The 114,297-nt window shown below is 56.6% G+C and carries 110 protein-coding genes and 2 tRNA genes (1 of these 112 only partly in view); 75 read left to right on the top strand and 37 right to left on the bottom strand.

The features are described 5' to 3' along the window. Positions 1–89 precede the first annotated feature (89 nt). Positions 90–1,070 (top strand): ribonucleotide-diphosphate reductase subunit beta, encoded by a 981-nt coding sequence (locus tag M2119_RS03600; protein ID WP_280803588.1) that lies wholly within the window; start codon positions 90–92, stop codon positions 1,068–1,070. A 109-nt stretch (positions 1,071–1,179) separates the two neighbouring features. Next, positions 1,180–1,989: an InlB B-repeat-containing protein gene (locus tag M2119_RS03605; protein WP_280803589.1), complete on the top strand. Its 810-nt coding sequence runs from the start codon at positions 1,180–1,182 to the stop codon at positions 1,987–1,989. 47 nt (positions 1,990–2,036) lie between these two features. Here M2119_RS03605 and hrpA read toward each other — a convergent pair whose 3' ends face one another. Further along, positions 2,037–5,903 carry an ATP-dependent RNA helicase HrpA gene (hrpA, locus tag M2119_RS03610; protein WP_280803590.1) on the bottom strand — a complete coding sequence of 1,289 codons (3,867 nt, stop codon included), beginning with the start codon at positions 5,901–5,903 and terminating at the stop codon, positions 2,037–2,039. An 84-nt stretch (positions 5,904–5,987) separates the two neighbouring features. Between hrpA and M2119_RS03615 the strand changes: the two genes are divergently transcribed. After that, positions 5,988–7,559 (top strand): MFS transporter, encoded by a 1,572-nt coding sequence (locus M2119_RS03615; RefSeq protein ID WP_280803591.1) that lies wholly within the window; start codon positions 5,988–5,990, stop codon positions 7,557–7,559. Between the two features lie 31 nt (positions 7,560–7,590). Beyond that, positions 7,591–8,490 (top strand): homocysteine S-methyltransferase, encoded by a 900-nt coding sequence (gene mmuM / locus M2119_RS03620; RefSeq protein WP_280803592.1) that lies wholly within the window; start codon positions 7,591–7,593, stop codon positions 8,488–8,490. On the opposite strand, the gene M2119_RS03625 is transcribed toward mmuM, so the two are convergent. Both M2119_RS03625 and M2119_RS03630 read right to left on the bottom strand, forming a co-directional pair. Further along, the gene (locus M2119_RS03625) at positions 8,491–9,858 is read right to left on the bottom strand and encodes an L-serine ammonia-lyase (RefSeq protein WP_280803593.1); all 1,368 of its coding nucleotides are present in this window, start codon (positions 9,856–9,858) and stop codon (positions 8,491–8,493) included. Positions 9,859–9,919: 61 nt separating this feature from the next. After that, positions 9,920–11,443, bottom strand: a complete 1,524-nt coding sequence (locus tag M2119_RS03630; protein ID WP_280803594.1) for a dolichyl-phosphate-mannose--protein mannosyltransferase — start codon at positions 11,441–11,443, stop codon at positions 9,920–9,922. 41 nt (positions 11,444–11,484) lie between these two features. Between M2119_RS03630 and rsmI the strand changes: the two genes are divergently transcribed. After that, positions 11,485–12,306, top strand: a complete 822-nt coding sequence (gene rsmI / locus M2119_RS03635) for a 16S rRNA (cytidine(1402)-2'-O)-methyltransferase (RefSeq protein ID WP_280803595.1) — start codon at positions 11,485–11,487, stop codon at positions 12,304–12,306. A 41-nt stretch (positions 12,307–12,347) separates the two neighbouring features. Here the strand turns inward: rsmI and M2119_RS03640 are convergent, their stop codons facing one another. Genes M2119_RS03640 through hemE form a run of 4 tightly spaced genes read right to left on the bottom strand, consistent with a single transcriptional unit; the run spans position 12,348 to position 16,541 of the window. Further along, positions 12,348–13,454: a ferrochelatase gene (locus M2119_RS03640; RefSeq protein ID WP_280803596.1), complete on the bottom strand. Its 1,107-nt coding sequence runs from the start codon at positions 13,452–13,454 to the stop codon at positions 12,348–12,350. Next, on the bottom strand, positions 13,451–14,137 hold the full coding sequence (hemQ, locus tag M2119_RS03645) for a hydrogen peroxide-dependent heme synthase (protein WP_280803597.1): 687 nt from the start codon (positions 14,135–14,137) through the stop codon (positions 13,451–13,453). The genes M2119_RS03640 and hemQ overlap by 4 nt, the downstream gene beginning before the upstream one ends. After that, the gene (locus tag M2119_RS03650; RefSeq protein WP_280803598.1) at positions 14,134–15,468 is read right to left on the bottom strand and encodes a protoporphyrinogen/coproporphyrinogen oxidase; all 1,335 of its coding nucleotides are present in this window, start codon (positions 15,466–15,468) and stop codon (positions 14,134–14,136) included. Before M2119_RS03650 ends, hemQ begins: the two co-directional genes overlap by 4 nt. Then, on the bottom strand, positions 15,465–16,541 hold the full coding sequence (gene hemE / locus M2119_RS03655; protein WP_348520949.1) for a uroporphyrinogen decarboxylase: 1,077 nt from the start codon (positions 16,539–16,541) through the stop codon (positions 15,465–15,467). The genes M2119_RS03650 and hemE overlap by 4 nt, the downstream gene beginning before the upstream one ends. A gap of 75 nt (positions 16,542–16,616) precedes the next feature. On the opposite strand from hemE, the gene M2119_RS03660 reads away from it, so the two are divergent. From M2119_RS03660 to M2119_RS03710, 11 genes are read left to right on the top strand one after another with little or no spacing between them, the layout of a single operon-like run. Further along, positions 16,617–17,870 carry a glutamyl-tRNA reductase gene (locus M2119_RS03660; protein ID WP_280803600.1) on the top strand — a complete coding sequence of 418 codons (1,254 nt, stop codon included), beginning with the start codon at positions 16,617–16,619 and terminating at the stop codon, positions 17,868–17,870. Next, a complete protein-coding gene (gene hemC, locus M2119_RS03665; RefSeq protein ID WP_280803601.1) occupies positions 17,863–18,786 on the top strand; it encodes a hydroxymethylbilane synthase in 924 nt (307 codons plus the stop codon). The genes M2119_RS03660 and hemC overlap by 8 nt, the downstream gene beginning before the upstream one ends. Next, positions 18,783–19,526, top strand: coding sequence for a uroporphyrinogen-III synthase (locus M2119_RS03670; RefSeq protein ID WP_280803602.1), 744 nt, complete (start codon positions 18,783–18,785; stop codon positions 19,524–19,526). Before hemC ends, M2119_RS03670 begins: the two co-directional genes overlap by 4 nt. Continuing rightward, positions 19,523–20,494, top strand: coding sequence for a porphobilinogen synthase (gene hemB, locus M2119_RS03675; protein ID WP_280803603.1), 972 nt, complete (start codon positions 19,523–19,525; stop codon positions 20,492–20,494). Before M2119_RS03670 ends, hemB begins: the two co-directional genes overlap by 4 nt. 1 nt (position 20,495) lies before the next feature. After that, positions 20,496–21,875, top strand: a complete 1,380-nt coding sequence (gene hemL / locus M2119_RS03680) for a glutamate-1-semialdehyde 2,1-aminomutase (protein WP_280803604.1) — start codon at positions 20,496–20,498, stop codon at positions 21,873–21,875. Then, entirely contained in the window at positions 21,856–22,416 is a 561-nt protein-coding gene (locus M2119_RS03685; RefSeq protein ID WP_280803605.1) for a TetR/AcrR family transcriptional regulator, read from the top strand. The genes hemL and M2119_RS03685 overlap by 20 nt, the downstream gene beginning before the upstream one ends. Positions 22,417–22,458: 42 nt before the next feature. After that, entirely contained in the window at positions 22,459–24,039 is a 1,581-nt protein-coding gene (gene metG / locus M2119_RS03690) for a methionine--tRNA ligase (RefSeq protein WP_280803606.1), read from the top strand. Positions 24,040–24,048: 9 nt separating this feature from the next. After that, positions 24,049–24,954, top strand: a complete 906-nt coding sequence (locus M2119_RS03695) for a TatD family hydrolase (RefSeq protein ID WP_280803607.1) — start codon at positions 24,049–24,051, stop codon at positions 24,952–24,954. After that, entirely contained in the window at positions 24,951–25,787 is an 837-nt protein-coding gene (rsmA, locus tag M2119_RS03700) for a 16S rRNA (adenine(1518)-N(6)/adenine(1519)-N(6))-dimethyltransferase RsmA (protein ID WP_280803608.1), read from the top strand. Before M2119_RS03695 ends, rsmA begins: the two co-directional genes overlap by 4 nt. A gap of 9 nt (positions 25,788–25,796) precedes the next feature. Next, a complete protein-coding gene (locus tag M2119_RS03705) occupies positions 25,797–26,735 on the top strand; it encodes a 4-(cytidine 5'-diphospho)-2-C-methyl-D-erythritol kinase (protein WP_280803609.1) in 939 nt (312 codons plus the stop codon). Next, on the top strand, positions 26,735–28,531 hold the full coding sequence (locus tag M2119_RS03710) for an ABC-F family ATP-binding cassette domain-containing protein (RefSeq protein ID WP_280803610.1): 1,797 nt from the start codon (positions 26,735–26,737) through the stop codon (positions 28,529–28,531). The genes M2119_RS03705 and M2119_RS03710 overlap by 1 nt, the downstream gene beginning before the upstream one ends. Here the strand turns inward: M2119_RS03710 and M2119_RS03715 are convergent. Further along, complete coding sequence (locus tag M2119_RS03715; protein WP_280803611.1) at positions 28,528–28,869, bottom strand: DUF898 family protein; 342 nt, start codon at positions 28,867–28,869, stop codon at positions 28,528–28,530. The genes M2119_RS03710 and M2119_RS03715 overlap by 4 nt on opposite strands. 14 nt (positions 28,870–28,883) lie before the next feature. Further along, the gene (locus M2119_RS03720; protein ID WP_280803612.1) at positions 28,884–29,396 is read right to left on the bottom strand and encodes a MarR family winged helix-turn-helix transcriptional regulator; all 513 of its coding nucleotides are present in this window, start codon (positions 29,394–29,396) and stop codon (positions 28,884–28,886) included. A 156-nt stretch (positions 29,397–29,552) separates the two neighbouring features. Here M2119_RS03720 and M2119_RS08155 point away from each other — a divergent pair, with 156 nt between their 5' ends. The 7 genes from M2119_RS08155 (at position 29,553) to M2119_RS03750 (ending at position 33,636) form a co-directional block, all read left to right on the top strand. After that, the gene (locus M2119_RS08155; RefSeq protein ID WP_432418511.1) at positions 29,553–29,870 is read left to right on the top strand and encodes a type II toxin-antitoxin system RelE/ParE family toxin; all 318 of its coding nucleotides are present in this window, start codon (positions 29,553–29,555) and stop codon (positions 29,868–29,870) included. Between the two features lie 43 nt (positions 29,871–29,913). After that, positions 29,914–30,243 (top strand): helix-turn-helix domain-containing protein, encoded by a 330-nt coding sequence (locus tag M2119_RS03725; protein ID WP_280803613.1) that lies wholly within the window; start codon positions 29,914–29,916, stop codon positions 30,241–30,243. A gap of 67 nt (positions 30,244–30,310) precedes the next feature. Next, a tRNA-Gln gene (locus tag M2119_RS03730) sits at positions 30,311–30,381 on the top strand. A 26-nt stretch (positions 30,382–30,407) separates the two neighbouring features. Beyond that, a complete protein-coding gene (gene glmU / locus M2119_RS03735) occupies positions 30,408–31,829 on the top strand; it encodes a bifunctional UDP-N-acetylglucosamine diphosphorylase/glucosamine-1-phosphate N-acetyltransferase GlmU (RefSeq protein ID WP_280803614.1) in 1,422 nt (473 codons plus the stop codon). A 50-nt stretch (positions 31,830–31,879) separates the two neighbouring features. After that, complete coding sequence (locus M2119_RS03740) at positions 31,880–32,848, top strand: ribose-phosphate diphosphokinase (protein WP_432418512.1); 969 nt, start codon at positions 31,880–31,882, stop codon at positions 32,846–32,848. Positions 32,849–32,992: 144 nt separating this feature from the next. Next, on the top strand, positions 32,993–33,235 hold the full coding sequence (gene vapB / locus M2119_RS03745) for a type II toxin-antitoxin system VapB family antitoxin (protein WP_280803616.1): 243 nt from the start codon (positions 32,993–32,995) through the stop codon (positions 33,233–33,235). Next, the gene (locus M2119_RS03750) at positions 33,235–33,636 is read left to right on the top strand and encodes a type II toxin-antitoxin system VapC family toxin (protein WP_280803617.1); all 402 of its coding nucleotides are present in this window, start codon (positions 33,235–33,237) and stop codon (positions 33,634–33,636) included. The genes vapB and M2119_RS03750 overlap by 1 nt, the downstream gene beginning before the upstream one ends. A 7-nt stretch (positions 33,637–33,643) precedes the next feature. Here M2119_RS03750 and M2119_RS03755 read toward each other — a convergent pair whose 3' ends face one another. Genes M2119_RS03755 through gndA form a run of 3 tightly spaced genes read right to left on the bottom strand, consistent with a single transcriptional unit; the run spans position 33,644 to position 36,943 of the window. Next, on the bottom strand, positions 33,644–34,489 hold the full coding sequence (locus tag M2119_RS03755; RefSeq protein WP_280803618.1) for a hypothetical protein: 846 nt from the start codon (positions 34,487–34,489) through the stop codon (positions 33,644–33,646). Then, positions 34,489–35,439 (bottom strand): carbohydrate kinase family protein, encoded by a 951-nt coding sequence (locus M2119_RS03760; protein ID WP_280803619.1) that lies wholly within the window; start codon positions 35,437–35,439, stop codon positions 34,489–34,491. Before M2119_RS03760 ends, M2119_RS03755 begins: the two co-directional genes overlap by 1 nt. 55 nt (positions 35,440–35,494) lie before the next feature. Further along, positions 35,495–36,943, bottom strand: coding sequence for an NADP-dependent phosphogluconate dehydrogenase (gene gndA / locus M2119_RS03765; protein ID WP_280803620.1), 1,449 nt, complete (start codon positions 36,941–36,943; stop codon positions 35,495–35,497). Positions 36,944–37,241: 298 nt separating this feature from the next. On the opposite strand from gndA, the gene M2119_RS03770 reads away from it, so the two are divergent. From M2119_RS03770 to mfd, 4 genes are read left to right on the top strand one after another with little or no spacing between them, the layout of a single operon-like run. Beyond that, the gene (locus M2119_RS03770; RefSeq protein WP_280803621.1) at positions 37,242–37,955 is read left to right on the top strand and encodes a 50S ribosomal protein L25/general stress protein Ctc; all 714 of its coding nucleotides are present in this window, start codon (positions 37,242–37,244) and stop codon (positions 37,953–37,955) included. A gap of 8 nt (positions 37,956–37,963) precedes the next feature. Next, complete coding sequence (gene pth, locus M2119_RS03775; protein WP_280803622.1) at positions 37,964–38,545, top strand: aminoacyl-tRNA hydrolase; 582 nt, start codon at positions 37,964–37,966, stop codon at positions 38,543–38,545. Between the two features lie 42 nt (positions 38,546–38,587). Next, positions 38,588–39,706 carry a hypothetical protein gene (locus M2119_RS03780; protein ID WP_280803623.1) on the top strand — a complete coding sequence of 373 codons (1,119 nt, stop codon included), beginning with the start codon at positions 38,588–38,590 and terminating at the stop codon, positions 39,704–39,706. A gap of 19 nt (positions 39,707–39,725) precedes the next feature. Beyond that, a complete protein-coding gene (gene mfd, locus M2119_RS03785) occupies positions 39,726–43,322 on the top strand; it encodes a transcription-repair coupling factor (protein WP_280803624.1) in 3,597 nt (1,198 codons plus the stop codon). On the opposite strand, the gene M2119_RS03790 is transcribed toward mfd, so the two are convergent. Together M2119_RS03790 and M2119_RS03795 are read right to left on the bottom strand one after the other, a co-directional pair. After that, positions 43,288–44,451, bottom strand: a complete 1,164-nt coding sequence (locus tag M2119_RS03790) for a Na+/H+ antiporter NhaA (protein ID WP_280803625.1) — start codon at positions 44,449–44,451, stop codon at positions 43,288–43,290. The genes mfd and M2119_RS03790 overlap by 35 nt on opposite strands. Before the next feature lie 34 nt (positions 44,452–44,485). After that, on the bottom strand, positions 44,486–45,925 hold the full coding sequence (locus M2119_RS03795; protein WP_280803626.1) for a helix-turn-helix domain-containing protein: 1,440 nt from the start codon (positions 45,923–45,925) through the stop codon (positions 44,486–44,488). A 135-nt stretch (positions 45,926–46,060) separates the two neighbouring features. Between M2119_RS03795 and M2119_RS03800 the strand changes: the two genes are divergently transcribed. The 10 genes from M2119_RS03800 to M2119_RS03845 all read left to right on the top strand — a co-directional run bounded on the left by M2119_RS03800 (position 46,061) and on the right by M2119_RS03845 (position 55,641). Beyond that, positions 46,061–47,935 carry a phosphoenolpyruvate carboxykinase (GTP) gene (locus tag M2119_RS03800; RefSeq protein ID WP_280803627.1) on the top strand — a complete coding sequence of 625 codons (1,875 nt, stop codon included), beginning with the start codon at positions 46,061–46,063 and terminating at the stop codon, positions 47,933–47,935. A gap of 103 nt (positions 47,936–48,038) precedes the next feature. Beyond that, entirely contained in the window at positions 48,039–48,467 is a 429-nt protein-coding gene (locus M2119_RS03805; protein ID WP_280803628.1) for a DUF7670 domain-containing protein, read from the top strand. Then, positions 48,464–49,120, top strand: coding sequence for a MazG family protein (locus M2119_RS03810; RefSeq protein ID WP_280803629.1), 657 nt, complete (start codon positions 48,464–48,466; stop codon positions 49,118–49,120). Before M2119_RS03805 ends, M2119_RS03810 begins: the two co-directional genes overlap by 4 nt. Before the next feature lie 4 nt (positions 49,121–49,124). Next, positions 49,125–50,432 carry a histidine--tRNA ligase gene (hisS, locus tag M2119_RS03815; RefSeq protein ID WP_280803630.1) on the top strand — a complete coding sequence of 436 codons (1,308 nt, stop codon included), beginning with the start codon at positions 49,125–49,127 and terminating at the stop codon, positions 50,430–50,432. A gap of 57 nt (positions 50,433–50,489) precedes the next feature. Continuing rightward, the gene (gene eno / locus M2119_RS03820) at positions 50,490–51,770 is read left to right on the top strand and encodes a phosphopyruvate hydratase (protein ID WP_280803631.1); all 1,281 of its coding nucleotides are present in this window, start codon (positions 50,490–50,492) and stop codon (positions 51,768–51,770) included. 17 nt (positions 51,771–51,787) lie between these two features. After that, on the top strand, positions 51,788–52,291 hold the full coding sequence (locus M2119_RS03825; protein WP_280803632.1) for an FtsB family cell division protein: 504 nt from the start codon (positions 51,788–51,790) through the stop codon (positions 52,289–52,291). Positions 52,292–52,293: 2 nt separating this feature from the next. Next, positions 52,294–52,806: a DUF501 domain-containing protein gene (locus M2119_RS03830; RefSeq protein WP_280803633.1), complete on the top strand. Its 513-nt coding sequence runs from the start codon at positions 52,294–52,296 to the stop codon at positions 52,804–52,806. Next, positions 52,782–54,062: a S8 family serine peptidase gene (locus M2119_RS03835; RefSeq protein ID WP_280803634.1), complete on the top strand. Its 1,281-nt coding sequence runs from the start codon at positions 52,782–52,784 to the stop codon at positions 54,060–54,062. Before M2119_RS03830 ends, M2119_RS03835 begins: the two co-directional genes overlap by 25 nt. 16 nt (positions 54,063–54,078) lie before the next feature. Further along, positions 54,079–55,497, top strand: a complete 1,419-nt coding sequence (locus M2119_RS03840) for an NAD(P)/FAD-dependent oxidoreductase (protein ID WP_280803635.1) — start codon at positions 54,079–54,081, stop codon at positions 55,495–55,497. 67 nt (positions 55,498–55,564) lie between these two features. Then, a tRNA-Leu gene (locus tag M2119_RS03845) sits at positions 55,565–55,641 on the top strand. 7 nt (positions 55,642–55,648) lie between these two features. On the opposite strand, the gene M2119_RS03850 is transcribed toward M2119_RS03845, so the two are convergent. The 3 genes from M2119_RS03850 to M2119_RS03860 form a co-directional block, all read right to left on the bottom strand. Continuing rightward, positions 55,649–55,936, bottom strand: coding sequence for a type II toxin-antitoxin system RelE family toxin (locus M2119_RS03850; RefSeq protein ID WP_280803636.1), 288 nt, complete (start codon positions 55,934–55,936; stop codon positions 55,649–55,651). Continuing rightward, complete coding sequence (locus tag M2119_RS03855; protein WP_280803637.1) at positions 55,933–56,217, bottom strand: type II toxin-antitoxin system Phd/YefM family antitoxin; 285 nt, start codon at positions 56,215–56,217, stop codon at positions 55,933–55,935. The genes M2119_RS03850 and M2119_RS03855 overlap by 4 nt, the downstream gene beginning before the upstream one ends. Before the next feature lie 85 nt (positions 56,218–56,302). Next, positions 56,303–57,592: an MFS transporter gene (locus M2119_RS03860; protein WP_280803638.1), complete on the bottom strand. Its 1,290-nt coding sequence runs from the start codon at positions 57,590–57,592 to the stop codon at positions 56,303–56,305. Between the two features lie 96 nt (positions 57,593–57,688). Here M2119_RS03860 and M2119_RS03865 point away from each other — a divergent pair, with 96 nt between their 5' ends. From M2119_RS03865 to ilvA, 3 genes are read left to right on the top strand one after another with little or no spacing between them, the layout of a single operon-like run. After that, positions 57,689–58,258, top strand: coding sequence for a LemA family protein (locus M2119_RS03865; RefSeq protein WP_280803639.1), 570 nt, complete (start codon positions 57,689–57,691; stop codon positions 58,256–58,258). Between the two features lie 24 nt (positions 58,259–58,282). Continuing rightward, positions 58,283–59,164, top strand: a complete 882-nt coding sequence (locus tag M2119_RS03870) for a M48 family metalloprotease (RefSeq protein ID WP_280803640.1) — start codon at positions 58,283–58,285, stop codon at positions 59,162–59,164. Positions 59,165–59,189: 25 nt separating this feature from the next. Beyond that, a complete protein-coding gene (gene ilvA / locus M2119_RS03875; RefSeq protein ID WP_280803641.1) occupies positions 59,190–60,434 on the top strand; it encodes a threonine ammonia-lyase in 1,245 nt (414 codons plus the stop codon). 53 nt (positions 60,435–60,487) lie between these two features. Here ilvA and greA read toward each other — a convergent pair whose 3' ends face one another. Both greA and M2119_RS03885 read right to left on the bottom strand, forming a co-directional pair. Beyond that, the gene (gene greA / locus M2119_RS03880; RefSeq protein ID WP_280803642.1) at positions 60,488–60,979 is read right to left on the bottom strand and encodes a transcription elongation factor GreA; all 492 of its coding nucleotides are present in this window, start codon (positions 60,977–60,979) and stop codon (positions 60,488–60,490) included. Between the two features lie 10 nt (positions 60,980–60,989). After that, positions 60,990–61,397 (bottom strand): DUF4307 domain-containing protein, encoded by a 408-nt coding sequence (locus tag M2119_RS03885; protein ID WP_280803643.1) that lies wholly within the window; start codon positions 61,395–61,397, stop codon positions 60,990–60,992. Between the two features lie 57 nt (positions 61,398–61,454). Here M2119_RS03885 and M2119_RS03890 point away from each other — a divergent pair, with 57 nt between their 5' ends. Continuing rightward, the gene (locus M2119_RS03890) at positions 61,455–61,691 is read left to right on the top strand and encodes a hypothetical protein (RefSeq protein ID WP_280803644.1); all 237 of its coding nucleotides are present in this window, start codon (positions 61,455–61,457) and stop codon (positions 61,689–61,691) included. Between the two features lie 4 nt (positions 61,692–61,695). Here M2119_RS03890 and trhA read toward each other — a convergent pair whose 3' ends face one another. Next, positions 61,696–62,382, bottom strand: a complete 687-nt coding sequence (gene trhA, locus M2119_RS03895) for a PAQR family membrane homeostasis protein TrhA (RefSeq protein ID WP_280803645.1) — start codon at positions 62,380–62,382, stop codon at positions 61,696–61,698. A 107-nt stretch (positions 62,383–62,489) separates the two neighbouring features. Between trhA and M2119_RS03900 the strand changes: the two genes are divergently transcribed. From M2119_RS03900 to M2119_RS03925, 6 genes are all read left to right on the top strand, one after another. After that, complete coding sequence (locus M2119_RS03900) at positions 62,490–63,266, top strand: isoprenyl transferase (protein ID WP_280804447.1); 777 nt, start codon at positions 62,490–62,492, stop codon at positions 63,264–63,266. 91 nt (positions 63,267–63,357) lie between these two features. Next, positions 63,358–64,719, top strand: a complete 1,362-nt coding sequence (locus tag M2119_RS03905; protein WP_280803646.1) for a PhoH family protein — start codon at positions 63,358–63,360, stop codon at positions 64,717–64,719. Between the two features lie 103 nt (positions 64,720–64,822). After that, positions 64,823–65,320 (top strand): A24 family peptidase, encoded by a 498-nt coding sequence (locus M2119_RS03910; protein ID WP_280803647.1) that lies wholly within the window; start codon positions 64,823–64,825, stop codon positions 65,318–65,320. 4 nt (positions 65,321–65,324) lie between these two features. Further along, entirely contained in the window at positions 65,325–65,732 is a 408-nt protein-coding gene (locus tag M2119_RS03915; RefSeq protein WP_280803648.1) for an acyl-CoA thioesterase, read from the top strand. Between the two features lie 19 nt (positions 65,733–65,751). Further along, positions 65,752–66,534 carry an alpha/beta fold hydrolase gene (locus M2119_RS03920; RefSeq protein WP_280803649.1) on the top strand — a complete coding sequence of 261 codons (783 nt, stop codon included), beginning with the start codon at positions 65,752–65,754 and terminating at the stop codon, positions 66,532–66,534. A 65-nt stretch (positions 66,535–66,599) separates the two neighbouring features. Then, on the top strand, positions 66,600–67,418 hold the full coding sequence (locus tag M2119_RS03925) for an HpcH/HpaI aldolase/citrate lyase family protein (RefSeq protein WP_280803650.1): 819 nt from the start codon (positions 66,600–66,602) through the stop codon (positions 67,416–67,418). A gap of 11 nt (positions 67,419–67,429) precedes the next feature. On the opposite strand, the gene M2119_RS03930 is transcribed toward M2119_RS03925, so the two are convergent. Next, positions 67,430–68,500: an SDR family oxidoreductase gene (locus M2119_RS03930; RefSeq protein WP_280803651.1), complete on the bottom strand. Its 1,071-nt coding sequence runs from the start codon at positions 68,498–68,500 to the stop codon at positions 67,430–67,432. A gap of 117 nt (positions 68,501–68,617) precedes the next feature. Between M2119_RS03930 and M2119_RS03935 the strand changes: the two genes are divergently transcribed. After that, positions 68,618–69,595, top strand: a complete 978-nt coding sequence (locus M2119_RS03935) for a zinc-dependent alcohol dehydrogenase (protein ID WP_280803652.1) — start codon at positions 68,618–68,620, stop codon at positions 69,593–69,595. Between the two features lie 85 nt (positions 69,596–69,680). Beyond that, a complete protein-coding gene (locus tag M2119_RS03940; RefSeq protein WP_280803653.1) occupies positions 69,681–70,220 on the top strand; it encodes a hypothetical protein in 540 nt (179 codons plus the stop codon). A 77-nt stretch (positions 70,221–70,297) separates the two neighbouring features. On the opposite strand, the gene catA is transcribed toward M2119_RS03940, so the two are convergent. From catA to xseA, 12 genes are all read right to left on the bottom strand, one after another. Then, complete coding sequence (catA, locus tag M2119_RS03945; RefSeq protein WP_280803654.1) at positions 70,298–71,161, bottom strand: catechol 1,2-dioxygenase; 864 nt, start codon at positions 71,159–71,161, stop codon at positions 70,298–70,300. A gap of 40 nt (positions 71,162–71,201) precedes the next feature. Continuing rightward, positions 71,202–71,489 carry a muconolactone Delta-isomerase gene (catC, locus tag M2119_RS03950; RefSeq protein ID WP_280803655.1) on the bottom strand — a complete coding sequence of 96 codons (288 nt, stop codon included), beginning with the start codon at positions 71,487–71,489 and terminating at the stop codon, positions 71,202–71,204. A 6-nt stretch (positions 71,490–71,495) separates the two neighbouring features. Further along, the gene (locus tag M2119_RS03955; protein WP_280803656.1) at positions 71,496–72,602 is read right to left on the bottom strand and encodes a mandelate racemase/muconate lactonizing enzyme family protein; all 1,107 of its coding nucleotides are present in this window, start codon (positions 72,600–72,602) and stop codon (positions 71,496–71,498) included. Further along, positions 72,599–73,504: a LysR family transcriptional regulator gene (locus M2119_RS03960; RefSeq protein WP_280803657.1), complete on the bottom strand. Its 906-nt coding sequence runs from the start codon at positions 73,502–73,504 to the stop codon at positions 72,599–72,601. The genes M2119_RS03955 and M2119_RS03960 overlap by 4 nt, the downstream gene beginning before the upstream one ends. A gap of 168 nt (positions 73,505–73,672) precedes the next feature. Continuing rightward, complete coding sequence (locus M2119_RS03965; RefSeq protein ID WP_280803658.1) at positions 73,673–74,323, bottom strand: 3-oxoacid CoA-transferase subunit B; 651 nt, start codon at positions 74,321–74,323, stop codon at positions 73,673–73,675. Then, positions 74,320–74,985: a 3-oxoacid CoA-transferase subunit A gene (locus M2119_RS03970; protein WP_280803659.1), complete on the bottom strand. Its 666-nt coding sequence runs from the start codon at positions 74,983–74,985 to the stop codon at positions 74,320–74,322. Before M2119_RS03970 ends, M2119_RS03965 begins: the two co-directional genes overlap by 4 nt. A gap of 128 nt (positions 74,986–75,113) precedes the next feature. After that, complete coding sequence (locus tag M2119_RS03975) at positions 75,114–76,097, bottom strand: aldo/keto reductase (protein ID WP_280803660.1); 984 nt, start codon at positions 76,095–76,097, stop codon at positions 75,114–75,116. Positions 76,098–76,125: 28 nt separating this feature from the next. Continuing rightward, positions 76,126–77,520 carry a class II fumarate hydratase gene (locus M2119_RS03980; protein WP_280803661.1) on the bottom strand — a complete coding sequence of 465 codons (1,395 nt, stop codon included), beginning with the start codon at positions 77,518–77,520 and terminating at the stop codon, positions 76,126–76,128. Between the two features lie 48 nt (positions 77,521–77,568). Next, positions 77,569–78,225: a carbonic anhydrase gene (locus tag M2119_RS03985; RefSeq protein WP_280803662.1), complete on the bottom strand. Its 657-nt coding sequence runs from the start codon at positions 78,223–78,225 to the stop codon at positions 77,569–77,571. After that, a complete protein-coding gene (locus tag M2119_RS03990) occupies positions 78,222–78,866 on the bottom strand; it encodes a DUF4245 domain-containing protein (protein WP_280803663.1) in 645 nt (214 codons plus the stop codon). Before M2119_RS03990 ends, M2119_RS03985 begins: the two co-directional genes overlap by 4 nt. Beyond that, a complete protein-coding gene (locus tag M2119_RS03995; RefSeq protein ID WP_280803664.1) occupies positions 78,863–79,081 on the bottom strand; it encodes an exodeoxyribonuclease VII small subunit in 219 nt (72 codons plus the stop codon). The genes M2119_RS03990 and M2119_RS03995 overlap by 4 nt, the downstream gene beginning before the upstream one ends. A 2-nt stretch (positions 79,082–79,083) precedes the next feature. After that, positions 79,084–80,307, bottom strand: coding sequence for an exodeoxyribonuclease VII large subunit (gene xseA, locus M2119_RS04000; protein WP_280803665.1), 1,224 nt, complete (start codon positions 80,305–80,307; stop codon positions 79,084–79,086). A gap of 113 nt (positions 80,308–80,420) precedes the next feature. Between xseA and M2119_RS04005 the strand changes: the two genes are divergently transcribed. The 3 genes from M2119_RS04005 (at position 80,421) to M2119_RS04015 (ending at position 84,535) form a co-directional block, all read left to right on the top strand. Beyond that, a complete protein-coding gene (locus M2119_RS04005) occupies positions 80,421–81,392 on the top strand; it encodes a 4-hydroxy-3-methylbut-2-enyl diphosphate reductase (protein ID WP_432418513.1) in 972 nt (323 codons plus the stop codon). Between the two features lie 52 nt (positions 81,393–81,444). Continuing rightward, entirely contained in the window at positions 81,445–82,032 is a 588-nt protein-coding gene (locus tag M2119_RS04010; protein WP_280803666.1) for a TetR/AcrR family transcriptional regulator, read from the top strand. Between the two features lie 76 nt (positions 82,033–82,108). Beyond that, complete coding sequence (locus M2119_RS04015; RefSeq protein WP_280804449.1) at positions 82,109–84,535, top strand: beta-glucosidase family protein; 2,427 nt, start codon at positions 82,109–82,111, stop codon at positions 84,533–84,535. 59 nt (positions 84,536–84,594) lie between these two features. Here M2119_RS04015 and M2119_RS04020 read toward each other — a convergent pair whose 3' ends face one another. After that, positions 84,595–85,527, bottom strand: coding sequence for an alpha/beta hydrolase (locus M2119_RS04020; RefSeq protein ID WP_280803667.1), 933 nt, complete (start codon positions 85,525–85,527; stop codon positions 84,595–84,597). 244 nt (positions 85,528–85,771) lie between these two features. Between M2119_RS04020 and M2119_RS04025 the strand changes: the two genes are divergently transcribed. The 6 genes from M2119_RS04025 (at position 85,772) to M2119_RS04050 (ending at position 92,568) form a co-directional block, all read left to right on the top strand. After that, complete coding sequence (locus M2119_RS04025) at positions 85,772–87,292, top strand: ABC transporter substrate-binding protein (protein ID WP_280803668.1); 1,521 nt, start codon at positions 85,772–85,774, stop codon at positions 87,290–87,292. A gap of 72 nt (positions 87,293–87,364) precedes the next feature. Then, complete coding sequence (locus M2119_RS04030) at positions 87,365–88,303, top strand: ABC transporter permease (RefSeq protein WP_280803669.1); 939 nt, start codon at positions 87,365–87,367, stop codon at positions 88,301–88,303. Continuing rightward, positions 88,303–90,060, top strand: a complete 1,758-nt coding sequence (locus M2119_RS04035; protein WP_280803670.1) for a dipeptide/oligopeptide/nickel ABC transporter permease/ATP-binding protein — start codon at positions 88,303–88,305, stop codon at positions 90,058–90,060. Before M2119_RS04030 ends, M2119_RS04035 begins: the two co-directional genes overlap by 1 nt. Beyond that, complete coding sequence (locus tag M2119_RS04040) at positions 90,060–90,926, top strand: ABC transporter ATP-binding protein (protein ID WP_432418498.1); 867 nt, start codon at positions 90,060–90,062, stop codon at positions 90,924–90,926. Before M2119_RS04035 ends, M2119_RS04040 begins: the two co-directional genes overlap by 1 nt. Then, entirely contained in the window at positions 90,923–91,864 is a 942-nt protein-coding gene (locus tag M2119_RS04045) for an alpha/beta hydrolase (protein ID WP_280803671.1), read from the top strand. Before M2119_RS04040 ends, M2119_RS04045 begins: the two co-directional genes overlap by 4 nt. 32 nt (positions 91,865–91,896) lie before the next feature. Continuing rightward, positions 91,897–92,568 (top strand): alpha/beta fold hydrolase, encoded by a 672-nt coding sequence (locus tag M2119_RS04050; RefSeq protein WP_280803672.1) that lies wholly within the window; start codon positions 91,897–91,899, stop codon positions 92,566–92,568. Between the two features lie 3 nt (positions 92,569–92,571). Here the strand turns inward: M2119_RS04050 and M2119_RS04055 are convergent, their stop codons facing one another. Then, the gene (locus tag M2119_RS04055; protein ID WP_280803673.1) at positions 92,572–93,342 is read right to left on the bottom strand and encodes a CoA-transferase subunit beta; all 771 of its coding nucleotides are present in this window, start codon (positions 93,340–93,342) and stop codon (positions 92,572–92,574) included. Beyond that, positions 93,339–94,292: a CoA transferase subunit A gene (locus tag M2119_RS04060; RefSeq protein WP_280803674.1), complete on the bottom strand. Its 954-nt coding sequence runs from the start codon at positions 94,290–94,292 to the stop codon at positions 93,339–93,341. The genes M2119_RS04055 and M2119_RS04060 overlap by 4 nt, the downstream gene beginning before the upstream one ends. 112 nt (positions 94,293–94,404) lie before the next feature. Between M2119_RS04060 and M2119_RS04065 the strand changes: the two genes are divergently transcribed. From M2119_RS04065 to M2119_RS04145, 17 genes are all read left to right on the top strand, one after another. Then, entirely contained in the window at positions 94,405–95,343 is a 939-nt protein-coding gene (locus M2119_RS04065) for a LysR family transcriptional regulator (protein WP_280803675.1), read from the top strand. Between the two features lie 83 nt (positions 95,344–95,426). Then, entirely contained in the window at positions 95,427–95,873 is a 447-nt protein-coding gene (locus tag M2119_RS04070; RefSeq protein WP_280803676.1) for a VOC family protein, read from the top strand. Positions 95,874–95,895: 22 nt separating this feature from the next. Then, positions 95,896–96,885 carry a cyclase family protein gene (locus tag M2119_RS04075; protein ID WP_280803677.1) on the top strand — a complete coding sequence of 330 codons (990 nt, stop codon included), beginning with the start codon at positions 95,896–95,898 and terminating at the stop codon, positions 96,883–96,885. A gap of 4 nt (positions 96,886–96,889) precedes the next feature. Continuing rightward, the gene (locus M2119_RS04080) at positions 96,890–97,636 is read left to right on the top strand and encodes an SDR family NAD(P)-dependent oxidoreductase (protein WP_280803678.1); all 747 of its coding nucleotides are present in this window, start codon (positions 96,890–96,892) and stop codon (positions 97,634–97,636) included. After that, positions 97,629–98,384, top strand: coding sequence for a 3-oxoacyl-ACP reductase FabG (fabG, locus tag M2119_RS04085; protein WP_280803680.1), 756 nt, complete (start codon positions 97,629–97,631; stop codon positions 98,382–98,384). Before M2119_RS04080 ends, fabG begins: the two co-directional genes overlap by 8 nt. A gap of 185 nt (positions 98,385–98,569) precedes the next feature. Further along, entirely contained in the window at positions 98,570–99,730 is a 1,161-nt protein-coding gene (locus tag M2119_RS04090; protein ID WP_280803681.1) for an NAD(P)-dependent malic enzyme, read from the top strand. An 89-nt stretch (positions 99,731–99,819) separates the two neighbouring features. After that, complete coding sequence (locus M2119_RS04095) at positions 99,820–100,854, top strand: helix-turn-helix domain-containing protein (protein WP_280803682.1); 1,035 nt, start codon at positions 99,820–99,822, stop codon at positions 100,852–100,854. Positions 100,855–100,977: 123 nt separating this feature from the next. Then, a complete protein-coding gene (locus M2119_RS04100; protein WP_280803683.1) occupies positions 100,978–102,774 on the top strand; it encodes an FAD-dependent oxidoreductase in 1,797 nt (598 codons plus the stop codon). 5 nt (positions 102,775–102,779) lie between these two features. After that, positions 102,780–103,847 (top strand): maleylacetate reductase, encoded by a 1,068-nt coding sequence (locus M2119_RS04105; RefSeq protein WP_280803684.1) that lies wholly within the window; start codon positions 102,780–102,782, stop codon positions 103,845–103,847. Positions 103,848–103,855: 8 nt separating this feature from the next. Further along, positions 103,856–104,749, top strand: coding sequence for a dioxygenase (locus M2119_RS04110; protein ID WP_280803685.1), 894 nt, complete (start codon positions 103,856–103,858; stop codon positions 104,747–104,749). Positions 104,750–104,886: 137 nt separating this feature from the next. Next, positions 104,887–107,541 carry an aldehyde dehydrogenase family protein gene (locus tag M2119_RS04115; protein WP_280803686.1) on the top strand — a complete coding sequence of 885 codons (2,655 nt, stop codon included), beginning with the start codon at positions 104,887–104,889 and terminating at the stop codon, positions 107,539–107,541. A gap of 60 nt (positions 107,542–107,601) precedes the next feature. Next, complete coding sequence (locus M2119_RS04120; RefSeq protein WP_280803687.1) at positions 107,602–108,903, top strand: ABC transporter substrate-binding protein; 1,302 nt, start codon at positions 107,602–107,604, stop codon at positions 108,901–108,903. Between the two features lie 684 nt (positions 108,904–109,587). After that, a complete protein-coding gene (locus M2119_RS04125) occupies positions 109,588–110,883 on the top strand; it encodes an ABC transporter substrate-binding protein (protein ID WP_280803688.1) in 1,296 nt (431 codons plus the stop codon). Further along, a complete protein-coding gene (locus tag M2119_RS04130; RefSeq protein WP_280803689.1) occupies positions 110,883–111,647 on the top strand; it encodes an ABC transporter ATP-binding protein in 765 nt (254 codons plus the stop codon). Before M2119_RS04125 ends, M2119_RS04130 begins: the two co-directional genes overlap by 1 nt. Continuing rightward, entirely contained in the window at positions 111,644–112,339 is a 696-nt protein-coding gene (locus tag M2119_RS04135) for an ABC transporter ATP-binding protein (RefSeq protein ID WP_280803690.1), read from the top strand. The genes M2119_RS04130 and M2119_RS04135 overlap by 4 nt, the downstream gene beginning before the upstream one ends. Beyond that, positions 112,339–113,202 carry a branched-chain amino acid ABC transporter permease gene (locus M2119_RS04140; protein WP_280803691.1) on the top strand — a complete coding sequence of 288 codons (864 nt, stop codon included), beginning with the start codon at positions 112,339–112,341 and terminating at the stop codon, positions 113,200–113,202. Before M2119_RS04135 ends, M2119_RS04140 begins: the two co-directional genes overlap by 1 nt. After that, positions 113,202–114,221: a branched-chain amino acid ABC transporter permease gene (locus M2119_RS04145; RefSeq protein ID WP_280803692.1), complete on the top strand. Its 1,020-nt coding sequence runs from the start codon at positions 113,202–113,204 to the stop codon at positions 114,219–114,221. The genes M2119_RS04140 and M2119_RS04145 overlap by 1 nt, the downstream gene beginning before the upstream one ends. A 69-nt stretch (positions 114,222–114,290) precedes the next feature. Here M2119_RS04145 and M2119_RS04150 read toward each other — a convergent pair whose 3' ends face one another. Then, a protein-coding gene (locus tag M2119_RS04150; RefSeq protein ID WP_280803693.1) for a MarR family winged helix-turn-helix transcriptional regulator crosses the window boundary here: on the bottom strand, positions 114,291–114,297 show its end. 407 nt of this gene lie beyond the right edge of the window; the window shows 7 of its 414 coding nt (coding positions 408–414); its start codon lies beyond the right edge, outside the window; the stop codon is at positions 114,291–114,293.

Here is a 114,297-nt window from a genome sequence, read left to right on the forward strand (position 1 = left end):
CCGCCGCACCCCACACCAGAGACGGACCACCCGGAACGGCTCTCGCGGGAAAACAGAACACTTTTAACGACGATCTAAGGAGAAACACCATGGGTATTCTCGGTACCGGAGTCCAGGAAGGACTCCTGCTCAAGCCCGTCACCTACAAGTGGGCGATGGACCTCTACGACCAGGCTGTTGCCAACACTTGGTTCCCTAACGAAATCCAGCTCGGCGAAGACATCGCTGACTTCAAGAAGATGACCGATGAAGAACGTCACGCGATCACCTTCTTGATGAGCTACTTCAACCCCAACGAGCTGCTCGTGAACAAGGCACTCGCCTTCGGCGTGTACCCCTACGTCAACGCTCCCGAGGCGCACCTCTACCTCGCGAAGCAGATGTGGGAAGAAGCGAACCACTGCATGAGCTTCGAGTATGTTCTCGAAACTTTCCCCATTGACCGTGAAGCTGCCTACAGCTCTCACGTCAAGGTGCCCTCCATGGCGCGCAAGGAAGAGTTCGAAGTGAACTTCATCAAGCGCATGACCGAGCAGACCCTCGACATCACCACCACCGAGGGCAAGATGGACTTCGTTCGCAACCTCGTTGCGTACAACGTCATCCTCGAGGGCATCTGGTTCTACTCAGGCTTCATGGTTGCGCTCAGCTTCCGCCAGCGCAACCTGCTGCGCAACTTCGGTTCGCTGATGGACTGGGTTGTTCGCGATGAGTCGCTTCACCTCAAGTTCGGTATCAACTTGATCCTCACCGTTCTTGAAGAGAACCCTGACCTGCAGACTGAAGAGTTCGCAGCAGAAATCAAGGGCATGATCACCAACGCTGTCGAAATGGAAGAGGAATACAACCGTGACCTCCTCCCCAACGGCATCTTGGGCCTCAACTCGAACTACATCAACCAGTACGTGAAGTACTTGGCTGACCGTCGTCTTGAGGAGCTCGGCTTCGAAGCAGAGTACAAGGTCTCGAACCCTGCAAAGTGGATGGCAACCGCCAACGACACTCTGCAGTTGGTCAACTTCTTCGAGTCGACCAACACCAGCTACGAGTCGAACGGCGCGACTGCCTAGTCACACGTTCCACTCGAACAGAGTTAAGGGCTCTCCTGATTACAGGAGGGCCCTTTTCTTGTACCCCTAAAAGGTACAAATGGGTAAAACATTCGTCTAAACTATTCGTATGAAAAAGTTTTCCCTCAAGGTGCTGGGCGCCACGATTTTTGCTCTTGGGATAGTTTTTGCAGGAGCTGCTGCACCCGCACAAGCTGCAACTCTGACAGCGACTTCTGCAACCGCTAATGGTTCTGTCACTACAGGTGCTGTAACTGTGCCCGTAACAATTGATGCAACTACCGCAACTGCTGGTGCAACCCGGCTAGTGATTACTCTTCCTACAGGTTGGTCAACGTCTATTGTTGGCGGCCCGAACTGCACAGGCCTAACTGTTACTGGCATGACAATCACTGGTAATGGTTGTGCTGTGTCGGGTGGAGTGCTCACGCTTTATTCGTCAGCAGGTGCGATTGGCGCTAACACTGCTTTATCTGTAGTTTTTAGCGCAAACACACTTACTGCTGCATCGGGAAGAGATTTCAGCCTGACAACTTCAAACGTCAATGGAGCCGTTGATACGGGTACAGCAACACTCTCCAGTGGATCTTCATCCTTCACAGCAGCTTTCAATGCGAACAATGGCTCTGGTTCCATGGCAGACCAATCTGCTAGCTCAGCAACTGCCCTTAGTGCAAATGGTTTCACCCGATCCGGTTATACCTTTTCTGGATGGAACACCGCTGCTGACGGTTCTGGAACAGCTTATGCAGACGGAGCCAGTTATCCCTTCACAGCTAACGCCACTATGTATGCGCAGTGGACGGCCGTTCTTGCAAACACCGGTATCGATGCGAAGCCCTACATATATGGTGGTCTTTCGCTTGCCATCGTGGGTAGCGCATTCCTTCTGATTGCTCGTCGCAAGCAGAACGTCTAATACGAAGCGAGTAATCAACCCCCGAAGAAATTCGGGGGTTGATTCGTTTAAGCCAGCGCTTTCTTTATGCGTTGCAGTGAGATGGGCTCTGCTGTACCGAGGGACTGAGCAAACAGGCTTACACGGAACTCTTCGAGCATCCAGCGCACCTTCACTAGGTGTGCTGGGGAGTGTGGTGCGAGAGGAATCTTGCCCCCTGCAGCTTCATAGAGGCTTAAAGCTTGGTCTAGTTCAACCGATGCCGTTCTGTCTCGCCCGGCGTCTTCCAGCATGCGCTGAATGCGCATTGTGATTGCTCTCACATAAATCAGGATGCGGGGAAGCCTGGCTAATCCAGCATTGCTAATGAAGTTGGGTTGTAAGAGTTGTTCGAGGTGTGCCTTCTCCTGGCTGAGCACTGCAAGGTAAGTCATGGCATTTGCTTGGGACATGGCTTTCGTGGCATCTCTGGCTGCGGACAGGATTCTTGCTGTGTGTGACACTGCGTCAAAGATGTTGTCCATGATGGCGCCCTGGACGCGGTCCCTCAAAGTTTCAAACTCAGCCTTCTGGAAGATGAGCCCGTCTTCGCGCATAGAGTGCAGCACACTGTCCACGCTGGCTGCGATGGCATCCGTGATGAGCGCACTGAGGTTGGCATAGGGGCTTTGGGTGAGGATCAGTTTCTCGGCAGCGGTCAGGTGCTCCTGGACATACTTCGCTGGCGAGGGCACGGCAGCGATCACGAGTGCTCTGGTTCCCAGGGGGTGTTCTCTTCGCTGGTCTGCTTCGGTGGCCAGGAGTCTGATGTTGACCTCCTGGCGTGCTGTTCCAGGGCTGGTGACAACCAGTGCCGGATATGCCCGCACGGTGTTGCTTCCGTGCTTGGCATCGACGGTGCGGGGGAGTTCGTCAAAGTCCCAGCTGGTGAGTCCATCACGTTCCAGGGGTGAGCTCACGCGTTCTGCCACTTCAGCAACCGCGTCCCTGCTCTTCTCTGCCAGACCGCGCTGAAGTTTCTCGAGGTTCTTATCTGTTCCCAGGTTCTTGCCCGTGCTGCCTATAACTCTGTAGGTCATGCGCAGGTGATCGGGAAGTCTCAGCACATCAAAGTCGTTCGCGGTGACAATGGCTCCGCTCAGGCTTTGCAACGCTTTTGCCACTATTGAGAGCAGGTTGCCCTGAGGTGTCTCAGGCAGGGTGGCAGCAGCCTTGGCTGCCCAGTCCGCTGCCGGGACTACCTGGCGCCTAATGTTCTTCGGCAGCGTCTTGATAAGTCCCGTGATGAGTTCTAAGCGCAGTCCTGGAACCAGCCATTCAAAGGGTTCAGGGTCGAGTCTGGCCAAGAGAGGCAGTGGAACTTCAACGGTGACCCCGTCATCTTCCCGGCCTGGTTCAAAACGATATTTCAGCTTGAGCCGCTGGTCGCCATAGACCCATTCGGAGGGGAATTCGTTCTCATCGTGTTCTGCTTCGGCTTCTTCCAGCAGGTCTGCGCGTTGCATGGTGAGGAAGTCAGGGTTGGTGGTGCGCTCCTTCTTCCACCAGCCTTCGAAGCTTCTGGTGGAGAGAACATCGGCCGGAATGCGCTGGTCATAGAAAGCAAAGACGACCTCGTCATCGGCCAGGATGTCTCTTCTCCTGGAGCGCTCTTCCAGTTCTTCGAGCTGCCTGCGGAGGGCACGGTTACTGCGGTCGAATGCTTGTTTGGAATCCCATTCGCCTTCCACCAGTGCATGGCGAATAAAGAGTTCACGGCACAGCTCTGCATCCACGCGGGCGTATTGCATGCGGCGGTGGGCGACGAGCGTGACGCCAAAGAGCGTCACGCGTTCGTAAGCAACCACCGCCCCCTGGTTCTTCTCCCAGTGGGGTTCGCTATAGCTGCGCTTACACAGGTCACCGGCAAGCTTTTCTGCCCAGCCGGGATCAATGGCTGCGTTTGTTCGTGCAAAAAGCCGGCTGGTTTCCACGAGCTCGGCGCTCATCACAGCTGCGGGTGGTTTCTTGGCCAGAGCTGAACCTGGGAAGATGACGAACTTCTGGTTCCGTGCACCCATGAACTCATGCTGTTGTTTGCGCGGGCTGTTACCGCCCTTGTCGCTGTATTTGTTTGCCCCCAGTTTGTTGTCGCTGACTTGCTTGAGGCCGATGTGGGAAAGAAGTCCTGCCAGGAGGGACTTGTGAATGCCGTCAGGGTCAATCTTGGCTTCGCCCAGGCTGAGGCCCAGTGGTTTCGTGAGTGTCTTGAGCTGACGGAACACGTCATTCCATTCCCGCACACGCAAGTAGTTGAGGTATTCCGCTTTGCACATCCGGCGGAAGGCACTGGAAGAGAGTTCCTTCTGTTTCTCTTCAAGATAGTTCCAGAGATTCAGTAGGGAGAGGAAGTCGCTGGTGGGATCGGTGAAGCGGGCATGAGAGAGGTCAGCCTGGGGGCGCTTCTCCAGTGGTCGTTCCCTCGGGTCCTGCACGGTGAGCCCGGCCACAATAGCCATCACTTCGCGGGTGACGCCGTGGTTTCTGGATTCTAAAACCATGCGCGCAAAGCGCGGCTCAATCGGGAGGCGGGACAGGTCGTGACCAATCTTGGTCAGCTTGGTGGCCCCGGGCCCATTCTGAATGGCACCCAGTTCTTTGAGTAGATCAACGCCGTCTTTCACGCCGCGTGAATCTGGTGTTTGCAAGAAAGGGAACTGGGCAATATCGCCCAGGCCGAGGGACGCCGCTTGCAGAATCACCGAGGCAAGGTTGGTGCGCAGAATTTCGGGGTCGGTGAATTCTGGGCGGCGTTCAAAGTCTTCCTCTGAATACAACCGGATGGCAATGCCATCGCTGGTGCGCCCACAGCGACCGGAGCGTTGGTTGGCGCTGGCTTGGGAGATGGCTTCAATGGGCAGGCGCTGGACCTTGGCCCGGGGGCTATACCTGGAGATACGAGCCGTTCCGGCATCGACGACGTATTTGATGCCGGGGACCGTGAGGCTGGTTTCAGCCACGTTGGTGGCCAAGATAATTCGTCTTGTGAGCCCTGCAACTTTGCTGGGTTCAAAGACTTTGTGTTGGTCGGCTGCAGACAGCCGACCATACAGGGGAAGCACTTCGGTGCCGGCGCGCATGCGGCCAGCAGCGATGTTGCCTTCGAGTGCTTCTTGCGCGTCGCGAATCTCGGTTTCACCCGAGAGGAAGACCAACACGTCCCCGGGTGCTTCTTTATCGAGCTCGTTCAGTGCAGAGACGATGCCATCGAGATAATCCCGGGCAGAGTGTTCGGGAGCTTTCGCTGCTTTATTGGGTTCATCTGCTAACTCGTCGTCATCGACGTCGTCGCTGGACATTTTGTCTTCGGTGAGGGGGCGATACCGAACCTCGATGGGGAAGGTGCGGCCTGAGACCTCGATCATCGGGGCGCCACCGAAGTGCTGGGAGAAGCTCTCAGGATCGATGGTGGCCGAGGTGATGATGAGCTTGAGGTCCGGACGCTGGGGGAGGAGCTGCTTGAGATAGCCCAACAGGAAGTCAATGTTGAGACTGCGCTCATGCGCCTCGTCAATGATGATGGTGTCGAAGTTCTTCAGCATCCGGTCACGCTGCAGAGCGTTGAGCAGAATGCCGTCGGTCATCACTTTGACTTCGGTAGCGGCGCTGGCCTGATCGGTGAAGCGGACTTGGTAGCCGACGAGACCGCCGAGTTCGACGTTGAGTTCCTCTGCGATGCGCTCTGCTACTGCTCGAGCTGCGATTCGTCGTGGCTGAGTGTGGGCAATGCTGGTGCGGCCAAGCTCGAGGCACATCTTGGGAATCTGGGTCGTTTTACCCGACCCCGTGGCACCGGCAATGATGACAACTTGGTTAACTCTGATCGCCTCAAGTATCTCTTCACGACGTTCACTAACCGGCAAATCCGGCGGGTACGTGATGAGTGTGGCGTCCATGGGCTGTGTCCAGCCTAGCGAGGGGTGTTTATACCTGCGGTCTAGTGTGTCACACTTGCCTAGTCACCAACTCAAGGAGAATCAGTGTCGACTTCTGCCCCTTCCGGAACTGCACCTGCAACCGGGTTCACACGTTCCGCCGTTATCCTTCTGGGCCTCCTGGGCGCTATCCAGGTAGCTGACCCCCTCATCTCTTCCCTGGCATTGGTCAAGGCCTCTGATGAACTGAACTTCTCGGCATCGACGCAGTCGCTTGCTGTAGGTATTTCGACCTTGGCTCTCGCCGCAACCGCCATCCCCGGCGGCATGTTGGCTGACCGCTTCGGTCGCCGCCTTCTCCTCGCGCTGTCTGTCCTCGTGGCGGCCGCCGGTCAGCTGATGACCGCGAGCGCTGGTTTGATCGACTCCAAGGCCGGCACGGCTGTTCTGTTCTACCTTCTCGGTCGTATCATCACCGGTGTTGCTTTGGGTGTCACCTTCGGTGCCTCCTACGGCATGCTGCGGAATGTCTCCAGTGCGAAGTCTTTAGGCCCTGCCATGGCCACCTTCAACATTGTGAACGGAATCATTCCCGTGATCGCCATGGTTCTCGGTGGTGTCCTCATTGCCACCAGCTGGCGCTTGGCGTATTTGATTCTTCCGGTTGTTGCCGTGATTGGTTTCTTCCTGGTACGTCCGATCCTGCCCAAGATTGACAAGTTGCCCCCGTCAAAGGTCGACTACTGGGGCATGTTGTTTGTCGCGATTGGTATCGCGGGGTTGCTCTATGGCATCAGCGGCGCAACCAATGGTTTCGGTCACCCCTCGTTCTATGTCCCCATCATCGTGGCATTGATCTCACTGGCAGCCTTCGGCATCCGTGAGAACAAGACGAAGTCTCCTGTCTTCCCCATCAAGTTGCTCAGCCACCCTGCCTTCTTGGGTGCCGTTGTCATGGGTATCTTCTGGAACATGGCGAGCGCCTCGATGAGCCAGATGCTTCCTAACATGTGGCAGTACGTCACTCACATTCCTGCAGGTCTTCTCGGTGCAGCAAGCCTGCCCATGTCCGCCGCGGGCATCATTGGTTCGGTCATTGCCGGAACTGCGTTGGGTAAGGGCTCGAAGCCTCGCACCACGGCCTCGATTGGCTACGTCCTCATGGTGGTTGGTTTCTTCACCTACCTGTTCCTCACCCCCACCGCCAGCTACCTCATGTTCCTTCCCGGAATGATCATTGCTGCTATCGGTTGGATGATGAACGCCACCAGCCAGGGCAACCTGTTCATTACTTTGGCTCCTGCCAAGTTCTACGGTCCCGTGACCTCCAGCAAGCTTGCCGTCGGTCAGTTTGGCTACGCACTGGGTCTCACCGGGAGCACCGTTCTGGTCTCGCTGTTCACTCTCTCGGGTGTGAAGAGTGCAACTAAGGGTGCTGTGGCAGGCGACTCGAACTGGGATGCCATCACGAGCTACTTGGCATCCGGTAAAACAACCGATACAGCCCTGGCTGCAGTCAGCACATCCGACCTCGCTGGCATCTACACCAGCGCCTTCATCTCGACAATCACCATCGTCGCGGTGGTCACCGCTGTCGCGGGTGTCCTGATGTACATCCTGCTCAAGAACAAGAAGGCATCCATTCCGGTGGACACCTTCCTGGGTCTCGACAGCTAAAACTCATCCTCACTCCCTCTAGGCTGGCATCATGCTGACTAGAGAAGAGTTTGGTGCGCGCGTGAGCGCGGGCCCTCTCGCCATTGATGGTGGCATGAGCACTGAGCTGGAACAGCAAGGCTGCCGGTTAGAAGGTTCCCTGTGGACCGCGCAAGCCTTGCTGGATACTCCTGAGCTCATTGCCTCCGCCCACCGCGCCTATGTAGAGGCCGGGGCGGCAGTGGTCATCACGGCCAGTTATCAAATCTCCCGTGCAGGTTTTATCGAGGCAGGCCTGACAGCCTCTGATGCTGACCGCGCTCTGCGCGCCAGCATCGACGTTGCCCGCACAGCGGTCGCAGGCACCACCACTCTCGTGGCTGCGAGCGTGGGGCCTTATGGCGCCATCCTGCACGACGGCAGTGAATACCGAGGCAACTACGGGAAGACACAAGAAGAGCTTCACGCTTTCCACGCAGAGCGCCTCGAGGTGTTGCTGTCTGCGAACCCTGACCTCCTCGCCATCGAAACCATTCCTGATGCGCTCGAAGCACAGGCGCTGGTGGACGCGCTCGCCGACTATCCCGACGCTGTGGCGTGGATGAGTTTCTCGATTGGCCCGGATGGGCGCCTGTGGGCAGGGCAGACTCTGGGGGAGGCGACGCAGATAGCCGTGAGCTCTCCCGCTATTGCGGCCATCGGTGTCAACTGCGTTGACCCTGTGCTGGTTAGCGCTGCGATCGCAGAGATGCGCACCGTGACCGATCTGCCCATCGTGATCTATGCCAACGGGGGTGGAACGTGGAACCCCGAGACGGGGATCTGGGAAAACGCTGCTGTAGATGCCCTCGTTGCCTCCTCAGCCCAGTGGGTTAAACAAGGTGCGGGGCTAATCGGCGGGTGTTGTGGAACGCACGCTGGGGATATTCGCCAGCTTGCTGCGGCGCTGTAGCTAGCACTCAATCACGTTGACGGCGAGGCCGCCTTCGCTGGTCTCTTTGTACTTGGTGGACATGTCGAGGCCTGTTTGACGCATCGTCTCAATGACAGTGTCCAGGGAGACCACGTGGGAGCCGTCACCGTGTAGGGCAAGCCGAGCTGCGCTGACCGCCGTCGACGCAGCAATGGCATTGCGTTCAATGCAGGGGATTTGGACAAGTCCGCCCACCGGGTCACAGGTGAGGCCGAGGTGGTGTTCCATCGCAATCTCTGCCGCATTCTCCACTTGGCGGGGTGTTCCGCCTAGCACGGCACATAATCCGCCTGCCGCCATGGCGCAGGCGGGGCCAATCTCTCCTTGGCATCCTGCCTCGGCACCCGAGATAGAGGCATTGGCCTTGAAGAGGGAACCAATGGCGGTGGCGGTGAGGAGATAGCGGTGAATCCCGTCCGCGTCAGCCCCGTTAACAAACCGGAGGTAGTAGCTGGCCACGGCAGGAACGATGCCGGCAGCACCATTGGTGGGGGCGGTCACGACTCGGCCGCCAGCTGCATTCTCTTCGTTGACGGCCAGGGCAAAGGCATGCAGCCATTCGGTGGTGGTGTCCCGGTCGTGGGCAGTATCGGCGGCGACGAGATGTTCGCGAAGCTCGGCAGCACGTCGTTTGACCTGCAAGCCTCCGGGAAGAATTCCCGTGGAGTTCAACCCTGCCTCCACACACCGGTGCATGGCGTCCCAGATTGCATCGAGGCGGTGAGTCACCTCGTCCATGCTGTGTTGGGACAGCTCATTAGCCAGGGCAATCTGGTCGATGTGGAGGTTGTTCTCCTCACACAACGCGATCAAGGCGGCTGAGGTGGCAAAGGGCATGGGCCACAGGTGCTCCGAACCGGGGGATACTTCGTCGCCTTCCCGGCGGATGAAGCCGCCTCCGACGGAATAGTAGGTTTCTTCGCTGAGGAGATCCCCGTTCTCGCTCAGGGCACGCAGCCTCAAGGCATTTGGGTGACCAGGGAGTCTGGTTCGAGGTTCAAACTGGATGTCCTCGGTGGTGAAAACGATGGAATGGGTGCCTCCCAGCAGAATGCGCGGACCCGTCTCGAGGGCAGCCCACGCATTTCTTACTTTGATCGGAAGACACGTCTCTGGGGACAAGCCGCTCAGACCAGCAATCACGGCACCGGGGGTGCCGTGACCTATTCCAGTGGAACCCAGTGAGCCATACAGCACACACGTGACGCGGGCGACTTGGTTCAGAACCCCGTCGTGGGTCAGGCGCTGGGCAAAATCCCGCGCAGCGCGCATCGGTCCCACGGTGTGAGAGCTCGAGGGGCCAATACCAATCGAGAACAGGTCAAAGGCGGAGACATACGCGGTCACGTCTTGAGCCTATGACGATGTGACAAGAAAGTCTGTAGTGGAACGTGTGAGGCAAGGGGTGTTAGATCCAGCTCGGCAGCCACATGTGGATGTGCCAGTACCAATATGGAATCTGCATTCCTGTCCACAGCGGGTAGAAAAAGATACTCAGTAGAACCGTCAGAATGCCAAAACACGTCACGATCGCGATGCCTGTAGTTTTGCGCTCAGGAGTGTCTGTTTCTTTGCCCAGAATAATGCCGAGCGCAAAAGTCAGTGCCAGGATCATGTAGGGCTCGTAAATGATGCCGTAGAACTGGAACACGGTCCGGTTCAGATACATCAGCCACGGCACATAGCCAGCAACCATGCCCATCAGGATGAAGCCGACTTTCCATTCGCGGTAACGCACCAGGCGATAGACCAGGTAGATCACGGCCGCTGTCCCACCCCACCAGATCAGGGGGTTTGCCAGTGCAGTGATCGCAGACGAACAGCTATCGAATGTGCACCCCGCATCGCCGTTGGTTGCGCCTTGGTAGAACATGCTCGTGGGGCGCCACATGATCAGCCAGCTCAGTGGGTTGGCTTGGTACGAGTGCGGAGTGGTCAAGCCCACATGGAAGCCATACGCCGACACGTGATACGCCCACAGACTCTGGAACCAGTCGGGAACCCACGAGAACAACCCCGTCCAGCGGGTGCCGGACTCTGCCGTGACAATATCCCGGTAGTACCCGCCCCGGGTGCTGATCCAGCCGAACCAGCTAGACACATAGGTCACCGCAGCGATGGGGAACATCAACACAAAGGTGGCGGGAGCTTGTTTGAGCACGGCGGCAGAGAACCAGAACGGCAATCCCACACGGCGCCGATCCAGCGCATCCATCACCACGACGTAGAGGGCGAAGGCGGCCAGGAAATACAGCCCCGACCATTTCACACTGCAAGCCAGGCCAAAGGCCAGCCCCGCAAGAATCAGATAAGGACGTCCCCACATCGTGGGGCCCCAGGTGGGACCGTCGTCTTCTTCGCTGAGGCCTGCACGTTTTCGGGCCATCCAGGCCTGGAGTCTCGGCAGATTACGCTGGCGATCCAGAAGGATCAGCCCAAAGCCGGCCAGAGTGAAGAGGGTCACGAAGTTATCCAGCAGGCTCACCCGCGAGAGAACGATGGCATGGCCATCGATGGCCATGAGTATTCCCGCAATGACGGCTAGCAGGGTTGAGCCGAAGAGACGCTTGGCAATGAGCATGACCAGGAGCACGATGAGAATGCCCGCGATGGCGACGCCAATTCGCCAGCCGAAGGAATCCTGCGCACCAACAGCCGCCATGCCGAGGGCGATGAGCCATTTACCGAGCTGGGGGTGAACGACATAGGAAGGATCCGTGGTGAAGCCGTCGGTGACGCCCGCATTAAACTTCTCGTCAGCCCCGTCACCCCAGGTAGTTTCGTAGCCGTTATTCCACAGCGTCCAGGCATCCTTCACATAGAAAGTCTCATCAAAGACCAGCGAGTGGGGGTTGCCGAGGTTCCACAGGCGCAGCACAGCAGCAAGCAGCAGCACTGCTGCGGGAGCTCCCCATGTCCACGCACGATTCACCCGTTCAGCCTATCGAGTGAGAACCTGACAAACTGGGGAGTGTGATCATCCTTGCAGCCACCCCGATTGGTAACCTCGGCGATGCCTCGACGCGGTTGGTGGAAGCACTGAGTGACGCGACGGTCATCGCCAGTGAAGACACGCGCACCACCTCCAAGCTTCTGAACGCCCTGGGGATTGAGAATCGTCCCCGCTTGATTGCCCTGCACGATCACAACGAGACCACCAAAAGCCCCGAAATCATTGAGCTCGCCAAAGTTCAGGACGTGCTCGTGCTCTCCGATGCGGGAATGCCTACGGTGAGTGATCCGGGCTTCCACCTTGTTGAAGCAGCCGCTGCCGCGGGTGTGCAGATCACCGTTATCCCTGGACCCAGTGCGGTGATTACCGCGCTCGCGGTGGCAGGTTTGCCCACCGACCGCTTCACCTTTGAAGGTTTCTTGCCCCGCAAGAGCGGGGAACGCACAAGCGTGTTCCGTGAATTAGCCCGTGAATCTCGCACCATGGTGTTCTTTGAATCCCCTAATCGCATTGCGGAGTCACTGGCAGATGCCCGTGACGAGCTGGGCGCGGAGCGCCTGGCAGCCGTATGCCGCGAGCTCACCAAGATGTATGAAGAGGTCAAGCGCGGCAGTCTTGCCGAGCTCGCCGACTGGGCCGCCGACGGCGTCCGCGGCGAGATTGTGCTCGTCATCGGCGGTGCAACGGCCGCAACACTGACTCTCGAAGATGGTCTGGTCGAAGTGCAACGCCTCGTGGCCGATGGCATGCGTCTGAAGGAAGCCTCTACCCAGGTGGCAGAAGAGACTGGTCTGTCCAAGCGGGAGCTGTATCAGGCAGCATTAAGTTCACGCTTGACCTAACCAGTTTGGGCGGGGAGATGAAACTCAGATCAGAGTGCTTCTCAATAGCTTGTGGTTTCTTCTGCAACAACAGGAAGTTCACGCCGCAGATTGGGGCAACACCCAACAGCGCAACGGTCAGCCCACGGACCGAGCGAGCTGAGTGCCTGTGGTTTGGCGTTGGCAATGCGTTCGTTGATCAATTCCGCAATCCCTTCAACAAAAATGTCATGATCTCCAGGAGTCGCTACTCGCTTAAAACGTAGGCCCAGATCGGAGGCAGTCTCGGCTGCCTCATTGTCTAAGTCCCAGATGACTTCTACGTGATCGCTGACAAAACCCAGTGGTACCACGACAACGGCTCGTGATCCTAAGTTGGCGACTTCAGCAATTGCATCATTAATATCGGGTTCTAGCCACGGCATGGCGGGAGATCCGCTTCGTGATTGATAAACCAACTGCCAGTTCAGTCCTTCGGTTTCAACTGATTTCTGGACGTCTTCCATGATGAGTTTCGCCGCAGCCAAATGTTGCGCCGCGTAAGCGCCACCTGGTTGGGCAAATTCTTGCCTCCGTGCAGGAGGCCCCGATGTTTCACCCATCCCATCCGGGATGGAGTGTGTTGTGAATAAAACGGCAATGTCAGTGACAGGAATTCCCTCAGACGTTATCTCGGCGACAGCGTCAGCTGTGGCTGTCATAAAAGGAGTGAGGAAACCGGGGTGATCGAAATAGTGGCGAACTTTATCGATTCGCATTTTCCCAACCAGCTCGTTATCTGCGAGTGCCTGATAGAGGTTTTCTCGATATTGTCTGCAACCCGAGTACGAGGAGTAGGCGCTCGTGACCCACGCTAAAACCGTGCGGTGGCCATCTTCATACATTTGACTTATGACATCTGCGAAGAACGGCTCACTGTTTCTATTAGCCCAGTAAATGGGAATATCTATTCCCTTGCGGGGGAAGATATCCCTCATTTTGTTTAAAAGCGCGCGATTTTGGTCGTTGATAGGGCTGATGCCACCTAAAGCCATGTAATGGTGGGAAACCTCCTCGAGTCTCTCTCGAGGGATACCTCGGCCTGCGGTAACTCGTTCCAAGAATGGCATGACCTCGTCGGGACCTTCTGGGCCTCCGAAAGAAGTCAAAAGTATGGCGTCGTAGCTCATGAGAACAGCTTTCCAATCTGCTGAAGGTCGATACGTTGACCGGTAAAAAAGGGAACTTCCTCGCGAACATGCAGGCGAGCTTTGGTGTAGCGGAGATCCCGCATCATGTCGACTATCTCGTGCAGATCCTCTGATTCAAGGGCCAGTAACCATTCATAGTCCCCCAGGGCAAAGGAGGCCACGGTGCTCGAGGTAATGCCGGAATAGTTGTGCCCCGCAACTCCATGTTCGATAAGCATGTCTCGCCGTTCTGATTCATCCAGGAGGTACCAATCGTAGGAACGCACGAACGGATACATACATAACCACTTCTTTGCTTCGACCCCCAGCATGAAGCCAGGAACATGGCTCCGATTGAATTCAGCTGGACGGTGCAGTCCCATACCTGTCCAGGTGGGAACTGCGAGCTGTCCTAGTTGGGTATGAAGGAATGTAGAAAGAGCTCCTTGAATATCTTCAGCACGAGGTGCGTGGAGCCACAACAACAACTCGGTGTCCCCCCGAAATCCGCGGATGTCGTAGGCACCGCGGAGGGTGATGTCCTGTTCGGCGAGATCCAGCACCCACTGGTTGAATTCTTCCGAGGTGATGTCAGGTTCCACAAGTTTTCCACGCAATTGGTAAGCCGACCAATTCGTATATCGAATGGTGTTGTTGATGTGTTCTAGCTTGTCCGTGGTCATGCTGCCATCCTTTGGTAGTGATCTCGAGTGATGCCTAAAAGCCCGTTGCCGCTGAGGTAAGGGCCACATAATTCGATGTCGCGCTGTGCCGCAAACTCCTCCAAAGCTGCAACACGGGTCGCAGTCTTTCGGGGTGATTGATGTAGTTTGTTGATCCACTGCACCGTGCGCATTTCAGTGATTTCTGGCGCGAAAAGGGCATAAATCTGTGTGAGATCAAGCCGTGCGATGTCTCTAAGTGGCTTGTCAGGTGGCAGGCTGTCGGGGTTGTAGCTCAATCGGATGATATGCTGGTCAGTTTTTAACTGGCCAGCCACTGAAGCCCATTTCGCGTTGACGTGCGTGGTCGCTTTTGCAATGATGCGGCCGCCAGGTTCGATAAGTGCCCCGCTGCCCAGAGGGAAATCGTTGAGGCTCTGTGATGAGAGTAGAACGGTAACGAGCGTGGTTGACGTTGAGAGCGATTTTTCAGAAGCAGACACCGCGTTGGTAAGACGAATGGCTTCTTCCAGCTCTGTGCAGATACTGAGGGAGTGAGCTGTAAACGTCTCTGTCGAGGAACTGATTTCCCAGTTGTCATTGCTGAGGGACAATCCAGTGACCGGTGTTCCCAGCCGGAATTTCACGCCACGTGCACGAAGAACAGCCTCCACAATCTGTGCGAGGGAAAACATGCCTCCGCGCAGACGTGCAACGAGGGAACCAGGTCTCGCGCCGTGCGCACGAACCTGATGAGCTGCCTGAACGAGAGAGCCACATTTCTCGAAAGCCGCGAGGAGGTCGGGGAGTGTTGTAGTCGCAAGCATGTGATCAGCTGTGGTGCCATGAACACCAGCAAGAACGGGATTGACAAGTTTGGTGACAAAAGCTGCTCCCAAACGTTCAGTGACTAACTCTGCCACCGTTGTATTTTTTACTGGCGCACACGGCATGCTGTCCAAGTAGAGTGCACGATCAATTTCTTGTGGTGTGAACAACTCTTTAATCTCGGGGGCAGAGAGGTCTGAGGGGATTCCCAATACTCCGTGCGGAATGAGAAAAGCATCACCATGTGCGGGGATTATCCGTGCGTCGGAGCGGTGGGGGTACTCAATCTCGTCTTGGAGTCCAAGTTCTCCTAAAAGATTTGTTACCTGATGACCGGCAGTAGAAAAAGAATCAGCGCCAGCATCGATAATCTGGCCTCCGAGTTCCAGAGGTGAAAGGACACCACCGCACTCTGCGCTGGCTTCTATGAGCAGAACTCGTTCTCCTCGCCCCTGTGCCCGGAGTGCTGCCAAGAGGCCGGAGTAGCCTCCGCCAATGACAATGCGATCCCAGTGGGTGGTCATGCGCTGGCGAGGTGGACATACTCAACAATGCGAGTGAGAACGTCTGGGTCGGTTTCTGGCGGAACACCGTGTCCAAGGTTCACAATGTGCCCTGGGGACGAAGCGCCTTGGTCGAGAACGTCATCCAGGTGAGCCCGGATCTCTGACCATGGGGCAGTTAAGAGTGCGGGATTAATATTTCCCTGGAGGGGGACGCTGCTTCCCAGGAGGTCTTGAGCCGCAGTGAGTGGCGTGTGAAAATCCACACCCATGACGGTGGCGCCGGCGCTATGCATCTGAGTCAAGATCTTTTGTGTGCCCAGCCCGAAATGGACACGCGGGACGGGCTCACCTTGCCCGTCCACGAGGGGTGTCAGTTGATCAAAGAGTCGACGGGAATGAGGCAGGGCAAACTTCAGATATTCCTTTGGGTCAAGTTTCCCTGCCCAACTATCGAAAACTTGGAGTGCACTAGCACCTGCGAGAACCTGCGCCTGAATAAATGTTGCTGTGACATCTGCGCACCAACTCAGAATCGTGGACCATAAAGTTGGATCGTGTGTCATCATGTGGCGCGAATGGGGCAGGTCGCGGGATGGCCCACCCTCGATGAGATACGAGGCAAGGGTGAAGGGCGCTCCGCCAAAGCCGATTAGGGGGGTGTTTCCCAGCTCGGCACACAGTATGCGCACTGCTTCGGTAATGGGCGAAAGGTCTATATCGCCAAGTTCTCTCAGGCGTTGGATATCGGATTGTGTTCGTACCGGTTCTGAAATGACAGGTCCCACGCCTGGTTTGATATCTACATCGATTCCAGAGAGTTTGAGGGGAATCACAATGTCGGAAAAAAATATTGCGGCGTCGACGTGATGGCGCCTCACCGGCTGCAGGGTTATTTCTGCTGCCACATCCGGAGTGAGGCAACTGTCCAACATGGGGATGTTTTCCCTCATCTTCCGATATTCCGGAAGGGACCTTCCTGCTTGACGCATGAACCACACAGGGAGTGGTCGAGTACGGACTCCCCTCATGTTGAGTATCAGCGGAGAAGAACTCGTGCGTCCTGTGTTGAGGGGATGATCATTGGGCAACATCACGTGCTCATTGTCACGCTGTGGGAGTGGTCAGAGCTGACACGGTGTCAGAAACCGATTTGTTAGCGTGAGTGCGTGGCATTGGTTTTCCTAGGAACTGACTTTCACGATTCTGCACTTTCCACATTGGAATTTTTAGAGCAGGCATCGTCGAAAATTTTGCGTTCCCTCCACCAGGAGAGCGCACCGTTAGAAGGAGCTATCGTTCTTTCTACGTGTAATCGCTTCGAAATTTACTGTGAGTCAGACCTTTTTCATCCGGCACTTGAGTTCATCACGCACGCTATTTCGCAGCACGTGCCTTTGTCTCCCCAAGATATCAATGAGATGTTGCGAGTGTTATACGCCGATGCAGTTCCTGAGCATTTGTTTTCTGTCGCGGCTGGTCTGGAATCGATGGTTGTCGGTGAAGAAGAAATTGCCGGCCAAGTAAAAAGGGCACTCGCAAGCACGCAAAAAATCAACTTCTCCACGAAATCACTGAATCAGTTGTTTCAAACGGCCTCTAAAGTTGCCAAATCAGTCACCACGCAAACAGGTCTTGGGGCGTCGGGACGTTCCATCGTGACGACCGCACTTGATATTGCACAAGAACATATCGATTCGTGGGAGCACTCCTCGGCGCTCGTCATCGGTACGGGAGCATATTCCCGCGTAGTGACGGCAGCTTTGCAGAAACGTGGCGTCATAGACATTTCTGTCTACTCCCGGTCTGGTCGGGCAGATAAATTTGCAGAGCTGCATGGCATCCGCTCCATAACACGGCAGGAATTAGCTTCAGAAATTGCCCGGACTCACATCACAATCAGCGCTAGCGGTTCGCAAGGTTACGCCCTAGATCAGGACATCGCGCAGCAAGTGCTTGAGTTTAGGAAGAACACTGCACCAGTGGTTGTGGTGGATGTTGCGCTTTCTCGAGATGTCGCCCCGGAATTGAGCCAGCGGCCTGAGTTTTTTATCATTGATCTCGAACATATTCGAGACAATTCAGCACCTGAACATGTCGAATCACTTACCAAGGCAAGGCAGTTAGTCCACTCATCTGTAGTGGAATTCACGGGCGCTCTAGCCGCACATTCTGTGGACCACGTCGTTTCGGCACTTCGCGCGCATGTGGGCCTGTGGGTCGATGAAGAGATTGAAAATGTAAGAAAAAAATCAGGGGACGAAACCGCTCGTGAAGTTCAGAAATCTCTGAGAAAAGTTACCAACGCGATTTTGCATGCCCCCTCGGTGAAAGCTCGGGAACTTGCCGTTGATGGCAACCAGGAAGATTACATTCACGCTGTCCGGCTGCTTTTTGACCTGGAAGGGGCTCCACATGACTAAGTTACGCGTGGGTACTCGTTCAAGTTTGTTGGCTTTGACTCAGACAAGAAAATTCGTTGCGGACCTCTGTGAAGTTCACCCCTACATTTCTATTGAAGAAGTGCACATCCAGACCCAGGGTGACACCAGTACAGAACCCCTGAGTCAGTCCACGACTCCTGGGCTGTTTGTCTCCGAGCTCCGGTCAGCGTTGCTTGAAGGAAAAGTGGACTTCCTTGTTCATTCAATGAAGGATCTTCCGGCAGCCGCATTTCCGGGAATAGTTACCGCCTGTGTTCCATTGCGGGAAGATGCCCGTGATGCCCTCGTGAGTAACGGGCATCTGACACTTCGCGAACTGCCAGCCGATGCATTAGTGGGGACGTCGTCTCCGCGGCGGGCGGCAGCTGTTCGTCGAGTTCGTCCTGACCTTCGTGTGCACTCAATTCGTGGCAATGTGGATACACGAATCCACAAGGTGCGTACCGGAGAATTTGACGCCACTATTTTGGCTGTCGCGGGACTGAATAGAATTCATCGGCAAGATGAAATTAGTGAATATTTCACCACCGAGTTCGTTGCCGCAGCAGGTCAAGGAGCACTCAGTATTGAGTGTCGTTCAGATGACGCAAAGACGTTCGCGTTGCTTCGAGAGTGTAACGATCGGGAGTCAGAACTCATCACGACGGCAGAGCGTGCTGTCCTTCTGGGGCTCAATGCCGGCTGTTCAACTGCTATCGGTGCATCGGGTCATTTTGTAAACTCGCTTTTGTCGCTCACAGCTGAACTCGCGGTGGAGTCCACTGGCGAGGTAGCTTCCGTGTCACAGCGCCTCACGCTGAGGAATCCGTCACTGCGCAGTGCAACTGAGCTGGGTTTAGAACTTGCTGCACAGCTCGCTGCGCATCCCCTCGCATCTCGGGCTGCGTGGTCATGAACATCCTTCTGATTCGTCCGCACCGGAACGACGTGGATGCAACTGCGCTTTTGGCCCAGGGAATCTCAAGTGTCAGCGATCCCTTTCTCGTGGTGACCCCCACTAGAAACGCGGCGGGAGCGCAACGAATGCTCAATGTGCTGATATCGGGCGAACCGTGTTGGTTCGTGTTGACAAGCACAAATGCGCTGTCTTTTTTTGAACAGGCTCTGCCCAGCATCAACCTGCATGAGGTCTTTCGCGCTAACCCCCACGTGAGATATGCAGCAATAGGAAAACAGACGGCTCACCAGTTAACCGCGTGCGGTGTGGAGGACGTAGTCGTTGCACAAACCAGTTATGCACGCTCGCTTCTCGAAGAACTGATGAACTACCCGCCTACTCCAGTTGTTATCCCACGCGGTTCACTGGCCATGCAAACTCTGGATTTTGCTTTACGCCAAGCCGGCTATGACGTCATTTCCGAAGTTTTGTATGACACCACTTACCGGCATCAAACCCCTCCGAGCTTGGAAGCCATTCGGCGTGACGAGTTTGACGCGGTTCTCTTACGCTCTCCCAGCGCGGCGCGAGCTTTTGATCATTTCACCTCACACAGCAGCCTTCCTGTTGTGTGTGCAGGAACTACCACCGCAGAACATGCGCGTTCATTGGAACTCAATGTTGTGTTGGTGTGTGAAGACCCAGACCCAGAAGCGGTTGCACTCGATATCGCAGATTACGCGAAAGGAAACGCATGACTACTCGCCGCCCACGACGTTTGAGGAGAACTGAATCGCTTCGACAGCTCGTCGCAAATGTGCACATTCATCCCAGTGACCTGATGTTGCCAATATTTGTCAAGGAAGGACTTACCGAACCACAGGAAATAACAGGGCTTCCGGGGGTTCTTCAACACACCGAGGAATCTTTCCTTTCCGTTTTAGATGCCGCCCGCGATGCAGGAATTGTGTCGGTCATGTTTTTTGCTGTCCCCCTCGATCGGGATGAAACAGGCAGTCAAGCTTGCCGCTCTGATGGCATCTTGTCTCGGGTCATTCGCCGAGCACGAGGTCATGTGGGAGATCAGATGGTTGTGGTCGCCGATTTGTGTCTCGATGAATTCACCAGCCATGGCCACTGCGGCGTACTCGATGACCGTGGCGAGGTGGATAACGACGCGACATTGACGCACTACGTTTCGATGGCCACAGTTCTGGCTCAAGCCGGAGCAGATCTATTGGGAACGAGCGGAATGATGGACGGTCAAGTGGGGGCTGTTCGGACAGGGCTTGATCAGGCGGGTTTTAGCAGCGTAGGGATTTTGGCGTATGGCGCGAAATACGCCTCCAATTTTTATGGGCCTTTTAGAAATGCAGTTGACTCACAACTGGTTGGCGACCGGAAAACGTATCAACAAGACTTTCGTCGAAGCGGAGAGGGGATTGACGAAGTTCTTTTGGATTGCGAGCAGGGCGCAGACATCGTGATGGTTAAGCCAGCCCTGCTTTATTTGGATGTCCTCTCGCAGGTATCACAGCGGACAACTATTCCTGTGGCTGCTTACATCATCTCCGGCGAATACTCGATGGTTGAGGTTGCGGCAGCGGCTGGTGTTGTAGATCGGGAAAGCACAATTCTGGAGATACTTACCGCAGTCAAGCGCGCGGGTGCAGACATTATCTGTACTTACTGGGCCCTCGAGTTCGCAGAAAAGTTAGGAAAGTAACGTGGCCACTACCTCTCGTTCTCAGATCTGGCACGAACGTGCCCAACACTCCATTCCAGGCGGTGTGAGCTCGCCCGTAAGAGCTTTCAATTCAGTAGGGGGGACTCCCCGTTACTTTGTGAAAGGAGAAGGTTCCCGCATCTGGGATGTGGACGGTAACTCTTACGTTGACTTGGTGGGTTCATGGGGCCCCATGATCGCCGGACATGCACATCCGGAAGTGGTCGGGCGGGTTCGGTCAACCTTGGAGAACTCTTTCTCTTTCGGGGCTGCCTCTCCCGGTGAAGTTGAACTGGCAGAAGAGATCATTCGTCGCGTACCTGCCTGTGAGCGCGTCAGGTTTGTATCTTCTGGCACGGAAGCTGTAATGACAGCAGTCCGACTCGCCCGGGCTGCTACGGGACGCTCACTGATTGTGAAGTTTGCAGGCTGTTATCACGGACATTCAGATGCTTTACTCGTCCAGGCGGGTTCAGGGATAGCAACATTAGGTTTGCCCAACTCGCCGGGAGTGACCGTGGGGCAAACGCAGGACACTATTGTGCTGCCATACAACGACGTTGTTGCTCTTGATGAACTCTTTTCTCTACGTGGTGACGAGATTGCAGCTGTCATTACTGAACCGACCCCTGCAAATATGGGTGTTGTTCCTCCTGTGCCAGGCTTCAATGCGTTGATTGCAGAGCTGACCTCAACCCATGGTGCTCTCTTTATCCTTGATGAAGTGATGACTGGATTTCGCATCTCGCGGGGTGGATGGTGGGGGAAATACGGTCAAGCAGAGGGATGGACTCCAGACCTGTTCACTTTTGGAAAAGTCATAGGCGGTGGAATGCCTCTTGCGGCTGTGGGCGGTAAAGCAACCGTCATGAACATCCTGGCGCCATTAGGTAACGTGTATCAAGCGGGTACCCTCAGTGGAAACCCGGTTGCTACGGCAGCTGGCTTGTCCACCTTAGAGTTGTGTGACGAGGAGCTGTATCGCAGGATTGATTTCCTCGCAGAGGAAATCGGTCAGGGCATTAGCTCTGCCCTTACAGAGCAAAGTGTTGCGCACTCATATCAGCACGCAGGCAATCTTTTCTCTTTCTTTTTTACTCCACAAGGCGTGGAAAACTTTGCCCAAGCTCAACAGCAAGATACCCAGGCATTTTCAGTATTTTTCCACGCTTTGCTCGAACATGGAGTCTCAATACCGCCCTCAGCATTTGAAGCGTGGTTTGTCTCTAACGCTCTTTCAGATGCAGATGTTGCCCAGGTTTTAGATGCAGCGCGCCATGCGTCACGAGCCGTCAAAGACTTTCAAAACAAACATAGAGTCCACTTTTCACAGTCGCCAGCCCACCTAAAATATGAAAGACATGTCACCCAACAAAGCTGAGTTTCGTCGAGAGTCAATCCTCGAATGTGCGATTGATTTATTAGTGGATGGCGGAGTTGAAGCGGTGACCATGCCTCGTCTCTCTCAGTGCACAGGTCTTTCACGCCCAGGTATTTACCAGTACTTTTCCTCACGCGAAGATATCTTGGGCGAAATTCTCATCAACGATATGGCTGATTTGAGCAATGAGATAGATCGAATCCTCGCCCCAATTGCAGACCCAGATGAACAAATACGGGTCTGGATTCACTACGCACTTGCCCACGTTGCAAGTCCGCAACACCGCATGATTCGGGAAATCTCGATGCAGCTACTGCCCGAAGAAAAACGGGCAGAACTTCGTGCAATGCATGGGTATTTTCTCTCAACACTCATTTCGCCGTTGACCAAATTAGGTGTTACAAATCCCACCGCGGTCTGCAACATGATCTTCGGGGTGATTAGTGCCGCGGCAAAACGCATTAGCCAAGGTGCCACCTTTACGGAAGAGGCATCAACACTTGAAAGATTTGTTATCGCCGGAATCGAAGCTGCCCAATAGCGCCGTATTTAGTGGTCCTACTGAAGAAATAGAATAGAAGTTATGTCTGCCGGCAAAAGCTTTTATGTAACCACGCCTATCTTCTACGTGAACGATGTGCCCCACATCGGGCATGCCTACACCGAGGTGGCTGCTGATGTGCTGGCGCGCTGGCATCGTCAGGCCGGAGACCGCACCTGGATGCTCACCGGTACTGATGAGCACGGCGAAAAGATCCTCCGCACCGCCACCGCCAACGGTGCCACTCCTCAGGAGTGGGTAGACCGTCTGGTGGAGGCGTCTTGGAAGCCCATGCTGGGTACCCTCAACATCGCCAACGATGACTTCATCCGCACCACCGAGCCACGCCACGAAGAGGCCGTGAAGAAGTTCCTTCAGCACCTCTATGACAACGACTACATCTACACCGGTGAATACGAAGGTTCCTACTGCGTGGGCTGCGAGGAATACAAGCAGGACTCGGACCTCGTCGATGGCACCGGAGAGTTCGCCGGTATTCGCGTCTGTGCCATCCACTCCAAGCCCGTCGAGACGCTGCACGAGAAGAACTACTTCTTCCGCATGAGTGGCTTTACTCAGCCCCTGCTGGATCTCTACGAAGCCAACCCGAACTTCATTCAGCCCGAATCTGCGCGCAACGAGGTTGTGCAGTTTGTGAAGCAGGGGCTCAACGACCTCTCTATTTCACGTTCGAGCTTCGACTGGGGCATCAAGCTCCCGTGGGATGAATCCCACGTGGTCTATGTGTGGTTTGATGCTCTGCTCAACTACATCACCGCAGCTGGGTATGGCAGCGACCCTGAGAAGCTTGCGTCGCTCTGGCCTGCCACTCACATCGTGGGTAAGGACATCCTGCGGTTCCACGCGGTGATTTGGCCTGCCATGCTTATGGCGGCCGGTATCGAGGTTCCCCACCAGGTGTATGGCCACGGATGGCTCCTCGTTGGCGGCGAGAAGATGTCGAAGTCCAAGCTCACTGGTATTGCACCCAATGACATCACGGACACATTCGGAACAGACGCGTTCCGGTACTACTTCATGAGTGCCATTAGCTTCGGGCAGGACGGATCCTTTAGCTGGGAAGACCTTGCAGCCCGCTACCAAGCAGAACTGGCAAACGGTTTTGGTAACCTCGCCTCGCGCACCATTGCGATGGTGTCCCGCTACTTCGAGGGCGCTGTTCCCGCTGCAGGAGAGCTGACGCCATCCGACAAGGCCATCGTGGACGTAGTGGCCGCCGCAGCCGTGGAAGCTGATGCAGCCATTGAGCGTCTGGCTATTCACGACGCTGTCACCTCGATCTGGACCATCGTGGATGCTCTCAACGGTTACATCACGGAGCAGGAGCCCTGGGCTTTGGCCAAGGATCCTGCGAACGCAGCTCGTTTGGGCACTGTGTTGAACACCGCCACCGAGGGTCTGCGTGCTCTCGCCGTGCTGCTCTCTCCATTCATGCCCGAGGCAACCCAGAAGCTCTGGAGTGCACTCGGCGTTGAGGCTGGTTTGGGCGCTCTTGCAGCCCAGCCCATTCGCAACGCGGGCCAGTGGGGCCAGATTCCTGCGGGAACCACCGTCGGTGATCTTGATGCTCTCTTCCCCCGCATTGAATCAGTCGTTGAATAGTTTTTTCGTATGACCGAATCGGCATATATCCGTCAGCGTGACACGAAAGCTGAACACGGTCAGAAGCGTGACCTCAGCTATCCACCGCTGCCTGAGCCGCTTCCGGTTGCTGTTTACGACAACCACACTCACCTCGAAATCTCTGACGGCGACGAGCCCATTGACTATCACGAGCACCTCGAGCGTGCGGCAGAAGTTGGAATTGTGGGCGTGATCCAGGTCGGCGGCGACGTGGAGACATCCAAGTGGTCAGCCGCGGTCGCCGCGGCAGAGCCACGCATGCTCGCAGCCGTTGCCATTCATCCCAACGAAGCCCCCAACTACGACGAGGCGGGCACCCTCGATGACGCCCTCGCGGTGATCGATGAGCTGGCTGCCTGGCCCCGAACCCGTGCGGTGGGGGAGACCGGACTGGACTTCTTCCGCACCGGTCCCGAAGGCCTGGCTGCCCAGCGCCGCTCCTTCGAAGCTCACATCGACATTGCCAAGAAGCACGACATTGCCATGCAGATCCATGACCGTGATGCCCATGACGACGTGATTGAAACACTCTTGCGCGTAGGAGCGCCTGCAAAGACGGTGTTCCACTGTTTCTCAGGGGATGCTGCGATGGCCAAGATTGCGGCAGACAACGGCTGGTATCTCTCCTTCTCTGGAACCGTGACGTTCAAGAAGAACGAAAATCTCCGCGAGGCCCTGCGCGTGATTCCCCGTGAGCTCATCATGGTGGAGACCGACGCCCCTTTCTTGACCCCCATGCCCTACCGTGGTCGTCCGAACGCCCCCTATCTGACTCCTTTGACGGTTCGTGCGATTGCCGACGTGCTGGACACCGACCTCGGGGATCTCTGTGCCCAGATCGCGTTCAACACCGAGACGGTGTATGGCTCGTGGCAGGACGGACTGGTCGAATGAGTGTGACCCTGCTCGGACCAGCTGAGATTCGTGACCTCGCCGAACTCTTGGACGTCACCCCCACCAAAAAACTGGGGCAGAACTTTGTCATCGATGCCAACACGGTTCGCAAGATTGTGAAAGTGGCCAAGGTGGAAGCCGGCGACTCCGTAGTGGAGATTGGGCCGGGGCTAGGTTCGCTGAGCCTGGGCATCGTCGAAGCCGGTGCGTCACTTGTTGCCGTTGAGATTGATGGTCGTCTCGCCGCACAACTGCCGACGACCTTCGCTCAGATGGCACCGGATGCGAAACTCACTGTCATCCACGAAGACGCCATGAAGATCATGGAACTTCCCGATGAACCCACCCGGTTGGTCGCGAATCTTCCCTACAACGTCTCTGTGCCTGTTCTTCTGCACTTCCTTGAGCACTTCCCCAGCATCCGCTCGGGAGTGGTGATGGTGCAGGCCGAAGTCGGTCACCGCCTTGCCGCGGACCCAGGATCCAAGGTCTATGGCGGACCCAGCGCTAAGGCTGCCTGGTATGGAAAATGGCGCATTGCGGGAAACGTGAGCCGTCAGGTGTTCTGGCCGGTGCCGAATGTTGATTCAGTACTGGTCGGTTTTGAACGCGATGCGGTCCAGCCCGGTGACGAAGCGTTGCGTCGTCGCACCTTCGACATCATCGACGGTGCTTTCGGCCAGCGTCGCAAGATGCTGCGCCAGGCACTGTCTGATCTGTGCGGTTCCAGCGCTGAAGCAACAGCCCTGTTGGAGAAGGCAGGCATCAACCCCACGCTTCGCGGGGAACAGCTGGGCATCGACGAATTCGTGTCGATCGCCCTTGCCAGTTAGGTTGGAGTTATGACCGAGACGGGTGTTCGCGAAGTGGCTCATGTTCGAGCCCCGGGAAAGATTAATGTCTCGCTTGCTGTCGGTGCGGTCATGGACGACGGCTACCACGACGTGGCCACGACCTACCAAGCCGTCAGCCTGTATGAAGATATCAAGGCCTATCACGCGGATGATTTCTCGGTGAGCTTTACGGGTCCTTTCGATCTCAGTGGAGTACCCCTCGACGCCTCTAACCTGGCCATCAAAGCAGCACAGCTGCTGGCGCGCACGGCAAAATACCGCGGGGGTGTTCGTCTCGAAATTGAGAAAAACGTTCCCATCGCTGGCGGGATGGGTGGCGGCTCGGCTGATGCAGCCGGAACCCTCGTCGCCTGCGATGCACTCTGGGGAACCAACCTGGGCAAAGACGCTCTTCTCGCGTTGGCGGCCGAGCTCGGTGCTGACGTTCCTTTTGCCCTCACCGGTGGCACAGCCATTGGCACGGGCCGCGGTGACCGACTCAGCCCGGTACTGACCAGCCACGAACATTTTGAGTGGGTGTTAGTGCCCGCAGACTTCGGTCTCAGCACTCCCGCCGTCTATGGCGAGCTGGATGCTCACCGAGAACGCCACATCGCAGACATTAAGCCCGCACCCATCTCGCCCTTGGTGGACACCGCGGTGCTGCAGGCCCTGCGTGCAGGAGACCCCCACATGTTGGCCGAGTCTCTAAGCAACGATCTGCAGGCACCTGCACTTCACCTCCAGCCTTCGCTGGTGAAGGTGCTGGAGCTGGGCGAAAAGAGCGGCGCCCTCGCCGGGATTGTCTCTGGCTCGGGTCCCACACTGGCTTTCCTGGCTGAAGATAGTGAATCTGCCATCGATTTGCAGGTCACTCTGAGCGCTGCCGGTCACCGCGTGCTGCGGGTGTCAGGTCCCGTTCACGGCGCACGCCTGGTCAACGACTAATGGCGCACTTGTTAGGTGGAGAGAACCTCCACCTTGAATTCCCCACGCGCGTCATTTTTGACGGCATCACCATCGGCATCAATGATGGTGACCGTATTGGTGTCGTCGGTCGTAACGGTGACGGCAAGTCAACGCTGATGAAGATTTTGGCCGGCCGCCTCGAACCCGATGAGGGCCGCGTCACCCGCCGAGGCGGGATCACCCTCGGCATGTTGGACCAGTCTGATGAAGTTGATGGCACCCTCACGGTGGGCGAAGCCATCGTCGGCGGTATTGAAGAGCATGTCTGGGCCGGAGATCCCAAGGTGCGCGATGTCTTGACCGGTCTCGTCACGGATATCCCCTGGGATGCCAAGGTGGGTGACCTCTCTGGTGGTCAACGTCGCCGCGTGGCCCTGGCGGCCCTCCTCACTGGCGACTGGGATGTCATCTTCCTCGACGAGCCCACCAACCACTTGGATGTGGAAGGTATTTCCTGGCTTGCCGGGCACCTCAAGAAGCGTTGGCCCAACGGACAGGGCGGACTGTTGGTCGTCACCCACGACCGGTGGTTCCTCGACGAGGTCTCTACGGCAACATGGGAAGTCCACGACCGCATCCTGGAGCCCTTTGAGGGCGGCTATGCCGCCTATGTGCTCCAGCGCGTGGAACGCGATCGCATGGCGGCCGTGAGCGAAGCGAAGCGTCAAAACCTGATGAAGAAGGAACTAGCCTGGCTGCGCCGAGGTGCTCCTGCCCGCACGGCGAAGCCCAAGTTCCGCATTGAGGCAGCGAATGCTTTGATCGAAGACGAACCTCCGGTTCGCGACTCGATCACGCTGTCTTCGATGGCGATGCAGCGACTAGGTAAGGACGTCGTTGACCTCGAAGATGTCTCCGTCAGCTATGGCGAGAAGCAGGTGTTACGTGATGTCACCTGGCGAATTGCGCCAGGTGAACGAACCGGCATTTTGGGTGTCAACGGTGCCGGTAAATCGACCTTGCTCGGCCTGGTCTCCGACCACGTCCAGCCCACCTCAGGCCGCGTGAAGCGCGGGAAGACGGTGAAGATTGCCACCTTGACCCAGCAACTCGATGAACTCACTGCGGTCCAGGACATGCGGGTGAGTGCCGTGGTCGCTGAAAAGCGCACCACCTACACCGTCGGTGGCAAGGAAATGACGCCGGGCCAGCTCTTAGAGCGTCTCGGCTTCACGTCAGCCCAGCTCTCCACCCCGGTCAAGGACCTGTCGGGTGGTCAGAAGCGCCGGTTGCAGCTTCTGTTGATTCTGCTGGATGAGCCCAACGTGCTGATCTTGGATGAGCCCACCAACGACCTCGACACAGACATGTTGGTCGCCATGGAGGATCTCCTCGACACCTGGCCGGGCACGCTGCTCGTCATCTCTCACGACCGCTACTTGCTCGAGCGCATCACGGACAATCAATACGCCGTGCTCGAAGGTCACTTCACCCACCTGCCTAATGGCGTGGATCAGTATTTGGCCCTGCGGGCCAAGCAGATGGCTGCTCCCAGCATCTCTGTCACAGCACAGGCCACCGCCACCATGAATAAGCCACAGCCCAAGCTTGCTGGTGCAGAACTGCGCAATGCGGAAAAGGAATTTGGCTCCATTGAGCGCAAGATTGCCAAACAGCAAGCAGATGTTGCAGAGATCCACGTCAAAATGGCCGCACACGACCAGAATGACTACGTGGGTCTAGGTCAGTATTCCGAGCAGATCAGTAAGTGCGAGGGCACCATTGCAGATCTCGAGATGCGCTGGTTAGAACTCAGCGATCTCCTCGGGCACTAGTTGTGGGCTGAAACATCTCCGTAGGCGGTGTTTTCCCAGATCCACTTCTGTAGGCGTGGGGCGACCCAGAAACCATAGATGCCGATGGTGATGATGATCAGCAGGAACCACTTGATCCAGTGACCAAAGAGGCCTAATGCTTTACCTTCGAAAACCATGGGGCGGCCATCGATGAACGAGTGCTTGCAGCGCCAGCGCTCCACCAGCACCAGAGCATACGGATACATAATCCCGAGCGTGAACACCGTGATGAGGAAAGCCAGGATCTGGGTTCCCCAATAGGTTCCCGCGCCACCGTCAAAGGTGAAGGTTGGGCGTGCAGGTGCAGTGGTAGACATGATTCCCCTTGGTATTAGTCGTGGGCGTCTTGGGTGTCGACGTCGATACTGAGTCGGCGGAGTGATTCTGCCAGACGCTTTTGTTCAGGCTTAGAAAGAGATGCCAGAAGTAACGCTTCTGCATCTACGAGACGAGTAATGGCCGCATCCACCCGCGTCAGGCCAGCTGTGGTCATTTCGACCAGGACACCACGGCCATCGTGAGGGTCCTCCCGGCGCACCACCAAACCGCTGTCCACCAGACGGTCGATGCGGTTTGTCATGGTGCCGCTGGAAACCAGCGTCTGCTGCAGGAGAGCCTTGGGGCTCAGCTGGTAGGGAGAGCCTTCCCGGCGGAGAGCGGCAAGGACGTCGAATTCCCAGGATTCCAGCTTGGATTTGTGGAACGCGTCCTTGCGGGCACGGTCCAGCATTTTGGCTAAACGGCCAACGCGGGAGAGAACTTGGAGGGGAGAGAAGTCTAAGTCGGGGCGTTCACGCTTCCAGGACTGCACAATGCGGTCAACTTCGTCGTTCTCGGGGGCCATGCATTCATTATCTCGCGTTGTCGTGGACTAGTCCCGCACAGTCTGAATTGGCGTCATGTGTCCACGGATCTCTGAGTTTGTGGATGTGTAGCCTTCTCACTTACCTAAGTTCCGGGTGTGCAGAAGATAATTCCGTGGGTGTTTTACGTCTCACCGATGGGGAGGGAGGTGGTGGTGCAGGAATTGCGGAAGATCAGACTGAGCGAAGCGGAGCAGCATTCTGTAGAACGCACATTGATGAGAATTTCGCGGTCCGAGTCCCTCGTAGGTGATGTGGACTATTTGGGCCGGGATATTTGGGAGGTTCGGGTCAGGCTGGAGCGGCGGATTCTTCGACTTCTGTATTTCATGGTGACTGAGCCACCCCTCCACATTGTTGTCCTCGCGGCAATTAAGAAAACGCCCAAGACACCTCCTGCATGGATAGATCTCGCAATTTCACGAAAACACAAGTGGCTTTCCATTGACGGCTGACCAAATATCAATAGAATTATCACTAAATACCGATAGGAAGACCATGGATCAAGACATCACTGGTTTGAGGGCAATTTTTCCTGAAACCGATTGGGATTCACCAGAAGTACTGGCCGGAAACGATGACTTTAATGCATATTGGGACATGCTCGATCTACTCGTCCTCCGGCGGAAAGAGGCTGGTCTCACCCAGACAGATATTGCGAACAGAATGAAATCGAAACAGTCCGCAGTGAGCGAGATTGAAAGTTTAGGTTCGCGCCCTCGTATCGACACCGTTCAGAGGTATGCCCGCGCAGCGGGGTACAAGATCGTTTTTGAATTAGTCAAAGTCGAGGATGACGCTGCCGTAGAAACAGGGGACGCTCGCTAGAGCGAAACTTACTTCCGCTCACATCTGGCAGACTGTACATGTGGGTTTCCTCAAAGAGAACCCACAGTCCGCCATAGTGTAAAGGCAGCACAACAGTCTTTGGATCTGTTGGTCTAGGTTCGAATCCTGGTGGCGGAGCTCCCCGAGTATTTATTGGAGAAACCTTGGCCGACGCACAGCTCGCAATTGTTGTCCTTGCCGCGGGTCAAGGAACTCGGATGAAGAGCTCCACGCCCAAGTTGCTTCACAAACTTGGTGGTGTTTCGGTTGTCTCCCATGTGCTCGCCACTGCCCGCCAGCTTGATGCAGCTCATGTGGTCTCCGTCGTGCGACACGAACGTGACCGTCTTGTTGAAGTTATTGAGATCGACCTGCCTCAGAGCATCATCGTGGATCAGGATGAGATCCCTGGCACCGGCCGTGCTGTGGAGCTTGCACTAGCTGCTCTCCCTGCTGGTTTTGCGGGTGACGTGCTCGTGGTCAACGGAGATGTCCCATTACTGGATGCAGAAACCCTGCTGGGGCTCGTGCAACACCACCGTGCGACGCAGGCCGCCGGAACTGTCCTCTCCACTGTCTTGGATGACGCCACGGGATATGGCCGTGTCATTCGCTCTGCTGATGGCCACCTGGAAAAGCTGGTCGAGCACAAGGACGCTTCTGCGGCCGAGCTCGCTGTCAAAGAAATCAACGCTGGTATTTACGTCTTTTCAGCACCGCAGTTGCGTGAACAGCTGTCGAAACTGACACTGGATAACGCACAAGGTGAGAAATACATCACCGATGTCATCGGTTTGCTCCGCGAGGCAGGAGCCACTGTGGCGGCTGTGGAGATTCTGGACTCGTGGAAGGTTGAAGGAATCAACGACCGTGCCCAGCTTTCCCGTGCCGCCGGCCTTCTCAACGGATTGATCGTGCGCGGCTGGCAGCTCGCCGGAGTCACCATCACCGATCCCGCCACGACGTGGATTGATATTCAGGTGCAGTTGGCTCCCGATGTGGAAATCAAGCCCGGGACCCAGCTCCTGGGTGCAACTGTGGTCGAAACCGGTGCCGTCATTGGCCCCGACACCACCTTGCTTGATACGGAGGTTGGGGCAGGAGCGGTAATCAAGCGCACCGACGCGACGCTGTCGGTCATCGGCGCGAATGCCTCCGTCGGGCCCTTCTCGTACCTGCGCCCTGGAACCTATCTGGATGCAGACGGCAAGATTGGCACTTTTGTGGAGACAAAGAATGCCCACATCGGTGTCGGCAGCAAAGTTCCACACCTGTCCTATGTCGGCGATGCCACTATCGGTGACGGCAGTAACATCGGCGCGGGAACAATCTTTGCGAACTACGACGGTGTGACCAAGAGCCACACCACCGTGGGGTCTCATGTTCGAACAGGATCTCACAACACCTTCGTTGCGCCAATTAGTATTGGCGATGGAGCGTATAGCGGTGCAGGTGCGGTTATCCGGAAGGATGTCCCCGCCGGTGCCCTCGCCATCAACGTGGCACCACAACGCAACATGGACGGCTGGGTTCAGGCCAACCGTCCCGGCACCGCGGCAGCCCAGGCTGCTGACGAGGCTAAGTAACACCCTCCATAACGAGTCTCACCCCCTTCGAAAGGCCTTCAGTGTCAGAAATATCAGTGTCTACGAAGAAGAAGCTCGTCATTGTGAGTGGACGTGCACACCCTCAGTTGGCTGCAGAGGTTGCCAGCGAACTCGGAACCCATGTCTCCGGAACTGACCTGCGCACCTTTGCTAACGGTGAAATCTATGCCCGGTATGACGACAGCGTCCGTGGTGCCGATGTTTTCGTGGTGCAGTCCCACACGGCCCCCATCAACGAATGGGTCATGGAGACCCTCATCATGATTGATGCACTCAAGCGTGCATCCGCCAAGCGCATCACCGTGGTGGCCCCTTTCTACCCCTACTCCCGCCAGGACAAGAAGGGTCGTGGCCGTGAGCCCATCTCTGCGCGTCTGATGGCCGACCTGTTCAAGACCGCTGGTGCTGACCGCATCATGAGCGTGGACCTCCACGCAGCGCAGATCCAGGGCTTCTTTGATGGTCCCGTGGACCACCTGTTCGCGATGCCTGTTCTGCTCGAGCACTTCCGTGCGCAGTTGGACCCCAGCACGCTAACTGTTGTCTCTCCCGACATGGGCCGTGTACGTGTGGCAGATATCTGGAGTGAGAAGTTAGGCGCACCACTGGCCATCATTCACAAGCGTCGCGACCCCAAGGTTCACAACCAGGTCACCGTGCACGAAATCGTGGGTGAAGTATCAGGCCGCGTCTGCCTGTTGGTGGATGACATGATCGACACGGGGCGCACCATCGTCAAGGCAGCTGAAGCACTCGTCGCTGCCGGTGCAACAGGTGTTGTTGTGGCTGCCACTCACGCGGTCTTCTCTGACCCCGCTACCGAAATTCTGCAGTCTGAATTCATTAGCGAAGTTGTCGTCACCGACACTCTTCCCGTGTCAGAAGAGAAGCGTTTTGAGAAGCTCACCATTCTTCCCATCGCACCTCTGCTGGCAAGCGCCATCCACGAAGTTTTCGAAGAAGGTTCCGTTACGTCAATGTTTGATGGGGCTGCGTAAGTTCGCTTCACATGCGGGTTACCGCATATTTTCTCCACAGGTTTCTAAGTTTCTGCCTGTAAGCCTTGCGTGGCATGCATAAATTGCTTCATGAAACTCAGGAAAGACCTTGTATATACTTTTAACATATACAAGGAGAAGCTCATGGCGACCAGCAAAATCTTCTATAACAACACCACCCAAGCGGTGCGTTTGCCGAAGGATGTAGCCTTCCCTGCTGACATCACCGAAGTGGACATCATCGTTCAAGGTGAATCGCGAGTCATCGTGCCCAAGGGGAAAAGCGTGGTGGCATGGGCGCTGACCGGGCCAGGTTTCTCCGAAGACTTTATGGTTGACCGAGAACAGCCTGCGATGCCTGATGACAAGCCAGGAATGTTCGACTGATGGGGTATCTCTTTGATACGAACATCTTCATCCACCTTCAGCGAAACCGCGATGAACACCTGGCGGAAAGAATTCAGAACGTGGTCGTTGGTTCAGGAATTTCCTCTATTTCTGTGATGGAAATGTATTACGGGGTCGCGAGATCTCGTCAACCTGAGAACAATCTCATCATGACAAGGTCACTGCTGAGTATCATCTCCACCCTTGAATATTCAGAGGCAGACGCTTACGAAACCGGAATGTTAAGGGCGGAACTTGCTCGCGAAGGAACACCCATAGGTCCGTTTGATGTGTGCATTGCTGGACAAGCACGTGCCCGAAAGCTCACACTCGTCACGGCCAACATTCGTGAATTCGAACGAGTGCCAGGTCTTCGCGTGGAGAACTGGCTCAGAAGCTAAGTCGACGTTATGAACCGGGAGGGCTCGGTGGGCATTCAGCCCACAATGCTTCATCGGGGAAAGATTCCTTGAGTACATCAAGAGTTTCAATGATGGGTGCAGGTTCGAGGGAGGGTGTTCCCATCACGGGGGCTAGCGGCGCATCAAGAACCGTCAGTGCAAACAATATGACGGCCAGGATGCCCCACGCCATTCCTGCTGAGATCCTGGCCATGACCTTCCGGTCGGCTAAGTGCATGGCTAACAGGGCGCTCATGATGAAGCTGGAAAAGTAAATCACTAGCCACACCACAAAAGGGATCAACGCCGAGTTGCCCATGACCAGCTCCTCACGGGCTGTGGTCAGGTCAATGGTCCCTTGCAGTAGCCCAGGAAAGTTTTGTTGTTGCTGGACGGTATCGAGAGAGGCCGTGCTGACATCGGTGTTGAGTGCGAGGAGCCACTGCGTCGTGATGGGAGAGCCACCGCGTTCGTTATTGCCAATGGCATCCCAGTCATCTGCCACAGCAGAACGCAGGATGCAGATGACATCGCGTCTGATTTCTTGACGTTGGTCTGCCTCTAACGATTCGGCGGCAGAGAAAATGGTGAGACTACTGCGTCCCATTGTCTGGATGCTGGTCTTCGTGTCATCGAAGTCAGCAACCGCAAAGCTGAGCAGCAGTCCGAGCAAAATACCGACTGCACCTCCCACGAAGGCCAGGGTGTCAGTTAAGCGTCCGAGTTCACGCCCGGCAAGATCTTCCTCACCAAAGCGTTTGTCTGCAATTTTGTGAATGAAACGACCGGCATACCATCCCAGGAGTACACAGGCAAGAAGAATTCCTTGGGTAATAAGTATTTGAGCCAGCATCAGGCTTCTAAGCCTAGTTCCGCGAGCGTGGGCGGATTACATCCAGCTCGGGAACACGTGATGGCACCGACCTCTGCTGCGAGAGTGAGCAGGTTGATCCAGTCGTCGAGGGTCACGGTGGCCAGGAGTTCTTCTGCGTTGCCGCCCAAGGCACCTCGCTGCTGGAGGCCATAGAGGGTTGCGCCGAGGAACGAGTCCCCGGCACCAACGGTGTCAACAAGATCGATCACTGGAGCTTTCACACTCACGGTGTCTCCGGTGGGAGAAAAGAGCGTTGCGCCGTCAGCGCCACGAGTCATGATGACGTGGTGACCCTGACTTGCCCAGAGGCGTGCGGTGTCGACGGGGGTGCGGTCAGGATAGAGCCACGCCAAATCGTCATCGGAAGCTTTCACAATGTGTGCAAGCTTGATTTGGCGCTCCACGCGAATCGTTTCACTTTCACGTTCGAAACCCAAGCCCGGACGAATGTTGAGGTCGATAACCACGGTCGAACTCTGCGTGGAATGAAGGTGCCCTGCCAAGTTCTCGATCACGGACGCCCCCGGTTCGATGGCCGTAGCCACCGACCCAATCACGAGAGCCGCGGGTGGGTCGACTTCGAGGTGCAGGAAGGCACCGAGCGTCCAGCCCCAGTCTGCTGTGCCCTTGAGGTAGAAGCTGTAACTAGCTTTACCCTGGGCATCCAGTGATGCCACAGCCAGCGACGTGGGGTCGCTGGTGCGCTCCACGAGGGAGAGGTCAATGTTTTCGGGGCTGAGCCAGTCATGCAGTTTTTGGCCGAACTTGTCGTTACTCATCCGGCCAGCGAAGCTGACGTTGGCGCCCAGGCGCGCTAACCCAATCGACACATTCGCAGGGGCGCCACCGGGCTTCGCCTGGTAGCTGCCGTCAGCCTGCTGAATGAGGTCGATGAGAGCCTCACCAATGACCACAATGCGATCACTCATCGTTATCCTCCGTGACGTCTCTGTCGAAGGGGGAGAGGGAACTCCCGGGTATGGATTAGTGGGTGCTGGGTTCAGCTTCTACTTCGGAGCGGTCGCCTGACCACAGCGTGTGGAAGGTGCCGGGCAGGTCTACGCGCTTATAGGTGTGGGCGCCGAAGAAGTCACGCTGACCCTGCACGACAGCGGCGGGCAGGCGCTCCGCACGTAGTCCGTCGTAGTAGGAGAGGGAGGACGCGAAGGCAGGGATAGGAATTCCGCCGAGGGAAGATCCCGCCACAATGCGACGCCACGAACCGAGAGATTCAGAAACGGCGTTGGTGAAGTAAGGGTCCAGCAGCAAGGACAGCAGTTCGGCATCCTTGTCATAGGCTTCAGCGATGCGGTTCAAGAACTGGGCGCGGATGATGCAACCACCACGCCAGATCTTGGACACCGCACCCAAGTTGATGTTCCAGTTGTATTCGGCTGCACCGGCGCGAATTGCGTCGAAGCCCTGCGCGTAGGCAATGATCTTCGATGCGTAAAGTGCACGGCGCACGTCTTCGACGAAAGCAGCCTTGTCAGGAACTTCGAATGCGAAGTTCCGTGCAGGGAGGCTGTTCGCTGCATCGCGCTGTGCACGCTGTGATGACAGAGAGCGGGCAAATACGGCTTCGGCAATACCCGAGACGGGAACACCCAGGTTCAGCGCTGTCTGAACCGTCCAGACGCCGGTGCCCTTCGAGCCAGCCTCGTCGAGGATGACGTCCACGAGGGGCTGACCGGTCTTGGCATCCACCTGCTTGAGTACTTCAGCGGTGATTTCGATGAGGTAGCTCTCGAGTTCGCCGGTGTTCCATTCGGTGAAGATGTCTGCGATCTCGGCAGGAGTGTATCCACCGATCTTGCGCAGCAGGTCATAGGCCTCAGCGATGAGTTGCATATCTGCATACTCAATACCGTTGTGGATCATCTTGACGAAGTGGCCAGCACCATCGGTGCCGACGTGAGTAACGCAGGGTTCGCCTTCCGCGATCGCGGCGATAGAAGAAAGAATGGGTCCCAAAGTCTTGTACGACTCAACGGAACCACCGGGCATGATGCTGGGGCCCTTGAGAGCGCCCTCTTCGCCACCGGAAATACCGGCACCCACGAAGTGGACTCCCGTTGCCGAGACATCCTTCTCGCGACGAATGGTGTCTGTGAACAGTGCGTTACCACCGTCGACGATGATGTCGCCGGGCTCGAAGCGCTCAGCCAGCTGGCTAATCACGGCGTCAGTCCCGGCGCCGGCCTGAACCATGATGATGGCGGTGCGGGGCTTAGCCAAGGACGCGACAAAGTCGTCGATGGTCTCGGAGGCAATGAAGCCAGCTTCAGGGTGTTCGGTGATGAGCTGCTCGGTGCGAGCGGAGGAGCGGTTGTACACGGCGACCGTGTTTCCCTCGCGGCTGGCAAGGTTACGTGCCAAGTTCGAACCCATAACGGCGAGTCCAACGACTCCGATGTTTGCCTTCGCACTCACGAATGCATCTCCTAGCTACACAGAAATAAAGAAAAGTGGGAAAAGTAGAGATATTGAGGTCGTCTCTTACCTGAAAAGGTCTCTGTTTCAATCGTAGCCGACCGCAGAATGGGCTCTTTCCCGATTTCGCGGGGATAAGCCTCACCCGCTACAGTAAGAACGTACTTCGGCGAGGGATATCTCTGGGATATCCGTTATCGACGCGGTGGAATGTGGCTCTTGCCGTTTCCTCACGCTGACATGCGTTCGAGTTGAAAACACGAGACGGGGCCACGGCCTCATAAGTAAGGAGGCCATCATGGCTGAAGTTGATAACAAGGTACCCGCAGAGGTACGTACCCAGTTCGGTAAGGGTTTTGCTCGCCGTTTGCGTGCAGCAGGTCAGATTCCTGCTGTTGTCTACGGTCACGGTGCTGAAGTTCAGCACATTGCAGTTCCCGCACACCAGGTTCGCCTGCTTCTTCGTAAGAAGAACGCAATCCTCGACCTGCAGATCGATGGCACGAGCCAGCTCGCACTGGTGAAGGATGTCCAGAAGGACCCCGTACTTCAGATCATCGAGCACATCGACCTCGTTGTTGTGAACCAGGGTGAGAAGGTTCTCGTGAACGTTCCTCTCCACATCGTCGGAACCCAGCAGTCCGGTGCAGTTCTCGAACTCGACGCCAAGACTGTTCCTCTTCTCGCGAACGCAACTCACATTCCTGAGTACATCGAGATCAGCATTGAGGGCAAGGCTCCCGGTTTCCGCGTCACTTTCGCAGACCTCGCACTTCCTTCTGACGCTGTCATCGACGGTGACGGAACTCGCCTCGTTGTTCACGTTCACTCGCCTTCCGCTAAGGACCTGGCTGAGTCGGGCGACGAGCTCGCAGCTGAGCTGGCAGATGATGCAGCTCACGCTGAGCACAAGGCAGAAATCCACGCTGAGCAGCACGATGCAGAGAAGGCAGCAGCACTCGCTGACGCCGAACTCTCTGGTGCAGCTGCAGCAGCTGAGGCTGCTGAGTAATCACTCACGTGAGTAACACCTGGCTTGTAGTCGGGCTCGGTAATCCCGGGCCCGACTACGCCAGCCATCGCCACAATGTGGGCCAGATGGCACTGTCGCAGTTAGCCAACGACATCGGGGCAACGTTCAAGTCCCACAAAGCACACGCCTTAGTTGCAGAAGGTTGGGTGAGCCCCGGAGGCCCCAAACTGATTCTGGCTAAGCCCACAACGTTCATGAACCTCTCGGGTGGTCCTGTTGCCAACTTGATGAAGTTCTACGGTGTTGAGGCAGCGCATCTCATCGTTCTGCATGACGAACTCGACATTGACTTCGATGTGGTGCGATTGAAGAGTCATGGTGGCCATGGTGGTCACAACGGTCTGCGCGACATTATTGCTGCCATTGGCACCAACGAATTCAATCGTGTGCGCATTGGTATTGGCCGCCCGCCTGGACGCCAGGACGCGGCTGACTTCGTTCTTTCGAACTTTAATTCCACACAGCGTGAGATCTTGCCACATGTGTTGGCGCACGTCTGTGATGCGGTGGAGACCATTGCCACAGACGGCATTCTGGCTGCTCAGCAGCGCTTTAATTCCCCTGCCTAAGCTTTTCAGCTAGCTCAAAGCCGTCACCGTTACGCTGGTGCCATGAAGTTCACCCCGCGCGCGCTCATGATTGCCTCCTTGGCAGTCAGTGCCGTGTTGGTGACCTCATCCGCTGCTGTGGTTGCGAACAATTACATGAGCACCCAAGCCTCAGCGCAAGGGCAACTGGCAGCCACGCTCGCCTCTACTCAGGAACAGATTCGTCTCACGTCTTCACGGATTGCTGATCTGGAGCTCGCCATCTCGAACACCGAAGCAGTGTTGGCGGATTCCTCTGGCAAAGTCCTCGACGACACCTCCCGGATTGCGCTGGAGAAGGCACTCGCGAGTGCTCAGAAGACCCTTGTGAAACAGCAGAGCGCTCTTCGTTCCCTTCAGACAGCCGCCAAACAACTTGCTTCCATTGATGCTCAAGATCTGCTCTGGCCCTATGGTTTATCGCTGCAGGCTGATCAGGTCATCGCTGATGATCAGACAGATATTCCCTCTATTGCCCGTTCTGTGATCGCCCTGGGGGAAGGAATTCAGGGCGTCCAAGCCGCTCAATCTGCGTGGCAGGCAGAACAGGATCGCATCGCGGCGGAGCAGGCAGCAGCTGAGGCTGCCGCTGCTGCTCAGGCCGCGGCTGCAGCCCGCCGCGCTGCGCAGACACAGACACTGGAACAAAAAGGCGGCTCCACAACTCCCACTGCTCCCGCACCGCCAGTATCGGCGGCTGCGGCAGCACCTGTGACCGAGGGTTTTAACGTGGAAGCGTATGTCACCGCCCTTGCCCCCAATTCCTACATTGTCTGGGATGAGGGAATGTGCACCCGTCAGTTCGGTGCGAATGTGTATCTTTGTGGCTTTGCCACGGTGAACCTGAACGGCTCGAGTACTGATCGGGTGCCCATCACTCTGGATAGCTCGCTCCGCGATCGCTATTCCAACAGTGTGGGAGTGTCCGTCCTCGTACACGAAGCGGCACATGCTCGTCAGTGGTGGAAGTATGGCCCCTCCATCATGACCGCCTACAACGCTTTAGTTCCTGGACAAACGGGATCCATGCCCGTGGAATGGATGGCGGATTGCGCCACGATTGTGAAGCTGGGCTACAGCACGGGTTCCTACACTCGCAGCTGCACGGCAGAACAACTCGCAGAGGCCGCCACTCTCTGGTGACCGGCATAGACTAGCTTTCATGGTATTTCAGGGGCTTTCGCGCGCCCTTTCGCGCACCCCGAATGTCTCGGATGCTCTCAGCTATGCCACCCGCGATGCCGACTTTTCCGTCGTCGAAGGTCTTAACGCTCCTCTGTTGAGCGCCCTGCTGGAAGAGCGCATTTCCCGGGGTGAGCCACCTGTCGTCCTCGCTGTGACCGCAACGAACCGCGAAGCAGAACGCCTTGCCGCAGCACTGTCGAGCTTGATGCCCCATGCCGAGCTCTGTGACTTCCCTGCGTGGGAAACCCTGCCCCACGAACGCTTGAGTCCCAGCCCCGAAATCGTCGGGCGCCGCTTCGACGCATTGCGCCGGGTTCGTGACTGGGATGGAAACACCCCCCTGGTCATGATCACCTCGGTTCGCGGTGTGCTGCAACCCATTGCCGACAACCTCGGTGACGTGGAACCAATCTCACTGAACATTGGGTCCCGCGGCAATGACCTCGCCGCTATTTCAGCGCAGCTGGTTGATCTGGCATATGTCCGGGTGGACATGGTCACCCGCCGTGGTGAATTTGCCGTGCGCGGCGGCATCTTGGATGTGTTCCCGCCTGTGGCTGATCACCCGGTCCGTCTTGATTTCTTCGGCGACGAGGTAGACAGTATTCGTGCATTCTCGGTTGCCGACCAGCGCTCACTAGACGGCGATATCCCCTCGATACAGCTGCCACCCAGCCGGGAGCTCCTACTGACCGCCGCCGTGCGCCAGCGAGCACGGGAGATGGAACACGAGTTCCCCGGCATCAACCAGATGTTGGCCAAAATCGCTGAAGGCATCGCAGTGGAAGGTATGGAGTCGTTGACTCCTGCACTCGTTAATCGTCTCGTGCCGATCACGACCTATCTGCCCGCCGGGGCAGCAATTGCCCTGTTGTCGCCAGAGCGCATTGCGACTCGTGCCATCAACCTCACCGAAACGAATCGTGAGTTCTTAGATGCAGCCTGGAACGCCGCAAGTGCCGGAGCGCAGTCACCGATTGATCTTTCCGCCGGCGACTTCCTCACAGTCTCCGAACTTCGCTCACAGTATTCCGGCGGTCCGTGGTGGACCTTCAGTGCATTCCAGCATGGTCCAGATGCCTCGGAGCCTTTGCCGGAAGAACTCGATCTCGACGAAATCCTCGCCATTCGCATCGCGGCGAAGGCGGTGCCCACCTTCGCGGGCAATGTCGATGGCGCAGTCGATCACGTGCAGGCTCTGCTCATGCAGGACTGGACTGTGGTCATTGCGGCAGAGGGTCATGGTTTGGTCGAACGTGCTGCCCAGGTATTGGCAGAGCGTTCCCTCGCCGGCCGCATGGTGGCCGAGCTGCCCCTCGAGCTGGAACCCGGTGTTGCTTACTTAGTTCAAGCCTCGGTGGAAGCAGGTTTTGAACTCGAGGACGCCAAGCTTGCCGTCATTTCCGAAGCGGAGTTCTATGGCCGCGCAGCTGGATATGACGCCCGCGCTCCACGCAAGCTGGCCAGCCGCCGAAAGAATGTGGTGGACCCACTCAAGCTCGAAGCTGGCGACATCGTGGTTCACGAAACCCACGGTATTGGCAAGTTCTTAGAGCTCGTGCAGCGTGAAGTGTCCTCGGGTGGCCGCAATGCCGTGAAGACGATGCGCGAATACCTCGTCATTGAATATGCACCCAGCAAGCGCGGGTATCCCGGTGACAAGTTGTATGTCCCCACCGATCAGCTGGACCAACTCACGCGCTATGTCGGCGGAGAAGCACCCGCGTTGTCGAAGATGGGTGGCAGTGACTGGGGCCAAGCCAAGAGTAAGGCTCGGAAGGCTGTCCGTGACATCGCGGTGGAGCTGGTCAAGCTCTACAGCGCCCGGATGGCCAGCAAGGGTTTCTCGTTCAGCCCCGATACTCCCTGGCAGCGCGAGCTCGAAGAAGCGTTTCCCTATGTGGAGACCACCGATCAGCTCACCACCATCGATGAAGTTAAAGCTGACATGGAGCGACCCATCCCGATGGATCGCCTCATCTCCGGTGACGTGGGCTTTGGTAAGACAGAGATTGCTGTTCGTGCTGCCTTCAAAGCGGTCCAAGACGGCAAGCAAGTGGCCATTCTGGTTCCCACCACACTCCTGGTGAAGCAGCACTTCGAGACGTTCCAAGAACGGTTCGCCGGCTTCCCGGTTCACCTGCGTGCATTGAGTCGTTTCCAAACCGATAAAGAAGCGAAAGAAACCCTTGCCGGCATGACTGATGGCACGGTGGACGTGGTGATCGGCACCCACCGCCTTCTGGCACAAGGTGTCACCTTCAAAGATCTGGGTCTGGTCATCATCGATGAGGAACAGCGCTTTGGTGTGGAGCACAAAGATGCACTCAAGAAGTTGAAGACCAACGTGGATATTCTCGCGATGAGCGCGACTCCGATTCCGCGCACGCTCGAAATGGCGGTCACCGGCATTCGAGAAATGTCGACCCTGGCCACACCTCCGGAAGATCGCCACCCCATTCTCACGTTCGTGGGTCCCTTCTCCGAGAAGCAGGCGGCGGCAGCCATCCGCCGAGAAATCTTGCGCGAAGGTCAGGTCTTCTTCGTGCACAACCGCGTCTCCAGCATTAATCGTGTTGCAGCACAGATCGCGGAACTCGTTCCCGAAGCGCGCGTGGGCGTGGCCCACGGTCAGCTCACCGAGCACCAACTCGAACAGGTGATTATCGACTTCTGGGAGCGCAAGTTTGATGTGTTGGTCTCCACCACCATTATCGAAACCGGTCTCGATATTGCCAATGCCAACACCCTCATCGTGGATCGCGCGGACAAGTATGGCCTGAGCCAACTCCACCAGCTGCGTGGTCGAGTGGGACGTGGCCGCGAACGCGCCTATGCCTACCTCTTCTATGACGAAACCACTCCCTTGAGTGAAACGGCCCATGATCGTTTGGGCGCGCTCGCGGCCAACAACGAACTGGGCTCGGGTATTCAGATAGCCCTCAAGGACCTCGAGATTCGTGGTGCCGGAAACCTCCTCGGCGGGGAACAGTCCGGCCACATCGCAGGGGTCGGATTCGATCTCTACTTACGCATGATCGGCGAAGCCGTTTCTGCCTTCCGCGGCGATGTCGCAGAAGGCCAAACTGAGCTTCGCCTCGAACTTCCTGTCGATGCACGTATTCCTGACGACTACGTCGACAGCGAGCGTCTGCGCCTGGAGGCCTATCAAAAGCTGTCCGTGGCGAGTGGTCCGATTTCTCGCGACGAACAGATTGGTCTTGTTCTGGAAGAACTTACCGACCGATATGGCGAGCCACCAGCCGAGGTGCACAACCTCATCGCTGTCTCACGTCTGCGGCGCCGAGCACACCAGTCCAGCTTGAGTGAAGTTGTCGTCATGGGCTCCAACCTGCGCATCACTCCTGCCGATCTACCCGACTCCATTCAGGTCAGACTGGCGAGAATGTATCCGGGCGCCAAGTATGTTCCGGCAGCACGCGTCATCTCTGTGCCCCTGCCGGAGAATGCGGATCTCATTACGTGGACGGCGACCCTTCTGGACGCCATCTTCCCGCTGCCTGCGAAGGTGGAGGAAGCTAGTGCTTCTTCCGATAGTGCCGAGCGCGAATAATCACGAGCACGCCACCGATCACGATGGCTATCGCTGACCCCGTCAGCACACCCAGCACACCTTCATCGCGAATAGCGGCATCCTGCGCAAACGCCAGCTCATTCATGAGCAGTGACACCGTGAAACCAATACCGGCCACGGCAGCCACGGTGAGGAGATCCCACCCTCGAATGAGGGTCTCGGTTGCTTCGCCTCGTCTGGCTACGAGTGCCACCACGGTTCCTGCCAGCATGATGCCGATGATCTTTCCCACAGGAAGTCCTAGGGAGATGCCCCAGAACGCAGGGCTCAGTTCCGAGAGGGGGACGTCAGGAATGAGTACCAGCGCAGAAGCAAACGCAAAGAGGGGGAGGATCACGGCGTTAGTCACGGGCTGCAGGTTATGAGCAGCCTTCTGGGCCAAGCGGGGGTTCAAGACCAGCCCCAGTGCAACACCGGCGATGGTGGCATGAACGCCAGAGAGCACCGTGAAATACCACGCAAAGAGCGCAACGATCACGAGCAGAGCTGTTCGCGCGGCAGGGTTTCTGATCCGGCCTTGGCAGCCTAGGAACCTGAACAAATACACTGCGGTTGCCGCCATGCCGAGGGCCAGCAGGTTGATGGTGGCAGTGAAAAACACCGCGATGATTACGATGGCGATGAGGTCGTCCAACACAGCCAGCGCCAGGAGAAAGACGCGCAGGCGCGAGGGGAGTCCTCGACCAATGAGGGCAATGAGACCCAGCGCGAAGGCTATGTCTGTGGCGGTCGGGATGGGCCAGCCCTGGCTGAAATCTGGACCAGCAATGACGAGGTAGAGCAGCGCAGGAATAACCACGCCGCCGACGGCAGCAATCCCCGGCGCCAACGCATGTTTGACCGAGTTGAGTTCACCAGAGGTCAGCTCATGGCGCAGTTCCACCGCGATGATGAAGAAGAAGACGACGAGCAGACCGTCCGTAATCCAGTGGCTGATGCTCATCTCGAGGCTGAGGGCTGGAAAACCCAGCTGGGTGTGGAGTAGCTCCATCAGACCCGGACCTGCGACAGAGTTTGCCAGCAGTAAACCCATGATGGCGGCGCCCGCCAGGGAGAGGGCGGCATAACGCTCCGAACGAAAGATCGTGCGCATGCTCACTCGGGCCATGACTCTAGCCTAGGTCGTGTGCCGGGCTGGGGGACTATCCGCCGGCGTTCGCGTGACGCTCGAGGAAGCTATACAGCTCGGTCTCCTCCACGCCGGGGAATGTTCCGGACGGCAGGGGAGAGAGCACGTGGGCGTGCATGCGGGCGCTCGGCCACGCTTTGCCTTCCCACCGTGCGCTGAGGTTTTCTTCCGGTACCTTGCAGCAGTTCTCGTTAGGACAGGTCGACACCTGACGCTTGTCCGTGTCGCGTCCACGGAACCACTTGGCATCGTCGAAGGGAACTCCCACACTGATCGAGAATTCTTCCTTCTCGCCCGTACCGGTCTGGGTGGAATCCCAGAACGTGCCACTGGGGGTATCGGTGTATTGGTAGAACTCGTTGGTGCGATTGGTCCGATCAAATGCCACACGTGAAGGCCACTTGCGACACACAACCTGTCCTTCGATCGAACCGCTGGGGTCCGCGGGAATCTTGAGGCCATCGTTTTCGTAGCCACGGAAAATACCTTCACCCTGATTCACGCGCAGGAAGTGGGTGCGCAGGCCGAGGTGCTCGGTGGCGAGGTTCGTAAATCGCAGCGCTGCTGCTTCGTGCGTCACCCCGAACGCATCGCGGAAGTCTTCGATGGCGATGTTGCGTTCTTTTTTGGCGTTCTGCAGGAATGCCACCGAGGCCGTAATGGGCATCAGGCAGGCGGCGGCGAAGTAGTTGATTTCAAGGCGCTGGAGCAGGAACTCGGCGTAGTTGTTGGGTTTTGTGTGATCGAGCAGTCGGTGTGCAATGGCCTGGAGTGCCATCGCCCGCAGTCCGTGACCGCCCGGAATCGAGGCAGGAGGGAGATAGATGCGCCCGTTAGCCAAGTCTGTGATGGACCTGGCGGAGTTCGGTAGGTCATCCACGAAGATGAGTTCGAAGCCGACATTGTTTGCCATCTCTGCCACGGTGCGGTGCATGAGGGCACCCGATTCGTGTCCGGACTTCTTGACCAGGTCTTCAGCCAGTACATCGAGTTCGGGCAGGTAGTTGTTTTTTTCCCGCATGATGGCTTGCAGTTCGGTGTTGGCGCGGCGTGCTTCTTCGGGGGTGGCGATGGATTGGCGGTTCTTCCGTTCCATTTCTTTGTGCATCCCCACGATGGCTTCCAGAGCGTCATCACTCAGGCCTTTCGTGCTGCGCACGATCGGCAGATTGAGGGAAGTGTAGAGCTCGCTGCGCTGCAGACGCTCGAGTTCAATCTCGAGTTCCGATCGGCGGTCAGGCGCCTCGGTGCTCAGCAGTTCCGGCACGCTGACATTCACCGTGGCGGCAATAGCGTTGAGAACGGAGAGCTTGGGTTCGCGTTTGCCGTTCTCGATCAGGGAGAGCTGGCTGGGCACAACGCCGACGGCGTCGCCCAGCTGTTCGAGGGTCATGCCCGTCTGTGTACGAAAATGTTTGATTCGTTTGCCGAGAATCATCATGTCGTTTGCCATTTATTAACTATATGAGAAAAACAGCGATTTTTTCTAGGCAAAAAGGTGTATTTGTCCTATTCGGCTGGGTCAGAATTGAATTATCACCAAGTTTTCGCCCTCGGAAACTCGCTGATCGAGACAAAGGAGACTCAGATGTCGATCGCAGACCTCACTCACACCGAGCCCGTAGCTCAGTCTGAGGTGCCCATCGCAACTGAACTCAATGCACCTCCCTTCGTGACACAGCGTGCGCTGTTGCACTGGGTTGCTGACATTGCCAAGCTGACCAAGCCCGAGCGCATCGAATGGTGCGACGGCTCAGACGCCGAGTGGACCCGCCTCACTCAGCTCATGGTTGACGCTGGCTCGATGCTTCCACTAAACCCCGCCAAGCGCCCCAATAGCTACCTGGTTCGCTCCGACCCCGACGATGTCGCACGTGTCGAGGACCGCACATTCATTTGCTCCGTCAACGAAGCCGATGCAGGCCCCACCAACAACTGGCGTAATCCCGATGAGATGAGCGCAGAGCTCAAAGGTCTCTTCGATGGTTCCATGCGTGGACGCACCATGTATGTCGTTCCTTTCTCCATGGGCCCCTACGGCGGACCTATCTCTCAGGTAGGAATCCAGCTGACGGACTCGCCCTACGCTGTGCTCAACATGCGCATCATGACCCGCATGGGCTTTGATGCACTGGCGCAGATCGATGACACCACCCCCTGGGTTCCTGCCGTTCACTCGGTCGGTGCACCCCTGGTGGATGCAACAGGCAGCCGTATCGAGGACGTGGCGTGGCCATCCAACTCGACCAAGTACATTTGCCACTTCCCTGAATCTCGTGAAATCTGGTCCTACGGTTCTGGATACGGCGGAAACGCACTGCTGTCCAAGAAGTGCTTCGCTCTGCGCATCGGATCCTTTATGGGTCTGCAGGAAGGCTGGCTCGCAGAGCACATGCTCATCCTGAAGCTCACCTCGCCCCAGGGCAAGGCGTACCACATGGCTGCCGCATTCCCTTCGGCCTGTGGCAAGACTAACCTCGCCATGCTCAGCCCCACCGTCCCCGGCTGGAAGGCCGAGACCATCGGTGATGACATTGCGTGGCTGCGCCCCGGAACCGACGGTCGTCTGTTCGCCATCAACCCCGAAGCTGGTTTCTTTGGTGTTGCTCCTGGTACCGGTGAAAAGACCAACCCCGTCGCCATGGAAACCGTGAGCTCCAACACCATCTTCACTAACGTGGCCCTCACCGATGACGGCGACGTCTGGTGGGAAGGCATGACCGAGGCAACTCCTGATCACCTCATCGACTGGCGAGGACAGGACTGGACTCCTGACGCAGGTCGTCCCGCCGCACACCCCAACTCACGTTTCACGGTGCCCATCCAGCAGTGCCCCACGCTGTCGGATGAATGGTACGAGAACGCCGGCGTTCCTCTGGATGCCATTATCTTCGGCGGCCGCCGTGCGACCAACATTCCACTCGTTGCCGAAGCCTTCGGCTGGCAGCACGGTGTTTTCATCGGTGCCACCATGTCGAGCGAGCAGACGGCAGCAGCAGAAGGAACCGTGGGCGATCTGCGCCGCGACCCCTTCGCCATGCTTCCTTTCTGCGGCTACAACATGGCTGACTACTGGGGTCACTGGCTCGAGATTGGCGCGCAGCTCGGCGACAAGGCTCCCCGTATCTTCCAGGTCAATTGGTTCCGTAAAGATGCCGATGGTTCCTTCCTCTGGCCTGGATTCGGTGAGAACTCTCGTGTTCTCGAGTGGATTGCTCGCCGCGTTGACGGTGATGTGGCAACCGAGGATGCTCCTATGGGCCGCGTCCCCGCTGCCGGCACTTTCAACCTCGAGGGTCTCGACGTCTCAGACGAATCCATGGAGAAGCTCTTCCACGTGGACCGCAATATGTGGACCGCCGAGTGCGATCTGACCGAGGAATACTTCGAACAGTTTGGTGATCGCGTTCCTGACGCGCTCATCGCAGAGCTGGCTCAGCTACGAGGACGTCTCACCACGTAGATATCTGGGCCAAAACCGACATTTTTTTGTCGGACGAGTGAACCGAGCCTGTTGTCTCTCAGACTCGGTGAGAGGATGGGGCTGAACATCTGGAGGGAAACTGATGACCAGCCCCATCCTCTCCTCACTTCGAGGAGCGGCTAGCCGCCGTTATCGGGTCGCCATCTGGATCGCCCGTGTTCTGGCTCTCGCCGTGACGGCGTTGTATTCCTTCGCCTGGTGGGAAGAATCTTCCGCACGGCAGGATCCCCTGTTGGGGGGTGCGGTCACCACCGATGTGTTCTACGCCTGGGCCATCTGGACCCACTTACTCCCGGCCATTGCCCTTCTTGTTTTCACCATCGTGGGGTGGAACCGTCCAGGAATAGGAAGTGTCGGCTTTGCGCTCTTCGCTTTCCTGCAAATGTTTAGTGTCGGCTCCGAGTGGATGTACATCCCCATCGTCGCCGCACCAGGGTTGATCGTGGCCATTGCGTTCGTCACGTCTTACCGCTGGGGAATGATTGACCAACTCCGAGGGAGAACAGCGTGAGCACGCACGACGAAACCACCCCGAGCAAGCTCGATGAACTTATCGAGGTCATGGCGGTACTACGTGCACCCGGTGGCTGCCCCTGGGATGCCGAGCAAACCCACGAATCTTTGATCAAGTACTTGGTCGAAGAGACCTACGAGCTCATCGATGCCATCGAGTCAGGCAACCGTGAGGAAATGATCGAAGAGCTCGGTGACGTGCTCTATCAAGTCATATTCCATGCAGACCTTGCGTCGAACACCCCGGGTGAAGAATTCGACATCCAAGATGTCGCCGCCCACATGACCGCCAAGATGGTGGGTCGTCACCCTCACGTGTTTGGCGAGAACAAACTCGAAACCGCCGAGGATGTCATGCAAGTGTGGGACGAACTCAAAAAGGTAGAGAAGCCAGGTCGTACCTCCACACTCGACGGCATCCCACAGTCCATGCCCGCGCTCGCGCTCGCCGAGAAACTTCTCGGCAAAGCTGAAAAGGTCGGCTTAGACAAGCAGCACCTGCCCGATCCACCCATCTGGGCAGACGAGGATGAAGTCGGCAGCATTCTGCTGAGCATCGTGTCCTCTGCCCGCGAGCAGGGAATTGACGCAGAGAAAGCACTGCGCGTGCGGTTGCGTGAACTGCAGGAAGACATTCGAGAGGCAGAATAGATACATGGCTCGTGACGTCTCCCCTCCCCGTGGCATGCGGGATTTTCTGCCCGCTGATAAGGCCAAGCGCGAACGCGCTTTGCGGACCATACGGGGGGTCTATGCCAGCCATGGGTTTGAGGAAATCGAGACGCCAGTCGTCGAAGACTTTGACCGTCTGCACTCTGGCCTCGGTGGGGATAACGAAAAGCTTGCCTTCAGCGTGCTTAAGCGCGGACTGGATAAGGACGCTCTCGAAGCAGCAGCGAACTCCGGTGATGCGCACGATCTCGCAGATCTGGGGCTGCGCTTTGACTTGACCGTTCCCCTGGCGCGCTTTTATGCCAGCCATCGTGCTGAGTTGCCTACTGTGTTTCGTGCGATTCAGATAGCCCCCGTGTGGCGGGCAGAGCGCCCCCAGAAGGGGCGCTACCGCCAGTTTGTGCAGTGTGACATCGACATCATTGGGGAAGGGAGCCAGCTTGCCGAGGTCGAACTCATCACGGCCACTTCCGCGGTGCTCTCGACGCTGGGGCTGCAGGGCTGCACCATTCGGATCAACGACCGCCGTATTCTGGCAGGCATCTTGCACTACTGCGGTTTTGCCGAAGAACGATTTGGTTCTGCCCTGATCTCCATTGACAAGCTCGACAAGATCGGTGCTGCCGGCGTCGTGGCAGAACTTTCCGAGACCGGCCCTGATGCAGCTGCAGTTCTGGGCGGACTGCTGGAGCGCATTGAACCGCACCTTGCCTCCGGGGGAGTGCCGATGACTACCGCCGATATTCTCTCGGTGCTCCCTGACGGTATTGATCCCGATGCTGTGGCGGATCTGGAATCACTGGCTGCGGCATTGACCCAGCTCCCCGACGGTGTTGAAGTTCGCTTCGATCCCACCCTGGTTCGTGGCATGGGGTATTACACCGGCACCATCTTCGAGATTGCACACCCTGAATCTGGCTCCTCTGTCGGCGGGGGTGGTCGCTATGACGGCATGATTGGTCGATTCCTCGGCCAAGATGTTCCCGCTGCTGGATTCTCTATTGGTTTTGAGCGCATCGTGGATCTCATTGATGTCGACGACGCTGCTGCCTCCGACAGTGTCGTGCTCGTTCACGATGCTGTACTAGACAGTGCGGACTTGTCTCTGAGTACCTTAATCGGGATCAAGGCGGAGCTCATTGCTGCCGGGAAGCGTGTTCGACTGGAAAAGAAGGTCAAGAACCTCACCCCCGTGCTCGATCGTGCCCGCGACGCCGGCTTTGGAACATTTGCCTTTGTTTCTGCGGAGACTACGAGTGCCACCGACCTGGTATTCAAGGACCTCGCCTAGAATTAGCAGTATTCCCTCCCCTTTTTCTTTCACCACACATACACACAAGGAGATACTGTGGCCCTGATTGACGCCATTGGCGCACGCGAAATTCTCGATTCTCGCGGTAACCCCACCGTCGAGGTAGAGGTTCTGCTCGAAGACGGCGTGCTCGCACGCGCTGCAGTACCTTCCGGTGCGTCCACCGGAGCTTTTGAGGCCTACGAGCTTCGCGATGAAGACTCCAGTCGTTACCTCGGTAAGGGAGTTCAGAAGGCCGTCGACGCCGTTCTCGACGAAATCGGGCCCGCACTCGAAGGTTTCGATGCTGCTGACCAGCGCCTCATTGACGGCGCCATGATCGAACTCGATGGCACTGAGAACAAGAAGCGCCTGGGCGCTAACGCCATCCTCGGTGTGTCCCTTGCTGTAGCAAAAGCAGCTGCAGACTCGGCTGATCTGCCTCTGTTCCGTTACGTTGGCGGCCCCAACGCGCACACTCTTCCTGTTCCCCTGATGAACATCATCAACGGTGGTGCCCACGCAGACACCGGTGTCGACATCCAGGAGTTCATGGCTGTACCTCACGGCGCAGAAAGCTTCTCGGAAGCACTGCGTTGGGGTGTGGAAATTTACCACTCGCTCAAGTCGCTGCTCAAGAAGAACGGTATGGCAACTGGTCTGGGTGACGAAGGCGGCTTTGCTCCTGACCTCCCCAACAACCGCGGTGCACTCGAATTCATCATGGGCGCCATCGAGCAGGCAGGTTTCACCCCCGGAAAAGACATCGCACTTGCCCTCGATGTTGCGTCGTCGGAGTTCTTCACGGATGGTTCGTACCACTTCGAAGGCCAGAAGCGCACCTCCGAAGAGATGACGGCCTACTACGCAGAGCTCGTGCGTGACTTCCCCCTCGTGTCTATCGAGGACCCCCTGGACGAAGACGACTGGTCCGGCTGGACTCACATCACGGCAGAGCTGGGCAATAAGCTGCAGCTCGTTGGAGACGACCTCTACGTGACCAACCCTGTTCGTTTGCAGAAGGGTATTGACCTCAAGGCTGGTAATTCCATTTTGGTCAAGGTCAACCAGATTGGTACCCTCACCGAGACCCTCGACGCCGTTTCCTTGGCTCAGCGTCACGGTATGAAGGCGATTCTTTCTCACCGCTCGGGTGAGACCGAAGACACCACTATTGCGGACCTTGCTGTGGCCACCGACTGTGGTCAGATCAAGACCGGCGCACCTGCACGAAGTGACCGTGTTGCGAAGTACAACCAGTTGCTACGCATCGAAGAAGAACTGGGAGATGCAGCTGTCTACGCAGGCAGCAGCGCATTCCCCCGTTTTAGCGCCTAGGACCCCAACGGCCCTGTATGGCTCAGAAAAACGTTCGCGTTCGGAAGGTTCCGGTGTCTTTGGTCACCGGAACCACGAAAGCGGGCGTCTGGTTAGGCAGTATTCGCCTTTCCGGATTCTCTTTCCTCATCATGGGGCTCGTTCTTCTGGGGGTTTTGGTGCTGGCGCCCCAGCTGAAGATTGTGGTGGAACAGCGCCAGGTGATTGCAGATTTACAAGCCGAGGCGGATCTCAAGACGTCACAACTGACCGATCTGGAAAAGCAACGTGCTCGCTGGGATGACCCCGCGTATGTGCGTGCACAGGCACGCGACCGCCTGTATTACGTCATGCCGGGCGAGATCAGTTACTTGGTCATCAACGACGCCACGATTGACGGGCTCAAGCGGGAAAAAGCCACGGCGTCTGTGCAAAACACCAACACGGACTGGGTTGCCGGTCTGCTCAAATCATTCCTCGTTGCGGGCTTGGGAACACCCACCCCCGAGCAAGTTCAACCTACCCCTGCACCCGAAGGCTAAATATGCGTCCCCCCTTTGAACCAGCCAGCGACGACGACATTCGGATTGTGTCGGCGCAATTGGGGCGTCCCGCGCGCGATGTGATTGGCATCCCTGCTCGCTGTGTCTGCGGTGCACCCACCGTCGTGGCGACCTCGCCCCGATTGTCAGACGGCACTCCGTTCCCCACTTTCTACTACCTCACCCACCCGGCTGCCACGATCGCCATGAGTGACATGGAAGCCACCCAGGTCATGGCTGAATTCACCGAGATCTTGGGAGCTGACGAAGCCATGCAGGCGCAGTACCTCGTAGCCCACGAACAGTTCATTTCCGACCGAGAAAGCATCGCGGTCGTTCCCGAGATCGAAGGTATCTCCGCCGGTGGCATGCCTGTGCGCGTGAAGTGCCTGCACGCGCTGGCAGGACATGCCTTAGCGGCAGGTCCCGGCGTGAACCCCATCGGCGACTTAGCGTTGGAGCGCTCCAGCTGGTCGCCCGAGGTGTGTCAATGCATCGACTACGACGCGGCCTAACTGCCCTCGCGGTCATAGCTGCCAGCTTGCTGGCAGTCCTGCAGGCCACCCCAGCGCACGCGGATTACATCCGCGATATGGAGTACTGGCTCTCCGATTACAACTTCTACCCCGCCTGGGATGTGACCCAAGGTGATGGTGTCCTCGTCTCCGTCATAGACTCCGGCATTGGCTATGCACCGGACATCAACGCAGCCGTTGTGGGTGGGGCAGACTTTTCCGGGATTGGCTCACCCGATGGGCGCACGCCTGTGGGTGCTTCCCCGGAACATGGCACTCTCGTAGCCTCCGTGCTTGCCGGCCGGGGAACCGGCGGGGGAGCCGGGGTACTCGGAACCGCTCCCGCAGCATTGCTACTTTCTGCTTCTGTCGCCCTCGGGGTCGAGACAGAGATTTCCTCCGACGAACAGATTGCGAACGCTATCCGCTGGTCCGTCGACCAGGGCGCAAAAGTTATCAACATGTCCCTCACCCGCAACAGCTTGGAATGGCCGCGGGGCTGGGACGAGGCGTTTATGTATGCCTTCGAACATGACGTGGTCATCGTGGCCGCTGCCGGAAACCGCGGCACAGGAACGACCGAGGTGGGGGCGCCGGCAACTATTCCAGGTGTGCTGACCGTGGCTGGTCTTGATGCCAATGGTGAAGCCAGCTATGACGCTTCCAGTCAGGGTATTACCATCGGTGTCTCGGCGCCGGGTGAAGACTTGGTTGGTGTGGCGCCGGGTGGTTCCTATATGAAGTGGTCTGGTTCCAGCGGTGCAGCACCCATCGTTTCGGGACTCGTGGCACTCGTCCGGGCCTCGCACCCCGAGCTCGATGCCAACAATGTCATCAACCGAATCATCACGACAGCCACCCCCGTGGACGCCGTTCCCAGCCCTATTTATGGCTACGGCAAGATCGATGCGTATGCCGCGGTGACGGCTGATGTTCCGAGCGTGAAAGCCAATCCGCTAGGCGATTTAGCCGAATGGATTCGTCTTTATCGCCGCGGCAGCTCCACCGGAACACCGGAGCCTTTTGATATTTCTACTGCTACCCCCGCTCCCTTGCCCTTCGATAGCGGCAACATTGCAGGGCTTCCCACCTGGTATCAGGTAACCAGCGTGGGTGTTCCATTATTGTTTTTCGCCGGATTCGGTACGATTGTAGTTATCGGGTACATCGCAGTGACCCGGAGAATTCGTTCTGTCTCTGTTCCACCCAGTACCTCCCTCGAAACAGACGACACAACCCCACCCCCGAATGCTTAGCAGGAGACGTATTACTGTGCCCAAGATTCTGATTGTCGGTGCTGGTTACGCTGGTTTCTATACCGCGTGGAAGCTCGAAAAGCTCCTTCGTAACGGAGAAGCGGACGTCACCATTGTTGACCCACTTCCCTATATGACCTACCAGCCCTTCCTGCCAGAAATTGCTGCAGGTTCGATTGAGCCTCGTCACGCTGTGGTTGGACACCGCTCACACCTCAAGCGCACCCGCATCATCTCGGGCAAGGTCACCGGTATCGACCACACCAAGAAGACCGCTGCGATCGTTCCCAACGCAGGCGAGAACTTCACCGAGTCCTACGACCAGGTCATTTTCACCGCAGGCGCGGTCTCTCGCACCTTCCCCATCCCCGGTATTGCGGACAACGCTATTGGCCTCAAGACCATTGAAGAAGCTGTGGCCATTCGTGACCGCCTCCTCTCCAACTTCGACAAGGCAGCACAGTTGCCTGCAGGTCCTGAACGCGACCGTCTGTTGACCGTCACCGTCGTCGGTGGTGGCTTTGCCGGTATTGAAGTCTTTGCTGAACTTCGTTCACTGGCGTCCTCTCTCATCAAGGACTACCCCGAACTCACCTTCGAGGACACCCACTTCCACCTCATCGAAGCCATGGGCCGCATCATGCCTGAGGTTTCCCTGGAGACCAGCAAGTGGGTTCTCAACAACCTCGCCGAGCGTGGCGCACAGGTTCACCTCGACACTCAGCTCCAGTCGGCAGAGAACGGTGTCATCCAGCTCTCCACCGGTGAGAGCTTCGCCTCGGACCTCATCATCTGGACTGCCGGTGTGATGGCGAACCCCATGCTGCGTGCTACAGACTTCCCCCTCGACGAGCGTGGTCGTCTGCGCGTGCGCGCTGACCTCCGCGTTGAGGGCGAAAACGGTGTGATCGAAGGCGCCTGGGGCGCCGGTGACGCAACCGCATGTCCTGACCTCTCTGGCGGTGGCGTCGGCGGTTACTGCGTTCCTAACGCTCAGCACGCTGTTCGCCAAGGCAAGCTCATGGCACGCAACGTTGTTGCCGTTCTCCGCGGCGAAGGCCCCACTGACTACTTCCACAAGAACCTCGGTGCTGTTGCTGGTCTCGGCCTCAACATCGGTGTGTTCCAGTCCGGCAAGTTAGCTCTCAAGGGCTACATCGCATGGTTGGCTCACCGCGGTTACCACGGTCTGGCTATGCCTTCCTTCGAGCGTAAGTTCCGCGTCGTGGGTGGCTGGTGGAACAACTTCTGGCTCGGCCGCGACATCGTCTCGCTCGAAGCTCGTGAGACTCCTCGCGCCGCATTCGAAGAGTTTGCTTCGCGTCCGGCACCTGCAGCGCCTGCCAAGGCAGCAGCCAAGCCTGCAGCTAAAGCCCCTGCAAAGAAGCCCGCAGCAGCCAAGGCTCCAGCGAAGAAGCCTGCGGCTAAGAAGTAAATCTTCTCATCGCAGAAGGGGAGGCCGTCACGGCCTCCCCTTCTGCTTTGCTAGCCTGAGTAGGTACGCCCCCATAGCCCAATCGGCAGAGGCAATCGACTTAAAATCGATCCAGTGTGGGTTCGAGTCCCACTGGGGGTACCACTAGATATCAGTTCTTGCGTCGGTAGGCATTTTTGCGATGCGAGACGAGGACTATTTCGATCATGATTTCGTTGTCATAGATTTCATAGATTTCATAGATCACTCGATATTCACCACGTCTGGCGACCATCATTCCTGCGAGGTCTCCGCGCAAGCTCTTTCCTAGACGGTGAGGGTTCTCCGCGAGTGGTCCATAGATGAACTCAATGACGGCTGCTGCAACTTTGAGGGGGAGTTGAACCTCGATGGCAACACGAGCAGCGGGAAGAATATTGACGGTGTAGGACTGTTTCATTCGGGCACTCTGGCAGCAATGCCGGCGAGAAGTGTTTCTTTGTCCACAGCCACACTCAGCCCAGCTTGTTGTTGAGCCAATGCTTCCCGGAGTTTAGTCATCGTTTCCTCGTCACCCAAGATATCTATGGTCTCAACGAGAGAGTCATATTCATCGGCACTCAGGAGTACAGCGTCACGATGACCATTTCGCGTGATCTCAAAGATTTCCTGGGTGGTGACAGCCGCCTCCACCAGCTTGGAGAGGTTTGCTCTGGCTTCAGCGAGGGAAAGTGTCGTCATGTACAGAATTATAGCGTCGAGAGTATGTGTGCCTGGAGGGCTGTGGAGAACGCTCCCTGTGTGTTCGAAAAAGTAAGTACGAGGGTTAACCCTTTTCAGCTAGTGCCGTTTCTGGTTTCTTAATACGGAAGCTCACCCAGGCTGCCACTGCACACAACGCGGCTGCTCCGATCCAGGCGTAGGTGTATTCGCCCGTCTGATCGCGGATAGCACCGGCCACCACTGAGGCAATAGAAGCCCCCACTTGGTGGGCTGCAAAGACCCACCCAAAGACGATGGGACCTTTGCGCCCAAACACCTGATTCGAGATCGCGATCGTCGGGGGAACGGTCGCCACCCAATCGAGGCCATAAATCACGACGAACACAATGAGGCTCGGGTGGATGGCGTCAGAGAGCAGGATGGGCAACAGCATGAGGGACACACCGCGTCCGAAGTAGTAGATACCCAACAAGATGCGGGGATTCACGCGGTCGGTGAGCCAACCCGAGGCAATCGTTCCAAAGACGTCAAAGATACCGACCACAGCCAACAGGCTGGCTGCGGTCGCCGTTGGCATGCCATGGTCGTGAGCTGACGGGACAAAGTGCACCCCAATCAAACCGTTGGTCGTTGCCCCGCAAATAGCAAAGCCAGCAGCCAGTGCCCAGAAAGTTTTAGTCTTGGCCGCCTCGACAAGGACCGTGATTGCATATTTTGCGGGGTTGCCTGGTGCAGGTTGCTGGGCATCTTCTTCCGCTATTTGTTGCGCGACTGCTTCACTCTCGCCGAACCTGCGCACGCCCAAATCAGAGGGCTTGTTTCGCATGAACAGCAGAATCAAGGGCACAACGGCGAGAGAGCAGGCCGCAACGACGAGAGAGGCCGTGCGCCAGCCAGAGGTGCCGACCAGGGTGGCAAGGACGGGGAGAAAGATCAATTGTCCGGTCGCAGATGCCGCGGAGAGGATTCCAGAGACCAGGCCACGACGGGCAAAGAACCAGGTGTTCGTAATGGTGGCCGCGAAGACTAGGGCCATGGACCCCGTGCCGAGGCCAATCAACAGACCCCACGTCATGATCAGCATGAAGGGGTCCGTGACAAAGATGCTGAGGGCACTGCCCGCGGCAATCATCAGGAGGGCAAAGGTGGTGACCTTTCGCAGGCCAAAACGGCTCATCAGTGCCGCGGCAAACGGTGCCGTGAGCCCGTACAGCAGGATATTGATGCCGATGGCGAGGGAGATGGTGGTTCGGCTCCAGCCAAACTCTTCCTCGAGTGGAACCATCATGACGGTGGGCGCCGCACGGAAACCGGCTGCACCCAGCAGAGCAAGGAAGCCCACACCGGCCACTATCCAGGCAGGGTGGATTCTGCGCTGGCGGGTGCTGGTCATCGCACCAGCCTAGTTGCCTCACAGCTCAGCAAACAGGGACACCGCTTTCACGATTCTCTCGGCGTACATACAGCTATCTCGTCGTACGATGGAGGCATGGATTTACTGCTCCCCCTTCTCGGCATCATCGTTGTTGTCGCCGTCATCGTTGGTATCTACCTCTGGTCGACCTATAACGCATTGGTCACTCTCAACGTTCGGGTGGATGAGGCATGGAGCGACATCACTGTTCAGCTCAAGCGCCGAGCGGATCTGCTGCCCAATCTGATCGAGACGGTCAAGGGATATGCGGCTCACGAAAAGGGTGTTTTCGAAGCCGTCACCAAGGCGCGTGCAGAGACACTCTCGGCCAGCACCCCGGCAGAAGCCGGCGCGGCAGAAGGCCACATGCAGTCCGCACTGAAGTCCATCTTTGCTGTGGCGGAGGCATACCCGCAGCTTCACGCGAGCGAGAACTTCCTGCAATTACAGAGTGAACTCGTCGACACGGAAGACAAGATTCAGGCTGCTCGGCGCTTCTACAACGGTGGCGTGCGAGAGTTCAACACCAAGATTCTGACCTTCCCCAACAACATGTGGGCGAACAAGTTGAAGTTCGACAAGCGCGACTTCTTCGATGTTGCAGATGCAGCGTCGATTGCTGAACCTCCCCGTATTCAGTTCTAACACGTCCTCGAAGCAGGACCTCAGATGTATTCTGCGATAGCCGCGAATAAACGCAACACCATCCTCATCATGGTGGTGTTTCTTGTGATCATCGGTGGCTTGGGGTGGCTCGCTGCCTATATCTATGGCGATCTCAATATCGCCATCTTCACCGTGGTGATTGCTGTGGGGTATGCCGCTTTCCAGTATTACCTAGCTGGTTCACAAGCACTTTCGATGGCGGGGGCCATAGAGATACAGAAAGTTGACAACCCCCGGCTCTATCGCATCGTAGAGAACCTGTGTATTGCGACCGGTACCCCCATGCCCAAGATTTACATCATCAACGACCAAGCACCCAATGCGTTTGCGACCGGCCGGGACCCCGAGCATGCCTCGGTGGCAGCGACCTCCGGATTACTTGACCTCATAGATGATGCCGAACTCGAAGGCATCATGGCCCATGAACTTGGCCATGTCCGCAACTATGACATTCGGGTGTCCATGATTGTCTTTGGCCTTGTCGTGGCCGTTGGTTTCCTGGCCGACATGTTGCTGCGCATGTCCCTGTTTGCAGGAAACCGTCGCGACAACAACGGCGGAAACCCTGTGGTGATGATCTTTGGTCTCGTTGCCATGCTGATCGCTCCTCTCATCGCGACGCTCGTGCAGCTCGCCGTTTCCCGGCAACGTGAATATCTCGCCGATGCCACGGGGGCTCTCTCCACCCGCCACCCCGAAGCTTTGGCCAGCGCACTGCAGAAACTGGGTGCATACGGTCGACCCCTCCAGCGGCAGAGTTCGAGCATGGCTCACATGTGGATTGCTGACCCCGAGAAGCCTGGGCTCGCAGAACGTTTTCTCTCCACCCACCCGCCTATTGCCGAACGCATCGAGCGACTTCACGAGATGGGTGGCAAGTTCTAGGGGTGTGCTCCTCTAGGATTTGGTTATGACCGTAAAGCACGTCGCTGGCCCCACTCTGGCTGAGTTTGAGGCTGCCCGCGCCACCGTGGCGATGGTCGCACAGGCTACGCCGATGGAAACCTCGCGTTACCTCACGGGCGTGCTCGGATCTGAAGTATTCCTCAAGTGCGAGAACCTGCAGCGCACCGGAAGCTACAAGCTTCGTGGTGCGTATAACCGCTTGTCTCAGCTCACGGCAGAGGAACGAGCTAAAGGCGTCATTGCTGCCTCGGCGGGAAACCATGCTCAAGGTGTCGCCCTGGCTGCTCGAGAACTGGGTATCAAGGCGACCATCTTCATGCCGCAGGGTGTTGCTCTGCCCAAGCTGGAAGCAACCCGTGAATACGGTGCCGAGGTTGTGCTCACCGGCCACATCTTTAACGAATCACTCAAGGCAGCCAAGGAATTCGCGACCGAAACGGGCGGTATCTTCATCGCCCCCTTTGACCACGAGCACGTCATCACCGGTCAAGGAACATTGGGGCTGGAAATCCTCGATGAAGTCCCTGATGTGGACACCATCATCGTGCCCATCGGTGGTGGCGGTCTGATCTCTGGTGTGGCTTCTGCCGTCAAGCAGAAGGCGGTGACCCTCGGTCGCACCGTGCGCATTATCGGTGTCCAGGCAGAGAATGCAGCTGCATATCCTCCCTCCCTCGCAGCGGGGGAGCCTGTCAATGTGGAAGTTCACCCCACCATCTGTGACGGTATCGCTGTGGCGCGTCCAGGAACCCTGAACTTTGACATCATCAAAGACACTGTGGATGAAGTTGTCACTGTCTCCGACGATGACACCGCACGCGCCCTCGTCATGTTGCTCGAGCGCGCCAAACTTGTCGTAGAACCCGCAGGTGCTGTGGGCGTGGCCGCGATCATGGCCAAGAAGATCAAAAACGCGGGCAAGACGGTTGCCATTCTTTCCGGTGGAAATATCGATCCCCTGCTGTTGCAGCGCATCGTCGGTCACGGACTTGCCGCCTCGGAGCGTTACCTCAAACTCCGTGTCATGCTTCCCGACCGCCCAGGTCAGCTTGCTCGCACGGCGGAAATCGTGTCCGAGCAGAACGCTAACGTGGTCGAGGTGCTGCACACCCGTCACGGACGTGGTTTGCAGATCAGCGAGGTCGAACTGGAACTTCACATCGAAACCCGTGGCAAAGAACACCGCAAGCAGGTCGTCAAGGCGCTGCGCGATGAAGGTTTCAAAGTTCGCATCAGCGACGACATCTAAGCATTAACGACAGAATGCCTCCCCGGCTGGGGAGGCATTCTCGGTTAAATGTTCTAGCCCGTGAAGGTGGCGACGTCGAGAACCTCGACCTCGATGTCTTTGCCGTTGGGAGCAGTAAAGACGGTTTTCTCTCCGACCTTGAGGCCCAGGATGGCAGCTCCCATGGGGCTGCTTTCGCTATAGACGGTGTAGTCCGTGCCCGCAGCGATTTCGCGGTTGCCGAGCAGGAAGACAGATTCGTCACCGGCGATCTTCGCGGTGATCACGGTGCCGGTCTCTACCACACCTGAGCTTTCGGGGGCTTCGCCCACTGTGACGTCCTTAAGGAGAGCGGTGAGGGTGCGAATCCGCGCCTCAATCTTGCCCTGCTCGTCCTTGGCTGCGTGGTATCCGCCGTTTTCCTTGAGGTCTCCCTCTTCGCGGGCGGCTTCAATACGCTTGGCAATCTCTTCACGGCCTTGAACGCTCAGGGTGTCGAGTTCTCCCTTGAGGCGGTCATACGCCTCCTGGGTGAGCCAGGTCTCTTTGATTTCTTCGGTAGCCATAGCTTTCAGCCTAGGTGAGCCAACATTCGTAAACCAAACCGGTGGTGGCTGGTTCACTCGTCAGAATTGTTTCGCTCATATCGCGAATGCGCTGATCGGAGGCGGGGTAGACAAAAACTTTCCATCCCACAATTGCAAAAGACGTATTCAGAGCCTGCACGGCGCACGCCACATCATGTCCTGGGGTTGCCGTCACTTCGAAATCGATCGTGACGCTCGTCTCGGTGAGGTTGCTATAGCCGAGATCTCGCGTGTCCACCTGAGGGCCAAACCCCAACGCATCGGTGGAGATGGCCCAGACGACGAGACCACAAATGATTACCGCTGATGTAATGATCACACCGAGATTCCGACGGAGGGGACCACGTTTGTTCCCGCTGCGACCATAGCGGTCGTCGAGAGTGGTCTCGGTGCTCATCGGGCTCCTTGGGCAGGGTTTTCACAGCCGGGTCACGGTACTGTGTTAACAAGGCTATTGGCTAGAACGCCCTGTGGAGGAACCGTGTTGTTTGCTGAAGAGACTATTGATCCTCAATTAGTGTCTCCCGGTGTTGTCGGTTTCGTCGCCACCGCGTTTGTGGCCATCCTGACCGTGCTGCTTCTGCTGGACATGGTTCGCCGGATGCGTAAGGTAAACATGCGTGCAGATATCCAAGAGAAGTTGGATGCTGAAGAAGCTGCTGAAGCCCAGGCCAAGCCCGCCCAGCCTTAATGCTTTACGCGTTATAAACGGGGTTCATGGCAATCAGCAAGATTGCCGTCCAGTGGCACATAAACGCCACCACGGTGAGGGTGTGGAATATCTCGTGGAATCCGAATACCCCAGGAATGGGATTAGGTTTCTTGAGGCCGTACACCACCGCGCCCACGGTGTAGGCCAGGCCGCCCACGACCACAAGCACCATCATGGCCACATTGGCCTGGAAGAGATCCACGATGTACATCATGGAAGCCCAGCCCAGCAGAATGTACAACGCCACATACAGCCAGCGGGGGGCGTGTACCCAGAACACGCGGAAGGCTATGCCCAGAATCGTTCCGCCCCAGACCAGAACGAGGAGCAAAATACCTTTACTGGGCGGGAGGGCCAATACGGCAAGCGGTGTGTAGGTGCCGGCAATGAGCAAGAAGATGTTGGCATGATCAAAGCGCTTGAGCATCACCTTGGTGCGGGGCTTCCAATTGAAGCGGTGATACAGCGCAGAGATCCCAAAAAGCATCATGGAGGTCAGCATGAAAACCGCCGAGCTCAATTTCGCGGCGGGACCCTCGGCTAAGACAATCAGCACAATGCCGGCAACTATCGTCAGCGGGAACGTCCCGGCATGGATCCAACCGCGCCAGGTGGGTTTCACCTCAACCGGGGGATGTGCTTGTGTATCGTCGAGTAGTGGCAAGCCCATGCCCCGAGCCTACGCCTCAGGCTGAAATAAAGCTGAGCGTCCAATGTGAGACTGGCGGGCTCAACCCCTGCCGTGGAAGGCCTGCGTTCGGTAAAGTCGGGGACGTGATGTCGCGCGCAAACAAGACAGGACTGCTCTACGGCCTGTACCAAAAGCGGCTACGTCGGGGGCTCAACAAAGAGAATCTTCCACACCACATTGGAATGATTGTCGACGGGAACCGCCGGTGGGCCAGAGAGCGGTTCTTGGAGAACCCTTCACACGGTCACCGTGCCGGGGCGCAGAAGGTTCCAGAGTTTCTGGTTTGGTGTGACGAAATCGGCATCGGCATGGTCACCCTCTATCTCCTCTCTACCGATAACCTGACCGGTCGCGACCAGGGGGAGCTTTCTGAGCTGTACGGCATTATCGGCGAGCTGGCTGAAGGCCTTTCTCATTTCCGTAACTGGAAGATCAACCACGTGGGCAAGGACGATGTCCTCCCGCCTGCCCTGCTCAACACCCTTCTGGATGCCGAAGCACGCACCGAGAACAACACAGGCCTGCACGTGAACCTCGCGATCGGATACGGCGGCCGGGCAGAAATCGCCGACGCTGTGCGCAGTATCATTGCCGAACATCAGGGCCAGGGCGGCAGCCTGGATGACTTGGCAGAAAAATTGACCCCCGAGCTGATCAGCGATCACCTTTATACCGGCGGGCTGCCAGACCCTGACTTGGTCATTCGTACCTCAGGGGAACAGCGGCTTTCTGATTTCATGTTGTGGCAAAGCGCCCATTCCGAGTTCTACTTCGTGGAAGCGCTCTACCCTGATCTGCGTGAGGTCGACTTCTTGCGGGCGATGCGTGACTACTCTCGTCGCGAGCGTCGTTTCGGCGGCTAGTTTTTCCCCGAAGATTTCTTTGCGGTGACACTTAGATGAACACAGGGCGTGTCGCGCAGGTTGTGTGTCATCACGGTCGTACTTTCATCACATGAGCCCACAAAGTAGTGGCGCTAAGACTGGTCAATCCGGTCAGCGCCAGAAGCCCACTTCCTCCTCTACAACCGAGCGTGTCTATGTCTTAGATACCTCGGTTTTGTTGTCTGACCCCCAGGCACTGTTTCGCTTTGCGGAGCATGCGGTGGTTATCCCGGTGGTGGTGATTAGTGAGCTCGAGAAAAAGCGGCATGATCCAGAGATTGGATACTTCGCCCGTCAGGCGTTGCGTATCCTCGATGATCTGCGCGTCAAGCACGAACGCCTCGACTTTCCTATCCCCATCGGAGAAGGTGGTTCGCTCCGGGTTGAACTGAACCACTCCAACCAAGCTGTGCTTCCCTCCGGCTTGCAACTCGGGGATAACGACAGCCGCATCTTGGCTGTGGCGATGAACCTTGCCAACGACGGCCTCAACGTCACCGTGGTCTCCAAGGACCTCCCCATGCGCGTCAAGGCTTCTTCTATTGGCATGAGTGCCGAGGAATACCGTGCCGAGCTCGCTGTCGATAGTGGCTGGACCGGCATGGAAGAAGTCACCCTCAGCTCAGATGAGATGGCCATCCTCTATGAAGAGGAAGGTCTGCGCAGCAGCCTGGTCAAGGACGCCCCCATCAACACGGGACTCGTGATCCACTCGGACCGCGGGTCTGCTTTGGGCCGCGTGGTGGACAAGGGTGAGATTACCCTGGTTCGCGGCGATCGTGACCTCTTTGGGTTGCACGGCCGTTCAGCCGAGCAGCGCCTGGCTATTGACATGCTTCTCGACCCCAGCATGGGCATCATCTCGCTCGGAGGATCCGCCGGGACGGGGAAGTCGGCACTGGCTCTGTGCGCTGGTTTAGAAGCTGTGCTGGAGCGCCAGCAGCACAAGAAGATCATTGTCTTCCGCCCCCTCTACGCCGTGGGCGGCCAAGAGCTGGGTTACCTCCCCGGTGACAAAGACGAGAAGATGAACCCGTGGGGTCAGGCCATCTTCGACACGCTCGGTGCGCTCGTCTCGGACAACGTGATGAACGAAGTCGTGGACCGCGGCATTCTTGAAGTGCTGCCCCTGACGCACATCCGTGGTCGCTCTCTCCACGATGCCTTCGTCATCGTGGATGAGGCGCAGTCGCTTGAACGAAATGTTCTGCTCACAGTGCTCAGTCGAATTGGTCAGAACTCGCGTGTGATCTTGACCCACGATGTCGCCCAGCGCGACAACCTCCGGGTTGGTCGTCACGACGGTATTGCCAGTGTGATTGAAAGTCTGAAAGGCCAACCCCTCTTTGGTCACATCACCCTGACCCGCTCCGAGCGCTCCGCGATTGCAGCGCTTGTCACCGACCTCCTGGAGCGCCAGGAGATCCTCTAAACGCCCCGCGAAAAGCTCAAGGAGGAGAACACTCCTCGTTGGCTCACCCGCGGACTGTGGAAAGCCCCCGCCTGCCGGGGGCTTTCTGCATTAACCTCGCAGGATGAACGTCTGGCAACTGTTTCCGCTGCTCTATCTTGCAGTCGTCACCATTCCCCTGGTGGTGATTGATGTTCGGCAGCATCGACTCCCCAATGCATGGGTGGTTCCTGGCTATGCAGTCCTGGTGGTTGCGTGGGTGGGGAGTCTTGTGTCTTCTGGAGAACTGCCCTGGGTGTCGATATTCTCTGCTGCCGCCTACTTCGGGTTCTTACTTGTACTGGCGTGGTTCGGAGGCATGGGCATGGGAGATGTGAAGTTGGCCGGGATTGTCGGGGGAGCGGCTGGGTTGATGGGGTTTGAGATGACCATGCTCTCTGTCGCGCTGGCCTTCCTGTTCGGCGGGATTGTGTCGGTTGTCGTTCTGGCCGTTGATCGTGTGCGCAGGAGAGACAAGCGCACAGAATCGGGCAAAAAATCCCACTCTCAGAGACGAATTGCCTTTGGACCGTTCATTTTGCTGGCCTTCTGGGTTGCGGTTGGTCTGCATGTTCTAGCATGAAAAGGTGACCGACTCTATTGCCTTCAAGACCCGTAAATGGGTGCGACCCGAAGACCTCAATGCCAACGGCACCCTCTTCGGTGGCAGCTTGCTCAAATGGATCGACGAAGAAGCCACGATTTACACCATCCTGCAATTAGGCAACCGCCGGGTAGTGACCAAGCTGGTGTCGGAAATCAACTTCGTGAGCTCTGCCATCAAGGGCGACATCATCGAAATGGGACTTGTGGCCACCAAGTTTGGTCGTACCTCACTGACGATGCGTGCAGAAGTGCGCAACATGATCACCCAGAAGAGTATTCTCACGGTGGACCACATCGTTTTTGTCAGTCTCGATGAACAGGGCAAGCCTGTTCCTCACGGCTATACCGAAGCAACCGATGACCGTAACCGGTTGTTGGTTACAGAGTAGAAAAGTAAAGGATTCACTCGTGGCTATTCCTCACCTCATTCCTCGCACCGATGCGACGGCTGAACAGTTGGCATCTGCCACGAATGTCCTCATTCTGGGGAACTCTCTGGGAACCGATACTCACCTCTGGGATCTGGCTCTGCCCACCCTGGCTGCTGCACACACCATCGTGCGATGGGATCTTCCCGGTCACGGCCAGGCCGCCGTTGCTCCCGAAGATTTCACACTCGCAGAGCTCGCATCCGCGGTCATTGCGATGGCGGATGAACTCGGTATTTCCACCTTTGACTACGCCGGAGTCTCGGTTGCTGGCGGCGTGGCACTGGAGCTCGCCCTTGCATATCCGGAGCGCGTGAAGCACTCTGCGGTGGTCTGTTCCTCTCCCTACTTCGGTGGCACAGATGCTTGGGCAGAGCGCATCGCGCTCGTTGAATCCAGCGGAACGGTTGCGGTGGTGACCACCACACCTGCGCGCTGGTTTGCTCCAGATTTCCCCGCGAAAGACCCCGGCACCACCGAAAAGTTGCTCTCTATGGTCGCTGCAACCCAGGACGCCGGCTACATCCAGGTCTGTAACGCGCTAGGGTCGTATGACGCACGTCCTTTCTTGGCTGATATCAAGATCCCTGTCCTCGTTATTTCGGGGGAAGTAGATCCTGCAGCCACACCTGAAGCTGGCGCCCAGATTGCCCACGAAGTTCCTGGAGCCCGGCAGGTTATTATTCCTGGAACATCTCACCAGGCAGTCGTTGAGAAGCCATTAGATGTGGCACGAACTCTGACTGACTTCTTCGCTGAGTAGGCAATCAGCTTTTTCCATGTCCCACCGCTGTGGTGGGCTCGTTTTCTAGTGCATTGGCATCCCTCATGATTTCTGCTGAAATTTCTCGTTCCTGGTATTTGGTGAACGGCACCAACCCTGAGTTCTACGACCAAGCTGTCGTGGCCCACCCTGACCAGATTGTTCTCGATGTCGAAGACGGTGTAGACCCCGCCCTCAAGGCTGGTGTGCGCAGCGACATCGTCACATGGCTTGAAGCCGGTAATCAGGCCTGGGTGCGTATCAATGACCGTCCGTCAGACTTCTGGGCTGATGATCTCGACGAATTGCGCGGTGTTCCCGGACTACTCGGCGTCATGCTGGCGAAGACCGAAAGTGGCGACCAAGTCTCTGAGACTTTCCACCGTTTGGGCGGAGATAAGCCCGTTCTCGCACTCGTGGAGACTGCACTGGGTATCGAAGAAGCTCGCGATATTGCCTCTGCGGAAGGAATCTTCCGTCTTGCCTTTGGCAGTGGTGACTATCGCCGGGACACCGGCGCCAGCGTGGAAGACATCGCCTTGGCCTATCCACGGTCACGCCTTGTTTTGGCCAGCCGCATTGGAAACATTCCAGGGCCTATCGACGGCCCCACCGTGGACGCCAACTACTCGCTCTTGCGCGACAAGACACTGCATGCGCACTCACTGGGCATGACCGGCAAACTGTGCTTAGACAATGAGCAGATCGCCGTGATCAATGAGGCGATGAGCCCCACGCAGTCTGATGTGTCCTGGGCACGCAGTTTCTTGGCGGACTTTGAAGCACGTGGCCGCGTCGTGCGCGACGGCAGCGACCCACCCCGCCTGGCTCGTGCAGAAAAGATCGACCGGCTGGCACAGTCGTTCGGTATTCACCCGGCCTAACCGGTTTCGAGCTAGTTCGGAATGATCTTTTCTGCGCGCAAGCGATCGAAAAGATCTGTGAAAGATGTCAGCGTGGTCTGATATTCCAGGAAGCCCGCTTCCCGGGATTTACTCATGTCTGCAAAAGTTTCCGAGGTTCGTCCAAGGTCTGCATCGGTGTGCCACCAGGAAGCCAGCTCGCTGGCTGTGAGGGGCTGGAGGCCGTGTTCAGCGACGAGGGATGCCCAGACGCTGTCGGCCTCCGCCATGCGGGGTTCGAGTGGGCTGAGTTGTTCCGGATATCCAGGGTCTTCGAGGCCAAAGTAGTCGGCAATTTCTCGCCACAGGTGGCGCCAACGGAACACTTCCCCGTTGACGGTGTTGAAAGCCTGGTTGCGGCCCTGTTCTGAGGTCGATGACCACAGGGCATGCTTGGCCAAGATGCGGCTGTCGGTCACGTCGGTCACGCCGTTGTATTGCTCGGGGGAGCCGGGGAATACAAATGGTGTTCCGGTTGCTCTGCAGAGGGAGGCATAGACGGCCAGCGTGACGCCCATGTTCATCACATTGCCGAGGGCATAGCCAATCATGGTGTGGGGACGGTGCACCGACCAGGTGTAGCCATACTTCTCGGCGCCGGCAAAGAGGGCGTCTTCTTGGTCGTAGTAAAAGTTCAGACCGGGTAGGCGTGCTTCGCTTTCGTGGAAAGGGGTGTCTGCGGGGTTCTTGCCATATTCCTCAAAGGAGCCCAGATAGTGCTTGAGACCGGTTACGAGAAGTGCATGCGTGAGGGGAGTCTGGGAGTTCACTGCCTCGAGGGTGTTCTCCACCATGGCCTTGTTGGCGACACAGTTTTCGGCTTCGGTGGCGTGGCGTGACCAGGTGCAGAAAAACAGGTGGGTGATGCCGAGGTTCCCGATCTTCTCAGTCAGACCTTCAGGATTCGAGACATCTGCGTAGACGTGGTGAACCTCGGCAATTTCTTTACCGGGGGTGCGGGACAGGCCATAGACGGTCCACCCTTGGGCGACAAGTTCCCGAGCGATGTTATTGCCCGAAATGCCGGTGACACCCACGACCAGAGCTTTACGCGGAGCAGTCATTGCCCATCCTTCGTGTTGAGAATTGCGCATTCGGTGAACACGTCCGTTGTCACAGTACTCTCTGTTGTGTCACAGTGTGGAGAGTTGTAATCTCGCTGATCACAGGCAGGACGTTCCATGAAGGCACTCCAATTTGTTTCCGCTGGTTCCTATGTCGTGAATGACATCCCGGTGCCACAGATCGGAGCCGATGAAGTTCTGCTCGCCGCGCGCTCGGTCGGTATCTGTCACTCCGATATCGTCCTGCTCGAGGGGCGCTACATCCTGCCCTTTCGATTCCCGGTGACCCCCGGCCACGAGTGGTCGGCTGAGGTTATGGAGGTGGGCGCCTCTGTCTCATCATTGCGTGCTGGTGATCGTGTGGTGGGCGAGTGTGTGGTGAGTGAAGTGGACCACTTTGGTTTCACCATGAACGGTGCCATGTCGGAATACTTTGTGGCTAAAGCCGCCTGGTTGCACAAGATCCCTGACAACCTCAGCTGGACACAAGGTGCCCTGGTAGAGCCTTTTAGCTGTGGCTACAACGCCACGCTGAAAGCAGACAACTTGGATGCTTCCGACACGGCCATTGTCTTTGGGGCAGGCCCTATCGGTTTAGGTGTGGTAGCTGCCGCTGCCGCCAAGGGTGTGCGGGTTCTGATTGCAGAGCCCTCTGAGGCTCGTGCCCAACTCGCCCTCGAACTCGGCGCAGAAGGCGTTCTGGACCCGAGTAGTGAGAGCTTTGTGGAGGCAGCACTCGAGGCGACCCGCGGTGGTGCAAGCGTGGTGTTTGAAGCGAGTGGTCACCCCAGTGCGATGGCGGCAACGTTAGAAGTGGCCGCGTTCAAGGCCCGCTTGGTCAACATTGGGATTGATGTGGGCAGAAGCGCCCCCGCGAAGCTGGGGCTGATTCAGGCGAAGCAACTCCAGATTCGCGGCATTATTGGCTCTCCGGGGGTGTGGCCTGAGACTATTCGGTTCCTGTCACGGACAGGGCTTGATTTGTCCAAGTTGGTCACCAAGACGGTGCCCGTGGCTGAGGCAACCTCCGCTTACGACGCAGTGATCAACGACAAGACTCAGGTCAAGGTTCACGTCACCTCCGACGCCCACTAGCCATACAGCTGGGGCGGAGCTGATTCACAGCTCACACATAGGGTTCTTCAGTACCGTGGTGCTATCGCATCCCATTGGAGAACTCATGGCTAAGTCCACCCCCGCGTCCTACGACCCCACTGAAGAACCCGCAGCACCGGCTACGAAGTCCACCGCGAAGAAGGCTGCAGCCCAGCCTGCGCCTGCTGTGACCGAGCCCGTCGTTGCCACACCCGCAGTCCACACTCCCTACCCCGGTCAGACCCTGGGTATTGTGGCACTTGTCTTTGCCGTCTTCTTCCAGGTCCCTGCACTGGCTATGGGTATCATCGCCTGGATTTGGTCCCACAAAGCGGGTGTCCGTAACGTTCCCGCGATTATTGCGGTGTCTGTCAGTGGCGCCTTGATCATTATTGGAACCGCCTTCTTCGCGGCCTGGATTGCTCTCGTGGGGAGCTTCTTTGGCGGAGGTTTCGATGACCACCAGCCCCGCGTGATGTATGACGGTCCGGTCCAGATCATGCCCGGTGACGAGATGATGGGCGACGAGGACTTCGAACAGCACATGAAGGACATGCTCAAAGACCTCGAGGAGGGCAACTTTGAGAACATGCCTGCCCCCGGCCAAGGCATGATGAGTAACTAATACAGAAACGTCCTGCAACCTCAGGAGAATGAGTAAAGGCCCCGCATTTCTGCGGGGCCTTTACTCGTGTGTGCTGTTTAGGCAGGGTCGAGAACGAAGTCATACTTCGCGTCTGCGTTGGTACCGTCTGCGCTAAGTGTTGGACGAAGCACAAGCTCAGGCTTCACAGCGCCGGCAACGTCGCTGTCCAGGTAGTCGCCACCATCGAAGTAAAGCTGAGTGGTGATGAGGTCGTAACCAGGAGCAGTCACCTTGATGTGCAGGTGAGCGGGACGCCATGCGTGCCATCCAGCTGCAGAGATGAGCTGACCACAGGCACCCTCGGTGGGGATCTGGTAGGGGGCGGGCTGCACGGTGTGGATTTCGTAGTATCCGTTCTCATCTGCGATGAAGGTTCCACGAAGGTTCCACTCAGGCAGGCCAGGAGCGTACTGCGAGTAGAAGCCGAGGTCATCGGCGTGCCACAGTTCGATCACGGCGTTCTTCAGAGGAGTGCCGTCCACAGCGGTGACGTTACCGTGGAACTTGAGGGGAGTACCGGGCTCGTCTGCACGCATCTCGATGGTGGCAGGAGTGTTCTGCTGAGGAGCGTTGGGAACATAGTAGGGTCCTTCAATGGTGCCCTTGGTGCCCTTTTTAGCCGAGTTGTGTACTGCTTCGACCGAGTGCTCGAGCCACACGTCGAGGAACAGGGGCCATTCGCCGTCGTTGCCCATCTTGATGAGCCATGCCTTGAGAATGTTGTATTCGTCGTAGGTGACTTCTTCTTCGATGACCGCATCGTTCATGGCCTTGATCACACGAGATGCGATACGGCTGATGCGTGCCTGGTCTGCCTGAACGTTGGCGAATGCCGTGTTCTGCAGGAAGCGCTCGGTTGCCTTGTTGCCAGATTCCGCAGCTTTTGCGGTGGTCTCTGCTTCGTAGCTTTCGTCGGACATAGTGTTTCTCCTTTGAATCAATGTGATGGGTTGGTGCTCGTTAGGGTTTTTCGGCAATGCGAGACGGGTGCCGCGCAAGGGGGGTAACGGTGATGTTCATGTAGGGGAAGAGGGGCAAACCGCTCAAGAGGGTGTGCAACTCGTCGTTGTCGTGAACATCAAAAACGGAATAGTTGGCGTATTCGCCGACCACGCGCCAGAGTTCCACCCAGCGTCCATCGCGCTGAAGTGCCTGGGAGTATTCGCGTTCCTTCGCGCGAATCGCAGTTGCTTCGGCCTCGGGCATCGAGGGGGGAAGATTCACAACCATGTGTGCGAGAAAAAGCATGTGTTCTTACTTCCCATCAATTCGGTAGTGGCTGAGCTTGGATTCGTCAATCTTTGCACCCAAGCCGGGGGTCGTGGGAGCTGCAATCTTGCCGTCTGCAATGACGAGGGGTTCCTGGTTGAGGTAGTCGCCAAATTCGAGGAAGTTGGATAGCTCTGCAGCACGACGAGAAGAGTGGCGGAACGCTGCACCGAAGGTGACGGTGGCGACCGAACCGAGCATGGAATCAATCTGGTTACCCATGATCACGTCGACGCCGAGACCTTCACATAGCCCCAGAATCTTTTGAGATTCTGAGAAGCCTGTGCGTGCGGTCTTGATGCTGATAGCCGAAGCGCCCCCGGTGTGGAGTTCCCGAGCCACGTCGCCCAAGGAGGGAACGCTCTCATCGGCGACGATCGTGATGGGGGACTTCTCCACGAGTCGACGACGACCCATTACGTCGAGGGCATCGCAGGGCTCTTCGAGGTAGAGGAAGTTGATGTCGGCACAGCTGCGGGCGACATAGAGAGCTTCTTCGGCGGTCCAGCCACGGTTTGCGTCGAAGTAGAGGTCCACGTCGGGGCCGAGTGCTTCGCGCAGGGCAATGCAGGCTTCGATGTCGAGACTGACGGGGCGTCGTCCCACTTTCACCTTGAACGCGGTGATGCCGAGGTCGTTGCGGTATTCCTCTGCCTCCGCCACCATCTCTTCAGGGCTGGCAAATCCCACCATGTGGGACACGCGAATGGAGTCCTGGAAGCCACCGAGTAGCGAGTGCACGGACTTGCCCACGGACTGACCGATGAGGTCCCAGATGGCGATGTCAACACCACCCTTGGTGGCATAGTTTCCCACCGTGCGGGCCATTTTGGCCAGGATCACGTTGCGGTTGAAGGGGTCTTCCCCGAGGAGGAAGGGGGCAAAGAGGGTGTTAATGACGGTGATGATGCCCTGCTGGGTTTCACCGTAGGTGTAGGGGCGGGGTGGAATGTCGGCAATACCCACTAGGCCGTCATCGGTGGTGATGCGCAGCAGGACATGGTCTGCTTGGTCCATGCTTCCGCTGGCAAACAACAGAGGCTTGCGCATGGGGATGTTGTAAGGAATTGCTTCTACCTGAGTTATTTTCATGCGGCGAGTTCCTGTTGGTTGGTCTGAATGAGGTTGGAAAGGAAGGGGATAAAGCGTTGGACGGCGGGAGAGACGTCATTGCGGCGCCAGGCCACGGCCAGTTCCAAGATGGGCGCATCCTTGACGGGAAGGAACACGGTTCCACCGATCTGGATGGAGGTTGCTGACTCGGGGACGAGAGCTGCACCCACACCGGCAGCCACGAGCGAGAGCAGGGTAGAGGTTTCCGAGACGCGCTGCACATAGTTGGGCCGCACATTCAGCTGGTGCCAAGCCGCCGCAAGGTCTTGCGAAAGTGCGGAGTTGCTGGGATAACCAATGAGGTCTTGTGGGGCTAGGTCAGACATGACGAGTTCCCCGCGTGAGCACAGCGGTGAACTCGCGGGCAATGCGGCGACGACGCGTTCCTGCGCGACCACCGAGTATTCGATGGTCGAGCTCGACACCGGTGGTCGCAGCACAGCAATGTCGATGCGGTTGGACTCGAGAGCTTCCACGAGGTCGGGGGTGAGCTTTTCACCGGTGACATCGAGAGCTAATCCGGGGTAACTGCTGGCTGCGTGGCGAACCACGCGAGGCATGATGCCATAGGTGGCGGTACCGGTGAATCCCAGGCGCAAAATTCCTTGCAAACCTTCGCCCACGCGGCGCACGCTTGCTTCGATCGACTCGAGTTCTTCCAAGATGCGACGACCACGAATGAGGAGCAGCTCGCCAGCGGGTGTGAGTTCGACGCTCCGAGTGGAGCGAGTGAGAAGAGTGGTGCCCAAGTTCTTCTCGAACTGCTTGATCTGCTGGGAGAGGGGAGGCTGGGCCATCATGAGGCGATCAGCAGCGTTCCCGAAGTGACGCTCTTCGGCCACGGCAATGAAATACCGCAGTTGGCGGGTTTCAATTGACATCATGACCTCCGTCCGTTCCTGCGCTGGAACGATACGTTGTCACGCTAGCAATCGTCGATTGAGTAATGCAAATATGCAAAAAGTTGCTATTCATAGGTAAATCATATGAATAATGCACTCAAACAGCGAGACCGAGAGTTTCGGCGTATAAATGGGGAAAATCTGCGGTTAGGCAGTCTGGTCGAGCAGTGGCAGTCCCGTGAGTTCACGCAGTGAATCCACGGTTGCCTCGCCAAAAACATCTGTGACGACAACGCCGGCGGGCGTGATGTCGAAGATGGCCTGTTCGGTGTAAATGCGGCTGACGCAGGCTAGGCCTGTCGCAGGGTAGGTCAGCTGCTCCACAATCTTGGCCGCGCCACTCTTGGTGGTGAGCTCCATCATGACAAAAACCTGCTTTGCGCCCACGGCCAAGTCCATTGCCCCGCCCACGGCAGGAATGGCATCCGGGGCTCCGGTGTGCCAATTGGCCAAGTCGCCAGCGGCGGAAACTTGGAACGCTCCCAACACGGCAATGTCGAGGTGCCCGCCACGCATCATGGCAAACGAGTCCGCGTGGTGAAAGTAGCTGCAACCAGGAAGCTCGGTGACGGCAATCTTGCCCGCATTGATGAGATCCGGATCTACCTCGTCACCGTGAGCTTCCGGGCCCATGCCCAGCATGCCGTTCTCGGTGTGCAGCGTCACTTCTTGTTCGGCGGTGAGGTAGTTGGAGACGCTGGTTGGAATGCCAATCCCAAGGTTCACAAATGCTCCGACAGGAATATCGGCCGCGACGCGCTGTGCCATCTCGGCACGGCTCAAGGGTGCACCGCTCATGCTGTGACCTGCACAATCTTGTTCACAAAAATGCCGGGAGTGATGATGTGCTCGGGATCCAGATCTCCGACCTCGACAATCTCACTGACTTGCACGATGGTTTGGGTGGCCGCAGTGGCCATCACCGGTCCAAAGTTCCGTGCCGTCTTGCGATAAATCAGGTTACCCAGAGGATCAGCCTTGTGTGCCTTGATGAGTGCGAAATCGGCGTGGATAGGGGATTCCAGAACATAGTTCTTTCCCTCGATGGTGCGCGTCTCCTTGCCTTCGGCCAAGAGTGTTCCATAGCCGGTGGGGCTGAAGAAGCCACCAATGCCGGCACCGGCGGCACGGATGCGCTCGGCCAGGTTTCCTTGCGGGACAACCTCGAGTTCAATCTTTCCGGCTCGGTAGGCCTCGTCGAAGTGGTGTGAGTCCACCTGGCGGGGGAAGGAGCAGATGATCTTTTTGACACGGCCCAGTTTGATAAGCAGTGCAAGTCCCACATCGCCATTACCGGCATTGTTGTTCACGATGGTGAGATCTGTTGCCCCGTGCTCAATCAGACCGTCAATGAGGGCCTGTGGCTGACCGGCCAGACCGAAGCCACCGATCATGACGGTGGCTCGGTCAGGGATGACGGACACGGCACTGAGGACGCTGTCAGAGATTTTGGAAGGCATACACACTCACTGTTGTGATGGAAGAAACTTCGGGGGTGCCCTGACACACGCTGTCGTACAGGGCGAATGTCAGAAAGTATGGCACACCGCCATCTTTCCCATTCATATCCAGCAGATATGGAACCGGGTTAGCCGCGGTCCAACATGGCTGTCTGTTCCTCATTGTGATGGTGCCCTACCGGCTGAGAAATACGGTCCAGTTGGGCAACCTGGTCTGCGGTGAGGACGAGGTCCACAGCAGCCAGATCCTCTTCCAAGTGAGAGATCCGGACTGTTCCAGGGATTGGAACATAGTCAGGGCGCTTGGCCAATAACCACGCCAGTGCAACCTGGGCGGGGGTGGCAGAAAGTTCTGCAGCGATGCTTTCCAGTTCCTGCAGAATCTCAAGATTCTGTTCAAAGTTCCCCGGCAGGAATCGAGGGTTACTCAGGCGCCAATCATCCTCATCGAAGATATCGAGCGAGCGGATCTTGCCACCGAGCATGCCTCGGCTCAGTGGTGAGTATGGAACGAATCCGATGCCGAGTTCTGCAAGGAGGTCGAGGGTGCCATCTTCCGGGTCGCGTGACCACAGCGAGTATTCGGACTGCAGAGCAGTGATGGGGTGCACCGCGTTGGCGCGGCGAATGGTGGTCATGCCTGCTTCAGAGAGGCCAATGTGGCGAATCTTTCCTTCGGTCACGAGTTCCGACAGCGTTCCCACGACATCTTCGATGGGGACGTTCTTGTCCACGCGGTGTTGGTAGTAAAGGTCGATGTAGTCAGTGTTCAGGCGCGTCAGTGAAGCCTCGACCGCATACCGAATGTTCTTCGGGGTGCTGTCGAAGCCACTTTTTCTTTCCGCACCTTCACCGGTCATCATGCCGAACTTGGTGGCAATGACGACCTCGTCTCGGTGACCGGCAAGTGCTTTGCCGACCAAGACTTCATTCTTCAGAGGGCCATAAATCTCGGCAGTGTCAAAGAACGTGACGCCCAGATCCAGAGCACGATGAATCGTGGCGATGTGGACCTCATCGGGTTGATCCTTACCCGTGAACAAATGAGACATCCCCATGCAACCCAGCCCAATTTTGGAAACTGTCAGGTCTCGCAACTGGGTGTACTGCATGGGGATGTGCTCCTTGCGAGATGAATGATTAGGGGTGCGTCATCGACAGCACATCAAGTGCGGTGTCGAGCTGCTCCAGAGTGAGCTTCTTTCCATCGACATAGCCGAGCTCCAGAGTTGCTTCACGGATGGTGAGGCCCTTGGCCACAGCGTGCTTGGCAATCTTTGCTGCGGCCTCGTAACCGATGTATTTGTTCAGCGGGGTCACGATGGAGGGGCTGGACTCTGCCAGTGCTCGGGCGCGCTTCTCATTGGCAACGAGACCGTTGACGGTCTTGTCCGCGAGGATGCGCGAGGAGGCAGCAAGCAGGCGGATCGACTCGAGCACGGAACTCCCCATGACGGGAATAGCAACGTTGAGCTCGAACAGACCAGATGCGCCACCCATGACGACAGCGGCATCGTTACCGATCACACGCATGCAGACCATGAGGACAGCTTCGGGAACAACGGGGTTCACCTTGCCGGGCATGATCGAGGAGCCAGGCTGGAGGTCGGGGATGTGAATTTCAGCAAGACCGGTGTTGGGGCCGGACCCCATCCAGCGGATGTCGTTGCAAATCTTGGTCAAAGAGACGGCGATGGTGCGCAGTGCGCCAGATGCCTCGACCAGACCGTCACGGTTGGCCTGAGCTTCGAAGTGGTCGCGAGCTTCGGTGATAGGGAGTTTGGTTTCCTTAGCTAGCTTCTTGATGACCAGCTGAGGGAAGCCCTTCGGGGTGTTGATGCCGGTGCCCACTGCGGTGCCACCGAGGGGAACCTCAGCAACGCGGGGCAGTGCTGCCTTGATGCGCTCGATGCCCAGGCGCATTTGAGCTGCGTAGCCACCAAATTCCTGACCGAGGGTCACAGGAGTGGCGTCCATGAGGTGGGTACGACCGGACTTCACCACGCTCTCCCACTTCTTGGCCTTGCGCTCCAGCGACTTAGCCAAGTAGTCGAGTGCAGGAATGAGGTCCTTGATCATGGCGCTGGTCACGGCAACGTGGACGGAGGTGGGGAACACGTCGTTGGAAGACTGCGAGCAGTTCACGTGGTCGTTGGGGTGGACTGGCTTCTTGAGCTTGTCGGATGCGAGCTTAGCCAGCACCTCGTTCATGTTCATGTTCGAGCTCGTGCCCGAACCGGTCTGGTAGATGTCGATGGGGAATTGGTCGTCGTACTTGCCGGTGATGACCTGGTCAGCAGCCCATGCAATGGAGTCTGCGATGCGCTTGTTCAGTACGCCAAGCTCAGCGTTCGCCAGTGCAGCAGACTTCTTAATTTGAGCCAATGCGGCAATGTGTGCCGACTCGAGGGTGCTACCCGAGATGGGGAAGTTCTCCACCGCACGCTGAGTCTGTGCTGCGTAGAGAGCATTGATGGGAACGAGTACTTCACCCATGGTGTCGTGCTCAATGCGGAATTCAGGGTTTTTAGCCACGGGGATGCTTCCTTTGGTATCAGTTCGGGTGGAAAAAAGTGAGAAAACTTATTGGCCGATGTCACCGACGACAACGTCGGGTTGAACCAGCCCCTGGCCGAGGCGATAGTTCGCACCGACAATGGCAAGATTACCCTCGGCGATCGCCTGGGTGATCAGTTCGGAGCTTTCCATGAGCTCGGCAATGGTGTCGCGGAGGTGTTCACGGCCCACTTCGAGGGCGTCTACCTCATCGGGGTTGAGAGAACCGTCCGGGGCAAATAATCCTGCTTTGCCAGCAACGCGGCGGATCGCAGGAACGATGCGCGAGACCATGGCGGCGATGTGGGGAGGCAGGGGAGTGGAATCTGGCCCCAACATGTCGATGGCGCCACGGACTGCTCCGCAGTTGTCGTGGCCCAGCACGACGATGAGGGGAACTTCCAACACACCCACGGCATACTCGAGAGATCCCACGACCGAGTCGGAAATGATTTGGCCCGCGTTACGCACGACGAACAGGTCACCTAGGCCTTTATCAAAGATAATTTCAGCGGCCAGGCGGGAGTCGGAACATCCAAAAAGGGCCGAAGTGGGACGCTGGGCGTCCACGATTTCTGCACGGCGCTCAACATCCTGTCGAGGGTGAGCGGGGGCGCCGCTGACGAATCGTTCATTGCCGCGGGCCATTTCGGCCCATGCTTTTGCCGGCGTAATCCGTGTCATTCTGTGCTCCTCAAGTCAGCCGTGATGGAGGTGGCAAGTTGGGCAAATTCAGCATCATCGGCCGTGCCGAAGAGGACGACGGTGCGATTACCGGAGGTTGTCACGAGGGCGTACTCCACATTTCCAGCACCTTCCATTGAGCGGTTGTCGTACACCGTCCACACCTGGCCATCGATCGTGACCTCGCCGGTGGCGGGGTAGTCATTGAGGGTGTTGGAAATCCAGGTCGCATTTGCATCGAAGGCTTCATTGAATGCAATGAATTTGTCGGCCGGTGTGATGAACCCGATATACCAACTGGTCACTTGGCCATTGCTACTGTTGCGCAGCTCTGCGGCGTTGGCTTTCCATTCGCCGGGCATCGCGGGCACGAGAAGGTCTTCGCCGAGGGACTCTGAGGCCACCTCACTTTGTGCCACGTAATCGATCTGCCAGTTGGGCTCTCCTTCTGCGCGGGGAACCATGAAATAGATCACGAGGACCAGGCCTACACAAACAAGGAGGGAGTAAACTAGGTTGTTGATGGTCTTGCGGGAACGGTACAGGCGAGAATTCTCTGCTTTACGTGCGGCCGTCTCTGCGGCAGTCTCAGGGCGACCGAGCTCCGCGACAATCTTGGGTTGTTTCTGGCGAGGGCTCATTCGGACGTGTCAAGTCCTGCTCGGGCAGCGTTCAAACGTTCCTTGGCGCCGACCAGCCACTCTTCACAGCGCAGAGCTAACGCTTCGCCGCGCTCCCAGAGGGTGAGGGTCTCTTCCAGAGTGGGGCTGCCTTGTTCCAGCTGGGCAACAACGGAAACAAGCTCGTTCCGGGCGTCTTCATAGCTGAGCTTCGAGACATCTGTGGGGGTTGCCATGGTTACGATTCTACCTTTCGCGAACCTGAAGAAACGGCGTCAATGGTGCCTTCGGCGAGGGTCAGGCTGAAGGTGGTTGCCGCGGGTGCTTCGGCTGCGGCGCGGACGACCTTGCCAGACGCAAGCACAGCGATGGCGTAGCCGCGGTCGAGAGTGTGTTGGGGAGAGAGCGCTCGGAGCTGAGTTTTCAAGGACTGAGTTTCTTGCGCGGCATTGTGCAAGATACGGTCAACCACATCTGAACCTCGTTGCACCGTGCGCACGATTTCTTCTGCGCGGGTCGTGATAATCCATTCGGCATCTGCGAGCACCGGTCGAGAACGTAACGTATCGAGCTTGTCTGACTCGGAAGAAAGGAAACCGGTCACGCGGTTAGCGATGCGACTGCGCGCATCGGCCACGCGCGCGAGTTCTTCACTCACGTCGGGAACAACGCGCTTGGCCGCATCCGTTGGTGTGGACGCACGCAAGTCCGCCACGTTGTCCAACAGCGGGGCATCGGCTTCGTGGCCGATGGCACTCACCAGGGGGGTGACACAGGCAGCAGCTGCACGGACGAGCTTCTCGTCGCTGAAGGGCAGCAAATTCTGGAAGTCGCCACCGCCGCGGGCGATGATGATGACGTCAACAGTGGGATCTGCATCGAGTTTCTGGATGGCTGCGATGACCTCCGGCACGGTCTGATCGCCCTGCACCTTGGTGTGGATGACGGTGAACTCGACCTGAGGCCAACGTAGGTGGGCATTCCGCAGGACATCTTTTTCGGCATCGGAGTCTTGCCCGGTAATCAATCCGATGCGCTGAGGGAGAAAGGGAAGGGGAACTTTGCGGTCCGCATCAAAGAGACCCTCTGTCGCGAGTTGTGTGCGCAGACGTTCAAGTTTTTCCAGCAAATCGCCGAGACCCACATGGCGCAGCTCCAGGATGTTGAGCCCTAAGTTGCCGTTCTTCTTCCAGAAGTCGACCTTCACCAACGCGATGACGCGATCACCTTGTTTGATATCAGCCGGCATATTCGTTTTTGCGTTCGACCAGATGGTGAAGCCCATGGTGGAGTCTTCAGTGAGGTCTTTGAGTTTGCCAAAGACGCCGGAGGATCGCTGATCCCACTGGGTAATCTCGCCTTCGACCCAGACCAGCCCAAGGCGGTCCAGATAGGACTTGAGCTTGGTGGTGAGCGCGGCAATGGGCCACGGATTCTCCGGGGTGGCCGCCATTTCGCTCATACTCTCGAGGGTAGTCGAGACCACGGTCACGCACCCACTTCTTCTCTCCTACACTGGAACACGTGAGCGCTAAGAACATCGGTCTGGGTATGCCCCGCATTGCCCGCCCCACCATGACTCTCGTGGAGATGCCGTCGCCCGAGCCCAAGCGTGTTCTGCTGGCAGCACCACGTGGCTATTGCGCCGGAGTGGACCGTGCCGTGATCACCGTGGAGAAGGCACTCGAGACCTATGGGGCTCCGGTGTATGTGCGCAAAGAGATCGTGCACAACAAGCACGTTGTCACCACGTTGGAAGAAGCCGGTGCCATCTTCGTCAACGAAGTAGATGAAGTACCCGAAGGCTCACACCTCGTTTTCTCTGCACACGGTGTCTCACCAGCCGTCGTCGCTGAGGCTGAATCTCGCAACATGCAGGCCATTGATGCCACCTGCCCATTGGTGACCAAGGTTCACCGTGAAGCAGTGCGTTTCGCCCGAGACGATTACGAAATCTTGTTGATTGGTCACATCGGTCACGAAGAAGTGGAGGGCACCGCTGGTGAAGCTCCCGACCACGTCACCATCGTCGACGGCCCTCATGCAGTGGACTCGATTGTGGTCAAGGACCCCAACAAGGTGGTGTGGCTTTCTCAGACCACGCTGAGCGTGGACGAAACCATGGAGACGGTGCGTCTCTTGCGTGAGCGCTTCCCGAACTTGCAAGATCCCCCCAGCGATGACATTTGTTATGCCACGCAAAACCGCCAGGTTGCCATCAAGAAGGTCGCTGCACAATCAGACCTCGTGATTGTGGTGGGCTCGGCCAACTCGTCGAACTCGGTTCGTTTGGTCGAAGTAGCGCTGGAATACGGCGCCAAGGCGTCGTACCGAGTGGACTTTGCGGACGAAATCAAGCAGGAATGGTTTGAGGGTGTCTCTTCTGTAGGAGTCACCAGTGGCGCCTCTGTTCCGGAGGAACTCGTGCAAGATGTGCTCGAGGTGCTGGCAACCGGTGGTTTCACCACGATCGAAGAAGTAAAAACGGCCGAGGAAGACCTTATTTTCTCTCTGCCCAAAGAGCTTCGCCCCAAACGTTCGGTCTAAACACACTCGCAGCTTGCCCAAAACCTTTCACTGTGAGGAATATAGTGACGGGGTGGAATCAAAGAAGCGTGGCCCCTACCAAAAGGGCATAGATAAGAAGCGCGAGATCATGACCGTGGCGATGGTCTATTTCTCTAAGAATGGTTTTTACGCCACCTCCATGCGCGAAATCGCCAAAGCCTGTGACCTCACCCAGGCGGGTTTGTTGCACCACTTTGGTTCCAAAGAAGAACTACTCATGAAGATCATCGAAGAACGTGATGCGATCCAGGGCAATCGTTTTGAGCTCGGTCACGGTACCTGGATCGAACGAATTCTCGCCATTGCACGGGAGGACATATCGAATAAAACCGAGGCCCTCTTGTTCTCGACGTTGGCGGCTGAAGCAGAAGACCCAGCTCACCCTGCGCACAGCTTTATGGTGACGCGTTACCGTGATACCGTCGCGTTGTTTGCGAGCTATATCGCGAAAGACGCGGGCAGGGATGTTCCTGCCCCCGAAGATGTTCTGAGCTCGCGCATCGTTGTGGCTATCTGGGATGGTTTGCAGCTGCAGTGGCTCATCGATGATGACTTCGACATGATCCCCGCTTTTACTGAGGCGTTGACCCGCGTCGCCGGGGTAAAACAGAGCGTTTAGCCCGCACTGGGGTTTCGTTGACTACTCCGTTAATAAACCTCTCATCTGAAGGGTTTTTAGTGTTATCGTGACTGCTATGAAAAGTTTCCCTCGCGAGATTGTTGACCTCATCTCGAAGCTCAGTGTTGAGCAAAAAGTTTCCCTTGTCAGTGGCGATGGCCCCTGGTCGACCACCGCAATCCCAGAAATTGGGCTGCGACGAATGGTCATGTCCGATGGCCCCAGCGGTGTTCGTGGAGAAGTGTGGGATGAGCGCCACAAGTCATTCACCCTGCCCTCTGCCACGTGCACGTCGGCAACCTGGAATCGAGATGCCCTGACAACTCTCGGTGCCATCTCAGCCCTGGAAGCGCGCAGTAAGGGTGTCTCGATTGTTCTGGGTCCCACCATCAACTTGCACCGCTCACCGCTGGGTGGCCGCCACTTTGAAGCATTTAGCGAAGACCCCTACCTCACCGGTGAACTTTCCGTTTCCTACATCAAGGGCGCTCAAGACAACGGCGTGGCCACCACCCCGAAGCACTACGTCGCCAACGACAGCGAAAACGAACGTTTCACTGTCGACGCAATCGTGGACGAGCGCACCCTACGTGAGGTCTACCTCGCTCCTTTCGAAGATTCCGTTGTTGACGGTGAAGCCTGGGGCATGATGGCTGCCTACAACGCCGTCAATGGTGAAACCATGACGGAGAACGATCTACTGCGCACGCCGCTACAAACAGAGTGGGGCTTTGACGGTTTCATGGTCTCGGACTGGACCGCTGTTCGTTCTGTGGAGGAAGCCGGTAACGCCGGACTTGATCTTGCTATGCCAGGACCTGCCACAATCTGGAATGAAGGATTGTTGGCGGCCGTCCAAGCCGGCACCGTCAGCATGGACGCTCTCGATGACAAGGTCGCACGTCTGCTTCTCTTGGCTCAGCGCGTCGGTGCACTCGGTGATTCGGTAGCCAAGACTCCCGCCCGCATTGATGCTCGTGCAGAAATTCGCACGATCGCAGCCCAGGGCATGGTTCTCGTAGAGAACTCCGGCGTATTGCCACTTGCTGGTGCCTCCAGCATCGCGGTTATCGGTCAACATGCCGAAATCGGCCGTATCGGTGGCGGCGGCTCCGCTACCACCATCCCGTACGACTCTGTATCGCCGTTACGCGGTATCCGTGAGGCAGCACCTGCTGGTGCTACCGTCGCGCACGCCTATGGCGTCTATTCGGTTGATGCCCTCGAAGATTACCCACTCGAACAGATCACCGCATCGAACGGGGAGCACGGGATTGACGTGTCCTGGTTCGGCGAAGAAGGCAACCTGTTAGAAAGCGAAGTTCGCTACGCCAACTTCCTCACCCGCCAGTGGCCCGACATCAGCCTCGCCGCCAAGAGTGTGAAAGCCTCGACCACCTTTACGGCCGTTGTTGACGGCGTTCACCGCTTCGGTGGCGGCGGGATGGGTCACCTCACTGTGTATATCAACGGCGAACAGCGTATCTCGGAAAAAATTCAGCCCGAAGGTGCTGACCCCGCGGAGGCGCTTCTCGCTCCACCCCAGCGTTACGTGGATATTGAACTGGCTGCGGGTGAGCAAGTTGTGATCTCAACCGAGTTCGTGACCGACATCCCCCTGTTCTTTGGTCTTGTGACCTCCATCTTTGGTTACCGTGCACCTCGCAAGAGTGAGCAAGCGGAATGGGACGAGGCCATCGCCCTCGCGAAGGCCTCCGACGTCGCCATTGTCGTCGTGGGAACAACCGCTCTGGTGGAAAGCGAAGGTCACGACCGTGACTCTCTCGCCCTCCCCGGCCAGCAGGACGCACTTGTGGATGCGGTTATTGCCGCAAACCCCAACACCATCGTGGTCGTGAACGCGGGTTCTCCTGTGGAGATGCCGTGGCGCACGAAGGCAGCTGCTGTTGTGCTCACCTGGTTCCCCGGTGAAGAGTACGGACACGCGCTCGCCGATGTTCTTTTTGGTCACGCAGAGCCCGGTGGCCGTCTCCCGACCACCTGGCCCGTGGCCATGGCAGATGTTCCTGTATTGGACACCACTCCGAAAGATGGAAAGCTCGTCTATTCCGAGGGCCTCAACATCGGATACCGTGCGTGGGCTGCCTCGGGCAAGACGCCGGCCTATGAATTTGGCTATGGACTCGGGTACACCACGTGGGAACTCGTCGACTTCACGGCGCCGGCGAATGTCGCTCCCGGTGAAGATTTCGAGGTGACCGTTTCGATGACGAATACAGGTGATCGTGACGGCAGTGACGTGGTGCAAATTTATGCATCACGCGAGAACTCCACCGTGACCCGTCCACCGCTGTGGCTCTGTGGTTTTGACCGTGTCAGCGCCGAAGCCGGTGAAACCGTCTCCGTGACGCTGACCATCAAGGGTCGCGCATTCGCAGACTGGGCATCTGGCTGGAACTACGAAGTAGGAACATTTACGCTCAGCGCAGCCCGTTCGGTCAAGCTTGACGGTGCGCTCAATGCCGACGTCACCGTGAACTAATCCCATAACTGTCTGTGGGGGTGTCCGTTTGGACACCCCCACAGACAGTTAACGTGCGGCTAGATGCGTGCGTGGATAAACGCCGCCATGGAGTTGAGTGTGCGATCCATGGGCTCGCAGTCCTGGGGGTAACGGTTGATATGAGCGTGAGGCGTTCCTGGCTCGAAGCTCACCTCCACATCGACTCCTGCGGCAGCGAGCTGTTCAGCGAACTTCTCGCCGGAGGAGCGCAGTGCGTCGTATTCGCAGTTAATGATCTGCGTTGCGGGATAACCGGTGTGGTCTTCCACTTCACCGGCGAACCACCAGCGGGGAGCTCCGGCAATATTGTCATTCGTGAGGTATTTGTTGAGGCCCTCGACCATCTCGCGTCCAATGCCGAAACCGTTGACCTCTTCGAGTTTGCTCTGCAGCTCCTCGCTATAGGGAGGAAGCGTGTGGTGGAGCAGTGGGCAACTGAGCAAAACTCCGGTCACTGCATTCAATCCGAGGTCACGCTGCTGGACAGCGAGTGCTGCGGAGAGCGCACCACCGGCACTAATGCCGCCGACAAAGATTTTTGACGCGTCAATACCGAGTTCGGTCGCGTTCTCGAGGAGCCACTTTAGGGTGGCTAGGCCATCTTCCTGTGGTGCAGGGAAGAGGACGCCATCGTTGCACAGGCGGTAGTCCACCGCCACAACAACCATGGGGGTGCGGTCTGCGATTTCGCGAGCGACAACATCAGATTCGTTCTGCCAGAGCCCACCTTCTGTGAAACCGCCACCGTGGAACCACAGCAGCGCCGGAAGGGTTGCGGTATTTCCTTCGGGGCGATAGACGCGCACGGGAATTTCTGCCTCTGGAGATACCACGGTGATGTCGGTGGTGTGGATTGCGGGGGAGACATAGTCAGTGAGGGGTGCGTTGAAGATTTCTAGTTTTTGACCAAAGTCCAAGTTTTCATCAGCGAAAACGTCGAGGCGATCTGCGAAGAGGGGATGTAGAGGCATGCGTTTACCTTATGTCGGAGAGGAGTAAAAGTGGGAGTGAAGCATGTTTTCACCGTGGGAAACAGAAATTTCTCGACAGTGAGGTGTAACAAATCCGCGTAGTCAAGCCTGAGTTCTGTAACAAAAAATAACAACTTGATAAAGGATTTTTGAAAACCTACAGGATTATAGGTTTTGATGCTATTTTAGTTTCTTGGCGGTCCAAGACGGATTGCTTCTTATTCAGATATGAAAGGGACCAAAGATGTTCCGTTGGAAACTATCCGTCACCGCTGCTGTCGCAGCTGCGACGCTCGCACTGTCCGGATGTGCTGCATCCGACTCTGCACCAGCGACTGACGAGTCCGTAGTACTCGGCCAGATCATTGCACCAAGCTCCTTCGACGTCAGCCAGGCTGAGTGGGGTAACCGCGCACTCTACTACCAGGCTGTCTACGACACCCTCCTGGTCACCAACGCAGATGGATCGATCGATCCTTACCTCGCGTCGGCATACTCCTACAACGAGGACAACACTGTCCTGACCCTCACCCTTCGTGACGACGTCAAGTTCACCGACGGCACTGCGTTCAACGCAGATGTTGCTGTTCAGAACCTGGAGCGATTCAAGAACGGTGGCGGTCTTGCCGCTAACGACTTCGCCAGCGTCGAATCCTTCGAGGCAACTGACGACTACACCGTTGTCATCACCCTCTCTGCTCCAGATCCTGCACTGACCACCTACATCGGTCGCGAAGCTGGTCTGATGGCAAGCCCTGCAATGTTTGATGCAGAAGATGCTGCAACCAACCCCATCGGTTCTGGCCCCTACATCCTGGACCAGAAGGCAACCGTTGACGGTTCTAGCTACGTCTTCACCGCTAACCCTGACTACTGGAACCCAGAAGTTCAGCACTACACCGAGATCACCATGAAGGTGCTGTCTGACCCCACCGCCATTACCAACGCAATTCAGGCTGGCGAAGTTAACGCTGCCAAGCTTGCTGGTAACAAGGACAACGCTCAGATCGAGGGCGCTGGTTGGGCACTCAACATGAACGAGCTTGACTTCATGGGTCTGCTCCTCCTGGACCGCGCCGGAACCACTAACCCTGCACTGGGTGATGTCAAGGTTCGCCAGGCCATCAACTACGCTGTCGACCGCGAGGGACTCCTCGAGGCACTTCAGCAGGGTAACGGTACTGCCACCACTCAGGTATTCAAGGAATCTTCTCCTGCATACGACCCCGCACTGGATGAGATGTACCCCTACGACCCCGCAAAGGCTAAGAAGCTTCTTGCGGAAGCCGGATACGCAGATGGTCTCACCATCTCCATGCCCAGCACCGTCGTACTCGACCCAACTGCATTCACTATCATCGCTCAGCAGCTCGCTGACGTAGGTATCACTGCTGAATACAGCGACACCGCTCCTGAGAACTACATTGCAGACATGCTTGCACCTAAGTTCCCAGCTGCATACATGGCACTCGAAGAGCAGAAGGACTGGCAGCTCATTCAGTTCATGCTGAGCCCCACTGCTATCTTCAACCCCTTCAAGTACGCTGATGCAACTTCGACCGCTCTGATCAACGAGATCCAGGCTGGCGACGAGGCAACTCAGAACGCTAAGGCTAAGGAACTCAACAAGTTCGTTGTTGAGCAGGCTTGGTTCGCACCGTTCTTCCGTGTACAGGTTGGCTACGCTACCGATCCCGCAACTTCGGTAACCGTCATGCCTACCAACGCTGTTCCATCGCTCTACGATATTCAGCCTAAGAAGTAACACATAACAACCCTTGTGGGGTCAGCCTGAACTTGTTTAGGCTGGCCCCACTATGGTGATGGGACCCTCCTCGTGATTCGATTTATCCTCGGCCGCCTGCTTGCAGGTCTAGTTTTGGTTCTGGTGATTTCTGCCCTTACCTTCGCCATGCTTTACGCAAACAGCGAAAACATTGCACGCCGTATTCTCGGCCAGCAAGCAACACAAGACCTCATTGAGCGTAAGACCGAAGAACTCGGTCTGAACCGCCCCCTCTGGCAGCAATACGGTGACTGGGTAGTCAACGCTCTGCAGGGAAACTTTGGTCGCTCCTGGTTTACCGGTGAGCTCGTCAGTGAAGGCGTGAGTAACCGCCTCATCGTGACGCTCACCCTGGTACTGGGCGCCACCCTCATCGCAGCCATCGTCGCTGTAGTCCTCAGCGTTCTCGCTGCCGTCCGCGGAGGCTGGATCGACCGCGTCGTCCAGATCATCTCCATCATTGGTTTTGCTCTGCCGGGCTTCTTGCTCGCGCTGGGCCTCGTCCTCATCTTCGCCATCAACCTGGGCTGGTTCAACGCCACCGGATACACCCCCATTACGGAAGATGTGGGTGCCTGGTCACGTTCAATTGTTCTCCCCATTACGGCACTTGCCTTGGGCACCGTCTCGGTCGTCACTCAGCAGGTGCGTGGAGCAATTCTGGATGGACTCAACCGCGACTATGTACGCACCTTGCGCAGCCGTGGTCTCGGACTGAACAAGATTGTTCTCAAGCACATCCTGCGAAACGCGGGTGGCCCAGCATTGTCGGTTCTGGCCGTTCAGTTCATTGGTCTGCTCGGTGGCGCCGTCATCGTGGAGCAGGTCTTCGCTATACCTGGTATTGGTCAACTTGCAGTGAGCTCCACGGTCAAGGCTGACATCCCCATGGTGATGGGGCTCGTTCTTGTCACCGCCATTATCGTCGTACTGGTCAACCTGCTCATTGATCTCAGTCAGGCGGCATTGAACCCGAAAGTGAGAATGTAATGTCGGAGTTCACTCCTGCCGCCACGGTCGCACCTGATGCGCCCAGCGACCACCTCTTCCGTAAGTTGTTGCGTAATCCCCTCGCTGTGGTGTCGATGGCGTATCTGCTTATCCTGACCTTGGTTGCAATTCTGGGAAGCTTTATTGCTCCTCACGACCCCAACTTGTCCTCCATTAAGGAAATCTTGAACCAACCGAGTGCTGAGCACCTGTTGGGAACAGACTCGGCTGGTCGTGACGTGATATCCCGACTGCTCGTCGCGACGCAAGTCAGTATTGCTGCAGCTTTAGTCGCGCTGGTTGTCTCCCTCATTATTGGTGTCGTGGGCGGCTTGCTCGCTGGGTATTACGGTGGCTTCTTTGACAATATTTCTTCGTGGGGAACGGCCATCATCATGGCCTTGCCTGCGGTGATCGTTTTGTTGGCAGCTCGCGCCGTCTTCGGACCTTCGGTGTGGATGTCGATGGCGGTCTTCGGGGTCCTGCTCTCGCCTGCCTTCTTTAGGCTGGTCTATACCCTGGTTCGAGGGGTGCGCGGCGAACTCTACGTTGATGCTGCCCGTGTCTCTGGTTTGAGCGATAGCCGCATCATTGGTCGCCACATTCTGACCGTTGTTCGCGCACCGATCATCATTCAGTCGGCCATTGTGTTGGGTATTGCTATCGCGATTCAATCTGGTCTGGAATTCTTGGGCCTCGGTGACCTGATGGTTCCCACCTGGGGCGCCATGCTTAATGACGGTTTCGGCAACATCTACCGTCAGCCCACTCTGGTGATTTGGCCCGCATTGGCGGTGGCTTTCACCTGTATGGCACTGGTTCTGTTGGCTAACTCCATTCGTGACATCCTCGAAGGCTCTGCCCCCACCCAGCGCCGCACCGTCAAGGTCGTTCCTGAGGTAGAAACTGCAGAATCAGCACCTGCTTCTGACATCTTGCTGTCGGTTCGCAACGTTCGCGTGGGCTACAACCAGCCGGGAGGTTCTATCAAGGAGGTTGTCCACGGTGTCAGCCTCGACCTCCGTAAAGGTGAAGTCCACGGTCTGATTGGTGAATCCGGCTCGGGAAAGACGCAGACAGCATTCTCGGTGATGGGCTTGCTCCCACAGGGCGGTAACGTCCTCGGTGGATCAATCCTGTTCGATGGCATTCAGCTTGTGGGCGCTTCTGAGGACGTCTTCCGCAAGGTTCGTGGTCGTCGCATCGCCTACATTCCTCAGGAGCCCATGTCCAACCTGGACCCTTCCTTCACCATTGGTAGTCAACTCATTGAACCGATGCGTGATGTTCTGGGTATTTCCAAAAAGGACGCACAAGAGCGCGTGATTGCGTTGCTTCGTCGCGTGGGAATTCCTGACCCTGCACGCACCATGGCCTCCTACCCTCACGAAATTTCTGGTGGAATGGCACAGCGTGTGCTCATTGCCGGTGCCGTCTCCTGTGATGCTGAACTCATCATCGCGGACGAGCCCACCACCGCCCTCGACGTGACCGTTCAGGCTGAAGTTTTGGATCTGCTGCGTGATCTGCAGCAGGAGCGTCAGCTCAGCATCCTGCTCGTGACGCACAACTTCGGTGTTGTGGCTGACCTGTGTGACCGTGTGTCGGTGATGCAGATGGGCAAGATCGTCGAAAGCGGTGACGTGGTCGATATCTTTACCAAGCCCACCAACGCGTACACAAAGTCGCTGCTGGACGCGATCTTGGACGAAAGCACTCCACGTGGGGCATTGGCAACGACCGGAGGGGCCGCCTGATGGAAAACCTTCTTCAGATCAAAGACCTTGAGGTTACCTACAAGGCCAAGGGGTTCGGCAAGAAGCCGTTCACTGCTCTGCACTCGGTATCACTCGACATCAAGCCAGGTGAGACCCTGGGCCTCGTGGGTGAATCCGGTTCCGGTAAGACCACCCTCGGTCGTGCCGTTCTCGGACTTGCCCCGGTCACCGGAGGAAGCATCCTCTACCGCGACCGTGACATTGCACATCTGGGACGTAAGGAACGTCGCACGCTGAGCTCCGAAATCCAGGTTGTGTTCCAGGACCCTTACAATTCCCTCAACCCTTCCATGAACATCGGTGAGATCCTGATGGAGCCACTCACCGCTGCGGGAGTGAGCCGTGCCGATGCCAGCCAGCGTGTCAACGGTCTGCTCGACAGCGTGGGGCTGCCCTCCGATGCTGCGAAGCGTTTGCCTCGCGAGTTCAGTGGTGGCCAGCGACAGCGCGTCGCTATCGCCCGAGCTCTGGCGCTGGACCCTAAGCTCATCGTGTGTGATGAGCCCGTCAGCGCGCTCGACTTGACCACGCAGGAACGCGTACTGGATCTCTTCATCGAGATTCAGGAACGCACGGGAGTCTCTTACCTCTTCGTGTCCCATGACCTGGGCGTTGTGCGACACATCAGCCACCGCGTTGCGGTGATGTTCCATGGGAACATCGTTGAAGTCGGCGATGGAGATCAGGTCACCTCGAATCCTCAGCACCCCTACACGCAGAAGCTTCTGATGGCCTCGCCCCTGGCAGACCCCATCCGACAGCGTGAGCGTCGTGAACAGCGCAAGGCATTCCTGGAGGGATACCCCGGCACTGAGACCATCCTTGCTGCAGGAAAAAAGAAATGACCGACAACTCGTCAGTAGACCCTGGGGTTGAATTCGCCCACACCTTCATCAACATGTTGGCCAGTGGCGGTTCGATGCCGGATCCCCGTGACGATATCGACCACGCGTCCTTGCTTGCCAGGTTCCCTGAACTGCAGAGCGTTGCAGTGCGCGACGTGGACATCCCGAGTGTGCATGGCTCGGTTCCCGGACGTGTCTACGACCCCCAAGACCCCTCGGGTGTTGCCTTAGTGTGGATCCACGGCGGTGCGTTCATTGCCGGCGATCTTGATATGCCGGAATCTAACTGGGTTGCGCTGGTGCTCGCTTCGCGCGGTATCGCTGTTCTTGCCCTGGATTATTCCAAGGCCCTCAACGGTGTTCATCATCCCGTGCCCAACGATGAAGCAACTGCTGCCTGGCTTGTGGCCACAGCAGCAGACAGCAGTATCTGGGCGCAACAGCCCCGGTCTATCCATCTCGGTGGTGCCAGCGCGGGAGCTAACCTGTCGGCAGGCGTTGCCTTGCGCATGCTGGCTGAAGGTCAGACTCTTCCTGCGTCGCTCATTTCGATTTACCCCGTCATGCACGACATCGTTCCTGCAGCCAGCTCCGAAGCTGCTGCTGCAGCGGACACACTGCGTCCCGACCAGCGCTTCACCCCGGGCTTCATGCGCGTGATCAACGACAACTACGTCGGCGAGGCCGACCCCCGTGCCGTGCCCGTGGCATTCCCCGCGGACGGTGTGGTTGCCGGAATGTCTCCCGTACTTCTCATCAACGCAGAAGCAGATGACCTTCGTCCCTCCGGAGAAGCTTTTGCAGAACAACTGAAGGCTGCAGGAGTTCCTGTCTCGCTTTCTTTCGAACCAGGAACTGCTCACGGCTATCTCAACGAACCAGGCCACCCCGGTGCTCTGGAGACGTTGACCGCCATGCAGGACTGGATGACGAAGTAAACACTTCCTTTCACGAGTAAAGAGACAAACTCATGGCAACAATTGTGCTGATCGCGGGCAGCGGTCACGGTGGCTGGTATTTTGACGAGGTCGTCCCTGGCTTGAAACAGCTTGGTCACACCGTCTATGCCCCCACCCTGACAGGGATGGACCACGAGAACCCGGTTTCGACGGTCATCAACCTCGATACTCACATCGAAGATGTTGTGCAGCTCGTTGAATCAGAGAACCTCACCGATGTTGTTCTGGTCGGCCACAGTTATGCCGGCATGGTGATCACCGGAGCCGCTGAGCGTCTGCGCGGGAGGATTCGGGGGCTGCTCTACTGTGATGCGATGGTCCCTGAGCCCGGTAAGCGGCTGTGGGATGCCCTCAGCATCGAGATGCAAGAACTGTTCCTCAGTGTGAGTTTTGATGGATACCGGGTATTCCCAGACCCTGCGTTCCAGGAGATGCGTCCCCGTGTCGTCCCGCACCCACTGCCTACCTATCTCCAGCCGGTTCACTATGAACCCTCTGCACTAGACGTGGATATCAAAGTGTTTGTTCTCGCTGCCGAGAATAACCCCAGCCCATTCCAGGAGATCGCGAAGCGTCTCGAAGGTCAGGCTGACTGGACGGTCATTTCCGTGGCCTCCGGGCACGACATGTTTGTCGATGTTCCCGGGCGCATGCTCGAGATCATCGCAGAGGCCGTGGCCTAGTCCTTACCGCAGATAGACGCCCGAGGGGTCAATCTCGTCGCGTAGGAGTGCAAGTTCAGCCTCGGTGGGCGGCGCAATCACGGTGAGCTCAGGTGAAACCTGTAGTTCCCAGCCCGTGGCGGCAACGACATCTTCCGCGGTGATGCCGCGGTGAATTGCGGTCAAAGTAAGTTCTTCGCCTGCTCCAGCACGTGACATCACACCGTATTCGGTGAACACTTTGGTCACACCGCGGGAGCGGGGTGTTCCACCCTCGGCAATCACGCGGTCGGGACCAGCAGAGGTGCAGAAGTCAAGTTCTTTCACAAAAGCACGTGCGGTGTGACGACGCATAATGACAAAGGTCTCGTTGGCGTTGGCCAATACTTCGTGCGCACCGCCGGAGCCAGGGAGGCGCTTTGCGGGCGCATCCCAGTCACCGATCACGGAGGAGTTGAGGTTGCCATGCTTATCAATTTGGGCGGCACCGAGGAAACCCACATCAATACGGCCTCCCTGGAGGACGTAGCCGAAGAGGGCGCTAATGGTGAGTACTGCTTCGGAGTCGGTGATGAGTACCGCATCGGCGATGGTCGAGGGTAGCTCACTGGGGTGTGCTCCGCAGACGCCGGATTCGTAGATCACTTCGAGGTTGGTCGCCGTGGTGTTTTGTGCCAGAGAAACTGCCAAGGTGGGCAGGCCGATGCCGGCAAAGACCACACTGTTATCCACCAACTCGCGTGCGGCGGTGATGGTGATGAGTTCGTCTACTGAGTAGGACTGTGTGGTGGTCATCTGCGTCTTCCGTAGTTCACTGGCTGACTCATGGCGGGGGCAACCGAGAGGCGTTCGCGCTCGGCTGCGCCCATGAGTTCGACGTATTCGGAGTGGTCTGTCGTTCCGTGCACCCAGGTGGCTAGCCACTCGGCCAGAAGTGCTTCGTCGGCACTGATGGCTGACCAGGAGCGATAGAAGTCGTTGTCTCGGTCGTAGTAACCCTGGATGAAGGACGGGTGAGCGCCGAAGGGAACCGGGACGACCGCAGAAACTGCGTGGGAAGGAATGATGGTGCGGTTCGGGTCTGAACGGACGACGTCATCGGGAACAATCTCTTCCACCGTGACGATGGCGTGCTTGGCGGAGAACACGGCCTCGGCTTGGATGCCGGTCAAGCCCCACATCTGGACATTGCCCCACTGGTCTGCGCGCTGGGCATGCACAATTGCCACATCAGGGTTGATGGGGGGAACGACATAGATTTCTTCGGGCTTACCGTCGGGACCAGGGTAAGGGGAGAGTACCTTGCGGATCTCGGGGTTCACTTTGGGCAAGTCGCTGCCGAAGTAGGAACGGAGGGGATAGAAGGGAAGCTTCTGTGCGCCGGCGAGGTATCGACAGACCATGCCGTAGTGGCTGTATTCCACGTAGTTAAGGTTCTGGGGTCCGGATGCTTCGATCCGGCGGCGTATTTCACCGAGGGATCCAGCCGAAGAGTTGCCCACGAAGGAGGAAACCAAGGTGCTGATGCAGTTTGCTGCCAGCATCTGGTCCACCACGATATCGGCGGTCATGCGCACCAGGGTGAGGTCCGTGATGCCCTGTCGAATGATTTCGTGCCCGGCAGCTGTGGGAATGGCGTGGGTAAAACCCTCGAGCGAGACAGTGTCACCGGAGTGCACATAGGTGGAGATGGCGTCGCGCAAGCCCATGACTTTGGGTTTGCGGTTGGCGGCAAGTGTGGACACGGAGGTACTCCCAGCTGATCAGCAGTCTGCCTCGAGTGTGCCACAGAGCATTGAGCACAGTCCAATACTTTATAGCTCTGTTATTTTGAACGATTTTTTATATAATTGAGCTATGGAACTGCGCCACATTCACGCGTTCATTGCTGTCGCGGAAGAATTGCACTTTGGTCGGGCCGCCGAACGACTCCGACTCGCCCAGCCTCCGCTGAGCCAGCAGATTCGCCAACTCGAAAAAGAGCTGGGGGTACAGCTCTTCAATCGCACCACCCGTTCGGTGCAATTGACGGACTCCGGTGAGGCATTTCTGACCCATGCCCGGTTGGTGTTCCGCGAGCTCAATGAAGCAGAACTAGCGGCCAAAGCCGCAGGTTCTGGCCAGTATGGCCGGGTGCGCATTGGTTTTGCCGGCGCATCGAGCCGTTTCCTGCTGCCTCAGTTGGCGCAGGGTGTTCAGCAGAAATTCCCCAACATCGAGCTGGTGTTACAGGGTCAGCTCTATGCCAATGCGGCGCAGGAGGCCTTGATTAAGGGCGACATCGAAGTGGGTTTTGTGCGTCTGCCGTTTACTGTGCCTGGCCTGAATTACCGCCCTATTGAGGAAGAAACACTGATGTGTGTCGTTCCGGCCGATCACTGGTTGACGCAGAAAGAAAGCATCACAGTGACGGACCTCGCGCAGGAACCTTTTGTGAGCTTTCCACGCGGGTCAGGATCTACCATGCGTGCGATTACACACCGCGTGTGCTGGGAGCACGGTTTCGTCCCCAACGTTGTCCAGGATGCTCCCGACTCCTACACAATCCAAGCGCTCGTGGCCGCTGGCCAGGGTATCTCGTTGACGCTTTCCTCCACAATTCACATTCAGCAACCGGGTGTGAAATATCTCAAATTGGAGGGAAACGTTCCTCGCTTCCAGTCCGCTGTGGCCTGGCGGGCAGACAACGATTCTGCCGCGGTCGCATCTGTCATTCAGGTAGCGGAGTCAATCCTGCCGACCCCGAAGCATCCGCTGAGTACGGCAGATGCTTCCTACCTCGATTCAGAGGAATAATTACATAAAAGCCTGTCAATTTGATATTGGACTTGAGGGTAATAGTCGTGACAGAGTCATAGCAAACGAGAGGAATAAATCCGATGGCATATTTGAGACTGCACCACGTAAACGTCACCTCCGACAACATGTCGACGCTGGCTGAGTTTTACGAGAAGGCACTGGGTCTGAACCTCCTTCCTTCACCTCCCATGATCGCGACCTCTGCCGCTGAAACCACCGATGGTGACGAAGCATGGGCAGACGCTGCCAAGTTCTACGAAGCAGGCGACCCCGACGAACTTCAGATTCACGTCACCCAGCGCCAGCCTTATCTGGCCCTGCAGGAGAAGCACTCGGTCAACCCCCTCATTGGTGGTCACTACGCTTTCCGCACCGACAACATTGAAGAAATCAAGGCACAGCTCACTGCCAACAACATTCCCTTCGACGACTGGGGTATTTGGTCAGTCAAGGGCTGGCACCAGATTTTCCTGACTGACCCTGCCGGCAACATGATCGAAATCCACGAAGTAAAGTCGACCAACTAGGTCAACACTGAACGACAACGCAATGGTGCAGAGTCCCTTCCCGACATATACCGAGCTCCCTCAGCATGAGGGCTCACTCTATCCAGACGCCTGGGGCGTGTTTGGAGAAGAGGATCGGGTAGGGACTCTGAACCACTTAACCCCTCAGCGTGTGCTGAATGCAAAGAACAGCATTCGCACCGGCCAGGTGTTTAACCTCAACCTGTCGCTCAACTTCTTCACCCCAGCACTGATTAGCCACCGCGGCCTCGTGCAGCACGAGATCTTTGGTCTCAATGAGTTTCACCGTGACGAACGTCTGGATAGCTTCTTTACTCAAGCTTCGACGCAGATCGATAGCCTGCGTCACTTTGCCCACCCCGACCGTGGGTTCTATAACGGTGTGAGCGGAGACATCCTCGACACCGAACACGGTGAGCTCAGCATCCACAACGTGGCCGAGCGAGGCATTACAGGCCGAGGAATCCTTATCGATGTTGCCCGGTACCGGGAAAGCATTGGTCGTCCAATTAACACCATGAGTGATGAACAGCTCAGTGTGGAAGACCTGGACAACACTCTGGCGTATCAGGGCACAACCCTGGAGCCAGGGGACATTCTTCTGCTGCGTACCGGCTGGATTGCGGACTACCGCAAGGGACGCCATGTGCCCGGCAGTCCCGTACTTTCTGCAGGCCTGGCCCAGAGCGAAGAGATTGCGGCATGGTTGTGGAACAGCCAAGCAGCCATGATTGCTGCCGACAATTTGGCTGTCGAAGCCTGGCCTGCCAACCGTGTCAACCTGCCCACCATTGCCGAGCAGGAAGGCCGGATGGAACCATCCAGCCACACCGGCATGCTGCACCGGCTCCTCATTGGTCTCCTCGGTTTCACCCTCGGTGAACTGTGGGATCTTGACGAGCTCGGCGATGCCTGTGCTGCATCAGGGCACTACGACGTCTTTCTTACTGCAGAACCCCTCAACCTCGTTGGTGGTGCGGGAAGCCCCGCCAACGCTCTCGCGATTGTCTAACAACATGACTCACCTTTTTAATGGTCACACCGTCCTTATTACGGGTGGAGCATCAGGTATCGGTTTTGCCACCGCGGAACAGCTCGCGAAGCAGGGCGGCACGATCGTGCTGATGGACCGTGACGACAACGTCGCCGCAGCCCTTACTCGCTTGCCGGGGACCGGTCACCGTGCCCTCGTGGCCGACGTCACCGATGAGGCGGCTGTCGAAGCAGCGATTTTTGGCCTGTATGCAGAACTTCCCATCACGGATGTTGTTGCTGCCGCAGGCATCGTCTCGCAAACACCGCTCCTGCAACTCAGCTCAGCTGAGTTCAGCACAGTCTTGGGTGTCAATGTGTTGGGAGTTCACCACGTGCTCTCCTCGGTTGCCCGCAACATGCTCGAGCACAAACAGACAGGTTCCTTCGTCGTGATGGGCTCTGCCGCCGCGTTCAACGGCGGTGGATTGATGGGCAAGGGTGGCTACTCTGCATCTAAAGCTGCACTGGCCGGCCTCGTGCGGTCTTACGCCCGCGAGCTCGGTGCTCAGGGAATCCGCACCAACCTCATCGCACCTGCCGCAACCGAAACTCCCATGACCGCAACGTTGACTGAAGAGCAGCGCGCCACCATTACTGCGGGCTCACCTCTGGGGCGCTTCCTCACTCAGGACGAAATCGTTGCCGCCATTGAATTCTTGGTTACCGACCGCGCATCCGCGGTAAACGGTCAAACAATCCATGTCAACGGAGGGCTCTACTTTGCCTAAAACTCAGACTTCGCTTCTGGAAGGTAAGGTCGCCGTCGTCACCGGTGCCGGGGGAGTCCTCGGCCACGCTATTGCGCGCACCTTCCTCGACAACGGAGCATCGGTGGTCATCACCGATATCTCGGGTGATGCCCTGGCCGCTGCGGTGGAGCGCTTGGGTGCAGGTGAGAAAGTCCTTGCCATCACCGCGGGGGTCTCCGACCCTGACGCGGTGGATGCGGTCGTGGCAAAAACCACGGCACACTTTGGCCGGCTCGACATTTGGGTCAACAATGCTGGTATTGCCCGCGATGCGACCATGAAGAAGATGAGCATCGAGGACTTCGATCTCGTCATTGACGTTCACCTCAAGGGCTCTTGGCTCGGCACCCGCGCTGCTGCTGGCTGGATGCGAGAGCATGGGGGAGGTGCCATCATTAACCTCTCTTCCATCTCGGGCAAGGTGGGCAACGCTGGACAGACTAACTACAGCGCGGCCAAGGCGGGCATCGTTGGTCTAACCAAAGCCGCCGCCAAAGAGGTCGGTTTCGCCGGAGTGCGAATTAACGCCATTCAGCCCGGCCTCATCGAGAGCAAAATGCTCGATGACATGCCTCCTGAGGTGCAGGAGTCACGCAAGAAGGAGATTCCACTGGGTCGCTTTGGCACGCCAGAAGAAGTAGCCAACATTGCCTTGTTCCTGGCCAGTGACCTGTCCAGCTACATGACCGGTAATGTCGTGGAAGTCTCCGGAGGCCGACACATCTAAAGCTCTGAGACACACTGTTTCGAAACGGAACACCTCCCACGCCAGAGCCCAGATACACTGTGGTTCAGGCTTTTTACCAAGTCCCTCGTTATTTCTCCCGGTTTCCCATCCACCGCGCGGCGTGAAGTAACACACCACACTTCTGGCTTGAGACATGCCAGAGCTTCTTAACGGAGAGAAGACTCATGTCTGAACCAACCACTGCCCCCACTCGCGACGAAATCTTTGCAGCCCACGAGGGCGGCAAGCTGGAGATCGTTCTCAGTTCGCCCATTGAGAGCAAACGCGACCTGTCCATCGCCTACACCCCCGGTGTTGCAGAGGTCTGCCGTGCTATCCATGACGACGCCTCGGTCGCTCGCACTCACACCTGGGCCAGCCGTCTGGTTGCCGTGGTCAGCGATGGCACCGCGGTGTTGGGTCTAGGCGATATTGGTCCTGCCGCCTCTCTTCCGGTGATGGAAGGTAAGTCGGCTCTGTTCAAGCGCTTCGCCGGGCTCGACTCGATTCCTCTGGTGCTGGACACCACGGACGTGGATGAGATCGTGGAGACGTTGGTTCGTCTGCAGCACTCCTTTGGCGCTGTGAACCTCGAAGATATCTCTGCACCGCGATGCTTTGAAGTGGAAGCCAAAGTTATTGAGGCTCTCGACATGCCCGTCATGCATGATGACCAGCACGGCACTGCCGTTGTTGTTCTCGCAGCTCTGACAAACGCCGCCAAGATTGTCGGCCGTGAGCTCAGTTCGTTGAAGGTAGTCATCGCGGGTGCTGGTGCTGCAGGTCTCGCAGTGGGTGAAATGCTGCTGGCGGTGGGAATTGAGGACGTCATCGTTTTGGACTCTCGTGGCACGCTGACCACCCACCGCGTGGATCTCCACGATGCCAAGGCCAGTTTTGCGGCACGCTCCAACCCGCGCAGCATCGAGGGCGGTCCCGCACAAGCTCTCGAAGGTGCAGATGTCTTCATTGGCGTCTCCTCCTCCAAAGTGGATGAGAGCCTGCTGGCCAAGATGAGCGACGACGCCATGATCTTTGCACTCTCAAACCCAGACCCCGAGGTTCAGCCCGAGGTTGCCCGCAAGTACGCGAAGGTCGTTGCCACTGGTCGCAGTGACTTCCCCAACCAGATCAACAACGTGCTGGCTTTCCCTGGAATCTTCCGCGGTGCACTGGATGCCGGCGCTCGTCGGATCACTCAGGAGATGAAGGTCGCGGCTGCGAATGCCATTGCGGAACTCGTGGGGGATGAGCTCAGTGTGGACTACATCGTGCCCAGTCCGCTCGATGAGCGCGTGGCGGGTGCTGTTGCAGCGGCAGTTGCGAAAGCATCACAAGCTAGTTAACTTCCTGCTACAGGTACGGCGCCAGAATCTGGTATTGATGCTCAGACCGGCGTAAACTTCGAGCCAACTTCAATGGTGAGGAATGAGCAGTGGCTTACAGTGGCTACACCCTGAGCACAACAGGGGAACCCGTTATTTCAGATGCGTCTCTGGAAGATCTTTCTCCCAGGTTTCAAGTTACTTCTGAACGGTTCACCACGAAAGGTCTGTCGGAGATTGACCGTGTTGAGAAGTGGGAAGACCACAATGCCAAGGCTTTGGTTGGCTTAACAGCCCGAACTCTGGATGACGCTTCACTCCAAGCAACAGAAATCAACCTCCACTTGCCGAAACTTCATTTTGCGCAGGTGACTGCAAATGAGCACGTGATTGAACGCACGGCCCGTCATATTTCCTCCAAACCTGCAGATTCTGTTGTTTTATATTTTTCTTTATACGGAGATTCCTTCTTCTATCACCGTGGGGGAGCTCGTGCGCTAGCACCTGGTTCTGTATTGGTCTATGACACTGATAAACCCTTCATGCGTGGGTTTGCAAAAGGACTTAAAGAGCTCGTCTTGATGGTTCCAAGAGATACCTTTAAGGACATTTCGGACGGAGGAGAAATTTCAGAGGGAGAGCCACATGTTTTGGGTTTTGGTAAGTCAAATAAATCAAATGACTTTGCCACAGCTATCGCAGAAACAATGTCTCAGTCTTTAGCTAATGCCGATGCCTCTACGTTCCAAGAGACCGAAAATGAGGTCATTGACCTGCTTCGTGGAATTTTCGCGAGCAGTAGCGCATCTGGAATTTCCTCCCAATACAGAATTGCTTCTGCCTTCATCGACCGTTATTTGCGCGACCCTCTACTTTCAGCACCGGTCATTGCTCGCTCTATTGGCGTGAGCGAACGCCAGCTATCCCGCATCTATTCAGAACAGGGGATGCATCTCTCTAGAGAAATACTTCGAAAGCGGCTGGAATTGGCGAATCGAGTATTGCAATCGACTATTTCTGATCAGATGACCGTCAGTGATGTGGCGAGATACTCAGGCTTTAATTCAACCGCCCATTTCTCACGAGTGTTTAAGGCGCACTTCGGCCATCCACCAGCAGCCACAGTTCGAAAAATCGGAAACTAGTTTGATTATTCTCGCCATTTAGATGATTTATTCCGCCACAACTAGGGTTGTTTCATTCTTGGCTGGCACTCTCTAAGTCAAGCCTTGCGCAATGTGGCGCGGAGTTAGTCTTAAGGAAAATCAATGCCGATTTTTAATGACGGAATTGCCGAAACTGTTCTTCCTGGTCAAGGTCTAGTTGAGACAGATGTCGTCATCATTGGGTCCGGTCCTGCCGGAGCTTCGATGGCGCTTGCTCTCTCCCGACTGGGGATCAAGAACATCATGCTCACCAAATATCGTTGGACGGCGAATACGCCTCGTGCTCACATCACCAATCAGCGAGCCATGGAATTTTTTCGTGAACTGGGGATTGAGGAGCAGGTCAAGGCTGATTCCACACCACACCACCTCATCGGCGACACAGTGTTTTGTACCTCTATTGCCGGAGAAGAACTCGGCCGCATTCTCACGTGGGGAACTAGCCCAGAACGTCATGCTGATTATGAAGCAGCCTCACCCACACTGAATTGCGATATTCCACAGACCTACCTCGAACCTATTCTGGTCAAGAATGCGACGATGGCGGGAACCCAAACACGATTTTCAAGTGAATATCTCTCCCACGTCCAGGACGCGGAGGGGGTTACCGTCCGCGTCCTTGATCGAGTATCAGGATTGGAATTCTCGGTTCGGGGAAAATATCTCTACGCAGCAGATGGAGCACGTTCGAAGGTTGCAGAGGAAATCGGACTCGATTTCGAAGGTGCAATGGATATCGCCGGATCGATGAACATTACCTTCAAGGCTGACATTGCGCCTTTGGTCAACCACCGTCCTTCGGTTTTGTACTGGGTTGTTCAACCGGGGGCAAACGTGGGGGGGATTGGTACCGGCCTCGTGCGCATGGTCCGCCCCTGGAACGAATGGTTGATTGTCTGGGGGTACGACATCAACGGACCAACCCCAGATATTACAGAAGAGATGGCTACCGAAATCGTTCGAAACTTATTAGGAATGCCTGATTTGGATATCGAAATCACAGGCTATTCGTTGTGGGGGGTCAACGAAATGTATGCCACCACTTTGCAGAGAGGTCGTGTCTTTTGTGGTGGGGATGCTATTCACCGTCACCCACCTAGCAACGGTTTGGGCTCAAACACCTCAGTCCAGGACTCCTACAATCTTGCATGGAAAATAGCGAGTGTAATCAAGGGCTATGCAGGCTCTGAACTTTTAGAAACCTACACTCCCGAAAGAGCCCCGGTTGCTAAACAAATTGTATTGCGTGCAAATAAGTCATCTCGTGAATTTGCTGACATTTTCACCGCTCTTGGTTTCGACAAGGCTGAGAATGAACAGCAGATGGCAGAAGAAATCCGAAGTCGCAAGGACAATACCCCTGAAGCTAGACAAAAGCGAAACGCCCTTGCGAAAGCTCTAAAACTCAAAGATTACGAGTTTAACTCTCACGGTGTCGAAATGGGGCAGTTTTACGAATCCTCTGCTGTTCTCTCAAGCGGGATGAAGAAATCCGCACCTACCCGGGACCCTGAACTTTACTATCACCCATCAACGTTTCCTGGTTCTCCGCTGCCGCATGTGTGGGTGGGGGATAACAACAGAAAATATTCCACGCTGGATCTCTGCCCAAGCTCGCAGTTCACCCTCATTACGGGAATCTCGGGTCAGGCTTGGGCGGAAGCTGCAGAAAAAGTTGCGGCTCACCTGGACATTCCGCTGAAGGCAGTTGTGATCGGCCCTGGGCGCGAAGTCACCGATCTCTATTTTGACTGGGAGCGCGCTCGCGAAATCGACGAAGACGGTGTTCTTTTGGTTCGTCCGGACAAAATTATTGCCTGGCGATCGATCTGCAGTGTCAAGGACCCCGTTTCTACACTTACTGAGGTTTTGAATTCTGTCCTCAGTCGGCAGGCGTAGAAATCATGGCAATTAATTTCTCTCACGACACCTTGGGGCAGCGACTTCTCTTTGGCAGTGGCAAAGCTGCTCAGCATTTGGCTATGGAAGTATCACGACTTGGCGCACAACGGGTCATGTTAATCGCTGCCCCATATGAGTCGCAGATTGCGCAGGCAGTTACGCAGCAAATATCAGTTCACATTAGCTATCAGGATGTGGTTCAGCACGTTCCTATCGAAAAAGCCGAAGATGCTCGTCGGGTAGCGATTGAACATGAGATTGATCTTCTGGTCTGTGTGGGCGGCGGTTCTACAACTGGTTTGGCTAAAGCCGTAGCAATGACTACTGGAATCCCCATCATCGCCGTTGCTACGACCTACGCCGGGTCTGAAGCGACCAATGTGTGGGGCCTGACTGAAGCCGCACGCAAGACCACAGGAGTTGATAATAAAGTTCTTCCGGTCACAGTGGTGTATGACGCTGAGTTGACCTATTCACTCCCTGTGGAACTTTCCGTCGCTTCAGGTCTCAATGCCATGGCGCACTGCATTGACTCACTGTGGGCGCCACGTGCAGACCCGATTAATCAAGCCCTTGCGGCGGAAGGTATCCATGCTTTGGCATCGGGGCTACCCCGTATCGCTGAAAACCCAATAGATGAACAGGGCCGAGAGGAAGCACTCTATGGTGCATATCTTTCCGCAGTCTCCTTTGCGTCCGCAGGCTCTGGAATGCACCACAAAATCTGCCACGTTCTTGGGGGCACCTACAATCTTCCGCATGCACAGACACACGCCACCGTGTTGCCCTATGTCCTCGCATTCAATGCGCCGTTCGCCCCGCGTGCTGATGCTCGCATCGCTGCTGCTTTTGAAACGTCGACTGGCTTGGAGGGGTTGAACAGGCTCCGGGAAAAACTCAATGCACCTCAAGCGCTCAAGGACTATGGATTTAACGAAGCGGATATCGAAGAAGCAGTCAGCATTGCTTTGCCAATAATTCCCGAGAGTAATCCTCGTCCTGTCACTGCAGAGAATCTTGCAGAACTACTTCACGCTGCCTGGGCCGGTACCAAGCCGACGTCAAATTAAGGAGACCCATGACCACTTCACCCATTTCACCTGAACAAACTCAACGCGAAGAAGAGCTTGTTCGCACAGTTATTGCATCCTTTGACGACACTTCAGACCCACGTTTGAAGGAGATTATGCAAAAACTGGTCCAGCACCTCCATAATTTCGTCCGCGATGTTCGGTTGAGTGAATCTGAGTGGGACAAGATGATCGAATTCCTCACTGCAGTCGGCCACATCACGGATGATCGTCGACAGGAATTCATCCTCTTGTCGGATGTGCTCGGGATCTCGATGCAAACAGTTGCAGTCAATAATGAGGCAAATGGCGACGCCACGGAGGCAACCGTATTCGGCCCGTTCTTTGTGGATGACGCACCCTTGATTGAAAACGGCGGGGACATGGCATTCGGAGCAACCGGTCAAGCCTGCTGGGTTGAAGGAACTGTGACGGATGTCGCAGGCACCCCCATCCCTGGTGCACGTATTGAAATATGGGAAGCAGACGATGATGGCTTCTACGACGTGCAATACACAGATGGCCGCGTTGCAGCAAGGGCGCACATGTACTCAGATGCTGAGGGCAAGTATTCATTCTGGGGTTTGACCCCAACTCCTTATCCCATTCCCCATGACGGCCCAGTGGGCAAGATGCTTGAAGCAACTGGTCGGTCGCCAATGCGCGCCTCTCACCTGCACTTCATGGTGACAGCGCCGAATATGCGCAAGCTTGTGACGCACATTTTTGTGCATGGGGATGAACTGCTGGAGGGGGACAGTGTCTTTGGCGTAAAAGACTCTCTTGTCAAGCATTTTCACTATCAGTCAGGTGATACTCCTACGCCCAACGGCCGCGACTTGGGCGGGCGTCCGTGGGCGAGAACTGATTTCAATATTGTCCTTGCGCCCGCTCTGAGCTAGCACCGTTGCACAATCGTTATTGTCTAAAAGCGCCAAAATTATCCAAGACTTGACGCTCAAGATTTTGCGGTGATAAAAATTATTCGTTGACTGACGGACAACACCAACTAGTTACAACGCAAAGAAGCGGAGAATAAGTGATAATCACAGCAGCTGTGACACCCGCTAAGAGCGCTCCGTTTGTCTTGGAAACACTTGAGCTTGATGATCTTCGTGATGATGAAGTTCTAGTCCAAATGGTGGCATCGGGTGTGTGTCACACCGATGCCAACGTCAGAGAACAATATCTCCCTACCCCGCTTCCTGCGGTGCTTGGGCACGAAGGTTCGGGGGTTGTCAAGGCCATCGGTTCCGCTGTTCGTTCCGTAAAAATTGGCGACCATGTTCTGCTCTCCGTCAATTCATGCGGTTCCTGTGAACAATGTTTGAAGGGTAATTCGGCATACTGCCTGGAGCTCTTCTCTCGTAATTTCGGTGGTTCACGCCCTGATGGAACAACGTCATTGACTGGTCCGAAGGGAAGAGTCTCTTCTCATTTCTTTGGTCAGTCCTCTTTCGCAACCTTTTCGAACGTTCCAGAGCGTTGCATCGTTGTTGTGGATAAAGACATAGATCTGAGAAAAGTTGCGCCGCTGGGATGTGGTGTTCAAACCGGTGCGGGCACAGTATTCAATGAATTAGTACCCAAACCAGGTTCAACACTGGCGGTGTTTGGCTCTGGTGCAGTTGGGTTCGGCGCGATAATGGCAGCCATAGTTGCCGGTTGCAAGCAGGTCATTGCTGTGGATATCAATGACAGCCGGTTAGAACTCGCACGCGAGGTGGGTGCTACACACACCATCAATAGTCGGATTGACCCCGTTCACGATCGCATCATGGACATGACCCACGGCCGAGGCATAGATTTTGCAATCGATACAACTGGACGTCCTGATGTTCTTCGTATTGCTGCTGACTCGCTTGCTGTAAAGGGAACGGTGGCTCTAGTAGGCGCATCTCCGGCTGGAACTGAAGTTCCCTTTGAAATCGGAGAGTCTCTAATTAAAGGCTGGACTTTCAAGACTGTAATTCAGGGCGGTTCTGTGCCACAGAACTTCATACCAGGTCTCATTAATTTGTGGCGCCAAGGGCGCTTTCCCTTCGACAAGCTCATCAAGTTCTATGAACTTGCAGATATTAACACCGCGATTCACGATGCGGAAAAAGGCAACACTATCAAGCCAGTCGTTGTCTTTGACCAGGTCAAAACACCACCAGTGGTTTCTGCACGAGAAGTCACAGAACTCAACGCTTCGGAAACAGAACAAAGAGCTCAAGCAACATACAAAGGAGAAAACATGTCCAAGGCAGCAGTTGCTGACATTTTTGGAATTCAGAATGCACAGCACCTCATCGGCGGTGAATGGGTAAGTGGCGGTGTAACCGTTACTTCGACTAACCCTGCAACTGATGAAATATTGGGTTCCTTCCAAGATGCTGATGACCAGATTGTTGACCAAGCCATCAATTCTGCATTCGACACTTTCCATGCCTCCTCATGGCGCACTGACCGTAACCTTCGTGCGCGTGCCCTGTGGGATCTCGCTGACGCTTTTGAACGTAATTTCGACCGTCTTGCACTTGCTATCACTACCGAAAACGGTAAGCCACTGCGTGAAGCTCAATTCGAAGTTTCACTGTGTGCTCCGAAGCTGCGTTATTACGCCTCGATGGCACTGACTGACCTGGGCACCTCAATGGTGACTCCAACTGGTGACGTTGCAATGTCCCTGAAGGAACCAATAGGTGTTGCTGGAATCATCGTTCCGTGGAACTCTCCTGTCATTCTTGCAGTACGTTCTTTTGCTCCCGCTTTAGCTGCGGGGTGTACCGCAGCAATCAAGATGCCTGGTCAGACTGCACTCACTGGTGCGCTCATGATGGACATCATTTCCAAGGTTGAGTCACTTCCCGCGGGCGTTCTGAACTTCTTCACCGAGTCTCGTGGAAGTGGTGCGCGCACTCTCGTTTCTTCGCCCAAGACCCCTGTGATTAGCTACACCGGAAGCACACAAGTTGGACGCCAGATTGGTGCTGCAGCAGGTGGAATGCTCAAGCGTTCTTCACTTGAGTTGGGCGGTAAGACTCCCATGATCGTCTTCTCTGACGCAAACCTGGACGTCGCAGTGCCAACCTTGACCGCCGGTGTTTCCACCTTTGCGGGTCAGTTCTGCATGACCGGTAGTCGAATCCTTGTTCATGAGGACATCGCAGAGGAGCTCGCAGATAAGCTATCTGGGTCTCTTTCTAGCCTCAAGCTGGGTGCCGGCGTAGACCCTGAGACCCAACTCGGCCCTTTGATTGATCATGCACAGGTTCAGCGCCTAAACAACATCATTGATCATGCCAGTGACGCAGATGTCATTCTGCGGGGCGGATACGACGGCCCAGGAGCATTTATGCGTCCGACGATTCTTGGAGTACAGGATCTCAACTCTTCGCTTATCCAAGAAGAAATCTTTGGACCAGTTGCTACTTTCGAAACCTTCTCCACGGAAGAGGAAGCAATTGCGCGTGCAAACGCAACTGAATTTGGGCTCGCAGCATCCGTCTGGACTTCAGATGGTGCGCGTTCGCTCCGTATGTCCAATGCTCTCGAAGCGGGAACAGTCTGGACAAACTCATGGGCAGTAGTTCTCGACCAGTTCGAGGAAGGCGGTTTCAAGTCAAGTGGAATTGGCAGACTTAACGGACCTACCGGTCTTGCTGAGTTCCAGGAACACAAGCACGTCTTCCGCACCGCAGCTTTCTAAGCTGTCCACACAGACCAGGCCTCAACGATGAGGCAGGGAACACCAAGAAAAGGAATAAACATGAAAATGCGATTTACCTGGCGTAAACTTGCAGCCGTTGCGGTTGCCGGTAGCACGCTCATCGCCTTGAGCGGCTGTTCTGGCTCGCTCGGTGGCGACACGTCAACAAGCAATGGCGATGTCATCAAGATTGGCTACGTCACTCCTCAGACTGGTGCCCTTGCACCTTTCGGTGAGGCTGACAGTTTTGTTCTTGACAAGATGGCAACCTACTTCAAGGAAAATGGCGTCACTCTTGCTGATGGAAGCAAGCACGAAGTCGAAATCATCTCCAAGGACACCCAGTCCGACGCCAAGAGAGCAGCTGACGTTGCAAGCGAGCTCATCCTGGAGGATCAAGTTAGCTTGATCCTTGTCTCTTCGACTCCAGACACAACCAACCCAGTTTCTGACCAGTGTGAGGCTAACCAGGTTGTGTGTATCTCCACTGTTGCTCCTTGGCAGGCGTGGTACTTCGGCCGTGGAGCTACTCCCGAACAGGGTTTCAAGTACACCTTCCACTTCTTCTGGGGTCTGGATGACGTACTTCCTGTTTACTCGGACATCTGGGCACAGGGCGCACCTGGAGACACCAACATCGGTATGTTGTTCCCCAATGACGCTGATGGTTCCGCATGGCTCGGAGCTGCACCTGGCTTCGCAGAGGGCCTTGGATACACAGTTAACAACCCTGGCGCATTCCCCAATGGCACCACCGACTTCTCCGCTCAGATTTCTTCTCTGAAGGAAAACAACGACACTGTGATGTCGACCATCATGATTCCGCCAGACTTCATCACCTTCTGGAAGCAGGCTGTTCAGCAGGGTTACAACCCAAAGGTTGCAACAGTTGCAAAGGCAATCCTGTTCCCCTCGGTACTTGAGTCGATGGGTAACCTCGGTAACAACCTCTCCACCGAAATCTGGTGGGCACCAACCTACCCATTCTCGAGCAGCTTGACAGGTCAGTCCAGTGCTGACTTCGCAGCGTCGTTCGAAAAGGAAACAGGTCAGCAGTGGACACAACCTCTTGGTTTTGCAGAGGCACTGTTCGAGGTTGCTAACGCAGCCCTAGCAAAGTCCGCAAGCGCAAGCTCAGACGACATTGCAAAGGCTATGTCTACTCTTCAGGTTGACACCATGGTTGGCCCTCTCGACTGGGCAGCTGGTCCTGTTCCTGGCGTCGCAGTATCGCCAGTAGTTGGTGGCCAGTGGCGTCTCACCGGTGAGAGCAAGTACGAGCTCGTAATCGTCTCGAACAAGCAGCACCCGGAGATCCCAACCGGTGGCTCTGTAGAGCCAATTGATTGGCCTAAGCAGTAACAACGCACAAGACATCCCTCTTTCTCTATAGGGCAAAATGTCTTTGATTGTGTCTTCCTGGGGAGATACTTCCCAGGAAGACACAATCATCCTCGAGGGTGGTGGCATTAACTCGAAGTGGTGGGGAAAACAGTTACGCAAGCCCATCGCCTCCAGCTCGAAACAAGCAGACTTGGAACTCTTGAAATTCCAGATGTACTTTTTGTTTGTTGATAGAAAAAAACCCAGTTCAAATCAGAAATGTGGGATGGCAAGAAAGCCGAAACGAATTCGAGATTGATATTAATAAGTGACTAAATATCGTGGCTCGTTTCCAAATCGTTATTCAATCCGAGATTCAAACACCCCTTTCGCGTTGACGACTTTCTTATCTAAGTGCTACAAATAATCGTTAGCTTGCAAAAATCTGTAACGCTTATTCCCACAATCGCAATGAAGCGGAGTGAACATGACATTCATGGCACACGAAGAGCCCCTGTGTTACAAGCAGGTCTCCTCAGGTCGCCGTGAATTCGTTCAGGCACAAGTGGTTGAATTCGCGATCGACGAAGCTACTAGCCTGGACCCTCATAGAACGGTTCGTTTCGCAAACCTACTTGCTGGGTTTACCGTCGCCACCTAAGTTTCCGCGCCCCTTCCGGGGCACGGAGAAACCAAGAGAGAATTATCGAAAGGGAAAACGCAATGAAGCTTTTTTCGGGGCGTAAGGTTGCAGCAATCGCTGTAGCTGGTGCCACTGTAATCGCATTGAGCGGCTGTTCAGGCTCGCTCGGTGGCGACAGCTCAGGCGGTTCGGGCGACGTTATCAAGATTGGTTACGTCACTCCAGAAACCGGTGCACTTTCTGCATTCAGCGAGTCTGACGACTTCGTTCTGGAGCAGATGACTGCATACTTCGACGAGAACGGCATCACCCTTGCTGATGGCAGCAAGCACGATGTTGAAATCATCAAGAAGGACACCCAGTCTGACTCCAAGCGTGCTGCTGACGTAGCAAGCGAGCTCATCCTCAAGGATGAGGTCAACATGATCCTTGTTTCTTCTACTCCAGAAACGAACAACCCTGTTTCTGACCAGTGTGAAGCTAACCAGGTTGTGTGTGTTTCGACTGTTGCTCCATGGCAGACCTGGTACTTCGGTCGTGCACTGGACAAGACTCCTTCTAAGTACACCTTCCACTTCTTCTGGGGCCTGGACAACGTCCTCCCCATCTACGCTGACATCTGGGAGAAGGCTGCACCCGGTGAGACCAACCTCGGCGCACTGTTCCCCAACGATGGTGACGGTGAAGCATGGGCTGGCGCAGTTCCTCCCTTCGCAGAATCAGAGGGCTACACTGTCAACAACCCCGGTGCATTCCCCAACGGAACCACCGACTTCTCCGCTCAGATTGCTTCTCTGAAGAGCAACAACGACAGCGCTCTGGTATCCATCATGGTTCCACCAGACTTCATCACCTTCTGGAAGCAGGCTGTTCAGCAGGGTTACAACCCCAAGGTTGCAACCGTTGCAAAGGCAATCGAGTTCCCTTCAGTTCTTGAAGCTCTGGGTAACCTCGGTAACAACCTCTGCACCGAAATCTGGTGGTCGCCACAGTACCCCTTCTCCAGCAGCCTGACCGGTGACTCGAGCGCCGACTTCGCAGCAGCTTACGAAGAGTACTCTGGCAAGCAGTGGACCATGCCCCTCGGTTTCGCTGAAGCACTGTTCGAGGTTGCTAACGCAGCATTCTCAGCATCGAAGAGCACCAGCTCTGAAGATCTCGCAGCTGCAATGTCTACCCTCAACGTAGACACCATCGTGGGTAACCTCGACTGGGCTAACGGTCCAGTTCCTGGTGTCGCTGTATCGCCTGTAACCGGTGGTCAGTGGCGTCTGGTTGGCGACGCTAAGTACGAAATTGAAATCGTATCTAACGTTGGCTTCGAAGAGATTCCAACCACCAGCGAGGTCGAAGCAATCGATTGGCCTAAGCAGTAATGGGCGCCGAGCTTCTCGCCGCGAAGGGAATTAATGTTCGATTCGGGCGCTTACAAGTACTCGTCGACCTTGATTTGACTGTAAACCGTGGCGAGTTGCTCGGCATCATCGGTCCTAACGGGGCCGGTAAGTCAACACTCTTGTCCGTCCTGGGGGGAACTACTTCCCCCCAGGAAGGCAAGATCCTTCTCGAAGGTGTGGATATCACCTCGAAGCGATCGAGCTGGCGTTCACGTCAAGGCATTGCGACCAGCTACCAGATCCCTCGCCCCTTCCTCGGAATGTCGGTGTATGAGAACGCACTTGTTGCGGCTCAGTTCGCCGGTAATCTCCGGGGTAAAGAAGCCCAGCAGGCAGCACTCGAAGCTATCTCGCTGGCCAAGCTCGATGGTCTGGCAGATGTCCAGGCTAAGAACCTGCGTCTTCTTGACCGAAAGCGTCTCGAAGTCGCACGTGCTCTGGCGTCCAAGCCACGCATCATGCTCCTCGATGAGATCGCGGGCGGTCTGACCGAGAGCGAAGTGCCTGAACTTCTGGACTTGGTCCGTGGAGTTCTGGATTCCGGTGTGACCGTGGTGTGGATCGAGCACGTTGTGCACGCACTTGTTTCTGTTGCGACGCGTATGGTCTGCCTGACCTATGGCAGCATCCTCGCCGAGGGTAACCCTCACGATGTGCTCGCGTCGCCAGAAGTCCGTCAGGTCTACCTCGGTATTGAACCTGATGAAGAAATTCTTGATGTTGATGGAGCGGACGCGAAATGAGCTTTGTAGTCAACGACCTCTCAGCCGGCTATGGCCAGCTGACGGCTCTGCGGAATATTTCGTTCAGCATAGAGCCCGGTGAAATCCTGGCTGTGATCGGTGCCAATGGTGCTGGTAAGTCGACTCTTCTCAAGACCATCGCGGGACAACTTACGGCCCTCACCGGCTCGGTTGTTATCGATGGGGAAGATGTCACCAAGGAATCAGCTAATGCGCGCGCCCGTCGCGGAATCTTGATGGTTCCGGAAGGACGTCGCTTGTTCCCTTCGCTGACGGTGAAGGAAAACCTGCAGCTTGGTACTGCGACCGGTCGCGAAGGCGAGTGGAACTTGGACACTGTGTGTGAACTGTTCCCGCTGGTTGCCGAGCGTTTGAACCGTCGCGCGGGACAGATGTCCGGTGGTGAGCAGCAAGCTACCGCTATTGCACGCGCATTGGTCGGAAACCCCGAAGTGCTGATGCTCGATGAGATCAGCCTGGGACTTGCACCCGCCATTGTGGTGGAGCTCTATGACCGCCTGGGTGAAATTACCAAGCGTGGCACCACCGTCATCCTGGTTGAGCAGGACGTGAAGCGAGCTGTCTCTGTGGCAGACCAGGTTCACTGCTTGCTCGAGGGACAGACGTCATTGTCTGGACGTAACTTGGATGTCGCAGAAATTGCGGCCGCATACTTTGGAACGGGGCACTAATGAATTTCCTTGATGCTGTTGTCCAAGGCTTAATGCTGGGTGGCCTGTACGCCATCTTCGCTGCTGGTCTGTCACTGATCTTCGGTGTGATGAAGATCGTGAGCCTGTCCTATGGTGCGTTTGCTGTGATGGCTGCGTACCTCGCCCTGCACTTCACTGAAGTGACCGGCTGGTCACCTCTGCTGTCGCTGTTGTTAGTTGTTCCCTTGATGGCGGCTTTTGGTTGGGTCTTGCAGCGCTATGTGCTTCAGCGCACACTCGGCAACTCGGCCCTCCCTTCGATTCTGGTCACCTTTGGTTTGGCCGTCATCATCGAAAACGTGCTGTTGTTGACGGAGTCCGCAGACCAGAAGCGGATGACCTTGGGCGCAATTGACACCGCCGCGTTTGAAATCGGTTTCATCCGTGTGGGTGTCTACCCCTTCGGCCTCTTCATCGCTTCGATTGTGCTGCTGGGAATCCTTTCCCTCGTCATGGCGAAAACCCAGTTTGGTCGTGCTGTGCGTGCCATTAGTGAGGACGCTTCCACCGTGGAACTCATGGGTATTCGACCCAAGAGCATCTATGCCTGGTCGGCAGCGATTGCGCTCGCACTGGCAGCTATTGCGGGTGTTGCCTCGGGAATTCAAACCTCGTTTAGTCCTCTTTCCGGTGGCATGCTGCTCATCTTCGCCTTCGAAGCTGTGATTATCGGTGGTATCGGTAGCCTGTGGGGCACCTTCGTGGGTGCGTTGGTTCTGGGTCTGGCTCAAACCATTGGTGCGAGCTTCTTCCCCTCTCAAGGAATTCTGATTGGAAACATCGTCTTCCTCATCTTCTTGGCATTCTTGCCACAAGGAATCAGTGGAAAGGTGAAGCGATAATGGCCGCTACACAAACAGACCTCTCGCAGGTCAAAGTAAACCGCTGGACTCGGACGTCTCTGATTGGTTCGCCCGTCGCGTTGCTGGTCATTCTGCTCATGTTTGCGCTGCCCTACATTACGGCGCTGTCGAACATTCGTGCCCTGACTGACCTCCTGATCTTCATCATCATTGGATCGATGTGGAACCTCATGGCCGGCTACGGCGGTATGGAATCAGTGGGTCAACAGGCCTACATCGGTTTAGGTGCGTATGGCCTAGTGGTCACCGCTGACCTGTTGGGTATCAACATCTTCCTGGCCATTCCTCTGGCGGGTCTGATCGCCGGTGTGATCGCATTCCTCCTGTCCTTCCTGGCGTTCCGCCTCATTGGTGGGTACTTCTCCATTGGAACGTGGGTAATTGCCGAAGTGATCAAACTGATCATCACGCAGTTCCCCGAACTCGGTCTGGGTAGTGGCGTGACCCTCTACGCCATGTCTGGCTTCGATAAGGACTTCCGTATCGCGCTGAGCTACTGGCTGGCATTGATCATCACCGCTCTGGCAGTTCTTGTCTGTGTTCTCCTCGTTCGTTCACGTTTCGGTCTTGGTTTGACCGCTGTGCGTGATGACGCCACGGCTGCTGCCACCTCTGGTGTAGACGTGAACCGTGCAAAGCGCGTGGTTTTCGTCATCTCCGGTATTGGTACTGGACTTGCAGGCGCCATCATCGCCATCCAGACACTGCGCGTGCAGCCTGACTCCCTGTTCTCTGTTCAGTGGTCAGTGCTCATGATCTTCATGGTCGTCGTCGGTGGTGTGGGAACAATTGAAGGTCCCATTATCGGTGCTCTGATCTTCTGGGGTCTTCGCGAAGCTTTGGCGGAATATGGTTCGTTCTATTTGATTCTTCTCGGTGTCATTGCGATCGTCTTCGCACTGTTCTTCCGTGACGGAATCTGGGGAATCGTGCAGAAGCGCAGACGCTTCTCCATCTTCCCAACCGGATACACCACCACGTTCGGCAGTATCAAGTAGACGCTCAATAATCAACACAGCTGTGGCCTCCTGTAATTCTCAGGAGGCCACAACTGTTGTTCTGTGCGTTTAGTTC

The sequence above is a fragment of the Aurantimicrobium minutum genome (assembly GCF_029894165.1).
Taxonomy (GTDB): domain Bacteria; phylum Actinomycetota; class Actinomycetes; order Actinomycetales; family Microbacteriaceae; genus Aurantimicrobium; species Aurantimicrobium minutum_A.

Bases quoted from the DNA above. Each gene is read 5' to 3' on its own strand.
- M2119_RS04140 (WP_280803691.1), top strand. From the start codon at position 112,339: ATGAATTTCCTTGATGCTGTTGTCCAAGGCTTAATGCTGGGTGGCCTG.
- M2119_RS03870 (WP_280803640.1), top strand. From the start codon at position 58,283: ATGTATTCTGCGATAGCCGCGAATAAACGCAACACCATCCTCATCATG.
- M2119_RS04070 (WP_280803676.1), top strand. From the start codon at position 95,427: ATGGCATATTTGAGACTGCACCACGTAAACGTCACCTCCGACAACATG.
- M2119_RS03790 (WP_280803625.1), bottom strand. From the start codon at position 44,451: ATGGCCCGAGTGAGCATGCGCACGATCTTTCGTTCGGAGCGTTATGCC.
- M2119_RS03985 (WP_280803662.1), bottom strand. From the start codon at position 78,225: ATGACACGGATTACGCCGGCAAAAGCATGGGCCGAAATGGCCCGCGGC.
- M2119_RS03935 (WP_280803652.1), top strand. From the start codon at position 68,618: ATGAAGGCACTCCAATTTGTTTCCGCTGGTTCCTATGTCGTGAATGAC.
- M2119_RS03905 (WP_280803646.1), top strand. From the start codon at position 63,358: ATGAGCCCACAAAGTAGTGGCGCTAAGACTGGTCAATCCGGTCAGCGC.
- M2119_RS04015 (WP_280804449.1), top strand. From the start codon at position 82,109: ATGAAAAGTTTCCCTCGCGAGATTGTTGACCTCATCTCGAAGCTCAGT.
- M2119_RS03780 (WP_280803623.1), top strand. From the start codon at position 38,588: ATGAAGTTCACCCCGCGCGCGCTCATGATTGCCTCCTTGGCAGTCAGT.
- M2119_RS03900 (WP_280804447.1), top strand. From the start codon at position 62,490: ATGTCGCGCGCAAACAAGACAGGACTGCTCTACGGCCTGTACCAAAAG.
- M2119_RS03930 (WP_280803651.1), bottom strand. From the start codon at position 68,500: ATGACTGCTCCGCGTAAAGCTCTGGTCGTGGGTGTCACCGGCATTTCG.
- M2119_RS03990 (WP_280803663.1), bottom strand. From the start codon at position 78,866: ATGAGCCCTCGCCAGAAACAACCCAAGATTGTCGCGGAGCTCGGTCGC.
- M2119_RS04035 (WP_280803670.1), top strand. From the start codon at position 88,303: ATGTCGGAGTTCACTCCTGCCGCCACGGTCGCACCTGATGCGCCCAGC.
- M2119_RS03650 (WP_280803598.1), bottom strand. From the start codon at position 15,468: ATGACCACCCACTGGGATCGCATTGTCATTGGCGGAGGCTACTCCGGC.
- M2119_RS03835 (WP_280803634.1), top strand. From the start codon at position 52,782: ATGCATCGACTACGACGCGGCCTAACTGCCCTCGCGGTCATAGCTGCC.
- M2119_RS03685 (WP_280803605.1), top strand. From the start codon at position 21,856: ATGTCACCCAACAAAGCTGAGTTTCGTCGAGAGTCAATCCTCGAATGT.
- M2119_RS04050 (WP_280803672.1), top strand. From the start codon at position 91,897: ATGGCAACAATTGTGCTGATCGCGGGCAGCGGTCACGGTGGCTGGTAT.
- M2119_RS03960 (WP_280803657.1), bottom strand. From the start codon at position 73,504: ATGTCAATTGAAACCCGCCAACTGCGGTATTTCATTGCCGTGGCCGAA.
- M2119_RS03850 (WP_280803636.1), bottom strand. From the start codon at position 55,936: ATGAAACAGTCCTACACCGTCAATATTCTTCCCGCTGCTCGTGTTGCC.
- M2119_RS03755 (WP_280803618.1), bottom strand. From the start codon at position 34,489: ATGCTGGCTCAAATACTTATTACCCAAGGAATTCTTCTTGCCTGTGTA.
- hisS (WP_280803630.1), top strand. From the start codon at position 49,125: ATGGCTCGTGACGTCTCCCCTCCCCGTGGCATGCGGGATTTTCTGCCC.
- M2119_RS04075 (WP_280803677.1), top strand. From the start codon at position 95,896: ATGGTGCAGAGTCCCTTCCCGACATATACCGAGCTCCCTCAGCATGAG.
- M2119_RS03760 (WP_280803619.1), bottom strand. From the start codon at position 35,439: ATGAGTGATCGCATTGTGGTCATTGGTGAGGCTCTCATCGACCTCATT.
- vapB (WP_280803616.1), top strand. From the start codon at position 32,993: ATGGCGACCAGCAAAATCTTCTATAACAACACCACCCAAGCGGTGCGT.
- M2119_RS03805 (WP_280803628.1), top strand. From the start codon at position 48,039: ATGACCAGCCCCATCCTCTCCTCACTTCGAGGAGCGGCTAGCCGCCGT.
- rsmA (WP_280803608.1), top strand. From the start codon at position 24,951: ATGAGTGTGACCCTGCTCGGACCAGCTGAGATTCGTGACCTCGCCGAA.
- M2119_RS03825 (WP_280803632.1), top strand. From the start codon at position 51,788: ATGGCTCAGAAAAACGTTCGCGTTCGGAAGGTTCCGGTGTCTTTGGTC.
- M2119_RS03925 (WP_280803650.1), top strand. From the start codon at position 66,600: ATGATTTCTGCTGAAATTTCTCGTTCCTGGTATTTGGTGAACGGCACC.
- M2119_RS03860 (WP_280803638.1), bottom strand. From the start codon at position 57,592: ATGACCAGCACCCGCCAGCGCAGAATCCACCCTGCCTGGATAGTGGCC.
- M2119_RS03705 (WP_280803609.1), top strand. From the start codon at position 25,797: ATGACCGAGACGGGTGTTCGCGAAGTGGCTCATGTTCGAGCCCCGGGA.
- mmuM (WP_280803592.1), top strand. From the start codon at position 7,591: ATGCTGACTAGAGAAGAGTTTGGTGCGCGCGTGAGCGCGGGCCCTCTC.
- M2119_RS03720 (WP_280803612.1), bottom strand. From the start codon at position 29,396: ATGGCCCCCGAGAACGACGAAGTTGACCGCATTGTGCAGTCCTGGAAG.
- M2119_RS03910 (WP_280803647.1), top strand. From the start codon at position 64,823: ATGAACGTCTGGCAACTGTTTCCGCTGCTCTATCTTGCAGTCGTCACC.
- M2119_RS04020 (WP_280803667.1), bottom strand. From the start codon at position 85,527: ATGCCTCTACATCCCCTCTTCGCAGATCGCCTCGACGTTTTCGCTGAT.
- M2119_RS04120 (WP_280803687.1), top strand. From the start codon at position 107,602: ATGAAAATGCGATTTACCTGGCGTAAACTTGCAGCCGTTGCGGTTGCC.
- M2119_RS04130 (WP_280803689.1), top strand. From the start codon at position 110,883: ATGGGCGCCGAGCTTCTCGCCGCGAAGGGAATTAATGTTCGATTCGGG.
- M2119_RS03600 (WP_280803588.1), top strand. From the start codon at position 90: ATGGGTATTCTCGGTACCGGAGTCCAGGAAGGACTCCTGCTCAAGCCC.
- M2119_RS03855 (WP_280803637.1), bottom strand. From the start codon at position 56,217: ATGACGACACTTTCCCTCGCTGAAGCCAGAGCAAACCTCTCCAAGCTG.
- M2119_RS04110 (WP_280803685.1), top strand. From the start codon at position 103,856: ATGACCACTTCACCCATTTCACCTGAACAAACTCAACGCGAAGAAGAG.
- M2119_RS04125 (WP_280803688.1), top strand. From the start codon at position 109,588: ATGAAGCTTTTTTCGGGGCGTAAGGTTGCAGCAATCGCTGTAGCTGGT.
- M2119_RS08155 (WP_432418511.1), top strand. From the start codon at position 29,553: ATGGGGAGGGAGGTGGTGGTGCAGGAATTGCGGAAGATCAGACTGAGC.
- M2119_RS03640 (WP_280803596.1), bottom strand. From the start codon at position 13,454: ATGAGCTACGACGCCATACTTTTGACTTCTTTCGGAGGCCCAGAAGGT.
- hemC (WP_280803601.1), top strand. From the start codon at position 17,863: ATGACTAAGTTACGCGTGGGTACTCGTTCAAGTTTGTTGGCTTTGACT.
- M2119_RS04045 (WP_280803671.1), top strand. From the start codon at position 90,923: ATGACCGACAACTCGTCAGTAGACCCTGGGGTTGAATTCGCCCACACC.
- greA (WP_280803642.1), bottom strand. From the start codon at position 60,979: ATGGCTACCGAAGAAATCAAAGAGACCTGGCTCACCCAGGAGGCGTAT.
- hemB (WP_280803603.1), top strand. From the start codon at position 19,523: ATGACTACTCGCCGCCCACGACGTTTGAGGAGAACTGAATCGCTTCGA.
- M2119_RS03940 (WP_280803653.1), top strand. From the start codon at position 69,681: ATGGCTAAGTCCACCCCCGCGTCCTACGACCCCACTGAAGAACCCGCA.
- ilvA (WP_280803641.1), top strand. From the start codon at position 59,190: ATGACCGTAAAGCACGTCGCTGGCCCCACTCTGGCTGAGTTTGAGGCT.
- M2119_RS04105 (WP_280803684.1), top strand. From the start codon at position 102,780: ATGGCAATTAATTTCTCTCACGACACCTTGGGGCAGCGACTTCTCTTT.
- M2119_RS03865 (WP_280803639.1), top strand. From the start codon at position 57,689: ATGGATTTACTGCTCCCCCTTCTCGGCATCATCGTTGTTGTCGCCGTC.
- M2119_RS03800 (WP_280803627.1), top strand. From the start codon at position 46,061: ATGTCGATCGCAGACCTCACTCACACCGAGCCCGTAGCTCAGTCTGAG.
- hrpA (WP_280803590.1), bottom strand. From the start codon at position 5,903: ATGGACGCCACACTCATCACGTACCCGCCGGATTTGCCGGTTAGTGAA.
- M2119_RS03965 (WP_280803658.1), bottom strand. From the start codon at position 74,323: ATGAGCGGTGCACCCTTGAGCCGTGCCGAGATGGCACAGCGCGTCGCG.
- mfd (WP_280803624.1), top strand. From the start codon at position 39,726: ATGGTATTTCAGGGGCTTTCGCGCGCCCTTTCGCGCACCCCGAATGTC.
- hemE (WP_348520949.1), bottom strand. From the start codon at position 16,541: ATGTTGCCCAATGATCATCCCCTCAACACAGGACGCACGAGTTCTTCT.
- hemQ (WP_280803597.1), bottom strand. From the start codon at position 14,137: ATGACCACGGACAAGCTAGAACACATCAACAACACCATTCGATATACG.
- xseA (WP_280803665.1), bottom strand. From the start codon at position 80,307: ATGAGCGAAATGGCGGCCACCCCGGAGAATCCGTGGCCCATTGCCGCG.
- M2119_RS04090 (WP_280803681.1), top strand. From the start codon at position 98,570: ATGTCTGAACCAACCACTGCCCCCACTCGCGACGAAATCTTTGCAGCC.
- M2119_RS04065 (WP_280803675.1), top strand. From the start codon at position 94,405: ATGGAACTGCGCCACATTCACGCGTTCATTGCTGTCGCGGAAGAATTG.
- M2119_RS03725 (WP_280803613.1), top strand. From the start codon at position 29,914: ATGGATCAAGACATCACTGGTTTGAGGGCAATTTTTCCTGAAACCGAT.
- M2119_RS03670 (WP_280803602.1), top strand. From the start codon at position 18,783: ATGAACATCCTTCTGATTCGTCCGCACCGGAACGACGTGGATGCAACT.
- metG (WP_280803606.1), top strand. From the start codon at position 22,459: ATGTCTGCCGGCAAAAGCTTTTATGTAACCACGCCTATCTTCTACGTG.
- M2119_RS04145 (WP_280803692.1), top strand. From the start codon at position 113,202: ATGGCCGCTACACAAACAGACCTCTCGCAGGTCAAAGTAAACCGCTGG.
- M2119_RS03695 (WP_280803607.1), top strand. From the start codon at position 24,049: ATGACCGAATCGGCATATATCCGTCAGCGTGACACGAAAGCTGAACAC.
- catC (WP_280803655.1), bottom strand. From the start codon at position 71,489: ATGCTTTTTCTCGCACACATGGTTGTGAATCTTCCCCCCTCGATGCCC.
- M2119_RS04005 (WP_432418513.1), top strand. From the start codon at position 80,421: ATGACTCTCGTGGAGATGCCGTCGCCCGAGCCCAAGCGTGTTCTGCTG.
- M2119_RS04055 (WP_280803673.1), bottom strand. From the start codon at position 93,342: ATGACCACCACACAGTCCTACTCAGTAGACGAACTCATCACCATCACC.
- M2119_RS03970 (WP_280803659.1), bottom strand. From the start codon at position 74,985: ATGCCTTCCAAAATCTCTGACAGCGTCCTCAGTGCCGTGTCCGTCATC.
- M2119_RS04080 (WP_280803678.1), top strand. From the start codon at position 96,890: ATGACTCACCTTTTTAATGGTCACACCGTCCTTATTACGGGTGGAGCA.
- M2119_RS03605 (WP_280803589.1), top strand. From the start codon at position 1,180: ATGAAAAAGTTTTCCCTCAAGGTGCTGGGCGCCACGATTTTTGCTCTT.
- M2119_RS03770 (WP_280803621.1), top strand. From the start codon at position 37,242: ATGGCTGAAGTTGATAACAAGGTACCCGCAGAGGTACGTACCCAGTTC.
- catA (WP_280803654.1), bottom strand. From the start codon at position 71,161: ATGTCCGACGAAAGCTACGAAGCAGAGACCACCGCAAAAGCTGCGGAA.
- M2119_RS04025 (WP_280803668.1), top strand. From the start codon at position 85,772: ATGTTCCGTTGGAAACTATCCGTCACCGCTGCTGTCGCAGCTGCGACG.
- M2119_RS04135 (WP_280803690.1), top strand. From the start codon at position 111,644: ATGAGCTTTGTAGTCAACGACCTCTCAGCCGGCTATGGCCAGCTGACG.
- M2119_RS03975 (WP_280803660.1), bottom strand. From the start codon at position 76,097: ATGCAGTACACCCAGTTGCGAGACCTGACAGTTTCCAAAATTGGGCTG.
- M2119_RS03830 (WP_280803633.1), top strand. From the start codon at position 52,294: ATGCGTCCCCCCTTTGAACCAGCCAGCGACGACGACATTCGGATTGTG.
- M2119_RS03710 (WP_280803610.1), top strand. From the start codon at position 26,735: ATGGCGCACTTGTTAGGTGGAGAGAACCTCCACCTTGAATTCCCCACG.
- M2119_RS03995 (WP_280803664.1), bottom strand. From the start codon at position 79,081: ATGGCAACCCCCACAGATGTCTCGAAGCTCAGCTATGAAGACGCCCGG.
- M2119_RS03885 (WP_280803643.1), bottom strand. From the start codon at position 61,397: ATGAGCACCGAGACCACTCTCGACGACCGCTATGGTCGCAGCGGGAAC.
- M2119_RS03750 (WP_280803617.1), top strand. From the start codon at position 33,235: ATGGGGTATCTCTTTGATACGAACATCTTCATCCACCTTCAGCGAAAC.
- M2119_RS04100 (WP_280803683.1), top strand. From the start codon at position 100,978: ATGCCGATTTTTAATGACGGAATTGCCGAAACTGTTCTTCCTGGTCAA.
- M2119_RS03795 (WP_280803626.1), bottom strand. From the start codon at position 45,925: ATGGCAAACGACATGATGATTCTCGGCAAACGAATCAAACATTTTCGT.
- trhA (WP_280803645.1), bottom strand. From the start codon at position 62,382: ATGGGCTTGCCACTACTCGACGATACACAAGCACATCCCCCGGTTGAG.
- M2119_RS04040 (WP_432418498.1), top strand. From the start codon at position 90,060: ATGGAAAACCTTCTTCAGATCAAAGACCTTGAGGTTACCTACAAGGCC.
- M2119_RS03955 (WP_280803656.1), bottom strand. From the start codon at position 72,602: ATGAAAATAACTCAGGTAGAAGCAATTCCTTACAACATCCCCATGCGC.
- M2119_RS03715 (WP_280803611.1), bottom strand. From the start codon at position 28,869: ATGTCTACCACTGCACCTGCACGCCCAACCTTCACCTTTGACGGTGGC.